Source organism: Kribbella sp. NPDC026596 (assembly GCF_040638415.1).
GTDB lineage: Bacteria > Actinomycetota > Actinomycetes > Propionibacteriales > Kribbellaceae > Kribbella.
This window is the reverse complement of record NZ_JBEZYF010000017.1, coordinates 55,470-151,548: the sequence shown is the minus strand read 5'-3', so window position 1 is coordinate 151,548 and position 96,079 is coordinate 55,470. Positions and strand designations below refer to the sequence as shown.

The following is a 96,079-nucleotide window of genomic DNA, read 5'->3' as shown; positions in this document are numbered from 1 at the left end:
CCACCCGCTACGACAAACTCGCCACCATCTACCGAGGCGGCCTCGTCCTACGCGCCATCACACTCTGGCTTCGCGAATAAGGAGACACGCCCTAGGCCACCTCATTTGGGTTGAGGACGTCGGGGGTTCGAGTCCCTCCAGCTGGACCAGGCGCCCGCAGCATGCTTGCTACCGGCCGAGCGGGCGCCACAGACGTGCCCTGCGACGGAAATCCGCACCACATCCGGCGCAGGGCACCGAACGCCCGTGGCTCAACCGGAGAGAGTGCCTGCCTACGAAGCAGGAGGGTGCAGGTTCGAATCCTGCCGGGCGTGCTGTGTGATGTCTCAAGACATCGGCATAGCTCCGAACCTGCATCTAGGGTTCGGGGTTATGTGTTTTGGGGCGGGGTCCGGGCGGGAGTCCGCGGGCCTGGTAGTCGCGGGTGGGGTCGAGGGTGAGTTGTCTGATCAGCTCGCCGGTGGCGGCGTTGATGACGGTGATCTGCAGGTCCTGGACGAGCATCATGACGGGGGTTCGGGCGTGGGTTCGCCCGAGGCCGATGTGGTGTAGTCGCCCGTTCATGCGGAGGGTGACCGAGCCGGCGTCGTCGACGCGGTCGGTGCGGACTCGGTTGTGCGTGTCGGTGCTCCGGTCGGTGGTTGGGGTGGCTTTCGGGCGATCGGTGTAGGCGACCGCCGGGGTGCAACTGTGCGGCAGGGATCGGTGCGGCCGGTGCTGGTTGTAGTACTGCATGAAGGCATCGAGCATGCCCTGGAGTTCGGTGAGCGTGGCCGGCTGGACCGGCTGCGCCCGCAGCCACTTCTTCAGCGTCTGCTGGAACCGCTCCACCTTCCCGCACGTGGTCGGGTGGTTCGGCCGCGAGTTCTTCTGGGTGACATTCAGCTTCCGCAGTTCGGTCTCCAGCCCGTTGCGGCCGCCCTTCCCGCCCGACAACCTCGTCGTGTAGACCATCCCGTTGTCAGTAAGCGTGGAGACCGGGACGCCGTACTGGGCAACGGTTTCGCGGAACGTGGTGAGCACGATCGCCCCGGTGATCCGGGTGTGCGCGGTGACCGCTAACGCGTAGCGGGAGTGATCGTCGAGCCAGGTGATGATCTCCACCTCCACCCGCTGCCCGCCAGCTCCGGCCGGGTGAGCTGGTAGTGGGTGAAGTCGGACTGCCAGCACTCGTTGGGCAGCTCGGCGGCGAACCGCAGGTACGACGACCTGGGCCGCTTCCCCGGATCGGGTACGACGGTGCCCGCGCGGGTCAGGATCCGGTGGATCGTCGCCCGCGACAGCCTGACCTGGTGGTGGTGTCGCAGGTGCCAGCCGAGCGTGTCCGCTCCGGCGTCCAGGCCTTGCTCAGTCAGCTGTTTGCGCAGCTCGAGCACCAGTTCCACCGTCACCGCCGGCGTCGCGCGCGGTGAGGTCTTCGGCCGCCGCGACCGCGCGGCTCGAACACCGCCTCACCCTCCACCGCGTACCGGGCCAGCAGCCGGCTGATCCAGCCCTGCGACACCCCATACGCCCGAGCCACCTCCGACTGCGAACGCCCCGCCAGCACCGCCGTGATCACCAACCGCCGCTTCGACACCCCCGAAACATCGCGCCCCCACACCTATTCCGATGTCTTGAGACACCCCATTCCGATGTCCTGAGCCACAACACTGCCGGGCGTGCTGTGTCCGAAGCAGAAGCGGCCGATGCACCGGGATGTGGCCCCGGAGGAAGCGGGTTCGAGCCCCGTCGGACACCCTCAAGTACGAGCGTCGTACGCCGGCCGCGCGGGCGAGCGCCGTACCGGACGGAACGTCGTACCGACACCGAGATCACCGACCTGGCTGCGCGCGGTCGGGCACACTGGAGGGGAGGAGGAACCACATGAGCGGTGTGATCGTGCTGAACGCCTCGTACGAGCAGCTCCATGTCGTGTCGATCCCGCACGCCATCCGGATGCTCGTCCGGGAGGTCGCCGTCGTCGAGGAAGCGCATGACGGCGCCAGCATCGGACCGTTCCCTCTTCCCCGGGTGCTCCGACTGGTCCGGTACGTGGTGACGAAGTGGCGGTACGCCTCGGGCCGGCTGCAGTACACACGGGCCGGCGTGCTGAGGCGTGACAAGTTCACCTGCGCGTACTGCGGCAAGCCCGGCGCCACCACCATGGACCACGTCGTGCCACGGTCCCGCGGTGGACGCGGTGAGTGGCTGAACGCCGTCGCCGCACACGCAGGGTGCAACGAGAAGAAGGGCTCGCGTACGCCCGAAGAGGCCGGCATGCCATTGCGGTGGCAGCCGTGGATCCCTTCGCGTGCCGAGTTAGCGCTCTGACGCGACCCCATCCGGCGTCGCGAAGGAGTGCGATGCCAGGTGGGCGACGGTGACCCACCCTCGGTTCTGACCCGAGGCCCCGCAGGTTCGAGCCCTGCCCTGGCAGCTGTACGCCGTACTTCGGCGTACGTGACGAGAAGGGGTGGGGAGATGAACGTGGAGTTTCCGGTGGAGCTGAGTGGGGTGAAGGGGTCCACGCTCATGTGGGCGGCCGAGCACGAGGTGGGAGCGCAGGCGCTGCAGCAGTTGCGGAACATCTCGGCGCTGCCGTGGGTGCATGGGGTTCGCGTGATGCCCGACGTACACCTCGGCAAGGGGGCGACCGTCGGGTCGGTGATCGCGATGAAGCAGGCGGTGTCGCCGGCCGCGGTCGGGGTCGACATCGGGTGTGGGATGGAAGGTGTCCTGACCTCGCTGACGGCCGTGGACCTGCCGGACGACCTGTCGGCGATCCGGTCCCGGATCGAGGCGGCCGTACCAGTCGGATTCCGGGCGCATGTGGACCCGGTCGGCGTACGTCGGCTCGGGCTCGACCCGCGGCCGTGGGATCGGCTGTGGGGAGGGTTCACCAGCCTGCACGACGGGGTGCAGGACCGGGAGCGGAAGGCCAAGCAGCAGATGGGTTCGCTCGGCGGCGGGAACCATTTCATCGAGGTCTGCCTCGACGACGAGGACCGGGTCTGGCTGATGCTGCACTCGGGCAGCCGCAACATCGGCAAGGAACTCGCCGAGCGGCACATGCGGATCGCCCGGGGACTGCCGCACAACGCGGACCTGCCGGACCGGGATCTCGCGGTGTTCCTGTCGGGTACGGCGGAGATGGACGCGTACCGGCGGGACCTCACGTGGGCGCAGGAGTACGCGTCACGTAACCGCGCGGTCATGCTCGGGCTGGTGATGCAGTCGGTACGGGAGTCGTTTGAGCAGGAAGTGCGGTTCGAGCAGCCGATCTCGTGCCACCACAACTACGTGGCCGAGGAGCACATCGACGGGCTCGACCTGCTGGTCACGCGCAAGGGCGCGATCCGGGCCGGGCTCGGGGATCTCGGGCTGATCCCGGGGTCGATGGGGACCGGGTCGTACGTCGTCCGCGGGTTGGGCTCGGAGCGGTCCTTCTACTCGGCCTCTCACGGGGCAGGCCGGCGGATGAGCCGCAACGAGGCGAAGCGCCGGTACACCGTCGATGACCTGGTCGCACAGACCGCGGGCGTCGAGTCTCGCAAGGACGCCGGGGTGATCGACGAGATCCCCGCGGCCTACAAGGACATCGAGTCCGTCATCGCCGCCCAGTCCGACCTGGTCGAGGTCGTCGCCCATCTCAAGCAGATCATCTGCGTCAAGGGCTGAAGGGGGCCGCCCGCCGTCGTCAGGGGAGACGGCGGGCGGCGGGCGTAAGAACAGGAGGTAGTGGAGTTTGGGCTGGATCGTCAGGCGGGGGCGGGCGGGCGCGCGGGGACTACCTCCTGTCGTTGGGGACGTGGTGGCGTACCGAAGGACGGGTAGTGGTGGGTAGACGGCCGGGTTGGTGAGCGTGGTTGGGTGAGTGGATCGGCTGGGGTGAGGGGCCACTACCCGTTGTTGTGTACGTTTTGGTGAGGTCCGCCTGTGGGCAGGGGCAGCGGTTTGCTAAACCGTCGGTCGGTTGATGCCGGCTCGCGAGTTCGAATCTCGCTCTCACCGCTGGGCGGTCGGGGAAGACCGGCCGCCCTGCCAGCCCTGTTGGTCTAGTGGTCAGGACGTCCGGTTCTCAGCCGGAAGATCACCGGTTCGAATCCGGTACGGGGTACGTGGTTTTGCGCAGGGCCCGGGTGCCTGGGACTGCGAAGTTCTTCGGAAGCGAAGGGCAGCGGCCGGCGCCTAGGGTCGGTAGCGAGGTGAGCTGGCTATGGAGGAGAAGGCGCGGACTCGGCTGATGAGCGGCCTCGCCGTCGAGGAGCGGCGGCTTGAGGTCGACGGCATCGGTACGACGGTGCTCGAGGGTGGGGACGGTCCTCCACTGCTCCTGCTGCACGGGGGAGTCGAGTGCGGAGGGATCTACTGGGCGCCAGCCATCTCCCGCCTTGCGCAGCACCACCGGCTCGTCGTCCCCGACGTACCTGGCCTTGGAGAGTCCCAGCCGGCCGGTCGGTTGGACCAGGAGACCTTCGCCGGCTGGATGACCGCGCTTCTCCGGCTGACGTGTGCGGAGCCTCCAACTCTGGTCGCGCATTCGTTGCTCGGCACTCTGGCTGCGCGGTTCGCGGCAGGGCACGGCGCGCAGCTGCGCCGATTGGTGATCTACGCCGCGCCCGGTGTCGGGCCGTACCGGATGCCGATCGGACTCCGCGCAATGGCGATCAGGTTCGCGTTGCGACCTTCCGAGGCGAACATGGAGCGGTTCGAGCGCTGGGCGTTCGCCGACCTCGACCGGGTACGACGGCAGGACCCGGACTGGCTCGACGCCTTCACCACCTACACGCGGCGCCGCGCGGTCGTGCCACACGTCAAGCGGACGATGCGCCAACTGGTTGCTGCTGGCACCAAACAGGTCCGCGAGCGGATCGACGTGCCGACGACCCTGCTGTGGGGTGCCAAGGATCGATTCGTCCCACTGGGTCTTGCCCAGGATGCAAGCGCCCGGCTCGGCTGGCCGTTGCAGGTGATCGACGATACCGGACACGTCCCGCACATCGAACGGCCGGAAGCATTCGTCTCCATGCTCGAGGAAGCCACACGAACGCCGAGCTGACCGCGGCGTTGCGGAACATCCCGATCCCCGAGGCCGAACTGGCCGGGATCGCGGCCGGGATCGCGCTGGAGCAGGTGCGACCGTGGAGGCTTCGCCCGGTACGACGATCTGTCGGATACACGATCGTCGCCGCGGGAAGCATGATTATCGCGCGATCGTTGAAGGCAGCGGGGAGCACGGAGCTGGGCCGGCCCCGAGAACTCGTGACCACCGGGCCGTACGGCGTCACACGCAATCCCATGTACGTCGGCTGGGCGTTGCTCCACCTGGGGATCGGACTGGCCGCGGGGTCCGGGTGGGTTCTGACGATGCTGCCGTTGGTCGGCGCGGTGGTGCACCGCGAGGTTCTGAGTGAGGAACGACGGCTGACCGAGCTGTTCGGGGATGAGTACGAGCAGTACTGCGCGACGGTAGGTCGCTACCTTCCCAGGCGATGAGCAGGAGCGCCACCGTTGGAGAGGTGGGGCGGGCTGTAAACCTGTCGCTGCGGCTGAGCAGGTTCGAATCCTGCCTCCTGCACGGCTCGAGGCGAGGATGCCTTGGGCAACAAAACCACGTGACAAGAGAGGAGGACCGGCTATGGCCGACCTCAAGAACAGAAAGCGAGTGCCCGGTGGTAGGACCGGTGCTCCGGTCGAACAGGGTCACGCGATGCGGCGGGTGCTGCTGGCCTGCGGGCACGTGCAGCGCGATCGAATCGCACACCGTGGGGATCACGTGTGGTGCGAGGCCGACTGCTCCGACTGGGTCCGAGTGGTAACGGTCGAGGAGTAACACACACAAGCTGTACGCCGCCATGTTCAGCACCCGGATGGCGGCGTACTAACCCTCTGGTGACGGACTCACACCGGGCTTTCCGAAGGCTCGGGTCCTGGTTCGACTCCGGGCAGGGGGACGGTTGGGTCGTGGTGGACGGAGAGGGTGATGTCGGCGGCCCCGCGGGTCGAGAGGATGCGCGCGCGTACGGCGGTTGCGGAGACGGGCTCGGGGAGCGGTAGCAGGCGGCGGTGGCCGATGGTGGTGCCGGTGGCGATCTCCGTCCACGAGTCGTTGACGAGAGCGTCGACGGCGAAGGACTCGACTTGCTGGCCGGACTCGATGTTCTCGCGGAGGCCGATCACGTTGAAGGTCCCCGGCAGCTCAACCTCGGTGTCGTAATACTCGCGCACCGCGGCACCGAACTCGGCCAGTCGCTCGACATCCGGCGAGGCGAATAACCCGCGGCGGTCGGGTGGGATGTTCAGGAGCAGTACGGCGTTGCGGCCGACCGACTTGCGATAGATGTCCAGGAGTTCCGGCAACGACTTCACCGCTGCGTCCTCAGCGACGTGGTAGAACCAACCCGGCCGGATGGAGACGTCGACCTCCGCCGGATACCATCTGAGTTGGTCCGCCCGAAGCAGTTCAGCAGGGCCAGCAACGGCCGCCGCGCTCTGAGCCGCGACCATCTCGCCGCCGGCGAACGGTACGACGCTCCACTCGGCCTCCCGAGCCAACCCGTCTTCGTTGCCCACCCACCGCACGTCCGGTCCACCGACCGCGATAGTCGCATCGGGCGCGAGCTGCCGAATCAGATCGAACCAAGCCTCATACGCGTAGCCCTGCGCACTGCTCGTCGGATTCGCACCGTCCAGCCAGACCTCAGCAACTGGCCCGTACTCGGTCAGCAGCTCGTACAACTGGTTCAGATAGAAGCGGTTGTAGTCATCGACGTCGTACCGGAACCGCGCACCACCGTGATCCAGCGAAGGGATCTCCGAAGACACCACAGGACTGCCGTTCCCGTAGTACCCACCCGGCGCCTTCTCCTGATACAGATCAGCCGGCGACAGATACAACCCCAAGCCCAGCCCATGCTCCCGGCAAGCCTCCGCCAGCGACGCCAGGACGTCGCCGCGATACGGGCTCGCGGCAACGGTGTGCGGCAGATACCGGCTCGGCCACAGACAGAACCCGTCGTGATGCTTGGCCGTCAGAATCACGCTTTTGAATCCGGCGGACACCAACGTACGAACCCACTGCGAGCAATCAAGCGCCGAGGGGTCGAACACGGCCGGATCGTCGACCCCGGTCCCCCACTCCAGATCGGTGAACGTGTTCGGCCCGAAGTGCACGAACGCGGTCAGCTCCTGCCGCTGCCACGCGACCTGCCGCGGCGTCGGCCGGACCGTCGAGGCCTTGCGTCGCAGATCATCCGGGCTGTCCGACGGCTCGACGTCGACCACCATCAAACGAGAACCTTCCCAGGATTGAGCAGGTTGTCCGGATCGAAGGCCTGCTTGATCCGGCGGTGCAGTTCGAGGCCGACCGGTCCGAGTTCGGTCTCCAGCCAGCGGGCCTTCAGCGTGCCGATGCCGTGCTCGCCGGTGATCGTTCCGCCCAGCGACAGCCCGAGCTCCATCACCGCGCCGAAAGCCTCCAGCGCCCGCACCTCGGCCGCCGGATCGTCGCGGTCGAAGACGACCGTCGGATGCATGTTCCCGTCCCCCACATGCCCAGGGCAACAAATCAGTACGTCGTACTTCGCGCCGATCTCCGCGATCCCCCGCAGCAACGCGACCAGCTTCGACCGCGGTACGGCGACATCGTCGATCAGCGTCACCCCGAGAGGCTCGAGCGCCGAGTTCACCAGCCGGCGAGCCTCGAGCAGCATCCGCGACTCCTCGGCGTCCGACGCTTCAGCAACGTCGATGGCGCCATGCTCCGTGCAGATCGCCGCCATCCGGGCCACGTCCTCAGCGGCGCGCGGACCGCGGTCGGACTGGGCGATCAGCATCGATCCGACATCCTCGGGGAGTCCCATGTCGCGGTAGTTCTGGATGGCATGCAAGGTCGGACGATCCAGGAACTCGAGCAGCGACGGACGCAAGCCCGATGCCATGATCGCAGCCGCGGCGGCGATGCCGTCCTCGATGGACAGGAAGGTGGCCGCCGCGGTCAGCGCCGCCTCCGGCGCAGGCCGCAGCGCGAGCGTCGCCTCGGTGACCACGCCCAACGTGCCTTCGGACCCGACGATCAACCGGGTCAGGTCGTACCCCGCGACGCCCTTCGCCGACCGCCGGCCGGTGCGGACGACCTCGCCCGACGCCAGCACCACCTCCAGTCCACGCACGAAATCCGACGTCACGCCGTACTTCACACAACACAGCCCACCGGCGTTGGTCGCGATGTTCCCACCCACGGTGGACATTTCCCACGACGACGGATCGGGCGGGTAGAACAGGTCCTTCTCCAGGACGGCTCTCGACAGATCCGCGTTCACCACACCGGGCTGAACAACGGCGACCTGGTCTTCGACAGAGACCTCCACGATGCGGTTCATCCGCGCGGTGGACAGCAGGATGCAGCCGTCGATGGCATTCGCCGCACCTGAGAGACCTGTGCGGGCGCCCTGGGTGACGACCGGCACGCCGAAGGATCCGGCCGCAAGCATGACCGCCTGCACTTCCGCGGTGCTCAGAGGGCGAACGAGAACCCTGGGAATGCCCGCAGTGCAGAAAGTCGCGTGGTCGTTGCGATGACTGTCCAGTACGTCGGGATCGTCGACGACCGCCGAATCACCCAACGACGAACGCAACCGCGCGACCAGCGGATCTGAGGTCATCCCTCATCCTGTTCGGCCAGCAGTCGGAGGATCAACTCCGCCCGGCGTACCCGCTCCCGCCCGAGTGCTTCCGCCGTACCGGACAGATGCGCACCGACCGGGTAGATGTTCGGCGCGTTCCGCAGCCCCATCTTCAGGTACACCGGCGCCGCGACCCGAACGATCTCCGGTACGTCGTAGAACCGCACATGACCGCCCTGGTCATCGGGCACCTCGATGTACATGTCGATCGGCACGGTCGTCACCGACCGGATCTCCGCCAGCACCGGCACCGGCAGGTCCGTCGACACGTTCAGGCTCGTCGCGCCCAACCGCTCGTACAACCGGGCGGTCGGTGCGTTCGGCAACGGCATCAGCACCGACGTCTTCAGCACGAGATCCGAAGGCAACTCTCCTTCGATCTTCAGCTGCCCCAGCAACTCCAGTACGCCGATGTCCCCGACCAGCAAGCTCCGTACGCCGAGCTCCACCGCGCGATACGCATCACACAGGGACGCGGCAACCATCTCGTTGCCCCGCGCAACTCCACCGACCGCGGCCGACACTTTGGCCTGCCCGCCGATGTCCCACGCGCCACGCGGTCCGAGGAACAGGCAGACCTCGACGCCGGACGCCGCGCCGAGCGAGAGCATCTCCTCGATCTCGCCGTCGGTCAGCATCATCACGCCGCTGCCCTGCGACACGCGGTCGATGGTGACACCGCGGGTCTTCGCCTCCTCCAGCACCGCGGTCATCACCCGCGGCCCTTCACAGGACGGGATCTCCACCTTGTACGGCGAGCCGTCCGGGAACGTCCGCGTGGACGTCTCGCCGGGGCGGAAGCCACGGTCGGCCAGCAGTGCGTGTGCCTCGCGAAGGTTCATCTGTCACTCCAGGGTCCGAGCCGCCCGGCCGACGTCAGGTCCCGCGCCGTACCGGTGATCTCCAGGTCGAATCGGTCACTTGCCTCGGTCAGCAGGGCCGGCGTCACCATCAACTCGTTCGGGGACAGCGTGTCCTTGATCCGGGCCAGCCGGAGCTCGGACCAGTGTCGCCGGCCGCACATCGTCACGGCGGCGAGAACGGCGGCCTCGTCGTCTTCCATCACCATCGGCAACCGGGACCGGCGCGCTCCGCCGGCACCGGAGGTCAGGGCGTTCACATAGCTCACCCGCAGGTCGATCTGCTCCAGCAGGCGGGCCGGCATCACGTCCGCCATGCCCAAGCCGGACGCGTTCCCGTGCGAGGCCGGGGACAGCGAGTGCACGCTGATCGCCGCGATCGAGGGCGTCTCGAATTCGGGGATCCCGTGCACCCAGCACCGGCCGATCACGTTCGTGTCCATCCCGGCCCCGGACTTGTCCTTGCCCATCTCGTCCACGACCAGTACGTCGAGCTCGTCGAACGGCAACCGCCCGAGCATGCTGGAAGCCCTTTGCAGCAAGGCGGTCTCAGCCGCCTCGGCGATCCCGTCGGCTTCGAGCAGCTCGACCGAGGCCGTCTGCTCCCGCGCGTTCTCGAGGATCGCCAGGCCACCGAGAATCTTGCCCTGCGCAACGACCATCCGGGCGGCGGCTTCGATGTTGGCGCCGAGCGACGGGATGCCGCCGGCGTGCAGCGAGGCGGCGCCGACGTGGTTTCCGAGGCCGATCGCGAGGACCTTGGCGATGCCGCTCTCGATCGGGCCATGGAAGTCGGTGTGCGGTTTGACCCGATTGACCAGCAGTACGCCGTCCGCCTTGGCGGCGATCGCGTCGTGATGGATCTCGGTGCCGTCGGGCAGGGTGCCGACGACGACCGTCTCCATCGTCGCCTCGATCGGGCAGCCGACGGACTCGGGGGTGATGCCAAGGCCGGCAAGCATCTCCCGCTGGCCGTCGGCGGTCGCGCCGCCGTGCGAGCCCATGGCTGGGATCACGAACGGCGCGGCGCCCACTGATGCCAGCCAGTCCACCGCGGCGCGAACCACTGGCACGAGGTCGTGGATGCCGCGGCTGCCCGCGGTCACCGCGATCCGCGCGCCGGGGAGGATCCGGCCGCGCAGGGGTTCCAATGCAGCCAACGCGTCGGCGTACGGATCGGCCGAGACCGGCAGATCCGAGAGGATCCGCCGGATCGGCGTCACCTGCGGGATCACACCGGTCGGCCGCAACCCGCGGACCGCCTCGAAGGGTCCCCAAGAACGCCTCGCTTCGCTCGGCGGCTGTGACTGCGACATCAGTGGCTCTGTCGGGCCACGGCCGAGCCGGTGCGGCCGATCAGGAAGTCCAGGTCGCAGCCCTGGTTCGCCTGCGTCACGTGGTCGACGTACAGCCGCGCCCAGCCCCGATCGGTCGGTGGCGCCGGCGGCTGCCAATCGGCCCGCCGCTTCTCCAGTTCCTCGTCGGACACATCCAGGTGCAACCGCCGGGCGGACACGTCGAGCTCGATCCAGTCACCGGTCCGCACGAGCGCCAACGGCCCACCCACAGCCGCTTCCGGAGTTACATGGAGTACGACGGTGCCGTACGCCGTACCGCTCATCCGCGCGTCCGAGATCCGCACCATGTCGTCGACGCCGATCTCGGCGAGCTTGCGCGGGATCGTCATGTTGCCGACCTCGGGCATGCCGGGGTAGCCGCGCGGACCCGAGTTCTGCAGGACGAGCACGGTGTCCTCGTCGACGTCGAGGTCCGGGTCGTCGACCGCCTTGTCGTACTCCTCGATGCTGCTGAACACCAGCGCCTTGCCGCGGTGCTGCATGAACCGCTCCGACGCCGCCGACTGCTTGATGACCGCGCCGTCGGGGGCCAGGTTGCCCTTCAGTACGGCGGTTCCCGCACCGCTGCCGAGTGGGTCGCCGACAGGACGGATCACCGCAGTCGCAGGCTGCCCCTCCTGACCGCTCCAGTCGGTCCGCTCGGCCCGGGCGACGTTCTCACCCATGGTCTTGCCGGTCACCGTGATCGCGTCGGCCTTGAGCAGCGGCAGGATCTCCCGCATCACCGCGGGCAGGCCGCCGGCGTAGTAGAAGTCCTCCATCAGGTACTTGCCCGACGGCTGCAGGTCCACCAGCCACGGGACGCCCCGAGCCCACTCGTCCATGTCGTCCAGCGTCAGGTCGACACCGACCCGTCCGGCGATCGCGAGCAGATGGATGACGGCGTTGGTCGAGCCGCCGATCGCCGCGTTCGCCCGGACCGCGTTCGCGAACGCGTCGCGGGTCAGGATGTCGCTCGGCTTCAGGTCTTCCTCGACCATCTTCACGATGCGCTGGCCGGCCTGCTGCGCGATCGAGTACCGCCGCGAGTCGACGGCCGGGATCGCCGCCGACCCGGTGAGCTGGAGTCCGAGCGCCTCAGCCATGCAGGCCATCGTGGACGCCGTACCCATGGTCATACAGTGGCCGTTGCTGCGGGACATGCCCGACTCGGCCGCCGCGTAGTCCTCCTCGGACATCCGGCCGGCGTTGCGGTCCTGCGTGAACCGCCAGACCGCCGTACCCGAGCCGATGTCGCAGCCGCGGAATTTACCGTTCAACATGGGACCGCCGGTCACGACCAAGGTCGGCAGGTCGACGCTCGCGGCACCCATGATCGAGCCGGGTGTGGTCTTGTCGCAGCCGGTCAGCAGGATCGCGCCGTCGATCGGGTTGCCGCGCAGCGACTCCTCGACGTCCATGCTGAGCAGGTTGCGGAACAGCATCGCGGTCGGCCGGAGCATCGTCTCGCCGAGCGACATCACCGGGAACTCGAGCGGGAAACCACCGGCCTGCCAGACGCCGCGCTTGACCGAGTCGGCGAGCCGGCGCAGGTGCGCGTTGCACGGGGTGAGCTCGGACCAGGTGTTGCAGATGCCGATCACCGGGCGGCCGTCGAAGACCTCCTCGGAGAAGCCCTGCGCCCGCATCCAGGACCGGTGGATGAACCCGTTGCGGTCCTTCTCACCGAACCAGTGGTCGAAACTCCGCCGCCCGATCGGCGCGTCAGGACGCCCCGGCTCACCGGTAGTCCCGGTCTTCTCGGGGGTCGGCTCACCCGAAACATCAGCCGGGATCTCACCGTCGCGCGGGTCGTTGGTCGGGGGCAGATCAGTCATCGAGACACCTCACCTGTGGTCACGGTCCCGTTCACCCGGCGGCTGATGCCGGCCGGGTTCGAGTCCTTCAGTACGACGGGCAGCACCGCATCGGGAGCGTCCTGGTATGCCACGGGCCGCTGGAAGCGGCGGGTCGCGGTCACTCCGACGCTGGTGTGGATCGAGCCGACTGTCGACGGGAACGGACCGCCGTGGTGCTGTGCCCACGACACCGCGACTCCGGTCGGCCAGCCGTTCCAGAGCACGCGACCGGCCCTTGCCGTCAGCAACGGCAGGAGCTCCGACGCCAGCTCCACATCAGAGTCCTCGGCGTGCAGCGTCGCGGTGAGGTTGCCCTCGAACGCCTCGACTGCCGCACGCAGCTCATCCAGCGAGGAGTACTCGACCACGATCGAGACCGGTCCGAAGCACTCCTCGAGGATCTCGTCGCGGCGGGCGAGCAACTCGGAGACCGTTGTCTGCAGCAACGTTGCGGCACCGGACGCCCAGACCCGGACGCCGTCGACCTTCTGCAGCCGGTCGAGGCCGGAGCCGAAGCCGTCCTTGATCCGGTCGTTCAGCATCGGCGCTTCAGCCACTCCATCGACTGCTGAAGCGAGCTGCTCCTGGAGGCCGTGGCCGGTCGGCAGGAAGAGCAGGCCCGGCTTGGTGCAGAACTGACCAACGCCGAGTGTGAAGGAACCGACGTACCCGGTTGCGATGTCCTTGCCGCGGGCATCGATCGCGGCCTGGGTGACGAAGACCGGGTTCAGGCTGCCGAGCTCGCCGTAGAACGGGATCGGCTCGGGCCGCGTGACTGCGATCTCGTGCAGCGCCTTGCCGGCCGGGACCGAACCGGTGAAGCCCGCCGCGGTGATCCGCGGGTCCTTCAGCGCGGTGACGCCGACGTCGAAGCCCTGGATCAGGCCGAACGAGCCGTCCGGAGCACCAGCAGTCCGCAGTGCCTCGATCATCACCTCGGCCGTACGCGCGGACAGCTCGGGGTGGCCCGGGTGCGCCTTGACGATCACCGGGCACCCGGCGGCCAGCGCGGACGCGGTGTCGCCACCACAGACGCTGAACGCGAACGGGAAGTTGCTGGCGGCAAACACCAGCACCGGGCCGAGCGGCACGAGGACGCGCCGCAGATCCGGCCGCGGCACCGGCTTGGCCTGTGCGTCGGCGGTGTCGATGGTGACCTCGAGCAGCGAGCCCTCGTCGAGCACGTCCGCGAACATCCGCAGCTGACCGGTGCTCCGTGCGACCTCGCCGGTCAGCCGCGCCTCGGGCAGCGACGACTCACGCATCGCGATCGGCACCAATTCGCCGGCCGCCGCGTCCAGCGCATCGGCGACCGCGCGGATCCAGCCGGCCCGGGTGGCGGGCTCGGAGGTACCAAAGGCGGAGGCCGCCGCGGCAGCCGCGACGAGCGCCTGCTCGAGCTCCGCGGGAGTGGTATCGGAGACGGTGCGTGGCGTCGAGCCGGCGCCGGTGTCCGGGGTCATCTCTTTCCCTCCAAGTTCTCGGTTGCCAGGAACGCGAAGGGTTCCCGGCCGGTGGCCACCGTATTCGTCAGGGTGCCGACCCCTGCGATCGTGATCGTGATGACGTCGCCCTCGGCCAGCGCGAAGTCCAGTTCCGGAACGATCCCGGTACCGGTCGCCAGGATCACGCCGTCCGGGAAGTCGTTCGGCAGGAACAACACGTCGATCAGGTCCTGGAGCTCGCGGACCAGCTTCGCGGTCGACGTCGTGTCCGCGAACACCTCGTCGCCCGCGCGCTCGATGACCACGCCGATCTCGAGGTCCTTCGGGTTCTCGACCTCCCAGACCGGCCGGATCCCGGTCGCCAGTGCGCAACCGCCCGCGAACAGCTTGGCCTGCGGCACGTACAGCGGGTTCACGCCCTCGATCGAGCGCGAGCTCATGTCGTTGCAGACCGTGAATCCGACGATCTCGCCGTGACTGTTGGCCACGACCGCGAGCTCCGGCTCGGGTACGTCGTGACCCGAGTCGACCCGGATCCCCACCGGCTCGCCATCGGTGACGACCCGCCAGGCCGGCGCCTTCTGGAACAGTTCGGGCCGGTCCGCGGTGTAGACCTTGTCGTACACGGACTGCTCGGTGCTCTCCTCCATCCGAGCGCCACGGGAACGCTCGTACGTGACGCCCGAGCACCAGACCTCACCGCGCCCATCGAGGGGCGGGAGGAACTTGAGACCGTCGACCGGAACCGCCTCACCGGTCTTGCCGACTGCGGTCTGCAGCTCGGCCAACGGGAGTCGCAGCAACTCCGCGACGCTGTTGACGCCCTCGAGCGGCGCGACGGTGTCGTCGGTACGTACGCCGACCACCGGCCGGCCATCAGGCGACTGGTAACGGACCAAGTGCATGGAAAGACCTTTCACATCGAGGTGCCGAGGAGACCACGGGTGATCTGGAAGCCGATGTTGCCGGAGGCAACCGCCTTGGGGACGAGCTGCCGGCTCGCGACCGCCGCGATCGTGTCCAGCCCGATCCGCGCCTGGTCGGCCGCGCTCCCGGTGGTAACCGCGTCGAGGTCGTCGCCGTACGTCGCGACCGTCGCCGCGTCGTTGCTGAACTCCACGACCGGCACGAACCGTTGCGCGGACAGGGTTCCACCGGCGACATGCGCGAGTACCTGCTGGACCCCGGAGGCACCGAAGCCGGTCGCGGTCTCCATCCAATCGGTACCAGGCATCCGCATCACGTGCCAGCCCGGCTGCGCGAGTCGCTGGCCGTGCGCGATCGTCGGGCCGACCTCGTCCGCCGAACCGAAGGCGGCCGAGCGGAAGCCCGCGTCCGCGAGCAGTGCACCGCGCGACGACAGTACGACGGAACCGCCGGAGCCCACGATCTCCCGGCCGATCAGGGCCAGCGCCTCGGCTGTCGCATCGGTCAACGCGCCGCGCGCTTCCAGGCCGACTGTGAGGGCGCCGAGGTCCCCACTCTGCTCGACGGGCTTGTCCAGGTCGAAGCTGTTGAACCAGTCCTTGACCTTGCTACCGACGGCGTCGAGGCCACCGTCGGCCTGGATGCTGGCCCAGCCGAAGCGGGACGGATCCGCGCCGGCCTCGACCAGACGCGAGCGGAAGTAGTCGTTGTGGGTCTTCTCGCAGCCGTGCTCCAGCAGGAGCGCCATCCGCGTGTTCGGGTGCAGGAGGTAGCCGAGCATGATGCGGGCGAACGTCTCCTCGGACGCGCCGCCACTGCTGCCGCAGCCCTCGGTGTGCGGGAGCGCGACCATCCGCGTGACCGCGTCGCCGGCCCATTTCTCCAGCTCCGCTTGGGCTGCTAGCCGCAAGGCGATCTGTCCCGAGCACAGGCTGGTCGGCAGGATCAGGCCGACGGCCTCGGGGACGAGTCGGTCGTCGACCTGCAACAGTCGAGCGGACGTCCGGCTGTCAGCGCCGAGACCAGCGAGCGGGAGGCCGTCGAGCGGCGCGTCGCGGTCGTCGGCCGGGAGATCGGTCAGCTTGCGGCTCATGCGGCCGTCGGTCGTGATCGAGATTCCCTCGCGCGGACCGCTTTGCTTCCAGTTCCGCCAGATCGACACCTGGCTGTGGCCGGCCCGCTCCCCCGCGCTCGGTTCGCCGGACGCGACCCGGACGGTCAGGTCGAACGTCTCCGCGGTCAGCTCGGCCATCGGTGTACCGGTGAGGTACTTGCCCGCGTCCACGTCCATCTCCGCGTGCAGTCGCTCGTACCGGGCGCTGGTGGTGACGAACTTGAGGGTCGGGACGAACGGGAAGTTGGTGATCGAGCCGTTCCCGGTGGTGAAGAAGATCAGGTTGCAGCCACTGCCGATCTGGCCGGCCACGGACTCGAGGTCGTTGCCGGGGCTGTCCATGAAGATGTAGCCGCTGCCGGGCAGCGGCTCGCCGTAGTTGATCACGTGGTCCAACCGGACCTCGCGGGGCAGCTTGCGGGCGGCGCCGATCGACTTCAGGACGATGTTGTAGAGACCGCGATAGACGTTGCCGCCGGACGGGTTGCCCTCCGCGGTGTGGCCGTGCCAGCCGACGCGCTCCTTGAACGAGCGGATCGTGGCGAGGAACCGCCGAGCGGTCGCCAGGTCGCGGACGTTCTTCAGCACGTAGGGTTCCGCGCCGATCAGCTCGTCGGTCTCCGCGAGTACGGCGGTGCCGCCGTGCTTGATCACCTCCGCACCGACCAGACCGGAGAGCGGGTTGGCCGAGATCCCGGAGAACGCGTCAGATCCACCGCATTGCAAGGCGATCTTCAGATCCGCGAGCGGGACCTCAGCGCGCGTCTGATTGTCGACAATCGGCAACCACGGCTCGACCAGCGCACCGGCCGCGGTGAGGTCATGCTCGAAGCCGGCCTGGCGGGTGAAGAACGCGTGCGGCACCTTGATCGACGGGTAGTCGTGCTCGGCCATGAAGTCCTTGATGGCCTGGCCGGAGACCACGTCGTCGCCGGTGTCCACGATCAGGACGGCGCCGACGTTCGGGTTCAGCGTGAAACCGGCCAGCGTGGCGAGCAGGAAGTGCAGGTTGTTCGGGACCTCGTCCTCGCCGCCCTCGGTGTGCGCAACCGGTACGACGCCGTCGCCGGCGGCCGCGCCGTCGAAGCGGCGGGCGAGCTCGGTGACAAAGCCACTGCTGCGGGAGCTGGTCGCCAGCAGGACCACGTGGTTGCGGGTGCCCGCGGCGCCCTGCTCGCGGCGGTAGCCGAGGAAGGTGCCGGGTTGCTCGACGCTGGTCACCTGCTGGCCGAGGTTGAGCGCGGACTCGTCGAGCTCGTATGGGTCGAGGGGCTCGTTGGTCGCCGAAGGCTCGGCCGGGAGCCCTTCCACTTCGCGAGCGCTGACGGCCGCGAGGCTGGTCGGCGTACACACGTAGTCGCCGGGGACCAGGTCACGGGAAGCCCGGGCGAACGGGGTGTTCCAAGAGGTGATCGCCTCGCCCTGGGCGACCGGGCGGACGATGAAGCGATGTCCCTCGAGGATCGTGTGCGGCAGGGTCACCACAGTGCCGTCGAGGTCGATCGGCGTACCGGCGTCGAGCCGGCGGGAACAGATCGCCGCGTTGTCCTCGGGTTCTGGCAGGACGCCGACCTCGTCGAACCTCAGCATGTGTCGCCTCTCTGGCTCTCTCACCACGAATCGTGCATGATGCATGATTACAGTGACACCCTGCCGAAGACCACCCGGCTGGGTCAAGGCCGCGACCAGGATCCGGAGAGGACCGATGACGGACACCGTGGAGCCGCAGGACCGGCGGCTGCTCCGGCGGCAGATGCTCGCCGACGACGTGTACGAGGCGATCAAGACGATGCTGATGGACCACGTCATCCGGCCGGGCGCGCGGATCTCGATCGACGGGCTGGCGCGCGAGTTCCAGGTGTCGTCGACGCCGGTGCGGGAGGCGTTGGCGCGGCTGGAGTCGGAAGGGCTGGCGGTGAAGGAGCCGCTGAAGGGCTACCGCGCGACCCCACTCCTCTCACTCGAGGAGTTCGACGATCTCTACAGATTCCGGCTGCTGCTCGAGCCCTGGGCTGCCCGGCGCGCGGCCGAGCTGATCGACGACCACGGCCGCGACCGGCTGCGGACCGAGCTGGCGACCGCGGTCGAGCCGACTTCGGTCGACTACGCCGGCTACAAGTCACTCACGGTCCACGACAGCCGCTTCCACCTGCTGATCGCGGCGCTGTCCGGCAGCGAACAGGTCCGCTCGGCGTTCGAGCGTACGCACTGCCACCTGCACATCTTCCGCCTGCACTACGACCGCGACATCGGCCCCGAGGTCCTCACCGAACACCGCACCCTGGTCGAGGCCATCACCTCCGGCGACCCCGCCACCGCCGAGTCCGCCATGACCCACCACATCGAGAACTCGATGAGCCTCCGGCTCCGCAGAATCTACGAGTGACCCGCCGCCCTTTCCCGCTGGCCATCCCACCGATCCTGACGCCGTACATCCTCGACTTCCACTGGGACGTTGAGTTGCTCCACCGGCTCGATCTCCCCACAGCTGAGCTCCCGCTGTCCGACTTGGCCCATCACCTGGACCTGCCGTTCTGGAGGTACGACCGACCTTTCCAGGTCACGCCCCGGCAGGTCGCCGCTGATCCGGATCGGTATGACGAGCAGTACGCGCGGACGTTGGCCGCGGACCTCCGCCACCCGCTGGACGTCGTACGCCGACCGGACGGCCGGATCACGATTCTCGACGGAATCCATCGGCTGTTGCGGGCCGAATTGGACGGGCGAGAGGTGATTGGGGTTCGGGTGTTGGAATGGGAGGACCTCGACGCGATCGCCGTACGTAGGCGAGCGTTTACTGGAGTGCGGTGCGGGCACCGGCGACGGGATGAAGGCACCGGCACTGCCCGCTCCCCGTCCGGTTCTCTGGCCGTTGCGGCCACTGGAGTCTGCGGCCGTGACCACATCGTCGGACGACAGCCGAACCGTCGTCACGATCGCCCATGCACCACTGCAACAGGTCACGCCGGACATGCTGGCCTGGTGGTACGGGCACATCCCCGGGACGATGCAGTACGCCGGTGAGACCTGGCCGCGGTATCTCGTCTGGCACCCGCTGGACCACATCACGTACGAGCTCACGACCCCCGGCGTCGTCGGTGCGGGTTCACAGCTCCGCATCACCGAGGCTCTCGGCCGTGACCTGGACAAGCTGGTCGACCTACAGCTCACGGTCGAGACGATCGACAACGAGGCGGCGATCATCTCCAAGCGGGTGCTCGGCAGCTCGATCATCCGGCTGGAGAACGAGTTCACCCCCACCAGCGCCGGCTGCCGCTACCTGACCCGGCTGACCGTCGGCGACACCACGACGCTCGGGCGGCTGTGCCTCAACTCGCTCGCCCACAAGCACGCGTTCCCACCGCCGAAGCTGGCCGCCTGGATCCGCCACCACGTCGAGGAGATCGGCAACCTGGAGAACTTCCTCCCCGACCTCTACCACTACCGAGCCGACCACGAACCCTGATCGACCTCACTCCACCGGGGCGCCGCCGTACGAGACCTCGTTGCCGTCTGGGTCGTAGAAGGTGACGTGCCGGACGCCGTTCTCGTACGTCTCCCGCACCGCCGGCTCGATCCCGCGTTCGGCGATCGCCTGGATGACATCTTCGAAGTCCTCGACGAACAACGTGTGCTGGGCATGTCCGGCGTGCTCGGGCACCACCTCGATGTAGAGGAACTGGTGCTCCCCGACCTCCCACACCGCCTCGATGTCGTTCGGCAGAAAGCTCGGCGGTGCACCCAGCAGTTGCTCGTACCAGGCAACTGCGGCCGCGTAATCACTGACAGAGATCCCGGCAAACAGGTCCAGAGCCATAACGGATCGTACCCAAGAACAGGAGGTAGTCCCCGGGATCACGTCACCCGCGGTGCGCCCAGGCGGCGCGACCGACCGTGAGGGCACTACCTCCTAATGACATCACCTCATCGGAGGTCTGTCCTTAGAGTCGGGACATGAAGGTGAATCGGCTAGATCATCTGGTGCTCACCGTCGCCGACCTCGACGCGACGACCGACTTCTACGAGCGCGTGCTGGGGATGGCGGCGGTCACGTTCAAGGGTGGGCGACGCGCGCTCGCCTTCGGCACGAGCAAGATCAACCTGCACCAGGTCGGCCACGAGTTCGAACCCAAGGCCGAGCACCCCGGCGCCGGCACCGCGGATCTGTGCTTCATCGTCGACGAGCCGATCGAGCAGATACAGGCCGAGCTGATCAGCCACGGAGTCGAGATCGAGGAAGGCCCGGTCGAACGCACCGGCGCAACCGGGCCCATCGTCAGCGTCTACCTCCGCGACCCCGACCAAAACCTCATCGAACTCAGCAACTACCTCTAGACCGGGGCGTCGCCGTGGTCGGGGATTTCTAGTTGTACGCCGCCTTGTAGGGCGGACTGGTGGGCGTAGATGCCGGGGAGGGTGTAGCGGGCGGAGACCCACGCGTTGATCGGGGGGAGGGTCTTGTCGGCGACCGCGCGGACGAAGTCGTCGGCGAGGAAGTGGTGGGAACCCTCGTGGCCGTTGTGGAGGCCGTCGAACTCGGCCGGGAGACGGCTGCGGTCGTGGACCGGGGAGAGACCGGAGCGGAACGCGTCCCGGAGTGCCGGGTCGACGTTCGCGAGGTCGGTGTCGTCCAGGTTGCTGCTCGGCTTGGTCTCCATCAGGTGGCTGACGTCCTCGACGCCTTCCTTGGTCTGCCAGAGCGTGGTCGTGGCGAGCTGCTCGAAGCTGCCCTCGGTCCCGAACACGCGCAGCCGGGACTCGCGGAGGTGCGACGGGTACCCGACGCGGCGCATCTCGTTGGTCCGCATCACGCCGCCGTCGGCGAGCTTGAACAGCGCGGTCGCGTTGCTGAAGTCGTTGTCGAACTGGCTGACGTCCTTGTCGAAGACCCCGTCGCCGCGGTCGTCCTGCACCCCGATGGCGGACACGTGCGTCGCGTGCTGCCCGGTCACCGAGAGAACGTTGCCCACGGCATGCGTCGGGTAGAGCAGGGGCGGGAACGACGCGGTCTTCTTCCAGTCGTCGCCACCGCTGTACTGGTACGCGGCGTAGAACCCGAGATCCATGTCGTGGACGTAGTCGCCCTCGGTGTAGAACACCCGGCCGAACTCACCGGCGGCGAGCTTCTGCCGGCAGTACACCGAGGACGGGTAGTAGAAGCTGGTCTCGCCCATCATGTACGTCAGGCCGGTCTCCTTGACCAGCTCGATGATGCGGGCGATCTGGTCCGCCTCGATCGCCATCGGGACGGTCGAGTACACGTGCTTGCCGGCCTCGAGCGCCCGGATCGCCATCTCGCCGTGCAGCCACCGCTGGGTGAAGATCGCCACCGCGTCCAGGTCCGACTCGAGCATCTCCTCGAACGACGCGTGCGTGACCTTGATGCCCTGTTTGGCCGCCATCTCGGCGGTCCGTTCGGGCAGTACGTCGGTCAGCCGCACGTCGGACACGTCCGGGTGCGCGGACCACAGCCGCAGGAACGAAGGAGCGAACTGGCCGGCGCCGACCACACCGATGCTGATTCCCATGCGGACTAGGCAATCACACATTTTTCTTCCACGGAAGAACAAATTCACACGTTGGAACGTGTGACCCCGACCACGCGACCTAGGGGCGCTGGAGGAGGTGGGGGTTGTCGGTGGTGATGCCGTTGACGCCGAGGGCTACCGCCTGGGTGAGGGTCTCGGCGTCGGGGACGGGCCAGGCGGTGACGGCCAGGCCGGCGGACTGGAGTTCGGCGACGCCCTCCGGGGTGAGGCCGGCGATGCCGCACAGGGCCCAGCCGGCCTCGGCCTCGCGGGCGAGCGTGAGTACGTCGGCGACGGGCGGCGTACGACCGAAGATCCGGCCCGTGGACACGTCCGGGAAAGCCTGGCGGACGGCCAGCAGGATCTCCGGGTGGAACGACGTGACCAGCGTCCGCTCCGCCAGCGAACGGTCGGCCTTCAGCGACTGCGCCAGCAGCGTACGGCGGCCTCCGCCTTCACCTCGGTCTGGAAGCGGACGTCGATCGCGGCGACCGTCTCCGCCCACGTCGGAACCATCTCGCCGAGTCCGGCGTCGAGCGACCGGACCTCGTCGTAGGAGAGTACGGCGACCTCGCCGGACCCCGACGTGGTCCGGTCGACGGTCGCATCGTGCATGATCACCAGCTCACCGTCGGCAGTGACCCGGAGGTCGAGCTCGATCTCGTCGCACCCGTCGGCGACCGCGCGCCGGAAGGATCGCAACGTGTTCTCCGGTTCGGTCCCGAGTGCACCCCGGTGGCCGGTGATGATCACAGCACTTTCTCCTCGTAGAGTCGTTGGACTTCGTCGCCGATGGCCTCGAGCCGTTTGGCGACCGAGCCGAACACCTTCTTCGGTGCGGCGTTGTCGGCGTAGATCTGCTGCAGTCCGGTGTAGATCTGGACGTTCGCGTTCCGGCCGTAGAGCCGGATCGCGTCCTGCTGGCGGGCGTTGGCGAGCTGCGCGATCGCGACGCCGTAGTTCGGCTGCTCGGCGATCAGCTTCTTCAGCTCCGGGTCTTCGCGGGCCGCGTCCACGACCGGCAGGTAGCCGGTCTGCGTCGTCCACCAGGCGGAGTTCTCCGGGCGCGCAAGGAACGACAGGAACGTGGCGGCGGCCTGCTTACGCTCGTCGGAGATGTTCCGCAGCATGCCGATTCCGCCGCCACCGGTCGCGAGCCCGGACGCCACCTCGGACGGGATGAACCCGGCGCCGACCTTGAACTTCGCCTTACCGGTGATGGTTTTCATGCCACCGGTCGACTCCTGGATCACGCCGACCAGCCCGTTGGCGAAGTCCGTGCTCGGGCTGCTCGCCATGTACGCCGCCCCGAGGTCGTGCACCATCGACCGCTGCCACTCACCAGCCGCGACCGCTCCGGCCTCGTCGATGGTGACGTCGAGCCCTTTCGAGTACGCGCCACCGAACTGCCACACATTGCCCTGGAACTGCCAGTCGCCGTCGACCTTCGCGAACGCGATCGTCCGCAGCGACCGCCCGCCCGACTGCACCTTCGCCAGGTCGGGCACCCACGACCGCAGTTCACTCCAGGTCCGCGGCGCACGGTCCGGCAGCCCGGCCTTCGCGAACGCATCGCGGTTGTAGTACATGATCGGAGTACTCCGGGCGAACGGAACCGCCCAGCTCTGCCCCTTCACGACGTACTCGCCGAACAGCTTCTGCTGATAGACGCCCGGGCCGAAGCCGTCGTTGAAGTAGTTGTTCAGCGGCTCGAGCGCCTCGTTCAGGAAGAAGCGTTCCCAGGTGACGTCGGAGAGGATGGCGAGATCCGGCGCCTGCTTGGCGACCAGCGCGGCCGCGACCTTCTGGGCCACGTCGTCGTAGCTGCCCTGGAACTGCACCTCGACGTACACGTCCTGCTGGGAGTCGTTGAACTTGGCAACGAGCTTGTCGACCGCCTTGCCGTTCACCCCGCCGTACGACGTCCAGAAGACGACGCGGACGCGGTTCGCATACTGCTTCGGGACCGTCCCGGCCGGCTGCGAGTAGATCGCGTCGACCGAGCGGTAGCCACAGCCCGCCAGCGTCGTTCCGGCCGCGAGTCCCAGGAACATCCTGCGGCGCATGATCATGGGCATCGTCATCCCTTCAGAGCTCCCTGCGTGATGCCGCCGACGATGTAGCGCTGAGCGATCAGGAAGATCAGCAGCATCGGCGCGAGCACGAGCAGGGTGCCGGCCATGATGGTGCCCCAGGCCGCCAGGCCCTCCTCGTCCTTCAGGATCAGCAGGCCGACCGGCAGCGTCCGCATCGACGCGGTGTTGGTCACGATCAGCGGCCAGACGAAGTTGTTCCACTCCTCGACCGCGGTGATCACGACGACGGTGATCAGCATCGGCTGCGACATCGGCAGCACCACGCGCCACAACGTGCGCAGGTGGCCGGCACCGTCGACCGCGGCCGCGTCCGTCACCTCCGACGGCAGCGTGAGGAAGTGCTGCCGCATCAGGAAGGTCGCGAACGCCGACCCGATGCCGGGGATGATCAGGCCCGCATACGTGTTGATCCAGCCGAGTGTTGCCACGGTCAAGTAGTTCGGCAGCAGCGTCACGTGACCGGGCACCATCATCGCGCCGAGCACCAGGAAGAACAGCACCTACTTGAACGGGAACCGCAAGTACGCGAAGGCGTACGCCGTCAGCACGGCGTTGATCACCTTCAGGGCGGTCCCCACCACGGTGATGATCGTGGAGTTCAGGAAGAACCGGTCGAACGGCGCCGCCTTCCAGGCCAGGCTGAAGTTCTCCCAGGTGAAGTGCGGCCACCACGCCGGCGGCCACTGATAGATCTCGGTGGGCTGCTTGAACGCCGTCGACAGCAGCCAATACAGCGGTCCCAGGAACACGGCTGCCACACCGGCCAGTACGACGTACTGGATCGCGCGCACCTTCATCGGTAATGCACCCGCCTCTCCATCACCCGGGCCTGCACCGCGGTGACGACCAGCAGGACGACGAACATGATGATCGACAGCGTCGCCGCGCGGCCGGCGTTGAACGCCTGGAAGCCCTCGTTGTAGATCGACCAGCTCAGCGTGGTGGTGGCATCACCAGGGCCACCACCGGTCATCACGGCGATCACGTCGAAGGCCTGGAAGGTCCCGATCACCGTGGTGATCAGGAGGAAGAAGGTGATCGGGGCAAGCAACGGGAGCTTGATGGCCCGGAACCGGGTCCACGTCGAAGCGCCGTCGATCGCGGCCGCCTCGTCGAGCTCCTTCGGAAGTCCCTGCAGACCGGCCAGGTAGATCAGCGCGGCGAAGCCGACGTTCTTCCACAGGTAGACGATGACGAGACCCGGGAGCGCCCAGTCGGAGTTGTTCATCCAGTCCGGCGGCTCGGCGCCGAACGGCTCGATCAGCGCCCGCATCAGGCCGTAGCCGGGGTCGAAGATGAACAGCCAGATGGTCGCGACCGCGGCACCGGACAGGATGTGCGGCGCGAAGGCGAGCGTCCGGACCGCGCCGCGTCCCTTCAACGGGAGGTTGAACAGCAAGGCCAGCGCCAGCCCGATCACCAGGCTGCCGGCCACGATCAGGCCGGTGAACACGATGGTGATCCACAGGGTCTTGTGGAACGCCGGGTCGGTCAGCGTACGGCCGTAGTTCGCCAGCCCGACGAACTTCGGCCGGGCCGCGATCATGTTCCAGTCGGTCAGGCTCAGGAAGGCGTTGTAGATGATCGGCCAGTACGCGAAGACGGCGATCACCAGCAGGTTCGGCGCCACCAGCAGGGCGAACAGCCCGTACTCGCGCCGCCGCCTCCGCCGTCGCTGGTCGATGCCGGCGGCCGGCTTGCGTTCGTCCGGATGAGTCCGGACCGGCAGGTCCAGTGCGGTCACACCGACCTCCTCGGGGTTGTTGGGGCGATGACTTCGACAAGGGTGGCGGCCAGCGCCGGAGCGGCGGCCAGGATGCCGTGCGGGAATTCGGTGCCCGGTCCCCCGATGGTCCGGGCACCGGCTTCGCGTGCGATCAGTGCGCCGGCGGCGATGTCCCACGGCTGAATCACGTGCTCGTAGTACGCATCCGCCGTACCGTCGGCAACCGAGCACAGGTCCAGGGCGGCCGAACCACCACGCCGTACATCTCGCACGGCGGGCAGCACGCGGCGGAGGTGGTCGGCCTGTTCGGCGCGACGCTCCGCGAGGTAGGAGAAGCCGGTGCTCACCAGGGCAGCCTCGAGCGCCACCTCCCGAAGGGGGCCGAGAGCAACGTCCTCGTGACCACTGTCGTCGCGGCGAGCGCCCTGGTCGCGGATCGCCGACCAAGTGCGGCCGGCGCGCGGCTGATGGATGACGCCGACCAGTGCACCAGCCTCGTCCTCGGCCGCGATGGAGACGCACCAGTCCAGGCGGCCGTAGAGGTAGTTGACCGTGCCGTCCAGCGGGTCGATCACCCAGGTGAGTCCGGTCTCCGACGTACGCGCGGCGCCCTCTTCACCGAGCAAGCCGTCGCCGGGCCGGGCCGTCGTGATCCCGTCGGTGATCAGCTTCTCGGATGCACGGTCGGCAGCGCTGACCGGATCACTCGCGGAGCTTTTGGTCTCGACACCGGCGGCATCGATCGACAGACTCCGTTGGCGTGCCAGCAACTCCTCGCCGGCCGCGAACGCCAGCCTGACGGCCAGCGCGCGCAGTTCAGTGAGGGGCGGAGTGTTAAGCACGCCGTGAAATTATCACCGTTTGATGGTTACGTATAGACAATCAATGTGATTTTCTCACCAAGATCACATCGACGAGCAGGATCGCCGCGATCCCGCCGACCAGCAGGCCGAGGCGGTGGAGACCGGCGTCGGTGGCCGGGCCGGCGAAGACCAGCGCGATAGCGGCCGCCGCCAGGTTGGCTCCGACGTACTGCGACGTACGGAACAGACCGGCCGCGGCGCCGACGGCCTCTGGCGGAGCGGCCCTGTAGACGGCCAGCTGGTTGCCGAGTCCGTTGAAACCGTTGGGGATACCCAGCACCGCGCAGATCAGAATCAGTACGGCGATCGGCGTACCGGCGTGGACACCGAAGGCGAGCGCGGCGCCACCGACCAGGAGGCCGGCAGATCCGATCATCAGCAGGAGCCGCGGGCCGTGGCGACGGGCGAGCCTGGTCGCGGCGGCGACGGTGACCGCGCCCAAGGCTGCGATCGGGAGAACGACCAGGCCGACCTGCATCGGATCGAGTCCGCGGCCTTGCTCGAGCCAGCCCGGGAGACCGTAGAAGATCGCGTAGAACGCGACGTAGGTGAGCATCGTGCGCAGGTAGCCGAGGGAGAGCGGTGCGCTGCGGGCGAGGAGCCGTACGTCGACGAACGGCGTGGCGGCACGGCGTTCCCACAGGACGAAGAGAACGGCGAGCGGGATCGCTGCCGCGAGCAACCACCAGGTCGGGTGGCCGGCCAGCGAGAGCAGGATCAGCATCACCGAGGTCATCGCCAGCGTGAACAGGAACAGGCCGGTCAGGTCGATCTCGCGCCACAGCTTGCGGCCGTCGTCCGCCGGTCGCGGCGGATCGGCCGGGACGAGACGCAGGACGAAGAACGCGGCGATCGCCGAGACGGGCAGGTTGACCAGGAAGATCGCCTGCCAGTCGAAGACACCGACCAGGAAGCCGCCGACGCTCGGACCGAGCGCGGCGGAGGTCTGCGCGAAGACCGAGATCAATCCGAGCGCGCCAACCGCGGAGGCCTTCCGGCGGTCGGCGATCCGCCGGATCATCGCGACGCCGGACGGGAACTGCGCCCCGGTCCCGATGCCGAGCAGCACCCGCGCCGCGATCAGCCAGCCAAGATTCGGGGCCAACGGTGCCAGCGCCGACACCACAGCCACCAGCCCGAGCCCGGCCAGGAACACGCGCCGCGCACCCAGCAGGTCGGCCAACCGCCCCGCCGTCGGTGCGGCGACGGCTGTCGCGAGGTAGAGGCCAGAAACCAGCCACTGGGTCTCGCTGCCCGCGTGGAAGTCATTCCCGATCGCCACCAGGGCGACCGCGATCATCGACGAGTTGAGCGGCTGCAACAGCGTGCCCAACCCGACCGACGCCGCGTACTTCGCCGGCAGCCCAGGCTGGACCTGAACCTCCGCGGCAGCGCGCGGCTCTTCGACGACCTTGGTCATTCGTGGACCTCGGACAGTTTGTCCATCAGGCCGGCGGCGAGGCGGAGCAGGTCGCGCTCGGTGGGGGTCAGGGTGCTCTCCATCGCCTGGGCGAGGAAGCTGTCGCGGCGGCGCCGGTCCTCGCGGACGAGCGTCGTCCCGGCCGGGGTGATCTTCAGCAGCACCTGACGCCGGTCGGTCGGATTATCAGCACGGCTGATGAGTTCGGTGGCGACCAGGTCGGCGGTCGCGCGCATCATCGTCTGGGGAGTGACGCGCTCGGCGGCCGCCAGGTCGGCGTTCGTCATCGGGCCTTCCCGATCGAGCCAGCCCAGCACGTTCAGCTGGGAGTAGCTCAGCTCCCCCTCGGGTCGCTCCTGACGCAGCCGCCGGACCAGCCGGAACAGGCTGGTCCGGATCTCGTGGGCAGCGGCATCAGCAGAAGTCATACCATCAGCATAGCTGATGGTCTCAATCGTCGTCCTCGTCGTTCCGGAGCCGGACCCCGGTCACCCCGTCCAGGTCGTCGAGCGCGAGGACGAGGTTCTGCAGCGGCGGGCGCCCGCGGAACCGCATCGAGGCCCGGACCTGCGGCCGGGCACCGTCACGGTGCACCTCGGTGCCGAGCACCGACGCCTCGAAGCCCATCGACGTCGCGGTCCCCAGGATCGAGCGCAGTACGCCGGCGCCGTCGTCGTACCGCACGGTGACAGTCCGGCGACGATCCGGTGACGGCAGGAGCTGGCCCAGCCGGGCGAACGGCCCGACCGCGACGAGATGGAGCACTGTCGCGGCGACCGCAAGCACCGGCATTCCGGCGCCGCAGGCCATCCCGATCGCGGCGGTCATCCAGATCGTCGCGGCGGTGGTCAGCCCGCGGACCACGTCGCGGCGCATGAAGATCACCCCGGCGCCGAGGAAGCCGACGCCCGAGACGATCTGGGCGGCGATTCGCGACGGGTCGAGGTTGACGTCGGTCCCGAGGACGGCGCTGAAGCCGAAGCCCGACACCAGCGTGAACAGCGCGGCCCCGGTGCCGACGAGCGTGTGCGTCCGCATTCCCGCACTCTTCTGCCGGACCTGCCGCTCGATGCCGATGACCATCGACAGCACGAACGCGATCAGCAGCAGCAGGAGCTCGGTCCAGGTGGTTGATGTTGCGAGTTTCATGATGTTCGACCAGTTCCCCGACTACGCGGAAACCAGTCCCAGAGGGTCCTTTCCGGCAAGGTAGGCGGCGACCGCCTCGGCAGCGATCGAGCCGGCCCGGAGGGCGGTCTGCTTGGTCGCGCCGGCGAGGTGCGGTGTCATCACCACGTTGGGCGCGGTGAGTAAACGGGAGCCGGCCGGGACCGGCTCGGCCGGGAACACGTCGAACGCCGCCGCCCCCAGCTGACCGGACTCCAGCGCGTCCACGGTCGCGTCGTAGTCGAGCAGGCCGCCACGCGCTGTGTTCACGAGTACGGCGCCGCGCGGCATCATCGCGATCTGGTCGGCACCGATCAGGCCGCGGGTCTGGTCGGTCAGCCGGGCGTGCAGACTGACCACGTCGGACCGTCGCAGCAGCTCGTCGAGCTCGATCAGCTCGATGCCTTCAGGAGCCTTGTCGATGTAGGGATCGGCAACCAGAACGTGCGCGCCGAAGGCAAGCATCACCCGGGCGACGCGTTGGCCGATCGCGCCGTACCCGACCAGGCCGACGGTCGCACCGTCGAGCTCCAGGCCGCATTCGTCGTACGCGTAGAGGTCGCTGCGCCACTCGCCCTGCTCCAGCGTCCGCTGCAGCCGGGGAAGGTTGCGCAGGGCACCCATCATCAGCGCGACCGCGTGCTCGGCGGCGGCGACCGCATTGCGTCCGGGTGTGGAGGCGACCATGATCCCGCGCTTGGTTGCCGCAGGCACGTTCACGTTGACCGGGCCACCACGGCAGACGACCAGGAACCGCAGATCAGGTGCGTTGTCCAGCACCCGTTCGGTGAACGGGCCCATCTGGGTGACCGCCAGCTCGACTCCGGACAGCGCCTCGATCAACTGGTCCTCGGCATCGCTCGCCTCGTCCACTTCGGCCACCCGTCCGTACGGCGTGAGCGGCCAGGGCAGCGTGATCTCGCGGAAGTCGAAGCTGACGTGCTCGAGGGAGGACAATGCTGTGGCGAGGAGTTCGTTCCGGACGAAGTGGTCACCGGCAAGCAATGTCGTGATGGTTCTCATCGAACTCCTGAATCAAAGGTTGGTGCTGGGTCGGACCAGCGCGGGCGGGCTGCCTCGATCCTGCGCAGGTAGTGGGCGTATCCCTCGGCGTAGAACTCCGCGCGGGCGGCATCGGGATCGACCTGACGGGTCTCGGCGATCCACTCCGGTCCGGCGCTGTCCGGATCGATCGCGCGCCGCGCGCAGATCACCGCACCCCGCGCGGCGACCTGCTCGGCCTCGGCCGTGTGCAGTGGCGCGTTGAGCACGTCCGCGAGGATCTGGGTCCACTCCTTGCTGCGCGCACCTCCACCGCAGACCGTCACCCGGCCGGTCCACCCGGCCGCGTCCAGGCAGTGGCGAGCGGCGTACGCGATGCCTTCACAGGTCGCGCGGACCAGGTCGGCCGTCGTCGTGGACAGCGAGATCCCGTCGATCGTGCCGCGGGCCCGGGTGTCCACGAAGGGCGCGCGCTCGCCGGCCTCGGACAGATAGGGCAGGACGGTCGCGCCTTGTGCGCCGACCGGGCTCTCCGCGAGCAACGCGGGCAGTTGGTCGGTGCCTACGCCGACGAGTGCGAGGACTCGGTCGAGAGCCGCCGTACCGACCATCGCGGGCATCGCGCGGAGCCAGACGCCTGGTGTCCACGTGCCGAGGAACAATCCAGCGGGCTCGCCGTCGACGGGTAGCTCGCGGGTGACCACTTGGCAGGCGAGCGTCGTACCGACGGTCAGCAGGGCGTCGCCCGGTTGATCGACACCTGCTCCGGCGGCTGCGGCCGGCAAGTCGTACGGGCCGGCGGAGACTCTGGTGCCACGAGCAATGCCGGTCGAGTCGTCGCGCAGTTCACCGACGGGTCCGGCCGGCTCCACGGGTGCCAGCAAGTGCTTCAGCTCCGACAGACCGGTCGCCTTCAGCGCCTCGTCGTCGTACTGGTTCGTGCGCGGGTCCAGGAACGGTGCCGACGAGTCCGACACGTCCGTCGCGCGGACCCCGGTGAGGTTCTGCATCACGACGTCCTTGCAGTACGCCGCTGTGCCGGCGCGGGCGATCACCTCCGGCTCCTCCGCGAGTACGGCGGCCAGCAGCGGACCGGATGCCCCCGGGAACATCCGGTTGCCGGAGCGCCGGAACACTCGCTCGGCGACACCGTCGGAGGTCCAGCGCTCGAGGATCGCGCTGCTGCGCGCGTCCAGCCACGAGATCGCCGGGCGGGCCGCCGTACCGTCCGGATCGACCAGCCAGAGACCGTCGCCCTGCGCGGTGATCGCCAGGACACCAGGCCGGTCCCCCACGGTGCCGGCCAGCTCACCGACCACCTCGTTGACCGAGGCAACGATCTCCGCGGTCTCGTGCTCGAACCGGCCGATCCCGGGCCGGACCAGCCGGGTCGGCCGGGACGCCTCGGCCACCGGCCGGCCGGCCCCGTCGAACGCGACAGCCTTGGTGACGGTGGTACCGACGTCAACTCCGACGTCCATCATCCCTCCCTACCACCCCGGCCGCCGCACGTCCGGGGTCCTCAGAGTTTGGCTACCTCCACGGTGGCGCCGTGGTCGCGCAACGAAGTGATCAGGTCTTGCGGGGTCTTCTCGTCCACCACCACGACGTCGAAGTCGGTCAGCGGCGCGAGCCGGTGCAGGGCGGTCCGCTGCAGCTTGGCGTGGTCGACCAGCAGCACCTTGGTCTTCGCCGAGCGCAACATCGCCCGCTTCACCAGGACGATCTCCTCCTCCTGGTGGAACGCGTGCGTCGCCGACACCGCGGACACCGAGCAGAACAGCAGGTCGGTGTGCAGCGCCTCGACCGCCTCGGCGCACGGCATCCCGCCGAACGAGTCGTGCGTCGCGGAGTAAATCCCGCCGAGCGCGAGCAGGGTGATGTCGCGCAGCTGGGTCAGCTTGCTGATCGCGGGCAGGAAGTTCGTTGCCACGGTCAACGGAGTGATGTCCTCGAACAGGTCGACCAGGGCGAGCGCGCTGGTCGAGTCGTCGAGCATCACCGACATCCCGGGTTCGATCATCGCCCGGGCATGCCGGGCCAGCGCCGCCTTCTCGGCGGTCGCCGTGTTCAGCCGGTACGCCACGTTGCTCTCGAACACGCTCGTCGGCTGCGCACTGACGCCGCCGCGGTACTTGCGCACCACGCCTTGCCGCTCGAGCTCGTCGAGGTCGCGGTGCACCGTCATCACGCTCACCCCGAACGCCTCGACCAGATCGTTGGCCGAGACCGAGCCGTGCTCGACGACGTAGGCCGCGATCTCGGCCTGCCGCCGGGCGGGACGGCTCAGTTCGGTGGTGTCACCGTCGACATCCGATGTCATGCCAGGGTCTCCATTCGCGCAGGAGGAATCACAGGGGGAACGTTGTACGCCTCGAGACCCACTGTGCCGTCCTGCCACCGGAAACGCACCAGCGCCGCGGGACCGAGCGCAGGTAGCAGTCTGCGGTAGTCGTTCAACCGCAGTCCGAGCGCCCTGCACACGAGCAGCCTGATGAGAGTGTTGTGCGCGACGACGAGCACCTTCTTGCCCTCGTTCCGCCGCCCGATCTCCTGGAACACGTCGTACACCCGATCGGCCGCTTCGACGGGAGGTTCACCGCCCGGGAAGTGGTCGCGGACCGGGTCCAACTGGAACGCCTTGGCCACGGCCGGCGGGAGTTCGCTGAGCATCTTGCCCTCGGCCGAACCGAAGTCGACCTCGCGCAGCCGCGCGTCCAGCCTCGGCTCCAGCCGGAGGGCCTGCGCTGTCGGCCCGACGGTCTGCCGGGCCCGGAGCATCGGCGAGCACCACAACGCGTCCGGCGCGTAGCCGGTCGCCCAGTCCTTGAGTAGCTGTGCCTGCCGTACGCCGACGTCGTCGATCGGGAGGTCCGTGGAACCCGTGTACCGGTTGCCGTGGTGCCATTCGGTCCGCCCGTGCCGGGCCAGGACGATCGTGGTCCTCATCCGCGGTACCCCCGGCGATCCAGCTCGGCCACGAACTCGCCGTACAGCTCATCGAGCGGCTGCTTGCGCGGTTCGAGTACGTGGTCCACGCGGACCATTCTTCGCGCGGTCGCGGTGAGCTCGTTTCCACCCGACGCGGCGAGGACTGCCATGCCGTACGCCGGGTCCGGGACGGCCGGGAGCTCGACCGGTACGCCGAGGACGTCGGAGCGGAGCTGATTCCAGTAGCCGCTGCGGATGGCGCCGCCGGTGAGCGAGACCGAGCCCACGGGGTCGGCGCCGAGGGACTCGAGGTGCTCGAACGCGAGGCGCTCGATGAAGGCGACCCCTTGCAGGACGGCGGCGTACGTGTGCAGGTCGTCGGTGGTCGCGCCGAGGGTGAAGCGCTCGGCTCGGGGCGCGACGAAGGGGAATCGCTCGCCGGTCTTGGTGAGGGGGTAGATGACTGCGTCGATGGGGCCGAGTTTGCGGGCGGCGGTGTCGAACGCGTCGAGGTCGGCGCCCGGAAGGAGCTCGGTGAGTACGCCGGCGCCGGTGCTGGACGCGCCGCCGGGGAGCCAGCCGCCGTCTGGGTGCCGGTGGCTGTAAACGGCACCGGTCGGGTCGTCGAGGAGGTCTTTGCTGACGCCTTTGAGGACGAGCGTCGTACCGAGGACCGAGTTCCAGGCGCCGGGGGTGAGGGCGCCGGCGGCGATCTGGGCGGCGCAGCCGTCGGTCATCCCGGCGTAGACGGGGACGCCGGCCGGCGTCCGGCCAAGCTCGGTGCCGGGGAGCACGACTTCGGGGAAGGCGGTGAGCGGCAGGCCTAGTTTGTCGAACGCGGAGGTCGGCCAGGTGTCGGCGATCAGGTCGTAGCCGGTCTTGAGGGCGTGACTGGTGTCGGTGGCGACCGGGTGACCGACCAGGTGGGCCGCGACGAAGTCGGCGCTGTGGACGACGCGGTGGTTCGTCAGGTCGTAGCCGTCTGCGACCAGCGCGAGGATCTTCGGGAGTGCCCAGGTGGGTTGCATCGCGGTCGACCAGCGGTCCGGATCGGCGTCCATGATGCGGTCGCGACGATCGGCCGCGCGGGCGTCGTCGTACATGAGCGCGGGGGTGACCGGACGGCCGTTCACATCCGTGAGGAGGAAGGTGCCGGAGGTGGAGCAGATGGCAATGCCGTCGACGAGGCCTTCGGTGACCTCGGCCAGGACGGCGTCGACCGCATCGAGCCAGGACTGGGGATCCTGCTCGTGCCGCGCGCCGTCACGGCGGCTGGTCAGCAGCCGGGTTGCACGAGCCAGAACAGCGCCGTTGGCATCAGCCAGGATGGCGCGCACACTTTGGGTGCCGAGGTCGAGACCGATCCAGCCGGGTCCTGCCACGTCTCGCCTCCCAGGTGAGTGTTATCTACGTTGATAACATAACACCAGATAACGATAAGAACGCGCCAGCCCCCGTCCGAACCCGGCCACCGCCGAGCCGATCTCGGCCACCGCCGGGCCGGTCTCCGCCACCGCCGGGCCGGAAAGCGGGGCCTTGGAGAGGAACCGGGGACTCAACACAGGTTATTTCCTGTTCACGGCCCCACGAAGGGGTCCCAGCCCCCCACCGGAGGCGCGGACGCGACCGGCCCGCTGGAGGAGCGGACGCAACTCGGCTCCCGCAGCTGGGAAGCGTGCGGACGCAGCGCGGCTCCTGCCGCTGGGAGAGGTGCGGGCGTGACTCGGCTCCCGCAGCTGGGAAGCGTGCGGACGCAGCGCGGCTCCTGCCGCTGGGAGAGGTGCGGGCGTGACTCGGCTCCCGACGCTGGGAAGCGTGCGGACGCAGCGCGGCTCCTACTGCTGGGACAGGTGCGGGCGTGACTCGGCTCCCGACGCTGGGTAGCGTGCGGGAGCCGGGCTCCTGTCGGCTGCGCCTGACCGACGGGAGGTCGAAGGAGTGGGAGGTCAGGCGTGCATCAGGACCAGGGACGGGTCGGCGGCGGCGAGCTCGAGGCGGCCGGCGTCGATGGCTCCGTAGGCACCGATCGGGCCGCTGGACGGGCGGCCGCTGCGGTTGACCCAGAAACCCCAGCCGGCCGGAGCGTCCGGCCACGTGGGGTCGGGCTCCCAGCCGACCGGCGGACGCCAACTGTCGGTCGGCGGCTCGGGCCAGTCAGGTGGTGAGTTGAATCGGTGCACGGGCGGTCCCTTCCCCAGATTCCCCAGCAAGATCTGCCCCAGCGATCCGCTGCTCGCGAACTCTCTGACAGATCAACGACCTGGCGCGCCGGACGTCACGGCTAAATCTTCGTAAAGTTTCGCCCTGCACACGGCCACTAATGAGACCACCGGCCTCGAGTCCCGGCAACCACCCGCTCACCAGGCGGACTGCACGTGCATCGGCACCAGCATCAGCTGCCTTGTCCACAACTTTCGTTGGCTTGTCCACAGATCTGCGGAGTTATCCACAGGAACAGGGCCTTTCCAGACTGTTGCCTACGGCACGTCCCAGAGGCGGTCGTGGACCCGGTGGTGGTCGGTGAGGGATTGGGCCAGGCTGTAGCCGAGGGCTCGATAGGCCTCGAAGTCCCACTCGTCGTAGAACTGGTCGCCGGTGGTCCGTCGCGGGAAGTCCGAGTGCTCGACGGCGTACTGCTCGAGGTCCCATTCGAGGTGGCCGGCCAGCATCGCCTTCACGAAGAAGATCTCGGTCTTGTACGGCTTCTCCTCGCCCTCCTTCAGCGGATGGGTCGCGAGTCCGTACGCCCAGGCCCGGTCCGCGCGCGGCTTCGACCCGCGGACCATCGGCGCCGGGTCGATGTCGATCTGGATGCCGTGGTCCATCCGCGCGGTCGCGATCGCCTCGGCCAGTGCGGTGAACCTGTCCTCGGCGTCGTTCGAGGCGTCGATCACGATCACCTGGGCGGGCTTGCGGCGCAGCGCCTCGACCAGCCCGAGGTTGTCGTAGTGACCGCCGTCGGTGACGTAGATCCGCCGTTCGTACATCGACGGCGACCCGACCGCCTCGTGCAGCAGCCGGTACGGACCAGGCTTGTCGATCACGCTGCCGACGTACCGCCGGAGCTTCGGCACGAACCCGTGTACGTCGGGGAACGCGGGCTCGGCGCGGTTGTTCCAGTACGGGTTCGGCAGCCACACACCCAGGCGGGCGTTCAGTACGGCGAGCAGCAGCCGGACCGGCCTGGTCCGTCCATTGACCCGGCCGGTGAGCGGGCTGAGTGCCGCGCCGCTGATCGCCATCGCCGCCGGCACGGTCACCTCCCGCTTCAGCATGTCGGCCTCGCGCTCGTAGTCGTCGGTCGTACGCCGGCCGCCGTCGGGGAGCGACCGGTCCCCCACGATCCCGATCTGCTCGGCATCGAAGATGAACGGGACACAGTCGCGCTCGGTCGGCACGAAGTCGGGATCGTCGACGTTCGCGACGCCGGCGATGACGAGTTGCGGACCGCCGTTGACCGGCTTCGCCCAGTCCGAGTACCGCAGCCGCAGGTGGTAGTCGAGCGCGACCGCGGCGCCGTTGTCCTTGCGCGTCACCAGGAACGCCCGCGACAGCCGCTCGCGGTAGAACGAGTGCAGCGAGGTCCGGTTCGCGTCGGTGAGCACCTTGATCGCCACGGCGATCGCGGCCAGGACCAACGCGACGTTCCAGTCCTCCTGATAGGAACGATCGGTCGCGTAGCCGCCGGTCCACCGCAGCAGCACGATGACCGCGGCAACCACGATGATCGTGCTGCCGACCCAGGGCGCGAGCTTGGTCCGCGCGAACGCGAGCAGCCGCGCGCGCAGGCCGGGCGCCGACTTACCCTCGACCGCGAGCCCGTTCCACACCGACTTACCGAGCCCGATCAGGACGACGACCAGTGCACTGAACGAGGCCAGACCCTGTTTCGTTGGATCGACCAACGCCAGCAACGCGGCCGGGAGACTCGGCTGGTCGGAGGAGTCACCGGGCAGTTTCCCCAGCAGATAAAGGCCTCCCGGTACGCCGAGGAGGAGTACCGCGACGGGTACGCCGTACCGGAGGGTGACGGTCCCGACCGTGGTCAGGACCGTGCGGACGACGTCGGGCATCCGGGCCCAGCGGTCCCAGACCTTCTCGATCACGAACATCGCGGCGCTGACCGCGAGCAGGAACGCCGACAGGCCGACGAAGAACCAGGAATCGTTCGGCCGCCAGTCGACCCGGATCTCGGTGCCCACCGGCACGATCACCTTCTGGTCGGCCAGGAACCAGCCGAGCACCCAGGCGATCGCGCGCAGCATGATCCCGATCAGCAACAGATTGACGCTCAGACCGAACAACACCGACAACGCCGCGCGGAACGTCGCGCGGCCGCCGGACAGCAGGTAGCGGGTCTGCCGGCGGAGCCTCGCCAGCTCCGGCGAGCCGGGTGAGAACGGGTCGGTGCAGGTCCGCCGGAGTACGTGGAACGCGGCGGCCATGTAGCCGCCACCGCTGACCCCGATCACCGTCGACGCCTTGTCGTACAGGCCTCGCTCCCGCAGGAGTTGCAACGCGCCGAGGCAGAACGACGCGGAGCGGATGCCGCCGCCCGAGCACGTGATCACGAGCCGCCCGGTGTCCTTGCCGTCGTCCATGGGCCGTTTGAACGTCGCCGGTGGGTCGAGCCGGACGCCGTACAGCTTCCGCTGGCCGAGGCGACTCGTCGCGAACAAGCAGACCGCGAGTACGAGCGCTCCCGCCAAACCGACCGCCCGCATCAGCCAGGTGAACCAGCCGGTCGAGAGATCGGCGCACGGGCCCGTCGACGCGCCGAACTCGCTCCACAGCCAGACGTCTTCGACGATGTCGAGAACGGCCGCGCCGAAGACCAGCCACGAGCCGACCGCCGCGATCCCTTCCCAGGATTGACGATTGAGCAAGGATTGGCGGTTGAGGAACTTGACGTACTTGTAGGCCCGGAACGCCGCGTAGACGTAGGCCATGATGAACATCGCGTCGACCAGCAGCGAGAGCCGGCCCGGCACCTCACAAGCGAACGCGGAGCCGGCCGCGTCGTGCACCGCGGCACGCATCGGCCATTGGACGACCGCGAGAATGATCGCGAGTTGGAGGGTGGTGGTGAAGGTCCGGCGCCGGCCGATCTGCTCGATCGTGGCGTTGCCTGTCGTGCCGTCCGATTCCCCGAGCATCGCCCCAGGATGCCGCCCGCGGGGTGCACGCGGCCAGGTCTGCGGCGCGGTAGTTGCCGAGCCTTGACCTAGGCGGCCGCGGCGCGGGACTCGCTGATCCGGCACGGAAGAGTGCCCGCGGCAATCGCCTGGTCGAGGGCGGCGAGCGGGGTGCACGCGAGCGAGATCGCTTCAGCCTGCGTGCGGCAGCCGTCGGCGTACCAGAACGGGTCGTCCGGCTGACGATCGTCCGCGTCGTCGATGTCGGCGTACCAGCAGTCGTGCCTCTGACAGCGGTAGTGCACGACCCGCACCTTCAGCTTCATGTGCGGTACGACGCCCGCCGCGAGGCGCCGGTTCCGGCCGCGGGACTCCGACACCAGCCCCAACACGCGGATGTGGGCGCCGGCGTTCCGTCACGTCGACGGCCGCTGGTACATCTACTACACGGCAAGTGCTTCTGGGGCAACGACCGCTGGAGCAACGCAGTCAACGCGACCGCCACCATCCCGAACGGCGCCCACACCTTGACGGTCCGAGTCACCGGCGACAAGAACCCTGCCTCCAGCAACACCGTGATCAGCCTGGACCGCATCGAGGTCTACTGACCATCAGCTACGCCGGAGAATCACCGGTCCGAAGAGGCCGGATTCCTTCTGGCCGGGGAAGACGAAGTGGGTGGGGCTGACCGCGTCCAGGTAGGGGGCGGCGGTGTTGAAGACCTCGATGGACAGGGTGTGCTTCCCGGGCGGTACGTCATAGACATACGGCGCACAGAACCGGACGCCCTGGCTGATGCCGTCGACAAGTACTTCGGCAGTTCCGCGGACCCTCCCGAGGTCCAGCCGCAGCGCGTCGGCTTCGGGGAAGTCGATCTCCCTGGAATAGCGGACACCACCGGAGTACTCGGACAGCCCCCGGTCCTCCCAGTTGCCCACGGCAACCCGACCAGTGCCGACGTACACCCGGATCGGGCCGGTGAGGGCGGCGCCGGATTCGAAGCCTGGTTTGGTCAGGAGGGTCAGCACTCCGACGCGCGAGCCGATCGGGACGGGCGTCTCGAGGTGGCCCGAGCCAGTGGCGAGTTGATGGCCGTCGACAACGAGGACCGCTTCGCCGACGACGTCCAGTTCGAGACGGCTGCTGCCTGGCGGGAGGTCGAAGCGCAGGTGCTCGATGCGTTCGGTCTGCGACCTGGGTACGGCGAAGGTGACGGGCTCGACCGCATCGGTCGACGTACCGTCGAGCCACGCAGCCCCGGGGAGCGGGTGCGGGCGCCGGGTCAGGTAGAGGTCGGCGAGCGCGCGGTGCTGGGGACGGCGTCGTACGGTCGGCACCGGCTCGCCGTCGATCACCGCCTGCCAGTCGTGGTCCGAGATGACCAGGCCGTCGACCAGGATCGGCGTCGGCTGGGTGACCTCGATCGTGACGGTGTTCTCTCCTGGGTGCAGCGCGGCTGCGGCGTCGTACCGGCGTACGCGCGGAGTCGTGCGTTCGTACGGCAGGAAGCCACCCTGGCGGCCGACCTCTTGCCCGTTGACCAGCAGCCGGGCCGAGCCCCAGGCAGTCAGGGTCAGCTCGGTGCAATCGGCCGGTACGACGGTAGTGGTGAAGTGGATCGTCGTTCCGGGCGCGGGCGGCTCGGCGACCGCGATCCAGTCGGGACGTCGATAGGTCTCGGTATCGCGGACGAAGGCGACGTTCGCCCGGAGGCGCAGCTCCTCGGACGGAGTCAGCCGCAGCTCGAGCTCATGCGTGCCGGCCGCGAGTACGGCGGGAGCCGCGCCGAAATGGCCGCCTTCGTCGGAGATCGGCAGCGGTCGGCCGTCGATCAGCACCTCCTTCGCCGCCGGAGCACCGACGACGACCGTGGTGTCCAGGTCGGCGGCCAGTTCGAAGGATGCGGTGAACTTCACCGTCCGGCCGGCCTCGACGGTGCCGAAGTCCAGGAAGTCCTCGGGGACGTGACCCTTCGGGCCGAGGGCGTGGTGGTGGATGGGGTCCTTGTGGATCCCCAGCCGATCGGAGTACTCGACCGGTCGGCCGTCGATCAGGCCGTGCGGGCCGAAGGTGGCGTGGGCGGGCTGCCAGTCCTCGGAGCCCTCGACGCGATGCTCCAGCGCCCATCGCTCGACCACAGCGTCCGCCGAAGGCGCCGAGGCCGGCCAGGCGAAGTCGCCCCAGCTGTTGTCGAGGGTCGGGATCAGGGTCGCGTCCCAGTCACCCTCCAGCCGCTCCGACTGCCAGACCACCGGCTCGGACTCGGTGGCCTCCTGGTTGCCTGGGGCAAACACCACCAGCGCAGCGGGACCCGCGTCGAACGGGACCATGACCTCGGTCAGGTCACCGACAGTCTTCGCTGCCAGCGGCCGGGGCTCGCCACCGAACGGATCCGCCAGCAGCGGTGGGCCTGGCACGTCCCGCACGCGGAGGACGACCTCACGGCGATAGTGCTGCGGATCGAAGCTGTACCCCACGCTCGCCCACTCGTGACTGATTCCTCGCCCGACCGGCGGACCGGCAATCTCGGTCGCGCTCCACTCCGTCGGTGTGACGAAGACGACCAGCGCGTCGTCGAGGGCCCGCGCCAACACGGGTACGTCGGCCTCCACCCGCCGCTGCAGCCGACCAAGCGCCTCCGGGACGTCCTCCGCCGACGCGACCGTTACGACGCCGTCCGGCAACCCCGCCGGAACAGTGCCAACAGCAACAACCAGGCCACCGGCCACCACGAACTCAGCCAGCCGTTCCAGCACCGCGTCCTCGAGAACAGTTGCCGCAGGCAACACGATCGCGCGGTAGACCTCGTCCGCGATGAACAGCCCGTCTCCCACCTCGGCGCCGGCGAGGGAGTCGTCGTCGATCACGTCGGCGTCGATTCGCGCGCGATCCAGGACACCGGGCACCGGTGCGAACCAAGTCGCGTCCCCGATCAGCTCCCGGTACACCTCCTGCGCCCGCACCGCGGCGGGCCCCGGACCGTCGAGCGTCTGATCCGCTTGCGCCGTCGCGTTCGGGAACAGTACGGCGACATCGCACACGTGCCGACCCAACGACAAGGCCGCGCACAGCCGCGTCACCGCATCGGCGAACGACTTGTGGTGCCGCCAGTACGGCTGACGCCAGTCCGTCGACGGCGGCGCCCACTCCCACCAACCGGCCCGCGTCGAGTAGTAGACGGCATGTGGGTTGTACAGCGTGGCCCCGGTCCGCAGCCACGGGAGCAACCAGTCGAACGTCTCCTCCAGTGTGCCGCCCCACCCGGTGGAGTGGAACGCCTCGATCCACGTCCGCGGGCGCTCGTACAGATGGGCCAGCGACGAGTGGATCCGCGCATCCCCGTGATGATCGGAGCCTGGCGCACTGAACCACCGGTGCGTCCGGGCATAGTCGGCGTACAACTGGACGCCTTCGACCGGACGCCCGGCCCGCGCCGGGTCCTGCTGATCACAGCCGACAATGAGCCGGTGCTTCTCGTGCCACTCGTGCAACGGCCGGAAGAACGCCTCTTCGGCCAGCGAGGCCCGCAACGCGTGATAGTCGCGCCGCACCCGCTGCCCATCGGGTACGTCGAGATCCCACAGGGCACCGAGTCGGTCGCGCAGGTCATACCCGTACCGCGCCGAGAACCGGTCCGCGAAGTCCGCAGACCAGGTGGGCACCGATGGCAGCTCGTCCTGGAAGGACCCGACGACCACGCGGCCGAGTCGATCCCCGAGGCGCCGCTCGAACTCGCCGTGCACCTGATCCAGCAGCGCCTCGCAGGCCGACGTACTGAGGTAGTCGAAGCCGTGATCGGTCTCGTAGAACAACGACAGCCGCGACTCCATCAGCGCGTCGCACTCGGCCCGATCGGAGGCAGTCGTCACCGACTGCGGCGGACCGCCGTCCACCGGTTCCAGCAAGGCCGCGATCGCACGACCTCCGGCGGGACAACGCAGTACCAACTGGCCCGTCCCGGTGACGGTGAGCCGCTGGATCCGGCGCCCGGCGAAGGCCGGCTGCCGGGCTACCAGCCGAGCCTGGATGTCCGCGCCCGAGAACCCGAGCTGGTCGTAGAACCACAACGAGACACCCAGCTCCTCGGCGTCGTCGCAGACCCCGAGGAAGATCTCCCACCACCGCTCCGAGAAGAACGGCGGATCGTCCGCGTCACAGCCGTGGTCGGTGCCGGCGGGCGCCAGATTGAGTACGACGAGTTGGTACACGCCACCCTCGACGAACCGTTCGAGTTGCCAGCGCAGCCGCGCAGGATCGAGCGGTTCGCCGCTCCACCACCAGATGGGCACCGGCGAGAACGCCCTGGGCGGATCGGACAGAACCGTCGCCAGGCGAGCGGGGAGAGGCACAGTTATCCCTTCAGGCCGCTGGAGAAGCCGCGAATGACGTACCGCTGCAGGACCAGGAAGACCAGCAGGATCGGCAGTGCCGCGAGGACCAGGCCGGCGGCGACCAGTCCGTAGTCGGAGGTGTATTCGTTGACGAAGGCAAACACTCTGACCGGCACGGTCTCCCGGCCGGAACCGCCGAGGTACAGCAGCGGGGTGAAGAAGTCGTTCCAGATGTGGACCGCGTTGAGGATCAGCACGGTGCCGGTGATCGGCCGCAGCAGCGGGAAGATCACGTAGCCGAAAGCCTGCAGGTGCGAGGCGCCGTCGATCAACGCGGCGTTGGTGTAGTCGGTCGGCAACGACCGGATGAATCCCGTGTAGAGGAACACGGTGAACGGCAGCTGAATGCCTGTGTAGAACAGGATCATGCCCTGGTACGTCCCGAGCAGACCCAGGTCGTTGACCAGCTGGTAGAGCGGGATCATCCCGAGCTGGAACGGCAGGATGATGCCGACCAGGAAGAGGATGTACAGGCTGTAGCTCAACCGGGACGCGGTCCGGGCCAGGAAGTACGCCGCCAGCGATCCGAGCACGATCAGGATGAGCACACTCGACACCGTGATCAGCGCGCTGTTGAGCAGCGCCGACCCGAGTGACGCCGACTGCCAGGCCTCCGAGAAGCTCCCGACTGACGGCGGGTTGGGGAGCGACAGCGGCTTGTTCGCGATCTGTCCCGGATCCTTGAAGGCGAGCGTCACCAGGGCGTACACCGGGAACAGGAAGGCGACCGCGGCCGCGATCATCACGATCTCGCGGACCAGCGTGCGGGGACGGTATCCGGTCCTCATGCCGACGTCTCCCTCGAGCGCAGGTACCCGATCTGGATGAACGACACCGCCGCGACGAAGATCGCGAGTACCAGGGCGACCGCCGTGCTGTAGCCGAACTTCCCGAAGACAAAGGCCTGTTTGTACAGCACCGTCGACAAGGTGTCCGTCGCGTACCCGGGTCCGCCATTGGTCATCGCGATGATCTGGGTGAACAGCGTCAGCCCGCCGACCGTCGACAGCATCACGTTGATCGTCACCGCCGGAGCAAGCAGCGGCCAGGTGATGTGCCGGAACCGCGCGACCGTCCCCGCACCGTCCACCATCGCGGACTCGTGCAGCTCGGCCGGTACGCCTTCGAGCCCGGCCAGGAAGATCACCATCGAGTACCCGGCGCACTGCCAGATCACCGTGAACGCGACCGACCAGATCGCCAGCGACGGGTTCCCCAGCCAGTCCTGCCGCAACGAGCCGAGTCCGATCGCGTTCAGGGCGGCGTTGAGGCCGGCGTCCGGCGCCGGGTTGTAGACGTACTTCCACAGGAACGACACCATCACCGGACTGACCACGACCGGCGCGAAGAAGATCACCCGCAGTACCATCCGGCTCTTGATCCCGGTGTGTACGCCGAGCGCCAGCAGCAGCCCGATCCCGTTCTGCACGACCACGATCGCCACCGTGAGCAGCAACGTGTTCCGCAACGCCCCGAGCGCCTGGTCATCGGAGAACAACTGCTTGAAGTTGTCGATCCCGACGAACGACCGCGCGTCACCGACCCCGGACCAGTCCGTGAACGCCGACCCCGCCCCGACGATGCTCGGATAGAGCATCACCAGCGCGTAGACGAGGAGCGCCGGCACGGCGAACAACCACGGTGGGGTGATGCCGCCCCCGCGACGCCGCGATACTTTCACGGCGTCGCGGCGTACCGCCTGTGCAGTGATCGTCATGCGCTCTTCCGGTAGGCCTCGTCCATCTTCTTCAGGGCACCCTGGACTGTGGTCTTGCCGCCGAGGAGTTCCTGGACGACGGCGAAGTGGGTGGGCTGGACTTCGGCGTTCGGCCAGCGCTGGTCCATGAACGGGACCGCCTTGTTGTCCTTCAGGTAGGGCAGGAAGGAGGTGAGGACCGGGTCGACCTTCGCGTCACCGTCGGAGTACACCGGTACGCACGCCACCGCCTCGGCCCACGCGTTCACGACCTCCGGCTGGCCGCAGTACTCGATGAACTTCTTCGCCTGCTCGGCCTTCTTGCTCTTCGCACTGACCGCGATACCGACCACGACACCGCCGGGAATCCAGTTGTCGGCCGCAACATCCGTGGCCGGGAACGGGAACATGCCGAGGTCGTCCGGCGACGGCGCCGCCGCCCGGAACGCCTGCAGGACGGCGGAGACCTGGATGGCCATCGCAGCCTTGCCGGTGCCGACCATCGAGGTGGCCTGCTCGTACGTCGTACCGTTCGGGTTGTCGTTGAAGAAACCCTTCTTCTGCAGCTCCAGGTACTTGTCCATCGCGTCGGCCCAGCCGGAGTCCGCGAAGGACGCGCTGCCGGCGATCATCTTGTCGTCGAAGTCGGGCGTCTTGGCGTAGACCGTGCCCGGGACCAGCGCGTAGTCGATCAGCTGGGTGACCCACGGTGTCTGTGCGCCGAGAGCGATCGGGACGATGCCCTTCTTCTTCAGCTTGTCGCAGACCGAGAGCAGCTCGGACCAGGTGGCCGGAATCTCGACGCCCGCGGTCGCGAACGCCTTCTTGTTGTAGATCGCGCCGAGCACACTGGTGCCGGGCGAGAAGATGAACGTCTTGCCGTCCTGCTGGAAGGCGCCCTTGAAGCCGGTCGGGATCTTCTGCGTCCAGGACTGGCTGCTGAGGTCGGCGAGCAGGTTGGCCTTGCTCAGCTGGACCATCGACATCGCACTGCCGTTGCCCGGGTAGACCGCGTGCAGGTCGGGTGCGTTGCCGGCCGCGAGCTGCGCGCGGAGGGCGGTCTGCAACTGGTCGGCGGGCGAGAACGAGAGGTTGAAGTCGAAGTCGGAGTGCGCCTTCTTGTAGTCGTCGAGCGCCTTGCGCAGGCCGGCCTCCTGGCTGCCGGCGCCGATCACCTTCAGCGTGCCGCCGGACGAGGACGAGCCGCCGTTCCCGCCGCCGCAAGCTGCCAGCGTGCCGACCGCGGCGGCGCCGCCCATCAGCTGGAGGAGCCGCCTTCGGCTGACGGACTGTTCGAGTGCCATGGATCCTCCTGAGCGCCCAGCGCTGAGATACCGCTGGAGAATGTGAAGTAACCGCAAGATCGTGTTACTTTTGACACGCGGGACGCTACGGACGGCCCGGGAGGGTGTCAAGACCTCGTTGAAAGGATTCAGTCCGACACAGTGTGAAAACCGTTTGCCCCGGCTTTGGGAGCCTGCCCGTCTCGCCTGAGAAGATGTCGTCATGCCCACGACCGCCACTGCCAGCGCGCCGTACGCCGTGCTGCGGACCGGCGGTCCGGCCATGGGCTCCCCGCGTGATCCTGGACCGGTGCTCGGGTGAAACGGCTCCTCCTGACCGGCCTGCTCCTGCTGGCCGTCGCTCTCGGCGTCACCGGCGGCTACTTCACCGGCGACCGCTTCGACACGCCCTCCGCCACCCCTTCGGGTAACGCGGCACCACTCGGCGACGTGTCACCGTCCGAGCCGGCGCTGCCGGTCAAGACCCCGGTGCCGAGCAACCTCGCCGCCCTGGAGACCGGGCTGGACTACGAGCGCCACACCTTCACGGTCGCCCCGAAGGGCCAGCCCTCGGTGCAGCTGTCGATCCAGACACCGGACGGCTGGCGCCTGACCAGGGATCCGGAGGCCCCGGGCGAGGTCAAGTTCCTGGACAAGTTGCGGGAGCGCGGCGTACGGGTCGAGGCGGACGAACCCGCGACCCGGACCCCGGCCGAGGCCAGCGCGAAGCTCGTCGTCGACCTGGAGCAGAGCCAGGCGCCGGAGAACGACGTCCGCATCGTCAGCCAGACCGACGGCCAGATCGAGGGCGACGACGGCACGACGCGGACGGTCTCGACCCTGATCTACACCTATATCCCGAACAAGTCGCTCCGCTACGTGATCGTCCGCTGGATCGCGACCGGCGACGACGGGCTCACCACAATCGAGATGAGCATCACCGGCGTCCCCCAGGACGCCCCGGCTCTCGACGAAGTCCTCCTCAACGCCACCCGCTCGGTCCACGAAACCGGTTGAACGGCTCCGTTTTCACGGAATTGTTACCTGGGGGATGCAACCTGGTGGGGGTCTTGCGGGTCTTTGGAATAGGGAGGTGCAGGCGTGGCTGGTCGGGGGACTGTGGGCGCACTGCTGGCTTCGGGGCTGGTGGCGATGATCGCCATCGGCGGGGCCGGTGGGTACGGCGTTGGGCTGTTGACCACCGCGGAGCAGTCGGCTGCCGCGACGGGTACGCCGGCTCCGCTCGGGAGCGTCAGTCCGTCGACGGCGTCGCCTTCGGTGAACCCGTCACCGACTCCACCGCCGAAGAAGATCGTGCCGGACGACAGCGAGCCACTGAACGCCGACGACCTGTACTACAAGACCCGCCAGTTCACGGCGACGAGCGCGGTGCGCTCGAGAGTCAGCGTGCGGGTGCCGTCGAACTGGAGTTTCACGCAGCCGGATCCGCCGAAGATCGGGCGGTACACCGACCCGACCGGCAAGCGCTGGCTGCGGATCGAGGCAGGGTTCACCATCAGCCGGGCGCCGTCCGCGTCGATGGCCGCAAGGATCGTTCAGCTCCGCGTGGTCCCCGCGAGCCAGATGCTGTCGATCAAGTCCCAGACCATCGATCCGGACACCGGTGACGCGACGCTCGTCTACACCTACGTACCGGACAACTCGGTCCGCTACGTGCTCGTCCGCTGGGTGGCCAACGGCGACGGCCGGTGCACCTTCGAGATCGCGGCCACCGGCCTCCCCCAGGACCTGCCCGCCCTGGAGGATGTGCTGGACCACGCCAGCGACTCGGCCGTCCGCGACGACTCGACGACCTAACCCAGCTCGACGAGCTCGCCCAGTTGCCGGCGCCCGGCCGGAGGCGGCCTCTGGCTGGTCGCCCTCGCCACCACCTGGCTGACTGTGTAGAAGCGTCAGTCGGCCGGCCAGATGGCGCGGAAGATGGTGGAGCGGAGGCGGTAGAAACGCCGCCGGGCGGACTGGATCAGGGCCGGAGACGGGCGGAGCCGTTCCGTCGGGATACGCACCAGGGATACCTCAAGCGCTCGATAGCGGGGCCGGTGCTCATCCGCCGTTGTAGTGCACCGATGACGCGATCTCGCGGGCGCGGTCGGGATCGTTCTTCGGCAGCAGGACCTGGATGAGCATCGAGCCGGTGGTCCCCGTGTCCACGACTCGCTGGAAGAGCATAGCGCCGCCGTCCCCGCAGCCGTTGGAAACCTGATCCGTCACCGTCTGCCCTTCGACCGTGGACGGAGCCGGATTCCCCAGAGTGTTGCAGCTGAACTGCGGACTGGAGACCAGCGCGAGCTTGACGTCCCGCGCATCGGTGACGCCGACGAAGACACCCGGGGTGTCCGTCGACCAGTTTGCGTTCTGGCTGACCCGGAGCGCCGGATACGACTTGGCGCTGCCCGGTGGCTGCCACTCGGAGTCGGCCACTGAGTTCGTCCACCCGCGCGGGAGGGTCAGCGAGATCCCGCCGTACTCGACCGGGACCAGTTCGCGCCCGGCCACGTAGCGCTGACCCTCGAAACCTGCGCCGCCGCCCACGATCAGCGCGAGGACGGCGGCAATCACCCAGCGGCCACGCCGTCGCTTCCGCGGGGTCGGCGGCTGCACGTCGGCCGTCTCCTCCTGGGCCAGCGACTCCGCCGCACCGGCGACTGCTTCGGAGAGCGCAGCGACAGCGGCGCTGTCGGCCGTCGTCGCATCCGTCCCAGGAGCGGCCGCCTTGACGATGGTCGGCTGGTTCTCGTCACTGAGGGCGGTCTTCTCGCCCTCCTCCGGCGCCGGGGGTACGACGATCGTCGCGCGCAGCGAGAGCGGGAAGTCGTGCGTGGTCTCGTCGAGCGCGCCAACGAGCTCACGGGTGAACGACTGGACGTCCGGCCAGCGCTGCTCCCGGTCCGGGTCGAGTGCGCGGACGATCGCCGCGTCGACCAGGTCCGGCAGCTCGAACCCGAGCGAACTCGGCGGCGGCGCCGCCTTCACCCGGCTCGCCGCGCCGAGGCCGTCGACCTGATGCGGTGACCGCCCGGTCAGAGCGGCGTACGCGACAGCGCCCAGCGAGTACTGGTCGGCGCGCTCGTCCAGCCGCTCCCCCAGTGCCTGTTCGGGCGCGACGTACGACGGGGTGCCGCCGGGCATTGTGATTCGCGACACTTCGTCGATCGACTTGCCCAGGCCGAGGTCGGACAGAACCGCACGCTCACCCTCGTCCGAGCTGCGGAACAGAACGTTCGCCGGTTTCACGTCGCGGTGCAGCAGGCCGCGCCGGTGGAGTGCCTGCAGGCCGCGGCCGACCTGCACGACGACGTCGACGGCCTCGGCCAGCGGGAGAGGCGCTTTCTTCAGGCGGTCGGCCAGCGTGCCGCGATCGGCGTACGTGAGCACGAGAAACGGCCGGCCGTCCTCGAGCTCGCCGACGTCGTGCACCTGGACGACGTGCTCGGACTCGACCCGGCGCAGGAACCGGCCCTCCTCGAGGAACCGGCCCCGGACCGCGTCGTCGTGGGCCCAGTTGTCCGCGAGCACCTTGATCGCCACTTCGGCGTCCAATTGCTCGTCGTGAGCAAGCCACACCGTAGCGAAACCGCCTGAGCCCAGGCGTCGGCGCACGGCGTAGCGGCCTAGCCTGGTTGGGACCCCCATACAAGGCATTATGGATTACTAAGAGTCCCTCCGTTGGGGGCCGATGACAGCAAAGGCGCAGATGAGCGAGAGCAGCAGCCCGAACGACGACCTCGGAGCCCTGGCTGAGCGGGCCCAGGCGGGCGACAAACACGCGATGGACGACCTGCTCCGGCTGGTCCATCCGCGCGTCCTGCGGATCTGCCGCAGTGTGCTGCCGTACTCCGCGGACGCCGAGGACGCGGCCCAGGAGGCCCTGCTTAACATCGCCACCAAGATCAACACGTACTCCGGCCGGAGCAGCTTCTCCACCTGGGTCCACTCGGTCGCGGCGAACTCGGCCCGCTCGACGTACCGCAAGCTGAAGCGCACCGCCCAGGCCGCGCACAACCCGGAGACGATGGAGAGGCCGGACCCCCGGACCACCAGCGTCATCGCCGGCACCCGTCTGGACCTCCTCGAAGCCCTCGAAACCCTCGAACGCGACCGTCCCCAGATGGTTACCCCGCTCGTCCTGCGCGACGTCTACGGCCTGTCCTACGAGGAGATCGCGGCCGTGGTCGGCGCACCGCTGGGCACGGTGAAATCGCGCATCCACGACGCCCGCGAGGTCGTCCGCCCGCTGCTGCGCCCCAAGGACTGACCGCACGGGCCTGAGAACTGGCCCGGTCCAGTAATACGCTCGCGGACATGTCGAGCGGGGGGCTGCTGCGCAACGGGGACTACCTGAAACTGCTGAGCGGTCAGACGATCAGCTCGCTCGGCTCGGCGATGAGCACGTTCGTCTTCACCCTGCTCGCCATGGCCATCTCCGGCTCCCCGGTCCAAGCCCTGGCGGCCACCCACGGGCGGCAGTACATCGCGTCCCTGACCGGAGCGCCGCTCGGTGGCCTGCTCTACTCGGTCGGCCGGGTCGTCCCGGTCGCGGTCGACGCGCTTTCCTACCTGGTCGTGACGGGCCTGCTGGCGACGATCCGCCGGCCGCTCCCAGCGGCGAAGCCCGACGGCGATGCCCACGAGCCGATGCTGGGCGCGATCCGGTCCGGGCTGACCTGGATGCTGCGACAGCCGGCGCTTCGGACGAACGCCGTGGTCGCGACGGTCTTCAACTTCGCGGCCACCGGCACCCTGCTCGTCCTCATCCTCAACCTGCAGCAGCACGGCGTCCGGGTCCAGAGTGCCTTCGTCTTCCTGGCGACCAGCACGAACCCGCTGGCACCGTTCGCCGGCGGTCTCCTGCTCGCGACCCTCGGTGCCCGCTGGGCGCTGCTGATCTTCGGTGGATTGCTCACCCTGGGAGCCGTGTTGCTCACGGTGAGCCGATCGATCCGGTCGATCCCGCTGCTTTCGGCGGTGGAGCCCCTCCCGTAGGCGGCGGGCGTGTGCTCAGATGGGGTCATGAAGAAGCTCATCAACGAACCTGGTGATGTTGTGAGTGAGGCGCTGCGGGGGATGGAAGCAGCGCATCCGGATCGGTTGCGGGTGGATCACGAGAACCGGATCGTGTACCGCAAAGACGCACCGAGGTCGGGCAAGGTGGGACTGATCTCCGGTGGTGGGTCCGGGCACGAACCGATGCATGGCGGGTTCGTCGGACTCGGGATGCTGGACGCGGCCTGTGCGGGTGAGGTGTTCACCTCGCCGGTGCCGGACCAGATGATGGCGGCGACCAAGGCGGTCGACGCGGGCGCCGGCGTACTGCACATCGTGAAGAACTACACCGGCGACGTGATGAACTTCGAGATGGCCGCCGAGCTGGCTGCCGCCGACGCCGGTACCGAAGTGCTGTCGGTCGTGACCAACGACGATGTCGCCGTCCAGGACAGCCTGTACACGGCCGGCCGCCGCGGCGTCGGTGTGACTGTGCTGCTGGAGAAGATCGTCGGCGCGGCCGCCGAAGAGGGCCGTCCGCTGCAGGAGGTCGCGGACCTGGCGAACAAGGTCAACGACAACGGTCGCAGCATGGGCATGGCGCTGACGTCGTGCACCGTCCCGGCGGCGGGCAAGCCGACGTTCGAGCTGGCCGAGAACGAGATGGAGGTCGGCATCGGCATCCACGGCGAGCCCGGCCGGCAACGGTTGCCCTTGGCACCGGCGCGCGAGATCGCCGCCATGCTCGTGGACCCGGTGGTGTCCGATCTGCCTTACCAGCAAGGCGATTCGGTCATTGCCTTCGTCAACGGCATGGGCGGTACGCCGCTGATCGAGCTCTACCTCATGTACAACGAGGTCGCCCAACTGCTCGCCCGGGCCGGCATCACCGTGGCCCGCTCGCTGGTCGGCAACTACATCACCTCGCTGGAGATGGCCGGCTGCTCGGTCACCCTGCTCAAGGTGGACGACGAACTGGTACGTCTCTGGGACGCACCGGTGAACACCCCCGGCCTACGCTGGGGCGCGTGAGCATGGGAGTAGACAACTTCGTCAACTGGCTGCGTGACGCCGCGGTGGTGCTGCACGACAACGCGGCGTACCTGACCGAGCTGGACTCGGCGATCGGTGACGCGGACCACGGGGCCAACATGGACCGTGGGTTCCAGGCGGTGATCGCGGTGCTGGACGAGACCAGCTTCGTGTCGGTCGACGAGCTGATGAAGAAGGCCGGGATGACGCTGGTCAGCAAGGTCGGCGGAGCGAGCGGGCCGTTGTACGGCACGTTCTTCCTCCGCTTCGGGACCGCGCTGGCCGGCGCCGACCTGACCCCGGCGACGATCGGCGCGGCCTTCCGGGCCGGTGTCGGCGGGATCCTCCAGCGCGGTAAGGCCGAGCTCGGCGACAAGACGATGTACGACGCCTGGGCACCGGCCCTGGACGCGTACGACGCCGCCGTCGCGGGCGGATCGGATCTCGCCGGTGCCCTGACTGCGGCCGCCGAGGCAGCCGCCAAGGGCCGCGACGCGACCGTGCCACTGGTGGCGCGGAAGGGTCGCGCGAGCTACCTCGGTGAACGCAGCGCGGGTCACCAGGATCCGGGCGCCACGAGCACCACACTGCTGCTGGAGTCGGCTGCTCGCACGCTCGCATGATCGGGATCGTGGTGGTGTCCCACAGCCACGCGCTGGCTGTGGCGGCGGTCGGGCTGGCCTCGGAGATGGTTGCTGAAGACAAGCGACCGGTGATCGCGATCGCGGCCGGGCTGGACGAGACCACGTTCGGCACGGACGCGATGGCGGTCTCCGAGGCGATCACGACCGCCGACAGCCCGGACGGCGTACTGGTGCTGCTCGACCTAGGCAGCGCCGTACTGAGTGCGGAGCTGGCCTTGGAGTTCGTCGATCCCGACGCGGCCGAGCGGGTGCGGTTGTCGAGCGCTCCGCTGGTCGAGGGCCTGGTCGCCGCGGTGGTGACCGCGTCGACCGGTGCCTCGCTGGACGCCGTCGCGGCCGAGGCCGAACGCGGGCTGGCCGGTAAGAAGGATCACCTGGGTGACGCCGGGGCTGTTGAGCCTGGGGTGGTGGCCGCGACCGATCAGACGGTGGAAGTTGTCGTCGGCAACGAGCACGGGTTGCACGCGCGCCCGGCGGCCCGACTGGTCGGCCTGGTCAACTCCTTCGACGCGACGGTCACCATCACGGACCTCGATACCGGGCGCGGGCCGGCCGATGCCGGAAGTCTGAGTATGGTGGCGACGCTGAATGCCCAGCTGGGGCACCGATTGCTGGTCGGCGCCAGCGGGCCGCAGGCTGCCGAGGTGCTGGAGGCGATCACCAAGCTCGCCGCCGACAACTTCGGCGACGCCGCCGAGCCGCCTCTGTCCGCCGGTGTGTCGGCCCCTGGCGGGTCCGGGCTGGATGTGGCGATCGGGCCGGCGGTGATCGCAGGTGTGGCGGTCGAGCTCGGCGACTACGTTGCCGGGGACGACGAGCTGGGCCGGCTCGACGCCGCCCTCGCCGAGACAGGTGACGAGCTCCAGCAACTCCGCGACGCCAACCCCGAGCACGGCGGCATCTTCGAGGCGCATCTCGCGCTGCTGAACGATCGCACGCCGCTCGAGTCGATCCGTGCGGCGATCACCACGGGTGCGCCCGCGCCCGTCGCGTGGAAACAGACCTACGACGAGCTGGCGGCAGCTTTCGAGGGGCTGGACGATGCCTATCAGCGAGAACGGGCCCAGGACGTCCGGGCTGTTCGTGATCGGGTCCTTCGGGCTCTCACCGGAGATCGGACCGAGGACAGATCGGCCGGCGGCATCCTCGTCGTGGCCGAGCTGGATGCGGCGACCGCGGCGACTCTGGATGCGACGCGGATCGACGGGATCGCCGTACGGGCGGCCGGGACGACCGGGCACGGGGTGATCGTGGCGCGGTCGCGCGGGATCCCGTTGATCACCGGGATCGGGGATGTCGACGTACCGGCGGGGGCGATGGTCGCGTTCGACGCGCGGGTCGGGTCGTTCCAGGTCGCGCCGGACGAGGACGCCGTACGGGCGACGATCGCCGAGCGGCAGGGGGAGCGCGAACAAGCGCTGGCGCGGGCCGATGAGCCGGCGACGACTGTGGACGGGCGAACGATCGAGGTGCTCGTCAACGTCGGCGTCGTCCAGGACGCCGTGGATGCGCGAGGGGCCGACGGGTCCGGGCTGGTGCGGACCGAGGTGCTGTTCGGCGATCGGCGGACCGCGCCGACCGTGGATGAACAGGTCGAGGTCTTCCGGGCGATCGCGCGAGCCCTGGCCGGGAAGCCGATCACGATCCGGACCTGGGACATCGGTGGCGACAAGCCGCTGCCGTTCCTGCCGCAGGCTCAGGAGGCGAACCCGTTTCTCGGCGAGCGCGGGCTCCGAGTCTTCCGGCGCCGTCCGGAGCTGCTCCGCGATCAACTCGAAGCAGTACGGCGGGTTGCCGCCGAAACACCGGTGCATGTCATGTTCCCGATGGTGACGACGGCCGACGAGGTCGCGTGGGCTTTGGACGAGCTCGGCGACCGGACCGGCCTGGAGGTCGGCATCATGGTCGAGGTCCCGGCGGCCGCGCTCCGGATCGGTACGCTCGCCGCCGGGCTGGACTTCGTCAGCATCGGCACCAACGACCTCACCCAGTACACGACCGCTGCCGACCGTACCAACACCGCGGTTGCTCCGCTCGCCGACGGCCTCGACCCGGCCGTACTGCAACTGATCGACCACGTGGTCCGCAACGCGGGCGTCCGCGTCGCAGTCTGCGGTGACCTCGCCAGCGATCCGCAGGCCGCCGTACTGCTGGCTGCTCTCGGGGTGGACGAGCTCAGCGCGGTCGGTCCGCAGGTCCCACTGGTGAAGGAACGGCTACGACAGGCAGACCTCAGCGCGGTCGACACTGCCGCAGTGCTGGCGGCACGGGACGCTGCTCAGGTGCGCGGCTTGCTGTAGTAGCGCAGCTCGACCAAGTTGAACCCGGAGGTGCGTTCGGGCTTGGCGGGGAGGGTGTAGGTCTCGCCGGGCTCGAGGTAGGTGACGTCCGGGTGGTCCAGGTCAAGGTCGACGACGAGGGCCGGGTAGGCGCCGGTGTGCCAGGTGTAGGACTCGCCCGCGTCCGGAGTGACGTGCTGGACGCGTACGTCGTCCTCGTCGACGACCACCTTGGCCGGGATCTCACCGACCTGCTCGAAGCCTGCATCGGCGGGGACGCCCGCGACCGTGAAGTGCGGGTCGCCGGAGGCCTCCTCACCCAGGTCGAGCACCTCGATCAACCGGTTGAGATACAACGCGTCGCCGTCGTTGGTCAGCATGTGTACTGGCGACACCGGACGATAGACCGAACCACCGACGGTCTCGCTCAGGTGCCGGGCCGGACTGCCGTCGAGCCAGTCCATGTGACACGGAGACGTGGACAGGCACAGGACGACGTACGGGTTGTGGTGCAGGTGCCAGCCCTGAGCCTCGCCTGGCGCGAGTGAGACCTCCCAGACGCGGACGCGGGAGTTCTTCAGCAGCACGCGGGTCCCGATCTCGCCGAGGACGACCTCGGTCCCGTCGGGGGCGGCGACGGTGGTGCCTGCGGTCATGCTCTCTCCTCGAGATCTATCGGGCGTTCCATGGCGACGCCGCCGAGGACGACGCCGTCGGGCATGGGTAGTTCAACGGACTCCACCTCGGTGAAGCCGAAAGCCTTGTAGAGCGGTACGCCGGGCAGCGTGGCCATCAGTGCGAGCTGGGTGAACCCCTCGGCCCGGGCCGCGTCCACACAGGCGGTCAGGATCGCTCGGCCGAGTCCACGCCGGGTCCAGTCCGCGCGGACGAACATCGCGCGGATCCGGGCCGGCTCGGTCGCCGGGTCCAGGAGCCGTCCGTCGGCTCCCGCCGTACTGGCGTTGAACAGCTTGTTCCGCCGGCTCCACCCACCGCACGCGACGATCTCACCGGCCGCCTTGTACACGTAGTAGGTCCCGTCGTCGATCAACGCGGTGTCCAAGGTGGTGATGTGTTCAGCGGCGCTAGCGGTCTGCACGTCGTCGTAGTACGCCGGGAACACCTCGCGCACCGAGGCTCGCGCCAACTCCGCGATCGCCGCCCCATCCGCCCCCACCGCCACCCGCAACCTGGCCTCCACGCCCCCAGGCTAGTTGATGTCCAACTGCAGGAAGCCTCCCGAGTAGGTCGGGCGCAGTGCGGCTGGTGTTCTCAACGGCGGACCCACTGCTCGCCGTCTTCGGACACCTGCGGGAACGACGTGATCCGAAGCCGTGCGGCACCCATCGGGATCAGTGTGACCGTCTCGACCGGCTCCTCCGACCGGGCCGGACTCGGCTGCAGCAGTCCGACCACATCCTCGGTGTCGGTCTCCCACTCCGGGATCCGCCGAGCCTTGGTGGTCAGAGCGAGCGGGACACCCGCTGGGGTGAACGGATCCGCTCCCGGCTCGGCATCACGCCGTACGACGTCGAACTGCGCGCCGGCCAGGAGGCCATAGTTCCAAGGGGATTCCGGGTAGACGGCCAGCTCTGGCCAGGCGTCGGTCCCGCCGATCCGCTCGTACCGTTCGTCGATCGCCAGTGAGTACGTCAACGGACCGCGGTCCACGGAGATCGAGTCCTGGTTGTCCGTCCACACCCGAGTGGTGGTCCGCATCGGCAGTACCAGCTCCACGCGATCACCCGGCCGCCAGGTTCGGTCGAGCTTGATCCATCCACCCTCGGCCCGGGCCCGCACCCGCTCCGAGTTCACCGACACCGAGAAGTCGTGAGCCCAGCCGGGAAGCCTTAGATAGAAGGGGAATCGAGTACTGCGTCCAGCCTGCAGAGTGAACGTGATCGCGTCGGAGAACGGGTACTCCGTGTCCTGCACAATGCTGACCGTCTCCCCCGCACCCGCACCCACGCGCGCGGTCACCTTGCTCGCGGCGTACATCGACGCGGCCAGTCCGTTGTCGGTGGTCGCCAGCCAGAGCTCCTGCGCGTAGTACGGCCAGCCCATGCCGTAGTTGTGCGGACAGCACCGGTACTGATGGACGCCGTACTTGTAGGCCTGCATGGCGAAGCCGTTCTCGAACTGCCCGTGCTTCGGCCGGTCGTCGAGCTGCACGCTGTTGGCGCACGTGATGTAGTGCATCACCTGCTGCTGCGGGTCGTACGACGCCGGCAGCGAGTTGAACGCGAGCTCCTCACACCGGTCCGTCCAGGCCGTGTCACCGGTGAACCGGGTCAGCAGTTCGCAGCTGTGCATCAGCTCGACGATCCCGCAGGTCTCGAACCCCTGCCGTGGGTCACCGAACCCGGGCCGCGAGTTCTCGTCCCCGGCGAACCCACCACCCGGGAACTGACCGTAGAGTCCCATCACTGTCGCATAGTTCCGGTACGTCGCGGCGCGGTACTTCTCGTCGCCGTCCAAGAGCCAGTACTGCAGCGGCTCCCGGAATCCCTGCGCCAGGTTGACGTTGTGCCAGTTGGGAATGCCGGTGGTGTAGTCGGCCGAGCCCGTGTGCATCTTGGTCACCAGGTCGAGCAGCCACTGGTCACCGGTGCGGTTGTACAGCCAGTACGCGCTGTCGATGTTGTCGCCCCAGCGGAAGGCACCCCAGGAGCGGTTGAACACCTCGGCGGGCTGCCTGTTCTGGAACTGCAGGTACTTCGTCATGAACGGCACGACCCGCTCGTCACCGGAGTACTCGTACCAGGACCGGAACGCGGCCAGCAACGGCATCCCAGGCCAGAAGTCTGGACCGTTCTCCAATGAGGACCGCAGGCGCTCCGGGCCGAACCAACCGTCCGGAGCCTGGGTGGCGAGGATGCCATCGATCCAGCGCTGGGTCCGGGTCAGTACGCCGGTGTTGCCGGTGACATACCCGAGATCGCCGAAGCCGCGGAGCCAGTACGGCAGCTCCTCCCAGGCGCCCTGGGCGGGATCGACCCAGCCGTTGGTGTCGTAGACCAGGAAGTCCGAGATCTCGTCGTACCGGCCGCAGAGGCCGTCGACCTGGAGCTCGAGCTGCCGCGCCAGCCAGCCACGCGGTTCGATCGCACCGGGCGGGAGCTTCTGGAACGGGACCGGCCGCAGCGGCGCGCGCTGCGGGACGTAATGACCGCCCCGGGTGGCGGGCAGTGGTTCGGGCATAGCGATGCCTTTCGGAAGGCGGAAAAACCGCACACGTTTTCCGTCGCTGACAACGTAGGACAGCGCGCCGCATCGGTCCAACTCGGCTTCACACCGGACGCCCGCGGCCGCGCACTCTCGTCCGGCCGGACGTACACCGTCGCGCTGCTGACCACCGACAGCTCCGGTCGCTTCAGCATCCCGATCATGCGTGGAGTTGAGGACGTGCTCAGTGCGGGCGAGCTGGCCACCGTTCTCTGCGACACCCGTGACGATCCGCTCCGCGAGCAGAGTTACCTGCGTTCGCTGGTGGCCCGTGGCGTCGACGGCATCGTCGTCACGGGCCGACGGACCGAGCCTCGGCCGCCGATCGACGTACCCCTGCCCGTCGTCTACGCGCTCGCCGCCTCGACCGATCCGGCGGACGCCTCGGCGTACTGGAACTGCCGGCCCAGCTGGTGACGCGGGAGTCGACGCTCGGCTCGTGATCAGGGCCGACGGCGCTCCTCGCGCTGCGGCCGGGACGCCCAGCGGTAGGTGAAGTAGACCCAGGCAAGCGCCGGCAACCCGAAGATGGCCGCGGCGATCTCGCGCCCGAAGACCAGCAGCACCAACCCGGTCAACGCGAACGGCAGCGCCATCCACACGGCCCCGACGAACGCCGCCCAGCGCCACCTGCCGGCCTTCCGCGGCTCCGGCTTGTACAACGACGGCTCCGGCAACCCCGCAAAGATCGGCTGCAGATCGGCCCGCGTCACAGCGTCGTTCAGCCGATCGACCCGACGATGCAACTCGTCCTCATCCAACCGCCCGACCGCGAACTGCTCAGCCAACTCGTCCGTACAGACCCGCCGCTCCTCATCGGTGAGCCGCAACTGAGCCATCCGCCGCCGTGCAGCCGCGGCCCGAGCTTCCTGTCCAGCCGCGGCAGCAAGACCCATCAGCTCGCCGGGCTTCACCGGGCGCCGCTCCGCCATCCCCTCACCTCACTCGTCCCTTCGAGTGTGCCAGACACGTAGAAGCGGCTTCGACGTCGTGGGAAATGAAGTCAGCGCCCGGGTCTCCGGTCAGCTGAGGGCGGCCGGGAGGGTCTGGGTCCACGCGGTGCGCAGCTCGGTCAGCGGCACCTCGAACTGGTCCTGTACGTCCAGCGAGTCACCCGTGATCACGCCGATCTTCGCGTGCGGGAAGCGACGGGCCGTGCACATGTCGGTGAACCGGACCTCTTCGGTGCGCGGTACGGCGACAACCGCCCGGCCGGCCGATTCCGCGAACAGGAACAAGAACGGGTCGAGCCCGTCCGGCGCCCACACGCGCGCACCCACGTCGCCACGCAGAGCCGACTCGACCAGCGTCTGCGCGACACCGCCGTCGCTGACGTCGTGCGCCGCGTCGATCAGGCCGTCGCGGGACGCGTTGATCAGGATGTCGGCCAACTGCTGCTCCGCGGCCAGGTCGACCGCCGGCGGCCGTCCACCGAGGTGACCGTGGACGACGTGCGCCCACTCCGACCCGGACAGCTCCTCCTCGGTCTCACCGAGCAGGTACAGCTGGTGGCCCTCCATCTCGGCCGTGAAGCCGATCGGCGTACGGCGGGTGACATCGTCGATGACACCGAGGACGCCGACCACCGGGGTCGGCAGGATCGGGGTCTCACCGGTCTGGTTGTAGAACGACACGTTGCCACCGGTGACCGGGATCCCCAGCTCGATGCAGCCGTCGACAAGACCGCGGATGGCCTCGGTGAACTGCCACATCACGCCCGAGTCCTCCGGCGAGCCGAAGTTCAGGCAGTCCGTCACCGCGGCCGGCCGGGCGCCCGTGGTGGCCACGTTCCGGTAGGACTCGGCCAGCGCGAGCTTCGCGCCGGTGTACGGGTCGAGCTTGGCGAAGCGTCCGTTGCAGTCGGTCGACACCGCGACCCCGAGGCCGCTGGTCTCGTCGACCCGGATCATCCCGCTGTCCTCGGGCTGCGCGAGCACCGAGTTGCCCAGCACGTAGCGGTCGTACTGGTCCGTCACCCAGGACTTGTCACACAGGTTGGGCGACGCGACCAGCCGCAGCAGGGTGTCCCGCAGCTCCGCGCCACTGGTTGCTCGCGGCAACTTCTCGGCGCCGTCGGCCTGCAGCTCGTCCTGCCAGACGGGACGCTCGTACGGGCGGTGGTAGACCGGACCCTCGTGCGCCACAGTCTCCGGCAGAACGTCCACGACGCGCTCGCCGTGCCAGTCGATCTCCAGCCGGCCGGTGTCGGTCACCTCACCGATCACATCGGCCTGGACGTCCCACTTGGCGCAGATCTTCAGGAACTCCTCGACATTGTCCGGAGTGACGCAGGCCATCATCCGTTCCTGCGATTCGCTCATCAGGATCTCTTCGGGCGACAGCGAGGCATCGCGCAGCGGCACCTTGTCCAGCCAGACGCGCATGCCCCCGTCGCCGGCGCTGGCCAGCTCCGAGGTCGCGCAGGACAGTCCGCCACCGCCGAGATCCTGGATGCCTTCGACGACCTTGGCGGCGAAGAGCTCGAGCGTGCACTCGATCAGCAGCTTCTCCATGAACGGGTCGCCGACCTGGACCGCCGGACGCTTGGTCGGGCCGCCTTCGGCGAAGGTCTCGCTGGCCAGCACCGACACTCCACCGATCCCGTCGCCACCGGTCTTGGCGCCGTACAGGATCATCTGGTTGCCGACGCCGGTGGCGTTGGCGAGGTGCAGATCCTCGTGGCGCATCACACCGATGCAGAGCGCGTTCACCAGCGGGTTGCCCAGATACGTCGGGTCGAAGACGACCTCGCCGCCGATGTTCGGCAACCCGAGGCTGTTTCCGTAGCCGCCGACGCCGGACACGATCCCCGGCAGCACGCGCTTGGTGTCCGGGGCGTCCAGCGGACCGAAGCGCAGCGGGTCCATCACCGCGACCGGGCGGGCACCCATCGCGATGATGTCGCGGACGATGCCGCCGACCCCGGTCGCCGCACCCTGGTAAGGCTCGACGTACGACGGGTGGTTGTGCGACTCGACCTTGAACGTGACGGCGTACCCCTCGCCGATGTCGATGACGCCCGCGTTCTCGCCGATCCCGGCCAGCATCTTCCCGGTCGGCGTCTCCTGCGGAATCTCGCCGAAGCGCTTGAGATGCACCTTGGACGACTTGTACGAGCAGTGCTCGCTCCACATCACCGAGTACATCGCCAGCTCACAGCTGGTCGGCCGCCGGTCCAGGATGTCCCGGATCCGCTGGTACTCGTCAGGCTTCAGTCCGAGCTCCGCCCAGGGCTGCTCGACGTCAGGGGTGCTCGTGGCGTTGCTAACGGTGTCGGTCGACACTTCAGGACTCCTGCACTAGGTGGGACTCAGGTGAAACGGTAGCTGGCTGCTCGGAGGCCACGAGGTGGGCCACCAGCAGTGGAGCGGCGAAGCCGGTCATGATCGCGGGGAGGGTGACGCCGGCGTCGTTGAGGAGCATGCCGATGAGGCCGCAGGCCGACAGCGCGAGCAGAGTGGGGCGGATCATCGGCAGACTGGTGTAGAAGGTGCGGTACGCCGGGAACGGGACCCGGTCCGGCAGCACGGTGGCGAGCATCGCCAGCACCACGCCGACGAGCATCGCCCAGCCCGCCGGACCGGTGAAGTACTGCGCGGCCATCTCCAGCTTGCGGATCAGTACGTCGCTCACGTCACCGTCCAGCAGCCGGGCCACGAACGTGCCGAAGTGACTCCGCTGGTCCGGCGGCCGCAGATAGTCGAGGAAGGCAACAGCGGAAACCGCGAGTACGCCGGTCACGCCGACACCGATCAGTGCGCGCCAGGAGATGTTGCCCCGCCAGGTCAGCCAGGCCATGAGCAGCACGGCCGGGGTCAGCGCGAGAATGCCGCCGAAGTCGGTCCCCCAGCCCGGTCTGCCGTCCACCACGATCGCAGCGCCGCCGATAGCCAGCACAGCAAGCGCAGCCTGCACTCTGCTCTTGTCGATCAGCTTCTGCGCGACCCAACCGGCGGTGACGAGCGCAGCGACGGCGAGCGTCGCGAAAGTGGAGTTGCCGAAGCCATAGAATCGTCCACCGACCACGGGCCCGTCGGCGAACATGCTGCCGAACTGCAACGGTGTCCCCAGTACGCCGTCCACCATCAGGATCGCGTACGCCGCCACTGTGATCCCCAGGAACGCATAGCGCTTCAGCAACACCTGCGTCACGGCCGCGAACAACGCGCTGATCCCGAGAACCACGCCGTACAAGGAGAAACCAGGCGCCGGCCACCGCCACCACACGGTCGCCGTGGACAGGAATGCCGCGATGAAGAACCCGCCCTGCGTCAGCAGCGTGAAGACGAACGTACGCCGGGACCGCGGACTGCGCGTGATCCAGAACCACGCCAGCGCGAGAAGCTCCGCGGCCAGGATGGTCATCGACACCGCGACCAGCACCGGACGTGGCTGCTCGAACCGCTGGTTGGCGTCCAGCCGGTTCTCGATCACCGCGTCCGCGTTGGTGTGCACGGGACCGGTGAAGTGGATCTCGTTCCCGTCCAGCGGTCCGGGCTTCGCCGAACCGGCCGGGTCTACCTCCTTGGCCTCTCCGCGCAGGACAGTCGCCGTGATGTCGGTCAACTGGATCAGACCGGGCCGACGGGTCGAATCGCTGGTCAGCCAGCGCGGACCGTTGTCCGGCGGCAGTTGCATCGCGACGAGCGGCTCCTGGTGGGCCGTAGCCGTCTCCTGGCTGATGCCCACGAGCAACACCCACCCACCGGCGGCCCGAGCCTGCGCGACGAGGTCGGCGACGTGCTTCCTAGCCTCCGCCCGCCCCTCTCCGAGCGGCAACGCCCCGGCGTCGACGATGGCATCACCACACGCGGTGCTGGCGAGCTTGAGCGGATTGAAGTCCGGAGTCCAGTTGGAGACCGAACCATCGGGCTTCGCCACTGCGATCGCCGCGCCAGGGCCGAATCCGCACACCCGGTCGCGACTCGCACCGAGGCGGCCGATGGGGGCGCCGGTGTGGTGCTCTGCCTGGCGGTCGACGTACGTCTGCCAGTCGGCGACCTTGCCGTCGCTCACCGCGGGCAGGTCACCGCAGGGCTGGTCGGCCACGCTGCCCCACGCCCGGGTGCCCGCGCTGATCGTCAGCCAGCCATCCACCGGGCAGGTGTGCGGGCCGGCGGTCTTCACTGTGATCGAGCCGACGTGGGACTGGTTCACCAACGCGGTCAGCTCGGCTGAAGCCTTGACGTCGTTCCAGGTCAGGCCGGGTACACCGATCACCACGACCTTGGCCATCAGGCTCGCGGGCTGCGCGTTCGCCGTACTCGCGCCGACGAGCAGGACGGCCGCGGTCAGAATGAGGGTGCGGCCCAGGAGGCGCCACAACCCGGTGCAGCTCATCAGCTGGAGACGACGGCCTTCAGCACCGAGGTGAAGAAGCCCAGGCCGTCCGTACTGGGGCCGGTCAGTGTCTCGACGCAGTGCTCCGGGTGCGGCATCAGGCCGACCACGTTGCCCCGCTCGTTGGTGATGCCGGCGATGTCGCGGTACGAGCCGTTCGGGTTCTCGTCCAGGTAGCGGGCGACCACCCGGCCCTCGCCCTCCAGCCGGTCCAGGGTCGCCTCGTCGGCGACGTACGAACCGTCCTGGTTCTTCAGCACGATCGTGATCTCGTGGTTGGCGTCGTAGTCGCTGGTCCAGGCGGTGCGGTTGTTCTCGATCCGCAGCGGCTGGTCCTTGCAGATGAACTTGCGGTGGTGGTTCTTGATCAGGGCACCGGGCAGCAGGTGCGACTCGCACAGCACCTGGAAGCCGTTGCAGATCCCCAGCACCGGCAGGCCTTCGCCGGCCTTCTTGATGATGGTCTCCATCACCGGGGCGAACCGGGAGATGGCGCCGGCGCGGAGATAGTCGCCGTACGAGAAGCCGCCCGGCAGGACGACCGCGTCGACCCCGTGCAGGTCGGCGTCGCCGTGCCAGAGCGCGACCGCCTCGGCACCGGCCACCGCGGCCGCGCGACGGGCGTCGACGTCGTCCAGCGAGCCCGGGAAGGTGACGACCCCGATCTTCACTGCTCGTTCTCCACGTGCAGCGTGAAGTCCTCGATCACCGAGTTGGCCAGCAGCGTGTCGGCGGCCTTACGGATCTCGGCGACCCGTTCCTCGGTCGCCTCGCCGTCCAGGGTGATCTCGAACCGCTTGCCCTGACGGACATCGGCCACGCCGTCGAAGCCGAGCCGACCGAGCGCGCCGTGCACCGCCTTGCCCTGCGGGTCGAGGATCTCGGGCTTGAGCATGACATCGACGACAACGCGAGCCACTGACTTACTCCAGGTCTCGTTCCGGGGTGACGCCTGAATCCTACCGAGTGCGCGCCAGAACGCCGCATCGCGGACTATTCACTCAGTACATATACGCAGTGTATAGTCGCGGCTATGGCTACCGCCGAGCTCGTCCTGGGGCTGCTTTCGGCCGGCCCGGCGCATGGGTACGACGTGAAGCGCGGCCACGACCTGTGGTTCCCCGACAGCCGGCCGCTGGCGTTCGGGCAGGTGTACACGACCCTCGGGCGGCTGGAGCGTGACGGGCTCGTCGAGGTGGTCGAGAAGACGTCCGGCGGCGGACCGGACCGGACTGTCTACGCACTGACGACCGAGGGCCGCGACCACCTCGCGGACTGGCTGAACGATCCGGTGCCGCCCGCCTGGGGCAGTGCGGACGAGGTACTTCGCAAGCTCGTCGCCGCGATCCGCACCGGTGGTGACGCGACGGCGTTCCTGGCCCGGCAGCGCGCAAGCCACCTGCGCCGGATCCGCGAGCTGCGGGAGACCCCGGCCGAGGACGACCCGACGTCACCACTGGTCCGCGAGTACATCGTGGCCCACCTCGACGCTGACCTCCGCTGGCTGGACAGCGCACTGGAACACATCTCCGACCAGAGAGGCTCATCATGACCGTGTTGATAGCCGCGCCTCCGGCGCGCGGGTCATGGGGCCTCCCATGACCCAGCCCCAGGTTGCCCTTGAGCTCACCGGCATCAAGTACTCGTATCGCCGCAACACGGCGCTGCGTGGTGTCAGCCTCCAGATCAAGGCCGGCGAGGTGGTCGCGATCACGGGTGCGAGCGGCTGCGGCAAGTCGACTCTGCTGCACTGTGCGGCGGGCATCCTCAGCCCGCACTACGGCACCGTCCGGCTGGCCGGCCAGGACGTGACCGCTCTTCCGGAGGCGGAGCGCGCACGGCTCCGGCGTACGAAGGTCGGGATCGTGCTGCAGTTCGGCCAACTGGTGCCGGACCTGTCGCTGCTCGACAACGTCGCCTTGCCACTGCTCCTCGACGGCCACGAGCGTGCGGAGGCGCAGGAGACCGCACGGGGCTGGCTGGAGCAGGTGGGCATCGCTGATGAGGCGGAAGCCGTTCCGGCCGAGTTATCCGGAGGTCAGACGCAGCGGGCGGCCGTGGCCCGAGCTCTGGTCACCGGACCGTCCGTCGTACTGGCTGACGAGCCCACCGGCAGTCTGGACAGCCGGGCCGGGCAGGAGCTGCTCGACGTGTTACTGAAGTCCGCCCGATACCGCGGCGCCGCACTGCTGATCGTGACCCACGACAACCTCATAGCGGCCTCGGCGGACCGTGAGATCAGGCTGCGTGACGGCGTGATCCAGCACGAGGTAGTGCTCTGATGACACTCGAGACGCTGGTGAGACTTGCCCGCTCGCGCACGCCTGCTGACCGCAGCCGCATCCAGCTGGCCACTGCGGCGCTCGCGTTCAGCGGTGCGCTGCTGCTGGGTGCGCTGCGCATCGTCCGGCTGGGCAAGAACGAGCTGCCGAAGGCCATCTACAGCAACTACGTCGCCGAGAGCGGACTGCGCGCCGGACTGATCGCGATCCTCGTGATCATCGCGCTGCTCACCGGCGGCCTCGCCGTTCAGGCCCTGCGGCTCGGTACGGCGGCGCGCGAACGGCGAATGGCCGCACTGCGACTGGCTGGCGCGTCCAGCAAGCAGGTGCGACAGCTGTCCGTGACCGACGCGGCCATGGCGGGCTTGGCCGGCGGACTGCTCGCGGGACCGGTCTATCTGGTGCTCAGCCTGCTACTGGGGTTGCTGCCGAGGATGGCCCAGCTCCTCCCCGGAGCCGAGCTGGTGGACGTGCTGATCTGGATCCCGGTGGTCGTGATCACGACTGGTGCGGGTGCGCTGATCGGCAGCCTGCTCCACCGCGACGACCTGCTGCCTCGCGAGGAGCACCCGGCCGAGCCGACGCGCACCGGCATCATCGCGGGTCCGCTGATGATCGTCCTCGGCCTCGCCACGGCTCGCTGGCTCGGGTACGTCGCGTCGACTGCCCTGGTTGTCGGATTGGCGCTGTGTTTCCTGAGCCTCACCCCGATGTGGATCCGGATCGTCGGCGCCCGGCTCAAGCGATCCAACGACCCGGCCAACCTGCTGACCGGCATCCGGCTGGTCACCGACGCGAGATCATCGGCCCGGATGGCGATGCTGCTCGGCTGCTGCGGGTTCCTGGTCGGCACCCTGGTCAACGGGCTGGTGTCCGTCCTGGCGTCGCGGGACGTGTTCTACGAGCCGGCCTTCTACGCCACAGGTTTCGGGATGAGTGTTCTCGGCCTGCTGGTGGTCGTCCTGACCGCGATGGCCGCACTGATCGTCGGCGTGGCCGACCAACTGGTGGACCAGCGCCGCCAGTTCGCCTGCCTCACCGCACTCGGCGTCGACGTGCGCTTCCTGCGCCGCGTCATCCGCCGCCAGCTCACCGCGATCGCCGCACCGGCGCTCGCCACCGGACTACTCCTGGGCGCGGTCCTCGGCCTCGCCCGACTGGTCGGCGGAGCGATCGATCCGTTCACGCCGACCCTGATGATCACCGCCGCCGCCCTGACCGTCGGCGGCTGGCTGCTCGGCCTGCTCGGCGGCGCCGCTGCCGGATTCCTACTCCGCAACCAACTCCAGGACGCACTAGATCCCGAGAACCTGAGGGCAGCTTAATGACTGTGCTTTTGGCCAGGCCTTCGGCGCCGGCAGGGTCACGGGGCCTTGACTCCCGGCCTTCCCCCGTCGCTCCAGTCGCTTCGCTCCCTCCGCTCCTCAGTCCAGGCCGGGAGGCCCCATGACCACGACGACCTCGATTCCCTTGGCGGTCCGGCCGCCGTTCCTGCTAGGCGTTCCCAACCGGATCACGTTGGTTCGCACTGTGGTGGCGATGGTGATCGCGGCGATCGCCTTCCGCAGTGGGCTGCTGAGTTGGCTGGTGGTCGGCTACGCCGCCTACTGGCTGGGGGATATGGCTGACGGTGCGGTGGCGCGCTACCGGAACGAGGAGTCCGTGGCCGGTGCGGTGTTCGACATCGTCTGCGACCGGGCCTGCTCGTTTCTGCTGGCGGCCGCGTTCATGGCCACGTTTCCGGCGACCATCGGCCCACTGGCGATCTTCCTGGTGCAGCTCGGCGTACTGGACACCATGCTGTCGCTGGCGTTCCTGCTCTGGCCGGGCACGCTCAGCCCGAACTACTTCTACAAGGTCGACCGGCCGATCTGGATCTGGAACTGGTCCAAGCCGGCCAAGGCGGTGAACACCGCCGCCGTGGTGATCTCGCTGATCGTCGCGCACCAGACCGGCGCGCAGTGGCTGCCGTACTCGATCGCGCTCGCGGCGTGCGTGGTCAAGGTGATCTCGTCGTACCGGCTGATCGCGATCCTGCGCGGACGGCGGTCCGCCGTACCCGGTCAGCCCTGACCGTGAGTGTCAAGGGTGCGAGGGAGCCGGTCGGGCGGGGCCCTGGTTCGTCCCGGGAGTGGGGCTGAGTTGCGTGGCAACGTTGGTTGCGACGCATAGCCTCGGAGTCATGTGGGTCTGGCAGCTTGCGCTGGCGGTGGGCTTCGGGATCGGGTCCGCCGTCGTACCGGTGATGAACGCGGAGGCGTACGTCCTCGGTGTCGGCGTCTCCGGCGCGCTGGACCCGGTGGTGGCGGCGATCGGGGTGTCGATCGGGCAGACCATCGGCAAGGTCGCGATGTTCCTGGCCGTCCGCTACCGGCCCGGGTACGCCGCCCGGAAGGCCAAGGAGCCGAAGTCGGTCAATCTGGAGACGCGCTGGGGCCGGTTCGTGCAGTGGAACCGCGATGTCAGCAAGCGGCTCCTCGACGCGATGAGCGACCGGCGCTGGGGCATTCCGGTCACCCTGCTGAGCGCGTTCGTCGGCATCCCACCCCTGTACGGCGTCGCCCTGATCGGCGGCGCCTCCCGGATGGGCGTCCTCACGTTCGCCCTCTCAGTCCTAGCCGGCCGCGCCGGCCGCTTCATCCTCCTGGCCTTAGGCGTCGGCCTGTTCTAGCCCTCGCCGCCCTCTCCGACCCCGGCCGCTTCCCCCTACCCCGCCGCCGAAGGCGGCGGTTCTTAGCTTTTGAACTTCCGGCCGGTCAGCTGCTCGTAGGCCCCGACGTACGCATTTCGGGTGCGCTCGACGACCTCATCGGACAGCGGCGGCGGGGCCTCACCGGAGTGGCGGTCCCACCCAGACTCGAACTGCAGCCAGTCGCGGACGATCTGCTTGTCGTACGACGGTTGCTGCTTGCCCGGCGCCCACTGGTCGGCCGGCCAGAACCGGCTCGAGTCCGGCGTCAGTACCTCGTCGGCCAGCACGATCGTCCCGTCCGCCCGCGCACCGAACTCGAACTTCGTGTCGGCCAGGATGATCCCGCGCTCCTCCGACATCACCCGCGCCCGGCTGTAGACGTCCAGCGTGAGGTCCCGCAGGGCAGCCGCCGTGTCCGCGCCGACGGTCGCCACGACAGCGTCGTACGAAACGTTCTCGTCGTGCTCGCCGAGGTCGGCCTTGGTCGCCGGCGTGAAGATCGGCTCGTCCAGCCGGGAACCCTCGACCAGCCCCGACGGCAGCGGGATCCCGCAGACCGCGCCGGTCGCGTTGTAGTCGAGCAGACCCGAGCCGCTCAGGTACCCACGGGCGACGCACTCGACCGGGAACATCTCCAGCTTCTCGCACACCACCGCCCGGCCCGCGACCTCCGCCGGTACGTCGGTGGAGACGATGTGGTTCGGCACGTCCAACTGCTCGAACCACCACAGGCTCATCGCGGTGAGCACCTTGCCCTTGTCCGGGATGTGCGGCTGCAGGATCCAGTCGAACGCACTCATCCGGTCGCTCGCGACCATCAGGAGATCGCCGGACTCGAGCTCGTACAGGTCCCGGACCTTGCCGGAGTGGATGTGCTTCGCACCGGAAATCTCGGGCGCCTGCGGAGGTGTGATCACACCGGCGATTGTTCCACCTTGCTTCTCGGCCTCCGCAGGGACACCAGCTTTCCGCCGAGGCGGAACAGTCCGTCGCGGACCGCGCAGACCACCCGGTTCTCCAGCTGGCCGGCTCGTCCGATGCTCCGGGATCGCCTGACCAGCTTGGTGGTCGCGGGACGGCGCTCGGCGTCGTATGCGGCGAGAGCAGCGCTCAGAGCGCCGCTCTCTGCCGAGAGCGCCGTGGGAGCGGTGCTCTCGTTGGAGAGCGGGGTCGGAGCAGTGCTCTCGGTGAGGTGGCGGGCGAGGGCGCCGGCGTCCTCGATCGCCGAGCAGGCGCCGCGGCCGAGGTTCGGCGTCATCGCGTGAGCGGCGTCCCCGAGCAGCACGACGCGACCATGGGTGAACGGGACCAGCGGCAGCGCGAGGTCATAGATGTCGTTCTGCAGCACGGTCGCGGAGCCTGCGAGCAGCTTCGGGATCGGGTCGTGCCAGTCGCCGAACGCCTTCGTGACCGCAGCATGGTCGCCACCTTGGCCGGCGCGCTGGTTCGCGGTCGCGTACCAGTAGATGCGGCCGTCGATCAGCCGCGCGAACCCGAACCGCTGCCCCCGTCCCCAGGTCTCGCCGCCGCCGTCGTCGGTATCCACGTCCGCAATCCCCCGGTACGCCGTGTAGCCGGAGTACTGCGGGCCCTTGTGCTCCGGGTGCAGCGCGGACCGGATCACACTGCGGAGCCCGTCGGCGGCGACGACCAGATCTGCGCGCAGCTCCTCGTCAGCGCTCCGGACCGACACGCCCGAGTCGTCCTGCTCGACGCCGGTGACGGTGAACCCGGTCCGAACGGTGACGGCCGGGCCGAACTCGGCCGTGATCAGGTCGTGCAACTGCGCCCGGTGGATCATCACCGGGATCTCGACACCGAGATCGGCCGCCTCGACGACCCAGCGACCGTCGGGCTTGCGCATGCCGGCCGGCTTCGACACTGCGGCCGCCTTCTCGACGCCCTTCACCCCGAGCTCCTCGAGGACGGCGACCGCCGACGGCCAGACCGAGATCCCGGCTCCCACCTCACCCAGCTCCGGAGCGCGCTCCAGGACTGTGACCTGCCACCCGCACCGCTGCAGTGCGACGGCCGCCGTGACCCCGCCGATGCCCGCTCCCACCACGATCGCCGTACTCATGCGCAGTACTCTACATCTGTAGAGTCTGGTTGGGAAGTGCGAGGATGGCCGCCGTGACGAAGCAGGTACCACTGGGCACGGATCGCCAGGACGCCATCGCCGACGCCGCGATCCACCTCGTCGCGACCCGCGGGCTGCGCGGGCTGACCCATCGCGCCGTCGACGCGGAAGCCGGTCTGCCACCGGGCTCCACGTCGTACTACCTCCGCACCCGCAACGCCCTCCTCACCGCCTGCGTGAACCGAATGCTCACCCGGGACGTCGGCGGCATGTCCACGCCGGATGGCCTGGACGTACCGCCGTTGGAGTTGATGGTGGGGATGACAGTTGGGCTCGCGCGGGATCGGCCGGACGATCTGATCGCGCGGTACGAGCTGTCGCTCGAGGCGAGCCGTCAACCGGAACTGCGGGCCGCGATCAACGAAGGCGGCCGGCAGTTGCGGGCGCTGCTGGCCCAGTTGCTCGACGGGCTCGGCGTACCCGATCCGTCGGAAGCGGCATGGCCGGTCGCCGCGATGATGGACGGGCTCCTCTACGACCGGGTCGCCGGGGCGGGGGCAACGCTTTCACCAGAAGCGTTCGAGGCCGGCGTACGGCGTTCTGTCACGGCACTGATCGAGGGGCTCAGAACCGGTCGGTGAGGGCGACGAAGGTGAAGTAGCCGACGCCCACCACCATGCCGACGTGGCCGAGCAGCGACAGGCCGGCGCCGGAGCCCCAGGCGTCACCCTGGGCGTCCTCCGAGTGTTTACCGCCGCTGGGCAACCAACGGGCCAGGAGCAACAAGCCGACGATTGCCAACAGCCACCATCCGGCCAGCACCACCAGAGCGATCGCGCGCTGATCGGTGACCAGGGCAACGACCCACCCCAGCAACGTCAGAACACCAACGATGGTGTGAACTCGCAGCAGAGAGGCGGAGTATCCCGCCCGCCCGGCACCGTGACCGGTGCCATCCACCACTGTTCCGCCGAGGCGGACGCGCGTCAGCAGCACGACGACCGCACCAAGGGCGGTCAGGAACCAGGTGACGTTCGACCATTCCACGCACCGATCCTTACCCCACCCCACCCCCTCGCGAACCGTAAGCCGCGTGTCGTAACCCTCCGTCGCCACAGTCCGCCCCACTTGGTTGCCACTCCCACCCCACTTTGTGCACCACTCCTCACCACCAGACCGCTCACATGCGGACCCCATGCACAAAGATGTCCAGAACGCCCGACGGCCGGCGCGGGATGCCCGGCGTGGGGGTGCCCGACGGGCCCAAGTGTCCGCTCGGGGCCCGCCGGGCTGCTTGTCCGGTTGGGTCGATTGATCCGCATCCTGCTACCGGGTTCGGTGCGGGTGCGTTCGGGCTGGGTCAGCTCGTTTGGGTTTGGCCGTTCGAGTTCTGGGTGCCGGTGCCGGGCTGCGTGCCTTGCCCCTGGCCGGTGTTGCCGTGGCCCTGGCCCTGGAAGGTGCCCTGGCCTTGGCCGGTTGAGCCTTGCCCCTGGCCGGTGTTGCCTTGGCCGGTTGAGCCTTGCCCCTGGCCGGTGTTGCCTTGGCCGGTTGAGCCTTGGCCCTGACCGTTGCCCTGGCCCGTGTTGCCCTGGCCGGTGCCTTGGCCCGGGAACTGGCCTTGGCCCGGGAACTGCCCGCCGCCGGGGCCGCCGAACTGGTTCTGCTGGTTCGAGCCACCATCCGACGCGTGGCCGACCGCCAGGCCGCCGAGGAACGCCAGTACTGCGAGCACCGAGCCCGCACCCGCCATCATCAGGTTGCTCGGCCGCCCACCGCTCTTCCCGCCCCCGTCCACAGCCGAGCCACCCTGCGCCGCCACACCAGCCGCGGACTGCTGCGCCGGACCCGCAGTCGACTGGGGTGGCGCACCTCCAGGCGACGGGGCCGCTGCACCTGGGGTGAACTGCGGCCCTACGCCGCCGGTGGACTGCGGTCCTGCAGCACCGGCCGACTGGGCCGCGCCGCCTGCGGCGTACTGCGGGGCCGCACCTCCAGCGGGCTGGGGTGCGTCGCCTGCGGTGGGCTGGGGGGTGGAGCCGGGGGCCGGGGGGTTGGCTGCGGCTTGGGCTGCTTGCCATCTGTCTTCGGGGGTGGCGCCTGGGTTGAAGGTGGGGTTTTGCGTCATAGGAGTACTCCGGATTCTTAGTTTGTGGTGCTGGTGGTGAGGTCGTAGACGGTGGTGTTGCCGACGGTCTGGGACTGGAAGTTCTCGGCGACCCAGGTGGCGATCTCGCTGGAGGTGCCGTTGCGGCCGCCCATCATCCCGCCGCCACCGCTGCCGATGAAGTAGTGGACCTTGCCCTGGGCAACCAGTTCCTTGAACTCGGCCAGGGACGGCGCCGGGTCGGTGCCGTTGAAGCCGCCGATCGCCATGATCGGTTCACCGGAGGCGATCTGCAGAGGTGCGGCGCCGTTCGCCGTGACCGCCGCGGCCGCCCAGGTGTAGCCCTTGGAACCGTTCTGCAGCAACGTGATCAGCTCACTCGACACTCCACTGATCCCACCACCACCGAGGAACCCACCGACACCACCGCTGCCGCCCATGCCACGCCCGGTCGTCCCGTTCCCCGTCGCACCATCACCCGTCGTGCCGTTCCCGGTAGTCCCGTTTCCGGTGGTCCCGTTCCGGGTGGTGCCGTTCCCGGTCGTGCCGTTCCCGGTCGTACCGTTGCCCGTCGCACCGGTGCCGTTCTGCCCGGGCGGCGTACCCATCTGGCCGCCACCGAAGCCACCGCGGCCAAAGCCACCGCCACCGCCGGGACCGCCACCCATCCCACCGGCGCCTGAAGGCCCAGCGGACGGAAGCGCTCCGGCGTGCGCCGTGCTGATCGTCGACAGCGAGTACGCCGTCGGTCCGGTCAGCGCGCTCACCGCAAGCAGCGCGCCCGCGAACACCCCGGCCCGCCGAGCCGCCGTACGATGCAACTTCAACTCAGGCAGCAACACCAGTGCACCAGCGGCGAGTACGCCGGTCAGCAGCACGACCCACCGCAGCCACGGGTGCCAGGTAGGCGTCTCGGCCAGCAGCCGGAAGCTCCAGCCGGCCGTCAGCAGCGCACCACCGGCCAGCGTTGCCCGAGCCAACCACTGCGAACGACGCCGCCAGAGCACCGCCATCGCGGCACCGATCAGCGCACCGATCGCCGGCGCCAGCGCGATCATGTAGTAGCTGTGGATGATCCCCTGCATGTAGCTGAAGGTCAGCCCGGTGACGACCAGCCAGCCACCCCACAGGATGGCGAACGCCCGCGTCTTGTCGGTCCGCGGCGCCTTGCCCGCAGCAACCACCAGAACGATCGTCGCCAGCAGAGCAGCCGGCAGCAGCCAAGCGATCTGCGAACCGAACTCACCGGTGAACAATCGCTGCAGGCCGGTCGCGCCACCCCAGCCCATGCCGCCGCCGTTCCCGCCACCACCGCCGCCGACCGAGCCGGTCTCGTTGCCGCTCAGCCGACCGAGCCCGTTGTAGCCGAGCGTCAGCTCGAGAATGCTGTTGTTCTGCGAGCCACCGATGTATGGGCGAGCAGACGCCGGCAGGAGCTCCACGATCGCGATCCACCAGCCGGCACTGACGATCAGCGAGACCAGCGCGAGCACGCTGTGCACCAGCCGCTTGCCCAGCTTGGGTTTCCCGGCGATCAGGTACGCCAGACCGAACGCCGGCAGGATCAGGAATGCTTGCAGCATCTTCGTCAGGAACCCGAACCCGACGAGCGCCCCGGCCAGCATCATCCACCGAGCCGCGTGCGCCGAGGAGTCGATCGCCCGCGTCACCGCCCACGCACCGGCGGCCAGCAGCAGGATCAGCAGCGCATCCGGGTTGTTGAAGCGGAACATCAGTACGGCGACCGGCGTCAGCGCGAGGATCGCACCGGCCAGCAACCCGGCGTTCGCCGAGAACCATCGCCGTACCGACACGTACACGAAGCCGACACTCGCGACGCCCATCAGCGCCTCGGGGACCAGCATGCTCCAGGTGTTGAACCCGAAGATCCGCCCGGACAGGCCCATCACCCACAACGCCGCCGGCGTCTTGTCCACGGTGATGAAGCTCGACGAGTCGAACGCCCCGAAGAACCAGGCCTTCCAGCTCGTCGACCCGGCCTGGACGGCGGCCGCGTAGTACTCGTTGGCGTAGCCGTTCTTGGACAGTCCCCACAGGTACGCGATCGCGGTCAGCGCCAGTAGGCCGCCGTACAGGATCTTGTCCCGGCTGAGCGTGTACTGGGTGGTGATCGCTCGTGGTCCGGCCCGGCGTGGTGACGCCTCGACGGGATCGGTGAGGGTGGCCATATCAATTACTCCGGGTGTTCTCGAGGACGGGTGGTTCGAAGGTGGGAAGGGTGGGCGCGTCGTCGTCGAAGACCCACGCCTGGAAGAGGCTGAATCGGACCACGGTCGCGGCCAGGTTCGCGATAGTGAGAATGGTGATCTCCACCGCTTGGTGCGGTACGGCGACCGCCGTGTGCAGCAGCCACAACGAGCAGGCGGTCAGGCTCCAGCCGATGCCGAACGCAACGAGACCGCGGAGCTGATGCCGCCACCGGTTCTGCACGCCTTGGACGCCGAAGGTGATCCGCCGGTTGAGAGCGGTGTTGCCGACGGCCGTGATCAGCAGCGACAGAAGGTTCGCCACCTGGGCCGGCATGCCCTGCCGCAGCACGAGATAGAGCAGCGCGTACGCCGCTGTGCTGAGCACCCCGATCGCGCAGAACCGCAGCACCCGCGCGGCCATCGCCGTACGAGGGTCGAGGATCCGCGGGCGACCGTACTTCTGCCGGATCGGCTCCAGGTCGATGCGGCTGCGCATCAGTCGAGCGATCCCCCGCAGATCCTCGCTCACTGTCTTCGCAATCGCGACCCGAGAGTCGAGGTCGTCGACCCAGTCGACCGGGACCTCGTGGATCCGCAGCCCGGCCTTCTCCGCCAGCACCAGCAGCTCGGTGTCGAAGAACCAGCTGGTGTCCTCGATCAGCGGCAGCAGCTCCCGCGCGACATCGGCGCGGATCGCCTTGAAGCCGCACTGGGCGTCGGAGAAGTGTGCGCTCAAGGTTGCCCGTAGCAACAGGTTGTACGAGCGTGAGATGAACTCCCGCTTCGGACGCCGGACCACTCGGGAGCCGTTCGACAACCTGGTGCCGATGGCAACATCACTGTGCCCGGCGAGCAGCGGTGCGACCAACGGCAGCAGCGCGTTCAGGTTGGTGGACAGGTCGACGTCCATGTAGGCGAGCACCTCGGCGGTGCTCTCGGACCAGACCTGCTTCAGCGCGCGGCCGCGACCGGACTGCTCGAGCCGGACGATCCGGACTCCGGGCAGCTCGGCGGACAGCACCGTACCGATCTCATAGGTCGCGTCCGTGCTTCCGTTGTCCGCGATGCAGACCTCGGCCGGAAACGGGAAGGCGGTGTCCAGGAACTCGCGCAGCCGCCTGATGTTCGGACCGAGGTCGTTTTCCTCGTTCTTGACGGGTACGACGATCTCGACCGCTGTGGTCCGTGGTGGAGGTTGTCCGAGTGATTCCGACGTCCAGGTGCGTGCATCGCAAGGCGGGGAGGAAGCCTCGATGCGGGTTTCATCGTGGCTTTCTGCCCGCCGCCGCGAGGTGCGTGTCTGGGCGGCGGAAGCGCCGGAGAACCTCCACCACGGACCACTGTCGTGACCTGGAATCTGCATGTCACCGATGCTGTCCGGCGAACCTTAGTCAGCCCCTGTGCAGCGCTGGCAGTTTCCTGGCAGTAAGGACGCCCAGTCAGCGCGTACGGCGCAACCAGAGCAGACCCAGCACCGGGAGCACCAGCGGCACGAACCCGTACCCCTGCCCGAAGTGCGACCACACCGTCGAATCCGGGAAATCGTCGGGTACGGCGTAACTGAACGCCCCGATCGCGAGCACGCCGATCAGCTCGACCACGATCGCCGCCGTCGCCACCCGCCGGGAGACCTTGGTTGCCTTGGCCAACGCGAAGGTCGCCGCGCAGTAGATCACCGCGGCCAGCGCCGACAGCAGGAAGGCGATCGGCGCCTCGTGGAACTTGGTCGCGATCTGTACGCCGGCCCGGGCGGTGGCGGACAGCGCGAACACGCCGTACACCGCGATCAGGATCCGGCCCGGCCCGTGCCTGGTCGCCACGGGGTCGTGCTGGGTCTCGACGGGGTCGGTCATGTCAGGCGGTCCAGATCTCGTGCAGGCGCAGCTCGACGACCGGGATCACCAGGCAGGCGACCGCCAGCGCACCGGCTCCCCACCGGCTGCTCTCGGCCAGGGCCCACAGCGCGCCGATCGGCAGGATGAGCAGCGAGCCGATCAGGTACCCGATGAAGAACGGTCCCGAGACGTCCCGCGAGGTCCCGGCGAACTGCACGATGCCGATGACCAACTGGGCCAGCAGACCGGCCTCGATCACTCCGAGGACGCCCAGCAGCGTCCAGTTGATCCGCTTGTCCCGCGCGGCCAGCACGATGGCGAACACCATCGCGGCCAGGGAGAGCGCGACCAGCGTCCAGGTGAGCGGTTCGAACACGGACTAGAGGATGTCACCCGGCGTGTAGGCGGCGGCATCGGGGTAGCGCTTGGCGAGCTCGTCGATCTTGGCGACGACCGTGTTCACCTGGGCGACGGCCGCGCCGGTGAAGGACAGCGGCTCGCCGACGATGCCGACGATCTGCTCCTCGGTCAGGCCGAGGCGGCCGTCCTCGCCCAGCCGGTGGAACAGGTCGTTCCCGGCCAGGCCCTTGCGCAGGTCCAGTGCCGTGGCGACCGCGTGCTTCTTGATCACCTCGTGCGCGGTCTCCCGGCCGACACCGTTCTTGACCGCGGCCATCAGCACCTTGGTCGTGGTCAGGAACGGCAGGTACCGCTCGAGCTCGCGCGAAACCACTGCCGGGTACACCCCGAACTCGTCCAGCACGGTCAGGAACGTCTCGAACAACCCGTCCAGCGCGAAGAACGCGTCCGGCAACGCAACCCGGCGTACGACGGAGCAGAAGACGTCACCCTCGTTCCACTGGTTGCCGGCCAGCTCGCCCGCCATCGAGGCGTACCCACGCAGGATGACGGCGAGACCGTTGACCCGCTCGCAGGATCGCGTGTTCATCTTGTGTGGCATCGCCGAGGACCCGACCTGGCCCTCCTTGAACCCCTCGGTGACGAGCTCGTGCCCGGCCATCAGCCGGATCGTGGTCGCCAGGCTCGACGGACCCGCGGCCAGCTGCACCAGCGCCGAGACGACCTCGTAGTCGAGGGACCGCGGGTACACCTGGCCCACGCTGGTCAGCGTCCGGCTGAACCCGAGGTGCGCGGCGATGTCGCTCTCCAGCTGATCCAGCTTCGCCGGGTCGCCGCCGAACAGGTCGAGCATGTCCTGCGACGTACCGACCGGGCCCTTGATGCCACGCATCGGGTACCGCTCGAGCAGCTCCTCGATCCGCGCGATCGCCACCAGCAGCTCGTCCGCCGCCGACGCGAACCGCTTGCCCAGCGTGGTCGCCTGCGCGGCCACGTTGTGCGAGCGCCCGGTCAGCACCAGCGCTGCGTGGTCGGCCGCCTGCTGCCCCAGCCGTACGGCGGTCGCCACCGCGCGGTCCCGGACGAGCTCGAGCCCGGCCCGGATCTGCAGCTGCTCGACGTTCTCGGTCAGGTCCCGGCTCGTCATCCCCTTGTGAATGTGTTCGTGCCCGGCGAGCGCGCTGAACTCCTCGATCCGCGCCTTCACGTCGTGCCGCGTGACCCGCTCGCGGGCCGCGATCGACTCCAGGTCGACCTGGTCGATCACCCGCTCGTAGTCCTCGACGACGCCGTCCGGCACCGCGACCCCGAGCTCCCGCTGAGCCTTCAGCACCGCCACCCAGAGCTTCCGCTCGAGCACGATCTTGTACTCCGGCGACCACAACTGCGCCATCGACAAACTGGCGTAACGGGCGGCGAGAACATTGGGGATCCGGGGCTTGCTGGGCTTCGACACGCCCCTATTCTCCCTGGTCCCGCACGTCGGCTCTTACACGGTCCCGGATCGCAACCGCTCGCGCACCCAGCGCGGCCTCGGGTTCACCCGGCTGTCACTACCGACCACCACCGTGGGAACCGTCTCGTTTCCCCCCGCGGCCGCCCTGACCGCCGCCGCGGCCTCGGGGTCGCGCCAGATGTTCACCCACGAAGCCCGCCCGGCAACCCCGACCGTCATCAGCCGCAGCCGCAGGCAGTACTGGCACCCTGGCCGCCAATAGACGACGGGCTTTCCCCGTCTCGTCGCCTCGGCAGCGCTCACCGACCGTGGAAACACCAACGGCGAGAAGAGGAACCCGAGGAGAACGAACGCCGCCAACTGGACGGCGGCGGGCCCCCACGACCCGTCCGACGCCGCGAAGCCCGCGATCACCACGCCGGCGCCCAGCACGATCAGGGTCAGCTTCCAGCTCCGCAGCACGTAGTCATCGTTCCAGAGCACGCAGAGTGACCCCACGGTCAGCCTCAGCCGGGGTGGTCGTCCCAGGCGACCATCCGGAGGCAGTGCGTGGTCGTTCTCGGCTTGGGCGGGATCCAGTAGGCCAGCTTGCCTTGGGGATCGACGTAGCACTTGGACCTGGCTGTGGTCCGCTCACCGACGGTCGCTGCACTGGTGTAGACGAGCTTGCCGCGGGCGTCGTATCCGCGGGTGATGTACGGCAACGGCGTACTCGGCGGGCCGTCCACGTTCATCTCCAGCGGTCGCACCGGAGCGTAGAAGTAGCCGTCCCGCAGGATCGCCTCGACCGGCTCACCACCGTGCGGAGTGACGGTGATCCGGCGGACCGATTTCAGGTACAGGCCCGTACCCATTCCGCTCGGGTCGACCACGCCGTACATCGGCTGCCCCGCGGACGCCTCCAGGCCGGTGACGAGCTTGCCGTTCTGATCGAAGCCACAGGCGAACCACTCACCCACGAAATACTTGACCAGCCACTGCGTCGCAGCGGCGTCGCGGGGCGGGTTCGTGTACCGGAAACCGTCGATGATCTCCGCCGTCGACGTCGGCGGCTTCGCACTCTCAGGCGTCGCACGCCCAGGCTGCGCTCTACCGATGTTCTTCGGCTGCGTCAGCTCGGGAGCGCACTTGGGTTCGAGCGCGGACCGTTCCGCGTCGCTCAAGGGCGTGAGCTGCGAGGTCGCGAGAGCGCCGCCGACCGGTGGCTGGTCCTTGCCCGGGCGCAGAGCGGGTACGGCGATCGCCGCGCCGGCGACCAGGACGATCGCGGCGGCCGCCGCGAGGGGCACGAGCCGGCGGCGCGTGGGGCTGGTGACCGACTCGTGGTCGACGATGGCGATCAGCTCGTCGCGCTGCCGGTTGCGGGCGGACGGGCGAAGGTCGCGGTCCGGCGGGAGGGTGGGCACAGTGTTCATGGTCGGGTCTCCAGAACCGAAGGAAGGTTGAGCTCACGCAGGCGCTTGCGGGCACGCGACAGGCGCGACTTCACGGTCCCGATCGGGACGTCCAGCGCCACCGCCGCGGCGGCTTGGTCGAGACCGCCCCAGACGCAGAGCTCGACGATGTCGCGCTCGTGCCGGGGCAGCCGTTTCAGCGACTCGCGCGCCGCCCGGATCCGCTGATCGTCGGCGATCCGGCCGACCACTTCCTCGGCGTGGTCGTCGATCTCGCTCGGCAGCAGGTGGGCGGCGGCCAGGGCCCGGCGGTAGCGCTGCTTGGAGCGCCACTCGTTGCGGGCCGTGTAGTCGGCGGTGCGCAGCAGCCAAGGGAGGGCGGAGTCGCGGTCGAGCACGACCTCGGACCGCCGTCGCCAGGCATGCAGGAACACCGCCGAGGTCAAGTCCTCGGCATCGCTCCAGGACGCTGTCCGCCGGTGCAGGAAGTTGTAGATCGCGCGAGCATGCCGGTCGTAGAGCTGGGCGAAGGCGTCCGAGTCACCCGCCGACACCCGGTCCCACAGGTCGGCGTCCGTACTGGCTGACACGATCCCCCTGCCCCTCAGAGCCTGTACGGCGCTCACCCGGCAGATTCCGTCTCGGCGTTACGCATGGGCTTTCCTTCCGGCACATCACGAATGGCTTGTACTCCTGATGTGTCGGACCGAGCGCCCGGGTTCCCGCGGGTTTCGCGTCAGACGGTGATTTCTCCGCGAGCCGCCTTGAGGGCGATATCAGTGCGGTGCTGGGAGCCCTTGATCCGGATCTGGCCGACGGCCGCGTACGCCCGCTGCCGGGCCTCGTCGAGGTCCTTGCCGGTCGCGCTGACCGCCAGCACCCGGCCGCCCGAGGTCACGAGCTCGTCGCCGTCGAGCGCCGTACCCGCGTGGAAGACCCGGACGGTGTCGTCCTCGGCCTGGTCGACGCCGCTGATCACGTCACCGCTGCGCGGGCTGGCCGGGTACTTCTTCGCGGCCACGACGACCGCCACCGAGGCGGCGCTCCGCCAGCACAGGGGCCCGTGATCGGCCAGCTTGCCGGTCGCGGCGGCGTACAGCAGGCCGCCGAGCGGGTTCTTGAGCAACGGCAGCAGCGCCTGCGTCTCCGGGTCGCCGAAGCGGCAGTTGAACTCGATCACGCGGATACCACGAGAGGTCAGCGCGAGACCGGCGTACAGGAGGCCGCTGAACGGCGTACCGCGGTGGTGCAGCTCGTCGACCGTCGGCTGGAGCACCTTCTCGGTGATCTCGGCGACCAGGTCGTCCGGTGCCCAGGGCAACGGTGTGTACGCGCCCATGCCGCCGGTGTTCGGGCCCTCGTCGTTGTCGCCGAGGCGCTTGAAGTCCTGCGCGGGCTGCATCGGCAGCACCGTCGTACCGTCGGTGATCGCGAACAGCGACACCTCGGGCCCGTCCAGGAACTCCTCGATCAGGACCTGCTCGCAGCCGGCCGCGTGCGCCAGCGCCTCGTCCCGGTCGGAGGTGACCACGACGCCCTTCCCCGCGGCCAGGCCGTCGTCCTTCACGACGTACGGCGGCCCGAAGGCGTCGATCGCCTCCGCCGCCTGCTCGGGCGTCGTACACACGTAGGCCCGGCCGGTCGGCACGCTCGCCGCGGCCATCACGTCCTTGGCGAACGCCTTCGAGCCCTCGATCTGCGCGGCCGCGTGGGACGGCCCGAAGACCGCGATCCCGGCGTCGCGGAGCGGATCGGCCAGCCCGGCCACGAGCGGCGCCTCGGGTCCGACCACGACCAGGTCGGCGCCGAGCTCCTTGGCCAGCGCGACGACCGCATCGTGGTCGGAAATGTCCACCGAACGGCAAACGATCGTTTGCCCGTCGTACGCCGGGCGCAACACGGCGATGCCAGGGTTACCCGGGGCCGCGACGACCTGCTCGACCTCAGGGTCCTGGGCCAGCGCCCAGACCAGTGCATGTTCGCGGCCGCCTGAGCCGATCACCAAGACCTTCACGGGCCATCAGCCTAGCGTGCTCCGGCCTGGGCGCTGATCAGTGTCTCGATCGTGCCCACACCGTGGACACCACTCCAGGTGCCCACACCGTGGACACCATTCAAAGGGTCTCCCCTGATCTTGTGCCTCTCCCCTGGTACACCAAGGGAGAAGGCACAACCCGAACGGATCTCCGGCTCTTCTGCTCGGTGTGTGGGTGGTGTCGGCGCGTCTTGGCCGGTCGGCTCAACGCCCCTCGAGCGCATCTGCCTTCGTGGTGTGGGTTGTCTACCGATATGCCCAGGGCAGAACCCGTAAGTCGAACCGATCTCCCTTGGATTGGCCCCACGCCGTCGGGCGGGAGTTCGGGTAGAGGGCGTCACCGCTGTGCGAGACCCCATTGCTGGGGTTGCCCACTGAACTGGTGGGTTGCCCCCTGAAAATCCGAGGGGGCAACCCACCACGTGAGGGGGCAACCCCAGCAATGGGGGGTCGCGCGGGGGTACGGCGACGGTCGAGCGCCGGGTGCCGCCCCCCGATGCCATGACAACCGCACCATTTGTTGACGCGGCACTAAGAGCTGTTGTTGCGGGCGTCGGCTGCGGCGAGGGCGGCACGCATGGCTTCCCGCACCTCGGGTTCCCAGGGGCCGGTCGCGGTCAGTGGGATCTCGGTCATGAAGCGCCGGTCGGGCTCGGGGATCCGGGCGACGACGAGATCGGGGTCGCTGGCCACGGTCGCGTACAGGTTCGGGCCGTCGGCGCCGAACAGGTCTATGGCCACGAGTCGCCCATCCGTGGCGCGCATGATGTTGTCCGGGTTGTCATCCAGCTCAGGTCCGAACCAGGGCAGCTCTCTCCGAGCCCGTTCATGGATACGGCGTACGACGTCAACGAGATCGGCAACCTCCGGCGCCCGCTCGGCGATCGCCCGGTGGAACGCGGCGGCCTCGTGCTCGGGGACGGGTCGGAGCCGTTCCATGATCTGGAGGTCGCCGCCACCAGTGAGACGACGGTGCGCGAACAGTTGCGGAACCTGCCGGGTGTGCGCGGCGTCGCGGTACAGGGCCACCGAATACACGCTGGCCGGATCGAACGGGCTGATCCGCGCCACCGCCGTACCGTCGGGCGAGCGGAGCGCGATCGCCCAGTCGCCGGCCCCGCATCGGGTCCACCCGGCCGCGAGAAGCGTCTGCTCCGCGTCTCGGTGATCTGCCTGCGGCTCCAGGAGAGCGAGCGTCTCACGGTGGGGACCGATCTCCTCCGGCATCACGGCGCCGAGCATAGCCAGAGACATCGCTGTCGATCTCGGTATTTCTCGTTCGTGTAGGGGTAAAGGCGGAAGGAGATGTGTGATGACTGAGGTGTTGGTGGAAGGGCTTGTGATTGGGGAGTCGGCTCGGTGGCGTGAGGGGCGGTTGTGGTGTTCGAACTGGGGGGCGCAGGAGGTGCTGGCGGTTGATGGGGATGGTCGGCGTGAGGTGATGGCTCGGGTGCCGACGACGCTGCCGTTCTCGATTGACTGGCTGCCGGATGGGCGGCTGGTCGTGGTGTCCGGGCCGGAGGGGCTGCTGCTCCGGCAGGAGGCGTCTGGTGAGTTGGTGGTGCACGCGGATCTGTCGGCGTACGGGCTGCTCAACGAGATCGTGGTCGACGGGCGCGGCAACGTCTACGTGAACGGTGGGTGCGACTTCCATCCCGGGGAGGGCGAGCGTCCCGGGTTCATCCTGCTGATCACCCCGGACGGTTCGGTACGCCGGGTGGCGGACGAACTTGCGTTCCCGAACGGCATGGTGATCACGCCCGACAACACGACCCTTGTCATCGCGGAGTCGTTCGCCGGCGTGCTGACGGCGTACGACATCTCCGCGGACGGCTCACTGTCGAACCGCCGCGTCTGGGCCCCCCACACCGGCGACGGCATGGTGATGGACGCTGACGGTGCCATCTGGACGCCCGGCTGGGCGGACGACGCCCCCGCCTGCCTCCGCATCGCCGAAGGCGGCAAGATCCTCGAAACCGTCCCCCTGGAACACGCCGGCTTCGCCTGCACCCTAGGCGGTCCCGACGGCCGAACCCTCTACATCCTGACCGCCGACTGGCACATGCAGGAGTCCTTCGAATCCAACCTCGACCGCCTCCTGACCTCCCGAACCGGCCGCATCCTGACGCACCCGGCACCGGCCCGATCCGCCGGCCACCCATAATCCAGCCACCCGCGCCCCGGCCCGCCTCTGACCTGACCGAGCGCGATCCGCGGCACGCACGATCGGGCCGGCCGTGTTCAGTCGCCCCGATGGGTTCCCGGGGTCTGTCGAGGACGGGCGTGCGCCCACGCTGCGGCGGCAAGCCACACGACGCCGCCGGACACCAGGCCGACCGTGGCACCTGTCCCCACAGCATTGAGGAAGTAGCCGATGAACGCGCCGAGCGCCGACCCGATCAGCAGCGCCACTACCAGCAAGAACGTGGCGTCGCCTCCGTACCCGAGGTCGCGGAGGCGCTTGCGCACGGGAACCCCGCGATCCATGAGGATCAAGAGTTGCGCACTGACGAGAACCGCCAGTACGACGAGCAGTAAGTAGGCGATCGCTCCCACGGGTCAGTAGTGCCAGTAGTTGCGGCCGTCGGCGTTCCAGGGGACGGGGACTGTGGTGCGGTTGGTGAAGGCCATGCCTAGACCCTTGGCGATCTCGACGGTGCGGGAGAGTTGGAGGGCGTAGGGGTGGTTGTTGTCGTCCCACCACTGCTCGAACTGGGTGATGCAGGTCTGGTCGGAGTAGTACGGGTTGGAGCAGGGGTGCGGCGGGAGCCACTTCTGCAGGTGCCGGAAGTTGACCGTGGTGGAGCCGTTCGGCGGCTTGATGGTGCCGGACGCGTCCAGGCAGTAGCCGGCCGCGGGGATGTTCCACTTCACGTAGTGCTGCCGCCCGCCGGCTGACGGGATGTCGGTCAGGTTGGCGCATTCCGCGTCGCCGATCTTCTCGGACATGACCCGCTGGACCTGCGTCAGCGGCCGGCCCGCGCCGTCGTTGTACCCGTCGAGTAGCACCCACTCGCCGTCGTGGATGAAGTGCTCCGCAGACTTCGGCGGCCAGGTCTTCGGATCGCCCCAGGAGATGTCGGCCTCAGTCGCGCTCAACGGCGTCCACGCCCACTGCCCGGCCGCGGTCTGCCCGGCAAAGTATTGCCCAGCCGACCGCTCGAACATCAGCGAGTACTGCCCGTAGTTCTCGGCCGCCGACACACTAGGCTCCGTCGTGCTCGCGTCCGACGTCCGCGGAGCGACGACGGCAACCGCAGCGGCCACAACGGCAGCCACAGTGCAAGCTACGGCGAGTTTCTTGAGCACAGAGTGTGACGTTAGCGCTCAAGGGGTGCAGGTCAGCGGTCGAGCACCTCCCGCAGCTTGGCCGCGAACTCCTCCGGCTTGCCGGGCTGGCCGTACTCGTTGCCGAGGAAGCCACCGTGCCCGCTGGGGAAGACGACCGGCTCGAGATCAAGGCGGGCGGCCGCTGCCTTGCCACCGCGGCCGGCCAGGCAGTTGCCGGACTCCTCGCCGACCCCGATGACGATCCGGTCCTTCGCCTTGCCGAGGGCATCGAAATCCGGCTGGTACGCCGTACAGCCGCGAAGGTTCTGCCCGAGCAGAGCGTCCGTGCGGGAACCGTCGTCCTCGGTCGGCAGCCCGAACATGGCCGGATCAGGCGCCGGCTGCTCGGTGTAGTCGGCCGGGATCTCGCCGTCGTAACTGACGATCGCGATGAACTTGGCCATCCCGGCGCCCATGCCGTCGCGCTGATACGTGTCGTAGATATCGGCGACCGCGGCCAGCGCGGACTCGCTGTCCGGCAGGATCCCGGCCAGTGGCGGCTCGTGCGCGACCAGGGTGTTGATCAGATCGGGCCGTTGCGCGGTCAGGGCCAGCGCATTCACCGCGCCGCCGCTACTGGCGAAGAGGTCGACCGGCCCGGCGTCAAGCGTCTCGATCAGCGCGATCAGGTCGGCGGCATGGTCGTCCGGCGTCAGTTCGGTCAGCTCACCGCTGCGGGCACTCCGCTCCACCCCGCGCGGGTCGTAGGTGACGACGGTCCGGTCGGCGAAGTGTGAGGCCAGGGTCGGGAAGCCGCTCGCACCCATCGGTGAACCGATCATCAGCAGCACCGGCCGGTGGGCGAGATCGCCGCGGATGTCGTACGTCAGCGTGGCTCCGGGAACGTCGATCGTGTGGGTGACGGGCTCGGCCATGACAGCTCCTCTGATCCGGCCCATCCCCCTAGGCTGGGCTCGTGACCGTGAGCCTAGACCGGCTCCAGGCGCACCGAACAGGTCCTCATCCGGCATTTACCCGGAACTCTCCGCGCACCACCTTGCGACCTCGAGCAGGCGATCTGCTTAGCTGGGGGCATGACTGACAAGCCTGAGATCGACTTTCCGGATGGACCGCCGCCGGCGGATCTGGAGATCACCGACATCACCGTGGGTGACGGCGACGAGGCCAAGGCCGGGTCGCGGGTGAACGTGCACTACGTGGGCGTGGCCCACTCGACCGGCGAGGAGTTCGACGCGTCGTACAACCGGGGCGCGCCGCTGGCCTTCCAGCTCGGCGTCGGCCAGGTCATCCAGGGCTGGGACACCGGCGTGCAGGGGATGAAGGTCGGCGGCCGGCGCCAGCTGGTCATCCCGCCGCACCTCGGGTACGGCGACCGCGGCGCCGGCAACGCGATCAAGCCCGGCGAAACCCTCATCTTCGTGGTCGACCTGGTCAGCGTCAGCTGACGTAGATCCACCCGCTGTCCTGGGCCCCCGCGATCCGCCACAATGGCGGACATCGCGGGGGTCCTTCGCGTAGTTGTACTCATCCGCCTCGCCCAGCGGCCGGTTTGACTGGGAGGCATGACGACGATGGTTGCCACGAGCACCTCCACCGCGCGGGTCAACGTCACCCAATACGCCGCGCTGGCCGCGAAGGTGCTGCTGTTCGTTTTGTTGCTCTTGGCCCTGATCTGGCCGGACCTGAGCGGGATCAAGGGCAAGGCGTCGACCGCGCGGCTGATCGTCTACCCGATCGGCGCGATGGTCCTGCCGCTGTGGTGGTGGGCCTACGGGCGGACGAGGAGCAAGCTGCACAAGAGCTTCCCCTGGACCGCCGACCTGCTGATGACCCTGCCCTGGCTGATCGACCTGATCGGTAACCGCCTCAACCTGTTCGACACCGTCGACTGGTGGGACGACGCCATGCACTTCCTGCTCTGGGGTTTCCTCACCGCCGGCGTCCTGCTCGCCTTCGCGCCCCGCAACCTCTCCCGCGGCCTGACCGCCTTCGTCGCGCTCGGCTTCGGCGCCACCGCGGCCGTCGTCTGGGAGCTCGGCGAGTACGTCGCCTTCGTCCGCAACTCCCCCGAGCTCCAGTCCGCCTACACCGACACCCTCGGCGACCTGGCCCTCGGCACCCTGGGCGCCCTCCTGGCCGGCCTCCTCCTGTACGAGGTCCGCTCGCGTCAGGCGTCGACCGGGCGGTGAAGGGCGTCGAGAAGCTGAGTGACCACGGCGTCGGGAGAGTGGGTCCAGTCGGTCGACAGGACGTGGTGCACCCGCCAGCCGGTCACGGCGAGCGCTCTCGGGTGAGTGGTCAGGCGTTCCAGCAGCGTGTCGGCACCAACACGTTCCCGGGTATCCACTAGGACGGCCAGGCGGTGACCCTCGTCGCCGGGGAGTTTCAGCGCCAGGTCGCACCGGAACACCGACTCACCGACCGCTGTCTCCACCTCCACCCCCCGTGCTTCCAGGGCTGCGCGAAGCTGTTCGACCACTGAACTGACCGGAACAACGGAGGCCGCGGGCTTCACCGGCACGAGGGCTGACTTGGCGGCTGCCGAGTCACCGCGGGACACCGCTGTGGCGTAGCCGAGGAAGCGGCGAAGGGTATTGGCACCGTCGTTGTACGTGTTGGTGATCGCCTCGGGTTCGATGCTGCTGACAACGACCATGTGGTGGCGGGCGCGGCTGAAGATGACGTTGAGGCGCTTCTCTCCGCCGGAGGTGTTGATCGGGCCGAAGTTCATCAGCATCCGCCCGTCCGCTCCGGCGGCGTAGCAGACGCTCATCACGACGATGTCGCGCTCGTCGCCCTGCACGTTCTCCAGGTTCTTCACGAACAGCCCGACGTCCTGCTCTCCGTGCGTCCGCACCTGCTCCGCCTCGTACCGCGCACCGAAGTCCGGATCCGCATCGGCCAGGTCGTCCAGCGCCCGCTCGATCTCTGCCTGCTGTGCCTCGGAGAACGCGACGATGCCCAGGCTCTTCCCCGTCTCGCGGGTCAGCAACTCTCGCACCAGCTCGGCGATCCAGCGCGCCTCGGCCGGATTGGTCCGCCGGACGTAGACGCCGTCCACCAGCCGGACGGCCGTGATGCTGCCGGTCAGCACGCTGTCGCAGACCTCGGACACCGCCGGGGAATCGGACCGCAACGTCCACGGCGGCGCAGCCTGCGCCGGCAGCCGGTCCGGGACGGTCGCGAGCCGGCCTTGGTAGAACGCCGCGTTGCTGAAGGAGATCAGCGCCTCGGAGCGGCTCCGGTAGTGCCAGGTGAGCATCGTGGCCGCGAGCCGCAGAGCGCTGATCGAGAGGAAGCTGTCCTCCGTCAGCGCAATCCCAACCTGCTCGGCCGCATCGTCCTCGAACCCGCTGTCCTCGGTACGAACCCGGAAGTACGTCGTCGGCGGCAGCTGCATCTGATCACCGACGACAATCACCTGAGGCGCGCGGTGCAGGGCCGGGATCGCTTCCTCCACAGGGATCTGGCTCGCCTCGTCGTACACCACCACGTCGAACGCCGTGGTCAGCGGCAACGTGTCCGACACCGACGACGGACTCATCAGCCAGACGGGCCGCAGCAGCGACGCCACCGCGCCCGGCGCACCCGACGCGAGGTCGCGGATCGACCGGTACCGCATCACCTTGCCGAACTCGTGCTCCAGCTCCCGCCGCCCCGCGGCGAACGCCTTCTTCCGCTCCCGATCCTCCGGCGACATCCCGGTCACGGTCTGCTCCGAGTGCGCCAGCTCGGTCAGGAACCGCCGCCGAACCTGGGCGACGACCACTTCGGCGTTCAACGAGGTCAGCTCGTCGTAGACCAGGCTCAGCTCGCCGACGATCGAGTCCACCCGCGCCGAAGTGAGCTGCAGCGGCGCGGCGGTTCGGGCGCGCTCCCACTCCACCGCACACACCGCGTACTCGAGCTGGTCAGGCGACGCGTACAGCCGTCGCACCGCGGTCCGCACCGACTCCGGCGCGTCCTCCAGCTCCCGCAAGGCCGGACCAACAGCTCGTACGACGGAATCGGCCTCGACCAGCTGATACGCCAGCCCACGCACACCATCCACCGTCAGCGTCTCGTACTCCGCCGCCAGCAACCGCTGCGTCGGTTCCTCGGTTTGATCGAGCGCATCGGCCACGCGCTCCAGCTCCGAGGGAGCTCCGTCGCCCAGGACGAAACGCCAGTCCGCAAGGAGCGGATTCTTCCGCAACGACGTCAGCCGATCGGTCAACGCGACCGGATCGTCCACACCCCAGTCATGTCGCGTCCGTTCGACGTGTTCCGCAACGGCGGCGGTGGCCTCCTGCGCAGCCACCAGGTCGGTGAGCACCTCGACGACAGACGGGCGTACGGCGCGCGCCGTACTGTCGAAGCGGCTCCGCACCAAGTCCCGCACCCGGCGCCAGTCCCCGTTGAGGAAGGAGAACAGACCGCCTTCCTTGCTCTGGGCAACCTTCAGAGCGGACTTCGCGTCGGCCGGCGCCAGCGGCTCCCGCCACCCGGCCGCCGTCTCCCAGGCAGCCCGCTCGGCTGCCACGAACCACTCCCGCCGGGCGCCCACCGCCGACAACTCATGGGCCCGCTGAGACCGCGGATCGATCGCCTCCACACGGTCACGCGCGGCCAGCGGCGCGAGCGCGCGCCCGAGCTCCGCGAGAACTCGGACCTGCTGCACGCTCCATCCGTCGTCCGGTGCCGTGGCGCCGACGTGGGCCAGAGCGGAGGCCACTCCCGCCCACGCGGCTCGAACCTGGCGAGCGCTCTCGGGCACATCGGCATCGCCCCACCGTTCCGCTGCGAGAAACGCCAACGGACTGCGCGCGAGCACCCCTTCACTGGCCGGGTCGGCGGCGGCTAGCTCCCGCGCGACCGTCCGTACGACGGAGCGGGCGGACCACCACTCACCGGCCGCCGGCACCAGCGCCTGCTCGTCCAACGGCTCCCAGTGATGGTCGCGGAGCTCGGTCAGCCGGTTCACGACGTCCCGGAGCCGCGGTTCGCCAGCAGTCAGGTGATGCTCGAACTCACCGACCATGGTGAGCAGCCGGTCCACCCTGGCGACCAACTGGTCACGGCGTCCGCTCAGCTCGTCCAGGTCGTCCTCGGCTGCCATCCAGGTCTCATACGTGTCCCGCAGCCCGTGGACGAAGGCCTTCTTGTCGGCCTGCGAGTCATGGATCAGTGCGCACAGCCCGTCCAGCCGGCGGCTCGCCAGGCGCGCATGCACGACATCCAGCGCGGCCCGCTTCTGGCAGACGAACAGGACGCGGCGGCCGCGGGCGACGAAGTCCGCGATCAGGTTGGTGATCGTCTGCGACTTGCCGGTCCCCGGCGGACCCTGGATGACGAAGCTCTCACCCCGCCGCGCCCGCGCGATCGCCGCGACCTGCGACCCGTCGGCCGGCACGACCAGGTGCCGGTCGCCGATCGGGAGCTCCGGCGGCGCGCTGCTGATCGGCCGCGGGCGGTCGGAGAACAGCTGGTCGAACGAAGCGCACGACGCACCGGTCGCGAGCAGTTCGTCGTAGTCGCGGACCAGGCCGAGCGTGCGGTAGTTGAAGTTGGCGAGCGAGACCGCGCAGAGGTCGACATCCCACGAGTACGGGCCGCCCTCGGTGTCGAGCGAGTACAGATCGGTCTCGATCGCGCCCGGCCGCCGCGGCTCCGCGCCGAGCGCCACGCCGAGGGGCAACTCCTGCCGGGCGAGCTGGGTCCGGAAGATCTGCACGCCGAGCGGCTGGTAGTCGGTCCGGCGATAGGAGTACGCGTAGTGCTTGCCACCGAACTCGTAGGCGGTGTTGCCGTGCTTGCGCCGCTGGTAGCTCCGCAGCCGGACCATCGCGCGCTGCCGAACCAGGTCGATCCGGGGCTTCTCCCGCAGGTGCATTTGCAGGCCCGGCTCGGTCGCCTGGATCTCCTTCGCCAGCCGCTCGTGCAGCGCGGTGATCGCGCCCGGCTCGGAAAGGTCCACGGTCTCCGGCAGCGTGATCCCGTACAGCTGGCGCAGGTGATGGCGCAGGGTCGGGTTGACCTCCGCGATCGGGTCGGCGACCCGGAGCGTGTATGAATCCCGTACGCCGCGTTTCTTGGTGAGCTCAACCTTCGCCAGCACGAGCGGCGACGCCAGCCGGGTGTCCCGGTCGCTCTTCAGGTCGTGCCAGCGCAGGAATGCCGGAACCAGCCGCAATTGATCCTGCCCGTACTCCGCTCTGTCCCGCCGAGCCGTCGCGATCAGTTTGTCCAGCGTGTTCGCGGCGTACGGCGCTTCGTCGTACCGGACCCATTTGCCCAGCGGCTGGGGCTTGCCGAGGAGCTCGGCGGCGAGATCGTCGCGCCAGGTGAACAGCTGCTCCGCGCGGATCGTCCGGACGTCGAGCATCAACGGCACCGACACCTCGGTGACGTTCAGCGTCTGCGCGGTCGGCCGGAAGTTGATCAGCCGGTTCCGCCGGGACAGGTCGAACAGCCGGTCCCGCAGTGCCCCGAGCACCGCCGTACGCCGGTCGGCCGCCCCGCGGGTGATGGCTTCTACGTCGAAGTCGAGAGGCTGGTCGCGGTAGTTCTCGAGCTGCTCGATCAGTGAGCGCAGATCCTGGGCGCGGTGGTGCCGATCCGGTTCGGCCATCTGGGCGGCCACCGAGACGATCACCGGGTGCAGGTCGGGATCGAGCCGATACAGGTTGCCGCGGGCGTCGATGAGGCTTGCGACGTCGGCCGTACGAGACAGGTCGAGGCCGCAGCCGAGGGCGAGCAGCAACTGCCCCAGGCTGAAGATGTCGGTGAGCGGGTCGTGGTGGCCGACCACGTGCTCCCAGCTCTGCCAGCCGGCCAGGTGAACGGGTGCCGTGATTGCCTCGGGGAGCGGCTCGGTGACCACGGTCGTCACCCGGCCACCGCTCGTACCGAGATCGAGATCGGCCTGGCGATGCGCGACCACTTCCACCGCGGCCGGCCGCGACCCTTGCCGGGCCTCGATCTCGCGCCGCGCGAGCGCGGGCCGGACGGCGTCCTCGGGCGCGAACCCCAGGCGGTGCTGCTCGTCGACGGTGATCCGGTCGAGGCCACGCAACGGCGCGACCAGACCCCGCTCGTGCACCTCGGCGGTCGCGTGGAACAGCGGCAGCACGGCCGCCAGCAGGGCGTCGTTACCGAGCCCGCCCTGCGAGACGGCCAGCGCGACCAGGTCGTCGGCGCTCATCCGACCACCTCCTCCGCGGCTCGCACCAAGCGCGCTCGTTGCTTGTCGCTCCACCCGAGCTCGTCGTCGGCGATGTCGTCGTACCCGGTCAGGCCGGAGCGCCGGGCGATCACGAGCGAGGCGACCAGGCCGTCGTCGCCGGCGTCCGGATCGGTGGTGGCCAGGTCGAGCAGCAGGTAGCACAAGTAGCGTTTAGTTGCCTCGGTCAACGGTCGTGGCCGCGGCATCGGCGCCCCGTCGATCGGACGGACCGCCAGTGGCTCGTCGAACCGCGGCACCGCTCCGCCCGGTACGCCGAGCGGGCCGGGCGGATCCGCGAAACCCGCCGCGGCCGTGGCGATCGCGTCCGTACGCAATCCGCCGGTGTGGGCGATCGAGGCGGCGAAGTCACTGCTCAGCTCACAGAGCAAGCTCGCGTCGAGCAGGTCCGGCGCGTCGACGTCGAGCGGTCCGGTGACGAGCGCCTCGACGTCCTCGCCGGCGAGCCAGTACTTCAACGCCCAGGCGCGGCCGACCCCCTCCGGATGCGTCGCCCCCCGGCTGCCGGCGCTGAGGTCCAGCCCTTCGGCCTGCCGGAGATAGGCCTCGGGATCGGCGGTGCTCAACCCGGTCTGAAGCTTGAGGAGAGCGCGTACGGCGGTCGCGAGGTCGCCGCACGCGGTCAGCGCACCCCGGTCGGCGAAGAGCTCGGTCGCCAGCGACCAGCGCCGATGGGTCTCCAGATACTGCGGAGGGGTGCGCGCGTCACCGGCCGCGGCGTCGAGCAGCCGGTCGACGGCGAGATACCCGCCGTCCTCGTCCTCCCACAGCAGTCGGTGCGCGAGCTCGTGCCCGATGACAGCCGTCAGCTCGTCCTCGTCCAGCCGGTCGAGCAACTCTCCCTGGAACAGGATGACCGCCTTGCCGGGCTGATGGATGTACGCCGCGTTCGGATCCCCACTCACCTGGAAGTAGTCGATGTCCGCATCCAGGTCCAGTGCCTCGGCGGCCCGCTGTCCGGCCCGATACACGATCGGGTGCGCACCCGCCTCCAGCCGGTACGCGTGCCGCAACAGTACGTCGCCGAGCCCATCGACGGGACCGCCCAGCAGGGCCGTCCACGCACGCTCGTCCAGGCGGCGAACAACCGCCAGGACAGCCCGGTGATACCCCAAGACGGACAACATGGCCGCCACGATAACCACCCCGACCGACGAATTCCGAGGGTCAAGGCCCCGCCAGGTGGGTCAGCGGTCGGCGGGTCGGCACACTCCGATGGCGGCGGAGGAGGCGGCCAGCGCCTGGGCCGCGGGGTTCGCGGGCCCTGCACCGGCGCCGGAGCCGACCTCGGACGGGACGCCCGCGGCACCGGACGCGTCGGCACCGGACGAGTCGGCGGCGGTCGCGTCGGCACCGGACGGGTCGGCGCCGGCCGCGTCGGTGCGGGTCGTGTGGCGGCCGATCGGGACGACCATCGGGCTGCCGGCGACCGGGTCGGGGATGACCTTGACGGCCAGGCCGAAGATGTCATGGACGACCTGCTCGGTGATCACCTCGCGAGGGTTGCCCTCGGCAACGATCGCGCCGTCCTTCATCGCGATCAGGTGGTCACCGAACCGGCAGGCCTGATTGAGGTCGTGCAGCACCAGGACGATCGTACGGTCGTCGGACCTGTTCAGGTCGACGAGCAGATCGAGGACCTCGAACTGGTGAGTCAGATCGAGGAACGTGGTCGGCTCGTCCAGCAACAGGATGTCCGTCTCCTGCGCGAGCGCCATCGCGATCCACACCCGCTGCCGCTGCCCACCGGACAACTCGTCGATCGGCCGTTCGGCCAGCGACAGGACGTCGGTCGACGTCATCGCCTCCGCGACCGCCTCGTCGTCGGTCTTGGTCCACTGCCGGATCCACCGGGTCCGCGGGTACCGTCCACGACCGACCAGGTCGGCGACCGTGATCCCTTCCGGCGCGGTCGGTGACTGCGGCAGCAGCCCGAGCTTGGTCGCGACCTCGCGGGTCGGGATCGACTGAATGCTCTTGCCGTCCAGCAGCACGGTCCCGCGCGACGGCTTGAGCAGCCGGGCGAGCGTCTTCAGCAGGGTCGACTTGCCGCACGCGTTGGCGCCGACGATGACAGTGATCTTCCCGGTCGGGATCCGGACCGACAGGTCGTGGATGATCTCCCGCTGGTCATAGCCGACCGCGAGCCCATCGGCAGCCAAGCTGTGTGGTGTCACGGCTTCCACAGGGTTCTCCATCTCTCAGCCACCACTCCCCACCCGGTTGGTCCGGGCCAGCAGGAACATCAGGTACGGCGCGCCCACCACGCCGGTCACCACACCGACCGGCAACTGCGTGTCGCCGAACGCGTGCTGCGCGATCAAGTCCGACAGAGCCACCACCAGCGCGCCGAGCAAAGCCGACGAGATCATCGCCGGCCCTGGCGACCTGGTCAGCCGCCGCGCGATCGGCGCCGCGACGAACGCGACGAACCCGATCGGCCCGGCCGCCGCGGTCGCCACCGCGGCCAGCAGGACCGCGATCACGATCAACCCGAGCCGCGAGCTCTCCACCCGCAACCCCAGCCCGTACGCCGTCTCGTCACCGAGCTGGAGAATGCGCAGCCGGTGCACGAGGAACGTGGTCAAAGGCGCCAGCACCACCAGTGTGATCGCGAGCGACCGTACGTTCGACCAATCTCGCCCGTTCAGGCTGCCGGTCAGCCAGATCAGCGCCTGCTGCGCGATCTCGACCCTCGCCTTGGTCAACAGGTACGACGTGATGCTGGTGGCGACCGCGCCGATGCCGATCCCGATCAGGATCAGCCGGTAGCTCGACACCCCGTGCCGCCAGGCCAGCACGTACATGATGAACGCGGTCAGCACGGCACCCACGATCGCGAAACCCGACACCGCGACGCCGGTCAGTCCGAGCGTGACGATGGCGAACACGGCGAACGCGCTGGCGCCGTACGTCACGCCGATGATGTCCGGGCTGGCCAGTGGGTTGCGGGCGATGCTCTGGAAGATCGCGCCGGACATGCCGAGCGCGGCACCGACCATCAGGCCGGTGAGTGCCCTGGGCAACCGGAGCCGGTTGACGATGAACTCGGTCGCCCGGTCGCCGCCGCCGAACAACGTCTTCACCACGTCGATGACCGGGATCTTGAAATCCCCCAGCGACAACGAGACGCAGAACGTCACGAACACGATGACCGCGAGTACGACGATCACCATCAGCGACCGCGCCTGCCGAGCCGCGCGGGCCCGGGTGATGATCTGGATTGCCTCTGCGGTCATAGGGCCTCCCGGCCTGGACTGAGGAGCGCAGGGAGCGAAGCGACTGGAGCGACGAGGGAAGGCCGGGAGCCAAGGCCCCATGACCACGCCGGCGCCGAAGGCCCGGCCAAAAGCACTGTCATAGGTCTGCGAGCTTCCGGCGGCGGACGAGTGCGATGAAGAACGGCGCTCCGATGACCGCGGTGACGATGCCGACCTGCAGCTCACCGGGCTGCGCGACGATCCGGCCGATGACGTCGGAGCTGAGCAGCAGGATCGGTGCCAGGACCATCGAGTACGGCAGGATCCAGCGGTAGTCCGGTCCGGTCACGAGCCGTGCCACATGCGGGATCGTCAGCCCGATGAACCCGATCGGTCCGGCCGCTGCGGTGGCCGCTCCACAGAGCAGTACGACGACCACCGCCACGAACAACCGGGCCAGTCCGACCCGCTGCCCGAGCGACTTGGCTACGTCGTCACCGAGCGACAGCGCGTTCAGGACTCGCCCGGAGACCAGCGCCAGCACGATCCCGATCAGGATGAACGGCGCGACCTGCGCGGCGATGTCCGAATCACGGCCGGCCAGCGATCCGACCGACCAGAACCGGAACTGGTCGAAGGTGTCGACATCACCGATCAGCACCGCGGTCGTCAGCGACCCGAGCATCGCCGTCAGCGCCGCCCCGGCGAGCGCCAGTTTCACCGGCGTCGCGCCCTCCCGGCCGAGCGACCCGAGCATGTAGACGACGATCGAAGCGGCCGCCGCACCCGCGAACGCCAGCCAGACGTACGACGTCAGAGTCGACAACCCGAACCAGTAGATGCCGCCGACAACGAACAGCGCGGCGCCACCGTTGACCCCGAGGATGCCGGGATCGGCCAGCGGGTTCCGGGTGACGCCCTGCATCAACGCCCCGGACAGGCCCAAGG

At 68.8% G+C, this 96,079-nt stretch carries 92 protein-coding genes, 6 tRNA genes and 1 pseudogene (1 of these 99 running past the window's edge); 32 read left to right on the top strand and 67 right to left on the bottom strand.

All coding sequences use genetic code 11. The features are described 5' to 3' along the window. Window positions 1-240 precede the first annotated feature (240 nt). Window positions 241-314: transfer RNA gene (locus AB0E63_RS17015), tRNA-Arg, on the top strand. A gap of 43 nt (window positions 315-357) precedes the next feature. On the opposite strand, the gene AB0E63_RS17010 is transcribed toward AB0E63_RS17015, so the two are convergent. The 3 genes from AB0E63_RS17010 to AB0E63_RS17000 are packed head-to-tail and all read right to left on the bottom strand — an operon-like array spanning window position 358 to window position 1,579. After that, window positions 358-1,104, bottom strand: a complete 747-nt coding sequence (locus AB0E63_RS17010; protein WP_360366379.1) for an integrase core domain-containing protein — start codon at window positions 1,102-1,104, stop codon at window positions 358-360. Then, on the bottom strand, window positions 1,059-1,391 hold the full coding sequence (locus AB0E63_RS17005; RefSeq protein ID WP_360366377.1) for a hypothetical protein: 333 nt from the start codon (window positions 1,389-1,391) through the stop codon (window positions 1,059-1,061). Before AB0E63_RS17005 ends, AB0E63_RS17010 begins: the two co-directional genes overlap by 46 nt. Next, window positions 1,388-1,579 (bottom strand): helix-turn-helix domain-containing protein, encoded by a 192-nt coding sequence (locus AB0E63_RS17000; RefSeq protein ID WP_360366375.1) that lies wholly within the window; start codon window positions 1,577-1,579, stop codon window positions 1,388-1,390. The genes AB0E63_RS17005 and AB0E63_RS17000 overlap by 4 nt, the downstream gene beginning before the upstream one ends. An 87-nt stretch (window positions 1,580-1,666) precedes the next feature. Here AB0E63_RS17000 and AB0E63_RS16995 point away from each other — a divergent pair. The 9 genes from AB0E63_RS16995 to AB0E63_RS16955 all read left to right on the top strand — a co-directional run bounded on the left by AB0E63_RS16995 (window position 1,667) and on the right by AB0E63_RS16955 (window position 5,560). Beyond that, window positions 1,667-1,740, top strand: a tRNA-His gene (locus AB0E63_RS16995). Between the two features lie 126 nt (window positions 1,741-1,866). Beyond that, window positions 1,867-2,313: an HNH endonuclease gene (locus tag AB0E63_RS16990; RefSeq protein ID WP_360366373.1), complete on the top strand. Its 447-nt coding sequence runs from the start codon at window positions 1,867-1,869 to the stop codon at window positions 2,311-2,313. Between the two features lie 33 nt (window positions 2,314-2,346). Then, window positions 2,347-2,419, top strand: a tRNA-Gln gene (locus AB0E63_RS16985). A 95-nt stretch (window positions 2,420-2,514) separates the two neighbouring features. Beyond that, the gene (locus tag AB0E63_RS16980) at window positions 2,515-3,660 is read left to right on the top strand and encodes an RtcB family protein (RefSeq protein ID WP_360366385.1); all 1,146 of its coding nucleotides are present in this window, start codon (window positions 2,515-2,517) and stop codon (window positions 3,658-3,660) included. A 244-nt stretch (window positions 3,661-3,904) separates the two neighbouring features. Continuing rightward, window positions 3,905-3,993, top strand: a tRNA-Ser gene (locus AB0E63_RS16975). 33 nt (window positions 3,994-4,026) lie between these two features. Beyond that, window positions 4,027-4,099, top strand: a tRNA-Glu gene (locus AB0E63_RS16970). Between the two features lie 99 nt (window positions 4,100-4,198). Continuing rightward, window positions 4,199-5,041 carry an alpha/beta hydrolase gene (locus AB0E63_RS16965; protein WP_360366371.1) on the top strand — a complete coding sequence of 281 codons (843 nt, stop codon included), beginning with the start codon at window positions 4,199-4,201 and terminating at the stop codon, window positions 5,039-5,041. Window positions 5,042-5,049: 8 nt separating this feature from the next. Then, a complete protein-coding gene (locus tag AB0E63_RS16960) occupies window positions 5,050-5,478 on the top strand; it encodes an isoprenylcysteine carboxylmethyltransferase family protein (protein ID WP_360366369.1) in 429 nt (142 codons plus the stop codon). After that, window positions 5,479-5,560, top strand: a tRNA-Tyr gene (locus AB0E63_RS16955). A 323-nt stretch (window positions 5,561-5,883) separates the two neighbouring features. Here AB0E63_RS16955 and AB0E63_RS16950 read toward each other — a convergent pair. Genes AB0E63_RS16950 through AB0E63_RS16915 form a run of 8 tightly spaced genes read right to left on the bottom strand, consistent with a single transcriptional unit; the run spans window position 5,884 to window position 17,798 of the window. Beyond that, a complete protein-coding gene (locus tag AB0E63_RS16950; RefSeq protein ID WP_360366367.1) occupies window positions 5,884-7,269 on the bottom strand; it encodes an alpha-L-fucosidase in 1,386 nt (461 codons plus the stop codon). Further along, window positions 7,269-8,645, bottom strand: a complete 1,377-nt coding sequence (locus tag AB0E63_RS16945) for an FAD-linked oxidase C-terminal domain-containing protein (RefSeq protein ID WP_360366365.1) — start codon at window positions 8,643-8,645, stop codon at window positions 7,269-7,271. The genes AB0E63_RS16950 and AB0E63_RS16945 overlap by 1 nt, the downstream gene beginning before the upstream one ends. Beyond that, on the bottom strand, window positions 8,642-9,508 hold the full coding sequence (locus tag AB0E63_RS16940; protein ID WP_360366363.1) for a U32 family peptidase: 867 nt from the start codon (window positions 9,506-9,508) through the stop codon (window positions 8,642-8,644). The genes AB0E63_RS16945 and AB0E63_RS16940 overlap by 4 nt, the downstream gene beginning before the upstream one ends. Next, on the bottom strand, window positions 9,505-10,842 hold the full coding sequence (locus AB0E63_RS16935; protein ID WP_360366361.1) for a DUF2088 domain-containing protein: 1,338 nt from the start codon (window positions 10,840-10,842) through the stop codon (window positions 9,505-9,507). Before AB0E63_RS16935 ends, AB0E63_RS16940 begins: the two co-directional genes overlap by 4 nt. Next, complete coding sequence (locus AB0E63_RS16930) at window positions 10,842-12,701, bottom strand: IlvD/Edd family dehydratase (RefSeq protein ID WP_360366359.1); 1,860 nt, start codon at window positions 12,699-12,701, stop codon at window positions 10,842-10,844. The genes AB0E63_RS16935 and AB0E63_RS16930 overlap by 1 nt, the downstream gene beginning before the upstream one ends. Then, window positions 12,698-14,185, bottom strand: a complete 1,488-nt coding sequence (locus AB0E63_RS16925; protein ID WP_360366357.1) for an aldehyde dehydrogenase (NADP(+)) — start codon at window positions 14,183-14,185, stop codon at window positions 12,698-12,700. The genes AB0E63_RS16930 and AB0E63_RS16925 overlap by 4 nt, the downstream gene beginning before the upstream one ends. Next, window positions 14,182-15,072 carry a fumarylacetoacetate hydrolase family protein gene (locus AB0E63_RS16920; protein ID WP_360366355.1) on the bottom strand — a complete coding sequence of 297 codons (891 nt, stop codon included), beginning with the start codon at window positions 15,070-15,072 and terminating at the stop codon, window positions 14,182-14,184. Before AB0E63_RS16920 ends, AB0E63_RS16925 begins: the two co-directional genes overlap by 4 nt. 11 nt (window positions 15,073-15,083) lie before the next feature. After that, the gene (locus AB0E63_RS16915; RefSeq protein ID WP_360366353.1) at window positions 15,084-17,798 is read right to left on the bottom strand and encodes a UxaA family hydrolase; all 2,715 of its coding nucleotides are present in this window, start codon (window positions 17,796-17,798) and stop codon (window positions 15,084-15,086) included. Between the two features lie 115 nt (window positions 17,799-17,913). On the opposite strand from AB0E63_RS16915, the gene AB0E63_RS16910 reads away from it, so the two are divergent. After that, window positions 17,914-18,594: a GntR family transcriptional regulator gene (locus AB0E63_RS16910; RefSeq protein ID WP_360366351.1), complete on the top strand. Its 681-nt coding sequence runs from the start codon at window positions 17,914-17,916 to the stop codon at window positions 18,592-18,594. On the opposite strand, the gene AB0E63_RS16905 is transcribed toward AB0E63_RS16910, so the two are convergent. Beyond that, on the bottom strand, window positions 18,585-18,905 hold the full coding sequence (locus tag AB0E63_RS16905; protein ID WP_360366349.1) for a hypothetical protein: 321 nt from the start codon (window positions 18,903-18,905) through the stop codon (window positions 18,585-18,587). The two genes, AB0E63_RS16910 and AB0E63_RS16905, sit on opposite strands and share 10 nt — an antisense overlap. Before the next feature lie 199 nt (window positions 18,906-19,104). Between AB0E63_RS16905 and AB0E63_RS16900 the strand changes: the two genes are divergently transcribed. Further along, the gene (locus tag AB0E63_RS16900; protein ID WP_360366347.1) at window positions 19,105-19,674 is read left to right on the top strand and encodes a hypothetical protein; all 570 of its coding nucleotides are present in this window, start codon (window positions 19,105-19,107) and stop codon (window positions 19,672-19,674) included. A 6-nt stretch (window positions 19,675-19,680) separates the two neighbouring features. Here AB0E63_RS16900 and AB0E63_RS16895 read toward each other — a convergent pair whose 3' ends face one another. After that, a complete protein-coding gene (locus AB0E63_RS16895; RefSeq protein ID WP_360366345.1) occupies window positions 19,681-20,025 on the bottom strand; it encodes a VOC family protein in 345 nt (114 codons plus the stop codon). Between the two features lie 137 nt (window positions 20,026-20,162). On the opposite strand from AB0E63_RS16895, the gene AB0E63_RS16890 reads away from it, so the two are divergent. Then, complete coding sequence (locus tag AB0E63_RS16890) at window positions 20,163-20,543, top strand: VOC family protein (protein ID WP_360366343.1); 381 nt, start codon at window positions 20,163-20,165, stop codon at window positions 20,541-20,543. Here the strand turns inward: AB0E63_RS16890 and AB0E63_RS16885 are convergent. The 19 genes from AB0E63_RS16885 to AB0E63_RS16795 all read right to left on the bottom strand — a co-directional run bounded on the left by AB0E63_RS16885 (window position 20,540) and on the right by AB0E63_RS16795 (window position 38,456). After that, entirely contained in the window at window positions 20,540-21,736 is a 1,197-nt protein-coding gene (locus AB0E63_RS16885; RefSeq protein ID WP_360366341.1) for a Gfo/Idh/MocA family oxidoreductase, read from the bottom strand. The genes AB0E63_RS16890 and AB0E63_RS16885 overlap by 4 nt on opposite strands. 79 nt (window positions 21,737-21,815) lie before the next feature. Next, on the bottom strand, window positions 21,816-22,241 hold the full coding sequence (locus tag AB0E63_RS16880) for a glycerophosphodiester phosphodiesterase (protein ID WP_360366339.1): 426 nt from the start codon (window positions 22,239-22,241) through the stop codon (window positions 21,816-21,818). Further along, complete coding sequence (locus AB0E63_RS16875; protein ID WP_360366337.1) at window positions 22,154-22,489, bottom strand: glycerophosphodiester phosphodiesterase family protein; 336 nt, start codon at window positions 22,487-22,489, stop codon at window positions 22,154-22,156. Before AB0E63_RS16875 ends, AB0E63_RS16880 begins: the two co-directional genes overlap by 88 nt. Beyond that, entirely contained in the window at window positions 22,486-23,820 is a 1,335-nt protein-coding gene (locus AB0E63_RS16870; RefSeq protein ID WP_360366335.1) for an ABC transporter substrate-binding protein, read from the bottom strand. The genes AB0E63_RS16875 and AB0E63_RS16870 overlap by 4 nt, the downstream gene beginning before the upstream one ends. Beyond that, window positions 23,817-24,332, bottom strand: coding sequence for a carbohydrate ABC transporter permease (locus AB0E63_RS16865; protein ID WP_360366334.1), 516 nt, complete (start codon window positions 24,330-24,332; stop codon window positions 23,817-23,819). Before AB0E63_RS16865 ends, AB0E63_RS16870 begins: the two co-directional genes overlap by 4 nt. Then, complete coding sequence (locus AB0E63_RS16860; RefSeq protein ID WP_360366332.1) at window positions 24,333-24,629, bottom strand: hypothetical protein; 297 nt, start codon at window positions 24,627-24,629, stop codon at window positions 24,333-24,335. It abuts the gene before it with no gap. Further along, window positions 24,626-25,576 carry a sugar ABC transporter permease gene (locus AB0E63_RS16855; RefSeq protein WP_360366330.1) on the bottom strand — a complete coding sequence of 317 codons (951 nt, stop codon included), beginning with the start codon at window positions 25,574-25,576 and terminating at the stop codon, window positions 24,626-24,628. Before AB0E63_RS16855 ends, AB0E63_RS16860 begins: the two co-directional genes overlap by 4 nt. Next, on the bottom strand, window positions 25,573-26,400 hold the full coding sequence (locus tag AB0E63_RS16850) for an inositol monophosphatase family protein (protein ID WP_360366328.1): 828 nt from the start codon (window positions 26,398-26,400) through the stop codon (window positions 25,573-25,575). The genes AB0E63_RS16855 and AB0E63_RS16850 overlap by 4 nt, the downstream gene beginning before the upstream one ends. Before the next feature lie 40 nt (window positions 26,401-26,440). Next, window positions 26,441-27,841, bottom strand: coding sequence for an MFS transporter (locus AB0E63_RS16845; protein WP_360366326.1), 1,401 nt, complete (start codon window positions 27,839-27,841; stop codon window positions 26,441-26,443). Then, window positions 27,838-28,269: a MarR family transcriptional regulator gene (locus AB0E63_RS16840; protein ID WP_360366324.1), complete on the bottom strand. Its 432-nt coding sequence runs from the start codon at window positions 28,267-28,269 to the stop codon at window positions 27,838-27,840. The genes AB0E63_RS16845 and AB0E63_RS16840 overlap by 4 nt, the downstream gene beginning before the upstream one ends. A gap of 22 nt (window positions 28,270-28,291) precedes the next feature. Beyond that, window positions 28,292-28,990: an MgtC/SapB family protein gene (locus tag AB0E63_RS16835; RefSeq protein ID WP_360366322.1), complete on the bottom strand. Its 699-nt coding sequence runs from the start codon at window positions 28,988-28,990 to the stop codon at window positions 28,292-28,294. Window positions 28,991-29,011: 21 nt separating this feature from the next. Further along, window positions 29,012-30,031: a 2-hydroxyacid dehydrogenase gene (locus tag AB0E63_RS16830; protein WP_360366320.1), complete on the bottom strand. Its 1,020-nt coding sequence runs from the start codon at window positions 30,029-30,031 to the stop codon at window positions 29,012-29,014. Next, window positions 30,028-31,491 carry an FGGY family carbohydrate kinase gene (locus tag AB0E63_RS16825; RefSeq protein ID WP_360366318.1) on the bottom strand — a complete coding sequence of 488 codons (1,464 nt, stop codon included), beginning with the start codon at window positions 31,489-31,491 and terminating at the stop codon, window positions 30,028-30,030. Before AB0E63_RS16825 ends, AB0E63_RS16830 begins: the two co-directional genes overlap by 4 nt. 41 nt (window positions 31,492-31,532) lie before the next feature. Further along, window positions 31,533-32,333: a DeoR/GlpR family DNA-binding transcription regulator gene (locus AB0E63_RS16820; RefSeq protein ID WP_360366317.1), complete on the bottom strand. Its 801-nt coding sequence runs from the start codon at window positions 32,331-32,333 to the stop codon at window positions 31,533-31,535. Then, window positions 32,330-32,959 (bottom strand): histidine phosphatase family protein, encoded by a 630-nt coding sequence (locus tag AB0E63_RS16815; RefSeq protein WP_360366315.1) that lies wholly within the window; start codon window positions 32,957-32,959, stop codon window positions 32,330-32,332. The genes AB0E63_RS16820 and AB0E63_RS16815 overlap by 4 nt, the downstream gene beginning before the upstream one ends. Beyond that, window positions 32,956-34,323, bottom strand: a complete 1,368-nt coding sequence (locus tag AB0E63_RS16810) for an FGGY family carbohydrate kinase (protein ID WP_360366313.1) — start codon at window positions 34,321-34,323, stop codon at window positions 32,956-32,958. Before AB0E63_RS16810 ends, AB0E63_RS16815 begins: the two co-directional genes overlap by 4 nt. Window positions 34,324-34,887: 564 nt before the next feature. Further along, window positions 34,888-35,121, bottom strand: a complete 234-nt coding sequence (locus tag AB0E63_RS16805) for a hypothetical protein (RefSeq protein WP_360366311.1) — start codon at window positions 35,119-35,121, stop codon at window positions 34,888-34,890. A 297-nt stretch (window positions 35,122-35,418) separates the two neighbouring features. Then, window positions 35,419-38,097: a hypothetical protein gene (locus AB0E63_RS16800; RefSeq protein WP_360366309.1), complete on the bottom strand. Its 2,679-nt coding sequence runs from the start codon at window positions 38,095-38,097 to the stop codon at window positions 35,419-35,421. 68 nt (window positions 38,098-38,165) lie between these two features. Beyond that, window positions 38,166-38,456 (bottom strand): hypothetical protein, encoded by a 291-nt coding sequence (locus tag AB0E63_RS16795; RefSeq protein ID WP_360366307.1) that lies wholly within the window; start codon window positions 38,454-38,456, stop codon window positions 38,166-38,168. 18 nt (window positions 38,457-38,474) lie between these two features. Between AB0E63_RS16795 and AB0E63_RS16790 the strand changes: the two genes are divergently transcribed. Further along, window positions 38,475-38,684 (top strand): hypothetical protein, encoded by a 210-nt coding sequence (locus AB0E63_RS16790; protein ID WP_360366305.1) that lies wholly within the window; start codon window positions 38,475-38,477, stop codon window positions 38,682-38,684. A 3-nt stretch (window positions 38,685-38,687) separates the two neighbouring features. Here AB0E63_RS16790 and AB0E63_RS16785 read toward each other — a convergent pair whose 3' ends face one another. The 4 genes from AB0E63_RS16785 to AB0E63_RS16770 are packed head-to-tail and all read right to left on the bottom strand — an operon-like array spanning window position 38,688 to window position 45,467. Next, window positions 38,688-42,425 carry a hypothetical protein gene (locus AB0E63_RS16785; protein WP_360366303.1) on the bottom strand — a complete coding sequence of 1,246 codons (3,738 nt, stop codon included), beginning with the start codon at window positions 42,423-42,425 and terminating at the stop codon, window positions 38,688-38,690. Window positions 42,426-42,427: 2 nt separating this feature from the next. Beyond that, window positions 42,428-43,255: a carbohydrate ABC transporter permease gene (locus AB0E63_RS16780; RefSeq protein ID WP_360366301.1), complete on the bottom strand. Its 828-nt coding sequence runs from the start codon at window positions 43,253-43,255 to the stop codon at window positions 42,428-42,430. Beyond that, complete coding sequence (locus AB0E63_RS16775) at window positions 43,252-44,184, bottom strand: sugar ABC transporter permease (RefSeq protein ID WP_360366299.1); 933 nt, start codon at window positions 44,182-44,184, stop codon at window positions 43,252-43,254. Before AB0E63_RS16775 ends, AB0E63_RS16780 begins: the two co-directional genes overlap by 4 nt. After that, on the bottom strand, window positions 44,181-45,467 hold the full coding sequence (locus AB0E63_RS16770) for an extracellular solute-binding protein (protein WP_360366297.1): 1,287 nt from the start codon (window positions 45,465-45,467) through the stop codon (window positions 44,181-44,183). Before AB0E63_RS16770 ends, AB0E63_RS16775 begins: the two co-directional genes overlap by 4 nt. A 297-nt stretch (window positions 45,468-45,764) precedes the next feature. Here AB0E63_RS16770 and AB0E63_RS16765 point away from each other — a divergent pair, with 297 nt between their 5' ends. Together AB0E63_RS16765 and AB0E63_RS16760 are read left to right on the top strand one after the other, a co-directional pair. Further along, window positions 45,765-46,463: a hypothetical protein gene (locus AB0E63_RS16765; protein WP_360366295.1), complete on the top strand. Its 699-nt coding sequence runs from the start codon at window positions 45,765-45,767 to the stop codon at window positions 46,461-46,463. A gap of 84 nt (window positions 46,464-46,547) precedes the next feature. After that, window positions 46,548-47,264, top strand: coding sequence for a hypothetical protein (locus AB0E63_RS16760; RefSeq protein ID WP_360366293.1), 717 nt, complete (start codon window positions 46,548-46,550; stop codon window positions 47,262-47,264). A 246-nt stretch (window positions 47,265-47,510) separates the two neighbouring features. Here AB0E63_RS16760 and AB0E63_RS16755 read toward each other — a convergent pair whose 3' ends face one another. After that, window positions 47,511-49,100, bottom strand: a complete 1,590-nt coding sequence (locus AB0E63_RS16755; RefSeq protein WP_360366291.1) for a protein kinase — start codon at window positions 49,098-49,100, stop codon at window positions 47,511-47,513. Window positions 49,101-49,161: 61 nt separating this feature from the next. Between AB0E63_RS16755 and AB0E63_RS16750 the strand changes: the two genes are divergently transcribed. The 6 genes and pseudogenes from AB0E63_RS16750 to AB0E63_RS16725 all read left to right on the top strand — a co-directional run bounded on the left by AB0E63_RS16750 (window position 49,162) and on the right by AB0E63_RS16725 (window position 54,426). Continuing rightward, window positions 49,162-49,722 (top strand): sigma-70 family RNA polymerase sigma factor, encoded by a 561-nt coding sequence (locus AB0E63_RS16750; RefSeq protein ID WP_360366289.1) that lies wholly within the window; start codon window positions 49,162-49,164, stop codon window positions 49,720-49,722. A 47-nt stretch (window positions 49,723-49,769) separates the two neighbouring features. After that, window positions 49,770-50,450, top strand: coding sequence for a hypothetical protein (locus tag AB0E63_RS16745; protein ID WP_360366287.1), 681 nt, complete (start codon window positions 49,770-49,772; stop codon window positions 50,448-50,450). Window positions 50,451-50,477: 27 nt separating this feature from the next. Further along, the gene (gene dhaK, locus AB0E63_RS16740; protein WP_360366285.1) at window positions 50,478-51,482 is read left to right on the top strand and encodes a dihydroxyacetone kinase subunit DhaK; all 1,005 of its coding nucleotides are present in this window, start codon (window positions 50,478-50,480) and stop codon (window positions 51,480-51,482) included. Between the two features lie 2 nt (window positions 51,483-51,484). Then, window positions 51,485-52,105 (top strand): dihydroxyacetone kinase subunit DhaL, encoded by a 621-nt coding sequence (gene dhaL / locus AB0E63_RS16735; RefSeq protein WP_360366383.1) that lies wholly within the window; start codon window positions 51,485-51,487, stop codon window positions 52,103-52,105. Next, window positions 52,102-52,482: pseudogene (gene dhaM / locus AB0E63_RS16730) on the top strand (dihydroxyacetone kinase phosphoryl donor subunit DhaM); the annotation flags it as partial. The gene dhaL and the pseudogene dhaM, both read left to right, overlap by 4 nt. Before the next feature lie 48 nt (window positions 52,483-52,530). After that, a complete protein-coding gene (locus tag AB0E63_RS16725) occupies window positions 52,531-54,426 on the top strand; it encodes an HPr family phosphocarrier protein (protein WP_360366381.1) in 1,896 nt (631 codons plus the stop codon). On the opposite strand, the gene AB0E63_RS16720 is transcribed toward AB0E63_RS16725, so the two are convergent. The 3 genes from AB0E63_RS16720 to AB0E63_RS16710 all read right to left on the bottom strand — a co-directional run bounded on the left by AB0E63_RS16720 (window position 54,405) and on the right by AB0E63_RS16710 (window position 57,606). After that, window positions 54,405-55,061 (bottom strand): hypothetical protein, encoded by a 657-nt coding sequence (locus AB0E63_RS16720; protein WP_360366283.1) that lies wholly within the window; start codon window positions 55,059-55,061, stop codon window positions 54,405-54,407. The two genes, AB0E63_RS16725 and AB0E63_RS16720, sit on opposite strands and share 22 nt — an antisense overlap. Beyond that, window positions 55,058-55,606: a GNAT family N-acetyltransferase gene (locus AB0E63_RS16715; protein WP_360366281.1), complete on the bottom strand. Its 549-nt coding sequence runs from the start codon at window positions 55,604-55,606 to the stop codon at window positions 55,058-55,060. The genes AB0E63_RS16720 and AB0E63_RS16715 overlap by 4 nt, the downstream gene beginning before the upstream one ends. Before the next feature lie 71 nt (window positions 55,607-55,677). Further along, window positions 55,678-57,606 (bottom strand): beta-L-arabinofuranosidase domain-containing protein, encoded by a 1,929-nt coding sequence (locus AB0E63_RS16710; RefSeq protein ID WP_360366279.1) that lies wholly within the window; start codon window positions 57,604-57,606, stop codon window positions 55,678-55,680. A gap of 186 nt (window positions 57,607-57,792) precedes the next feature. On the opposite strand from AB0E63_RS16710, the gene AB0E63_RS16705 reads away from it, so the two are divergent. Then, window positions 57,793-58,047 carry a hypothetical protein gene (locus AB0E63_RS16705; protein ID WP_360366277.1) on the top strand — a complete coding sequence of 85 codons (255 nt, stop codon included), beginning with the start codon at window positions 57,793-57,795 and terminating at the stop codon, window positions 58,045-58,047. 26 nt (window positions 58,048-58,073) lie between these two features. Here the strand turns inward: AB0E63_RS16705 and AB0E63_RS16700 are convergent, their stop codons facing one another. From AB0E63_RS16700 to purS, 5 genes are all read right to left on the bottom strand, one after another. Beyond that, window positions 58,074-58,562, bottom strand: coding sequence for a DUF1707 domain-containing protein (locus AB0E63_RS16700; RefSeq protein ID WP_360366275.1), 489 nt, complete (start codon window positions 58,560-58,562; stop codon window positions 58,074-58,076). Window positions 58,563-58,652: 90 nt separating this feature from the next. Next, entirely contained in the window at window positions 58,653-60,914 is a 2,262-nt protein-coding gene (gene purL / locus AB0E63_RS16695) for a phosphoribosylformylglycinamidine synthase subunit PurL (protein ID WP_360366273.1), read from the bottom strand. Window position 60,915: 1 nt separating this feature from the next. Then, entirely contained in the window at window positions 60,916-62,970 is a 2,055-nt protein-coding gene (locus AB0E63_RS16690; protein ID WP_360366271.1) for a hypothetical protein, read from the bottom strand. Continuing rightward, the gene (gene purQ / locus AB0E63_RS16685) at window positions 62,970-63,641 is read right to left on the bottom strand and encodes a phosphoribosylformylglycinamidine synthase subunit PurQ (RefSeq protein ID WP_360366269.1); all 672 of its coding nucleotides are present in this window, start codon (window positions 63,639-63,641) and stop codon (window positions 62,970-62,972) included. The genes AB0E63_RS16690 and purQ overlap by 1 nt, the downstream gene beginning before the upstream one ends. Further along, window positions 63,638-63,889 (bottom strand): phosphoribosylformylglycinamidine synthase subunit PurS, encoded by a 252-nt coding sequence (gene purS, locus AB0E63_RS16680; protein WP_360366267.1) that lies wholly within the window; start codon window positions 63,887-63,889, stop codon window positions 63,638-63,640. The genes purQ and purS overlap by 4 nt, the downstream gene beginning before the upstream one ends. Before the next feature lie 114 nt (window positions 63,890-64,003). Here purS and AB0E63_RS16675 point away from each other — a divergent pair, with 114 nt between their 5' ends. From AB0E63_RS16675 to AB0E63_RS16655, 5 genes are all read left to right on the top strand, one after another. Further along, a complete protein-coding gene (locus tag AB0E63_RS16675) occupies window positions 64,004-64,522 on the top strand; it encodes a PadR family transcriptional regulator (protein WP_360366265.1) in 519 nt (172 codons plus the stop codon). Between the two features lie 46 nt (window positions 64,523-64,568). Continuing rightward, window positions 64,569-65,252, top strand: coding sequence for an ABC transporter ATP-binding protein (locus AB0E63_RS16670; protein ID WP_360366263.1), 684 nt, complete (start codon window positions 64,569-64,571; stop codon window positions 65,250-65,252). Further along, window positions 65,252-66,577, top strand: coding sequence for a hypothetical protein (locus tag AB0E63_RS16665; RefSeq protein ID WP_360366261.1), 1,326 nt, complete (start codon window positions 65,252-65,254; stop codon window positions 66,575-66,577). Before AB0E63_RS16670 ends, AB0E63_RS16665 begins: the two co-directional genes overlap by 1 nt. 121 nt (window positions 66,578-66,698) lie before the next feature. Further along, complete coding sequence (locus AB0E63_RS16660) at window positions 66,699-67,325, top strand: CDP-alcohol phosphatidyltransferase family protein (RefSeq protein ID WP_360366259.1); 627 nt, start codon at window positions 66,699-66,701, stop codon at window positions 67,323-67,325. Window positions 67,326-67,434: 109 nt separating this feature from the next. Further along, a complete protein-coding gene (locus tag AB0E63_RS16655; protein WP_360366257.1) occupies window positions 67,435-67,923 on the top strand; it encodes a hypothetical protein in 489 nt (162 codons plus the stop codon). Window positions 67,924-67,985: 62 nt separating this feature from the next. Here the strand turns inward: AB0E63_RS16655 and AB0E63_RS16650 are convergent, their stop codons facing one another. Beyond that, window positions 67,986-68,861: a phosphoribosylaminoimidazolesuccinocarboxamide synthase gene (locus tag AB0E63_RS16650; RefSeq protein ID WP_360366255.1), complete on the bottom strand. Its 876-nt coding sequence runs from the start codon at window positions 68,859-68,861 to the stop codon at window positions 67,986-67,988. Beyond that, window positions 68,858-70,024 (bottom strand): FAD-dependent monooxygenase, encoded by a 1,167-nt coding sequence (locus AB0E63_RS16645; protein WP_360366253.1) that lies wholly within the window; start codon window positions 70,022-70,024, stop codon window positions 68,858-68,860. The genes AB0E63_RS16650 and AB0E63_RS16645 overlap by 4 nt, the downstream gene beginning before the upstream one ends. A 53-nt stretch (window positions 70,025-70,077) precedes the next feature. On the opposite strand from AB0E63_RS16645, the gene AB0E63_RS16640 reads away from it, so the two are divergent. Beyond that, on the top strand, window positions 70,078-70,665 hold the full coding sequence (locus AB0E63_RS16640) for a TetR family transcriptional regulator C-terminal domain-containing protein (RefSeq protein WP_360366251.1): 588 nt from the start codon (window positions 70,078-70,080) through the stop codon (window positions 70,663-70,665). On the opposite strand, the gene AB0E63_RS16635 is transcribed toward AB0E63_RS16640, so the two are convergent. The 12 genes from AB0E63_RS16635 to AB0E63_RS16580 all read right to left on the bottom strand — a co-directional run bounded on the left by AB0E63_RS16635 (window position 70,649) and on the right by AB0E63_RS16580 (window position 82,672). After that, window positions 70,649-71,071, bottom strand: coding sequence for a hypothetical protein (locus AB0E63_RS16635; protein ID WP_360366249.1), 423 nt, complete (start codon window positions 71,069-71,071; stop codon window positions 70,649-70,651). The genes AB0E63_RS16640 and AB0E63_RS16635 overlap by 17 nt on opposite strands. Before the next feature lie 313 nt (window positions 71,072-71,384). Next, window positions 71,385-71,819, bottom strand: coding sequence for a hypothetical protein (locus tag AB0E63_RS16630; protein ID WP_360366247.1), 435 nt, complete (start codon window positions 71,817-71,819; stop codon window positions 71,385-71,387). Window positions 71,820-72,166: 347 nt separating this feature from the next. Continuing rightward, window positions 72,167-74,317, bottom strand: coding sequence for a glycosyltransferase family 39 protein (locus tag AB0E63_RS16625; protein ID WP_360366245.1), 2,151 nt, complete (start codon window positions 74,315-74,317; stop codon window positions 72,167-72,169). A 1-nt stretch (window position 74,318) separates the two neighbouring features. Further along, window positions 74,319-75,701, bottom strand: coding sequence for a bifunctional glycosyltransferase family 2/GtrA family protein (locus AB0E63_RS16620; protein ID WP_360366243.1), 1,383 nt, complete (start codon window positions 75,699-75,701; stop codon window positions 74,319-74,321). Between the two features lie 76 nt (window positions 75,702-75,777). Continuing rightward, a complete protein-coding gene (locus tag AB0E63_RS16615; protein ID WP_360366241.1) occupies window positions 75,778-76,191 on the bottom strand; it encodes a hypothetical protein in 414 nt (137 codons plus the stop codon). Window position 76,192: 1 nt separating this feature from the next. Then, window positions 76,193-76,549, bottom strand: coding sequence for a hypothetical protein (locus AB0E63_RS16610; RefSeq protein WP_360366239.1), 357 nt, complete (start codon window positions 76,547-76,549; stop codon window positions 76,193-76,195). A gap of 3 nt (window positions 76,550-76,552) precedes the next feature. Beyond that, window positions 76,553-77,989 carry an adenylosuccinate lyase gene (gene purB / locus AB0E63_RS16605; RefSeq protein WP_360366237.1) on the bottom strand — a complete coding sequence of 479 codons (1,437 nt, stop codon included), beginning with the start codon at window positions 77,987-77,989 and terminating at the stop codon, window positions 76,553-76,555. A gap of 33 nt (window positions 77,990-78,022) precedes the next feature. Further along, window positions 78,023-78,472, bottom strand: a complete 450-nt coding sequence (locus tag AB0E63_RS16600; RefSeq protein WP_360366235.1) for a glutaredoxin domain-containing protein — start codon at window positions 78,470-78,472, stop codon at window positions 78,023-78,025. A gap of 23 nt (window positions 78,473-78,495) precedes the next feature. Then, the gene (locus AB0E63_RS16595) at window positions 78,496-79,404 is read right to left on the bottom strand and encodes a hypothetical protein (RefSeq protein ID WP_360366233.1); all 909 of its coding nucleotides are present in this window, start codon (window positions 79,402-79,404) and stop codon (window positions 78,496-78,498) included. After that, a complete protein-coding gene (locus AB0E63_RS16590) occupies window positions 79,401-79,973 on the bottom strand; it encodes an RNA polymerase sigma factor (protein ID WP_360366231.1) in 573 nt (190 codons plus the stop codon). The genes AB0E63_RS16595 and AB0E63_RS16590 overlap by 4 nt, the downstream gene beginning before the upstream one ends. Before the next feature lie 146 nt (window positions 79,974-80,119). Beyond that, the gene (purD, locus tag AB0E63_RS16585) at window positions 80,120-81,397 is read right to left on the bottom strand and encodes a phosphoribosylamine--glycine ligase (protein ID WP_360366229.1); all 1,278 of its coding nucleotides are present in this window, start codon (window positions 81,395-81,397) and stop codon (window positions 80,120-80,122) included. 552 nt (window positions 81,398-81,949) lie between these two features. Next, complete coding sequence (locus AB0E63_RS16580) at window positions 81,950-82,672, bottom strand: hypothetical protein (RefSeq protein ID WP_360366227.1); 723 nt, start codon at window positions 82,670-82,672, stop codon at window positions 81,950-81,952. A gap of 58 nt (window positions 82,673-82,730) precedes the next feature. Between AB0E63_RS16580 and AB0E63_RS16575 the strand changes: the two genes are divergently transcribed. After that, window positions 82,731-83,582 (top strand): SMP-30/gluconolactonase/LRE family protein, encoded by an 852-nt coding sequence (locus tag AB0E63_RS16575; RefSeq protein WP_360366225.1) that lies wholly within the window; start codon window positions 82,731-82,733, stop codon window positions 83,580-83,582. A 77-nt stretch (window positions 83,583-83,659) separates the two neighbouring features. Here the strand turns inward: AB0E63_RS16575 and AB0E63_RS16570 are convergent, their stop codons facing one another. From AB0E63_RS16570 to AB0E63_RS16560, 3 genes are all read right to left on the bottom strand, one after another. Beyond that, complete coding sequence (locus AB0E63_RS16570) at window positions 83,660-83,974, bottom strand: hypothetical protein (protein WP_360366224.1); 315 nt, start codon at window positions 83,972-83,974, stop codon at window positions 83,660-83,662. A gap of 3 nt (window positions 83,975-83,977) precedes the next feature. Beyond that, entirely contained in the window at window positions 83,978-84,697 is a 720-nt protein-coding gene (locus AB0E63_RS16565; protein WP_360366222.1) for a hypothetical protein, read from the bottom strand. A gap of 62 nt (window positions 84,698-84,759) precedes the next feature. Continuing rightward, window positions 84,760-85,623 carry an alpha/beta hydrolase gene (locus AB0E63_RS16560; RefSeq protein WP_360366220.1) on the bottom strand — a complete coding sequence of 288 codons (864 nt, stop codon included), beginning with the start codon at window positions 85,621-85,623 and terminating at the stop codon, window positions 84,760-84,762. 159 nt (window positions 85,624-85,782) lie between these two features. On the opposite strand from AB0E63_RS16560, the gene AB0E63_RS16555 reads away from it, so the two are divergent. Both AB0E63_RS16555 and AB0E63_RS16550 read left to right on the top strand, forming a co-directional pair. Then, window positions 85,783-86,154 (top strand): FKBP-type peptidyl-prolyl cis-trans isomerase, encoded by a 372-nt coding sequence (locus tag AB0E63_RS16555; RefSeq protein WP_360366218.1) that lies wholly within the window; start codon window positions 85,783-85,785, stop codon window positions 86,152-86,154. A 117-nt stretch (window positions 86,155-86,271) separates the two neighbouring features. Further along, complete coding sequence (locus AB0E63_RS16550; RefSeq protein WP_360366216.1) at window positions 86,272-86,898, top strand: hypothetical protein; 627 nt, start codon at window positions 86,272-86,274, stop codon at window positions 86,896-86,898. Here the strand turns inward: AB0E63_RS16550 and AB0E63_RS16545 are convergent. From AB0E63_RS16545 to AB0E63_RS16525, 5 genes are all read right to left on the bottom strand, one after another. Further along, window positions 86,877-91,892, bottom strand: coding sequence for an AAA domain-containing protein (locus AB0E63_RS16545; protein WP_360366214.1), 5,016 nt, complete (start codon window positions 91,890-91,892; stop codon window positions 86,877-86,879). The two genes, AB0E63_RS16550 and AB0E63_RS16545, sit on opposite strands and share 22 nt — an antisense overlap. After that, complete coding sequence (locus tag AB0E63_RS16540; RefSeq protein WP_360366213.1) at window positions 91,889-93,058, bottom strand: M48 family metalloprotease; 1,170 nt, start codon at window positions 93,056-93,058, stop codon at window positions 91,889-91,891. The genes AB0E63_RS16545 and AB0E63_RS16540 overlap by 4 nt, the downstream gene beginning before the upstream one ends. A 60-nt stretch (window positions 93,059-93,118) precedes the next feature. After that, on the bottom strand, window positions 93,119-94,129 hold the full coding sequence (locus tag AB0E63_RS16535; protein WP_360366211.1) for an ABC transporter ATP-binding protein: 1,011 nt from the start codon (window positions 94,127-94,129) through the stop codon (window positions 93,119-93,121). Window positions 94,130-94,132: 3 nt separating this feature from the next. Further along, entirely contained in the window at window positions 94,133-95,170 is a 1,038-nt protein-coding gene (locus tag AB0E63_RS16530; protein WP_360366209.1) for an iron chelate uptake ABC transporter family permease subunit, read from the bottom strand. A gap of 118 nt (window positions 95,171-95,288) precedes the next feature. Then, on the bottom strand, window positions 95,289-96,079 hold the 3' portion of the coding sequence (locus AB0E63_RS16525; protein WP_360366207.1) for an iron chelate uptake ABC transporter family permease subunit. 277 nt of this gene lie beyond the right edge of the window; the window shows 791 of its 1,068 coding nt (coding positions 278-1,068); its start codon lies off the right edge, out of view; it ends in the stop codon at window positions 95,289-95,291.

Coding starts and splice junctions, on each gene's coding strand:
- AB0E63_RS16545 (WP_360366214.1), bottom strand. CDS start 91,892: ATGAGCGCCGACGACCTGGTCGCGCTGGCCGTCTCGCAGGGCGGGCTC.
- AB0E63_RS16935 (WP_360366361.1), bottom strand. CDS start 10,842: ATGTCGCAGTCACAGCCGCCGAGCGAAGCGAGGCGTTCTTGGGGACCC.
- AB0E63_RS16890 (WP_360366343.1), top strand. CDS start 20,163: ATGAAGGTGAATCGGCTAGATCATCTGGTGCTCACCGTCGCCGACCTC.
- AB0E63_RS16870 (WP_360366335.1), bottom strand. CDS start 23,820: ATGACGATGCCCATGATCATGCGCCGCAGGATGTTCCTGGGACTCGCG.
- AB0E63_RS16815 (WP_360366315.1), bottom strand. CDS start 32,959: ATGAGGACCACGATCGTCCTGGCCCGGCACGGGCGGACCGAATGGCAC.
- dhaK (WP_360366285.1), top strand. CDS start 50,478: ATGAAGAAGCTCATCAACGAACCTGGTGATGTTGTGAGTGAGGCGCTG.
- AB0E63_RS16885 (WP_360366341.1), bottom strand. CDS start 21,736: ATGGGAATCAGCATCGGTGTGGTCGGCGCCGGCCAGTTCGCTCCTTCG.
- AB0E63_RS16915 (WP_360366353.1), bottom strand. CDS start 17,798: ATGCTGAGGTTCGACGAGGTCGGCGTCCTGCCAGAACCCGAGGACAAC.
- AB0E63_RS16840 (WP_360366324.1), bottom strand. CDS start 28,269: ATGACTTCTGCTGATGCCGCTGCCCACGAGATCCGGACCAGCCTGTTC.
- AB0E63_RS16530 (WP_360366209.1), bottom strand. CDS start 95,170: ATGACCGCAGAGGCAATCCAGATCATCACCCGGGCCCGCGCGGCTCGG.
- AB0E63_RS16945 (WP_360366365.1), bottom strand. CDS start 8,645: ATGACCTCAGATCCGCTGGTCGCGCGGTTGCGTTCGTCGTTGGGTGAT.
- AB0E63_RS16845 (WP_360366326.1), bottom strand. CDS start 27,841: ATGACCAAGGTCGTCGAAGAGCCGCGCGCTGCCGCGGAGGTTCAGGTC.
- AB0E63_RS16770 (WP_360366297.1), bottom strand. CDS start 45,467: ATGGCACTCGAACAGTCCGTCAGCCGAAGGCGGCTCCTCCAGCTGATG.
- AB0E63_RS16660 (WP_360366259.1), top strand. CDS start 66,699: ATGACCACGACGACCTCGATTCCCTTGGCGGTCCGGCCGCCGTTCCTG.
- AB0E63_RS16595 (WP_360366233.1), bottom strand. CDS start 79,404: ATGAACACTGTGCCCACCCTCCCGCCGGACCGCGACCTTCGCCCGTCC.
- AB0E63_RS16620 (WP_360366243.1), bottom strand. CDS start 75,701: ATGCAGATTCCAGGTCACGACAGTGGTCCGTGGTGGAGGTTCTCCGGC.
- AB0E63_RS16690 (WP_360366271.1), bottom strand. CDS start 62,970: ATGAGCTGCACCGGGTTGTGGCGCCTCCTGGGCCGCACCCTCATTCTG.
- AB0E63_RS16550 (WP_360366216.1), top strand. CDS start 86,272: ATGACGACGATGGTTGCCACGAGCACCTCCACCGCGCGGGTCAACGTC.
- AB0E63_RS16830 (WP_360366320.1), bottom strand. CDS start 30,031: ATGAGAACCATCACGACATTGCTTGCCGGTGACCACTTCGTCCGGAAC.
- AB0E63_RS16615 (WP_360366241.1), bottom strand. CDS start 76,191: ATGACCGACCCCGTCGAGACCCAGCACGACCCCGTGGCGACCAGGCAC.
- AB0E63_RS16860 (WP_360366332.1), bottom strand. CDS start 24,629: ATGAAGGTGCGCGCGATCCAGTACGTCGTACTGGCCGGTGTGGCAGCC.
- AB0E63_RS16555 (WP_360366218.1), top strand. CDS start 85,783: ATGACTGACAAGCCTGAGATCGACTTTCCGGATGGACCGCCGCCGGCG.
- AB0E63_RS16895 (WP_360366345.1), bottom strand. CDS start 20,025: ATGGCTCTGGACCTGTTTGCCGGGATCTCTGTCAGTGATTACGCGGCC.
- AB0E63_RS16925 (WP_360366357.1), bottom strand. CDS start 14,185: ATGACCCCGGACACCGGCGCCGGCTCGACGCCACGCACCGTCTCCGAT.
- AB0E63_RS16930 (WP_360366359.1), bottom strand. CDS start 12,701: ATGACTGATCTGCCCCCGACCAACGACCCGCGCGACGGTGAGATCCCG.
- AB0E63_RS16560 (WP_360366220.1), bottom strand. CDS start 85,623: ATGGCCGAGCCCGTCACCCACACGATCGACGTTCCCGGAGCCACGCTG.
- AB0E63_RS16910 (WP_360366351.1), top strand. CDS start 17,914: ATGACGGACACCGTGGAGCCGCAGGACCGGCGGCTGCTCCGGCGGCAG.
- AB0E63_RS16835 (WP_360366322.1), bottom strand. CDS start 28,990: ATGAAACTCGCAACATCAACCACCTGGACCGAGCTCCTGCTGCTGCTG.
- AB0E63_RS16990 (WP_360366373.1), top strand. CDS start 1,867: ATGAGCGGTGTGATCGTGCTGAACGCCTCGTACGAGCAGCTCCATGTC.
- AB0E63_RS16535 (WP_360366211.1), bottom strand. CDS start 94,129: ATGGAGAACCCTGTGGAAGCCGTGACACCACACAGCTTGGCTGCCGAT.
- AB0E63_RS16775 (WP_360366299.1), bottom strand. CDS start 44,184: ATGACGATCACTGCACAGGCGGTACGCCGCGACGCCGTGAAAGTATCG.
- AB0E63_RS16905 (WP_360366349.1), bottom strand. CDS start 18,905: ATGGATTCCGTCGAGAATCGTGATCCGGCCGTCCGGTCGGCGTACGAC.
- dhaL (WP_360366383.1), top strand. CDS start 51,485: ATGGGAGTAGACAACTTCGTCAACTGGCTGCGTGACGCCGCGGTGGTG.
- AB0E63_RS16575 (WP_360366225.1), top strand. CDS start 82,731: ATGACTGAGGTGTTGGTGGAAGGGCTTGTGATTGGGGAGTCGGCTCGG.
- AB0E63_RS16540 (WP_360366213.1), bottom strand. CDS start 93,058: ATGTTGTCCGTCTTGGGGTATCACCGGGCTGTCCTGGCGGTTGTTCGC.
- AB0E63_RS16940 (WP_360366363.1), bottom strand. CDS start 9,508: ATGAACCTTCGCGAGGCACACGCACTGCTGGCCGACCGTGGCTTCCGC.
- AB0E63_RS16920 (WP_360366355.1), bottom strand. CDS start 15,072: ATGCACTTGGTCCGTTACCAGTCGCCTGATGGCCGGCCGGTGGTCGGC.
- AB0E63_RS16820 (WP_360366317.1), bottom strand. CDS start 32,333: ATGACATCGGATGTCGACGGTGACACCACCGAACTGAGCCGTCCCGCC.
- AB0E63_RS16710 (WP_360366279.1), bottom strand. CDS start 57,606: ATGCCCGAACCACTGCCCGCCACCCGGGGCGGTCATTACGTCCCGCAG.
- AB0E63_RS16980 (WP_360366385.1), top strand. CDS start 2,515: ATGTGGGCGGCCGAGCACGAGGTGGGAGCGCAGGCGCTGCAGCAGTTG.
- AB0E63_RS16645 (WP_360366253.1), bottom strand. CDS start 70,024: ATGAGTACGGCGATCGTGGTGGGAGCGGGCATCGGCGGGGTCACGGCG.
- AB0E63_RS16745 (WP_360366287.1), top strand. CDS start 49,770: ATGTCGAGCGGGGGGCTGCTGCGCAACGGGGACTACCTGAAACTGCTG.
- AB0E63_RS16665 (WP_360366261.1), top strand. CDS start 65,252: ATGACACTCGAGACGCTGGTGAGACTTGCCCGCTCGCGCACGCCTGCT.
- AB0E63_RS16700 (WP_360366275.1), bottom strand. CDS start 58,562: ATGGCGGAGCGGCGCCCGGTGAAGCCCGGCGAGCTGATGGGTCTTGCT.
- AB0E63_RS16720 (WP_360366283.1), bottom strand. CDS start 55,061: ATGACCGCAGGCACCACCGTCGCCGCCCCCGACGGGACCGAGGTCGTC.
- AB0E63_RS16965 (WP_360366371.1), top strand. CDS start 4,199: ATGGAGGAGAAGGCGCGGACTCGGCTGATGAGCGGCCTCGCCGTCGAG.
- AB0E63_RS16750 (WP_360366289.1), top strand. CDS start 49,162: ATGAGCGAGAGCAGCAGCCCGAACGACGACCTCGGAGCCCTGGCTGAG.
- AB0E63_RS16755 (WP_360366291.1), bottom strand. CDS start 49,100: ATGGGGGTCCCAACCAGGCTAGGCCGCTACGCCGTGCGCCGACGCCTG.
- AB0E63_RS16655 (WP_360366257.1), top strand. CDS start 67,435: ATGTGGGTCTGGCAGCTTGCGCTGGCGGTGGGCTTCGGGATCGGGTCC.
- AB0E63_RS16800 (WP_360366309.1), bottom strand. CDS start 38,097: ATGCTCGGGGAATCGGACGGCACGACAGGCAACGCCACGATCGAGCAG.
- AB0E63_RS16950 (WP_360366367.1), bottom strand. CDS start 7,269: ATGGTGGTCGACGTCGAGCCGTCGGACAGCCCGGATGATCTGCGACGC.
- AB0E63_RS16670 (WP_360366263.1), top strand. CDS start 64,569: ATGACCCAGCCCCAGGTTGCCCTTGAGCTCACCGGCATCAAGTACTCG.
- AB0E63_RS16580 (WP_360366227.1), bottom strand. CDS start 82,672: ATGTCTCTGGCTATGCTCGGCGCCGTGATGCCGGAGGAGATCGGTCCC.
- AB0E63_RS16625 (WP_360366245.1), bottom strand. CDS start 74,317: ATGGCCACCCTCACCGATCCCGTCGAGGCGTCACCACGCCGGGCCGGA.
- AB0E63_RS16780 (WP_360366301.1), bottom strand. CDS start 43,255: ATGAGGACCGGATACCGTCCCCGCACGCTGGTCCGCGAGATCGTGATG.
- AB0E63_RS16675 (WP_360366265.1), top strand. CDS start 64,004: ATGGCTACCGCCGAGCTCGTCCTGGGGCTGCTTTCGGCCGGCCCGGCG.
- AB0E63_RS16705 (WP_360366277.1), top strand. CDS start 57,793: ATGCGTGGAGTTGAGGACGTGCTCAGTGCGGGCGAGCTGGCCACCGTT.
- AB0E63_RS16825 (WP_360366318.1), bottom strand. CDS start 31,491: ATGGACGTCGGAGTTGACGTCGGTACCACCGTCACCAAGGCTGTCGCG.